This is a genomic window from Streptomyces rubellus (assembly GCF_036323805.1).
In the GTDB taxonomy this organism is placed as follows: domain Bacteria; phylum Actinomycetota; class Actinomycetes; order Streptomycetales; family Streptomycetaceae; genus Streptomyces.
In genome coordinates this window covers 55,541-151,195 of record NZ_JAZDCX010000016.1, presented here as the reverse complement: position 1 = coordinate 151,195, position 95,655 = coordinate 55,541, and the positions used below count along the sequence as shown (strand labels likewise).

The 95,655-nt window shown below is 73.4% G+C and carries 82 protein-coding genes (1 of these 82 running past the window's edge); 47 read left to right on the top strand and 35 right to left on the bottom strand.

Annotated elements, in window-relative coordinates:
• The first annotated feature begins 167 nt into the window (after positions 1-167).
• Positions 168-2,120, top strand: a complete 1,953-nt coding sequence (locus V1L54_RS19820; RefSeq protein ID WP_330119398.1) for a TerD family protein — start codon at positions 168-170, stop codon at positions 2,118-2,120.
• A gap of 248 nt (positions 2,121-2,368) precedes the next feature.
• The gene (locus V1L54_RS19815; RefSeq protein ID WP_330119397.1) at positions 2,369-3,379 is read left to right on the top strand and encodes a TerC family protein; all 1,011 of its coding nucleotides are present in this window, start codon (positions 2,369-2,371) and stop codon (positions 3,377-3,379) included.
• Positions 3,380-3,459: 80 nt separating this feature from the next.
• Here V1L54_RS19815 and V1L54_RS19810 read toward each other — a convergent pair whose 3' ends face one another.
• The 3 genes from V1L54_RS19810 to uvrA form a co-directional block, all read right to left on the bottom strand.
• Positions 3,460-6,939 carry a phosphodiester glycosidase family protein gene (locus tag V1L54_RS19810; RefSeq protein WP_443076708.1) on the bottom strand — a complete coding sequence of 1,160 codons (3,480 nt, stop codon included), beginning with the start codon at positions 6,937-6,939 and terminating at the stop codon, positions 3,460-3,462.
• A 167-nt stretch (positions 6,940-7,106) separates the two neighbouring features.
• Positions 7,107-7,532 (bottom strand): QcrA and Rieske domain-containing protein, encoded by a 426-nt coding sequence (locus tag V1L54_RS19805; protein ID WP_330119396.1) that lies wholly within the window; start codon positions 7,530-7,532, stop codon positions 7,107-7,109.
• A 73-nt stretch (positions 7,533-7,605) separates the two neighbouring features.
• Entirely contained in the window at positions 7,606-10,452 is a 2,847-nt protein-coding gene (gene uvrA, locus V1L54_RS19800) for an excinuclease ABC subunit UvrA (protein WP_330119395.1), read from the bottom strand.
• Positions 10,453-10,626: 174 nt separating this feature from the next.
• Here uvrA and V1L54_RS19795 point away from each other — a divergent pair, with 174 nt between their 5' ends.
• From V1L54_RS19795 to pgi, 12 genes are all read left to right on the top strand, one after another.
• Positions 10,627-11,358 (top strand): maleylpyruvate isomerase family mycothiol-dependent enzyme, encoded by a 732-nt coding sequence (locus V1L54_RS19795; protein WP_330119394.1) that lies wholly within the window; start codon positions 10,627-10,629, stop codon positions 11,356-11,358.
• A 66-nt stretch (positions 11,359-11,424) separates the two neighbouring features.
• On the top strand, positions 11,425-12,084 hold the full coding sequence (locus V1L54_RS19790; RefSeq protein ID WP_330119393.1) for an MBL fold metallo-hydrolase: 660 nt from the start codon (positions 11,425-11,427) through the stop codon (positions 12,082-12,084).
• A gap of 98 nt (positions 12,085-12,182) precedes the next feature.
• Positions 12,183-14,261, top strand: a complete 2,079-nt coding sequence (gene uvrC, locus V1L54_RS19785) for an excinuclease ABC subunit UvrC (protein WP_330119392.1) — start codon at positions 12,183-12,185, stop codon at positions 14,259-14,261.
• 68 nt (positions 14,262-14,329) lie between these two features.
• On the top strand, positions 14,330-15,316 hold the full coding sequence (rapZ, locus tag V1L54_RS19780; protein ID WP_330119391.1) for an RNase adapter RapZ: 987 nt from the start codon (positions 14,330-14,332) through the stop codon (positions 15,314-15,316).
• Positions 15,313-16,332 (top strand): gluconeogenesis factor YvcK family protein, encoded by a 1,020-nt coding sequence (locus tag V1L54_RS19775; RefSeq protein ID WP_443076707.1) that lies wholly within the window; start codon positions 15,313-15,315, stop codon positions 16,330-16,332. Before rapZ ends, V1L54_RS19775 begins: the two co-directional genes overlap by 4 nt.
• Entirely contained in the window at positions 16,323-17,300 is a 978-nt protein-coding gene (gene whiA / locus V1L54_RS19770; RefSeq protein WP_330119390.1) for a DNA-binding protein WhiA, read from the top strand. The genes V1L54_RS19775 and whiA overlap by 10 nt, the downstream gene beginning before the upstream one ends.
• 171 nt (positions 17,301-17,471) lie before the next feature.
• Positions 17,472-18,476, top strand: a complete 1,005-nt coding sequence (gap, locus tag V1L54_RS19765; RefSeq protein WP_330119389.1) for a type I glyceraldehyde-3-phosphate dehydrogenase — start codon at positions 17,472-17,474, stop codon at positions 18,474-18,476.
• 114 nt (positions 18,477-18,590) lie between these two features.
• Positions 18,591-19,793, top strand: coding sequence for a phosphoglycerate kinase (locus V1L54_RS19760; protein WP_330119388.1), 1,203 nt, complete (start codon positions 18,591-18,593; stop codon positions 19,791-19,793).
• A 6-nt stretch (positions 19,794-19,799) separates the two neighbouring features.
• Positions 19,800-20,576 (top strand): triose-phosphate isomerase, encoded by a 777-nt coding sequence (gene tpiA / locus V1L54_RS19755; protein ID WP_330119387.1) that lies wholly within the window; start codon positions 19,800-19,802, stop codon positions 20,574-20,576.
• Positions 20,577-20,736: 160 nt separating this feature from the next.
• Positions 20,737-20,967, top strand: coding sequence for a preprotein translocase subunit SecG (secG, locus tag V1L54_RS19750; RefSeq protein WP_330119386.1), 231 nt, complete (start codon positions 20,737-20,739; stop codon positions 20,965-20,967).
• 162 nt (positions 20,968-21,129) lie between these two features.
• Entirely contained in the window at positions 21,130-21,465 is a 336-nt protein-coding gene (locus tag V1L54_RS19745; protein WP_330119385.1) for an RNA polymerase-binding protein RbpA, read from the top strand.
• A 161-nt stretch (positions 21,466-21,626) separates the two neighbouring features.
• Entirely contained in the window at positions 21,627-23,300 is a 1,674-nt protein-coding gene (pgi, locus tag V1L54_RS19740) for a glucose-6-phosphate isomerase (protein ID WP_330119384.1), read from the top strand.
• 117 nt (positions 23,301-23,417) lie between these two features.
• Here the strand turns inward: pgi and opcA are convergent, their stop codons facing one another.
• Genes opcA through tkt form a run of 4 tightly spaced genes read right to left on the bottom strand, consistent with a single transcriptional unit; the run spans position 23,418 to position 30,026 of the window.
• A complete protein-coding gene (gene opcA / locus V1L54_RS19735; protein WP_330119383.1) occupies positions 23,418-25,235 on the bottom strand; it encodes a glucose-6-phosphate dehydrogenase assembly protein OpcA in 1,818 nt (605 codons plus the stop codon).
• Positions 25,232-26,758, bottom strand: coding sequence for a glucose-6-phosphate dehydrogenase (zwf, locus tag V1L54_RS19730; protein ID WP_330119382.1), 1,527 nt, complete (start codon positions 26,756-26,758; stop codon positions 25,232-25,234). The genes opcA and zwf overlap by 4 nt, the downstream gene beginning before the upstream one ends.
• Before the next feature lie 5 nt (positions 26,759-26,763).
• Complete coding sequence (tal, locus tag V1L54_RS19725) at positions 26,764-27,882, bottom strand: transaldolase (RefSeq protein ID WP_330119381.1); 1,119 nt, start codon at positions 27,880-27,882, stop codon at positions 26,764-26,766.
• Between the two features lie 50 nt (positions 27,883-27,932).
• Complete coding sequence (gene tkt / locus V1L54_RS19720) at positions 27,933-30,026, bottom strand: transketolase (protein ID WP_330119380.1); 2,094 nt, start codon at positions 30,024-30,026, stop codon at positions 27,933-27,935.
• A 409-nt stretch (positions 30,027-30,435) separates the two neighbouring features.
• On the opposite strand from tkt, the gene V1L54_RS19715 reads away from it, so the two are divergent.
• From V1L54_RS19715 to V1L54_RS19705, 3 genes are all read left to right on the top strand, one after another.
• Positions 30,436-31,377, top strand: a complete 942-nt coding sequence (locus V1L54_RS19715) for a heme o synthase (protein WP_330119379.1) — start codon at positions 30,436-30,438, stop codon at positions 31,375-31,377.
• A gap of 89 nt (positions 31,378-31,466) precedes the next feature.
• A complete protein-coding gene (locus V1L54_RS19710; RefSeq protein ID WP_330119378.1) occupies positions 31,467-31,823 on the top strand; it encodes a hypothetical protein in 357 nt (118 codons plus the stop codon).
• Between the two features lie 45 nt (positions 31,824-31,868).
• A complete protein-coding gene (locus V1L54_RS19705) occupies positions 31,869-32,948 on the top strand; it encodes an amidohydrolase (RefSeq protein ID WP_330119377.1) in 1,080 nt (359 codons plus the stop codon).
• Here V1L54_RS19705 and V1L54_RS19700 read toward each other — a convergent pair.
• The 3 genes from V1L54_RS19700 to V1L54_RS19690 all read right to left on the bottom strand — a co-directional run bounded on the left by V1L54_RS19700 (position 32,900) and on the right by V1L54_RS19690 (position 35,723).
• Positions 32,900-33,943, bottom strand: coding sequence for a COX15/CtaA family protein (locus tag V1L54_RS19700; RefSeq protein ID WP_330119376.1), 1,044 nt, complete (start codon positions 33,941-33,943; stop codon positions 32,900-32,902). The genes V1L54_RS19705 and V1L54_RS19700 overlap by 49 nt on opposite strands.
• Before the next feature lie 62 nt (positions 33,944-34,005).
• Entirely contained in the window at positions 34,006-34,800 is a 795-nt protein-coding gene (locus V1L54_RS19695; protein ID WP_330119375.1) for an ABC transporter permease, read from the bottom strand.
• Entirely contained in the window at positions 34,797-35,723 is a 927-nt protein-coding gene (locus tag V1L54_RS19690) for an ABC transporter ATP-binding protein (RefSeq protein ID WP_330119374.1), read from the bottom strand. The genes V1L54_RS19695 and V1L54_RS19690 overlap by 4 nt, the downstream gene beginning before the upstream one ends.
• Before the next feature lie 262 nt (positions 35,724-35,985).
• Between V1L54_RS19690 and V1L54_RS19685 the strand changes: the two genes are divergently transcribed.
• The 11 genes from V1L54_RS19685 to V1L54_RS19635 all read left to right on the top strand — a co-directional run bounded on the left by V1L54_RS19685 (position 35,986) and on the right by V1L54_RS19635 (position 45,441).
• Positions 35,986-36,777, top strand: coding sequence for a helix-turn-helix transcriptional regulator (locus V1L54_RS19685; protein WP_330119373.1), 792 nt, complete (start codon positions 35,986-35,988; stop codon positions 36,775-36,777).
• Positions 36,774-38,195: a Fe-S cluster assembly protein SufB gene (gene sufB, locus V1L54_RS19680; RefSeq protein WP_330119372.1), complete on the top strand. Its 1,422-nt coding sequence runs from the start codon at positions 36,774-36,776 to the stop codon at positions 38,193-38,195. The genes V1L54_RS19685 and sufB overlap by 4 nt, the downstream gene beginning before the upstream one ends.
• A gap of 180 nt (positions 38,196-38,375) precedes the next feature.
• A complete protein-coding gene (gene sufD, locus V1L54_RS19675) occupies positions 38,376-39,557 on the top strand; it encodes a Fe-S cluster assembly protein SufD (protein WP_330119371.1) in 1,182 nt (393 codons plus the stop codon).
• Positions 39,554-39,895 carry a non-heme iron oxygenase ferredoxin subunit gene (locus V1L54_RS19670; protein WP_330119370.1) on the top strand — a complete coding sequence of 114 codons (342 nt, stop codon included), beginning with the start codon at positions 39,554-39,556 and terminating at the stop codon, positions 39,893-39,895. The genes sufD and V1L54_RS19670 overlap by 4 nt, the downstream gene beginning before the upstream one ends.
• Positions 39,896-39,901: 6 nt before the next feature.
• Positions 39,902-40,666 carry a Fe-S cluster assembly ATPase SufC gene (gene sufC / locus V1L54_RS19665; protein WP_330119369.1) on the top strand — a complete coding sequence of 255 codons (765 nt, stop codon included), beginning with the start codon at positions 39,902-39,904 and terminating at the stop codon, positions 40,664-40,666.
• 97 nt (positions 40,667-40,763) lie between these two features.
• A complete protein-coding gene (locus tag V1L54_RS19660) occupies positions 40,764-42,020 on the top strand; it encodes a cysteine desulfurase (RefSeq protein ID WP_330119368.1) in 1,257 nt (418 codons plus the stop codon).
• Positions 42,021-42,079: 59 nt separating this feature from the next.
• A complete protein-coding gene (sufU, locus tag V1L54_RS19655) occupies positions 42,080-42,559 on the top strand; it encodes a Fe-S cluster assembly sulfur transfer protein SufU (protein ID WP_100201256.1) in 480 nt (159 codons plus the stop codon).
• Entirely contained in the window at positions 42,556-42,891 is a 336-nt protein-coding gene (locus V1L54_RS19650; RefSeq protein WP_330119367.1) for a metal-sulfur cluster assembly factor, read from the top strand. Before sufU ends, V1L54_RS19650 begins: the two co-directional genes overlap by 4 nt.
• A 118-nt stretch (positions 42,892-43,009) precedes the next feature.
• Positions 43,010-43,330: a DMT family transporter gene (locus V1L54_RS19645; RefSeq protein ID WP_330119366.1), complete on the top strand. Its 321-nt coding sequence runs from the start codon at positions 43,010-43,012 to the stop codon at positions 43,328-43,330.
• A 148-nt stretch (positions 43,331-43,478) separates the two neighbouring features.
• Positions 43,479-44,504, top strand: a complete 1,026-nt coding sequence (gene dapD / locus V1L54_RS19640; protein WP_330119365.1) for a 2,3,4,5-tetrahydropyridine-2,6-dicarboxylate N-succinyltransferase — start codon at positions 43,479-43,481, stop codon at positions 44,502-44,504.
• Between the two features lie 97 nt (positions 44,505-44,601).
• Positions 44,602-45,441, top strand: coding sequence for an EI24 domain-containing protein (locus tag V1L54_RS19635; protein WP_330119364.1), 840 nt, complete (start codon positions 44,602-44,604; stop codon positions 45,439-45,441).
• Here V1L54_RS19635 and V1L54_RS19630 read toward each other — a convergent pair.
• From V1L54_RS19630 to V1L54_RS19620, 3 genes are all read right to left on the bottom strand, one after another.
• Positions 45,422-46,312 (bottom strand): dihydrodipicolinate synthase family protein, encoded by an 891-nt coding sequence (locus tag V1L54_RS19630; RefSeq protein ID WP_330119363.1) that lies wholly within the window; start codon positions 46,310-46,312, stop codon positions 45,422-45,424. The genes V1L54_RS19635 and V1L54_RS19630 overlap by 20 nt on opposite strands.
• A gap of 46 nt (positions 46,313-46,358) precedes the next feature.
• Positions 46,359-46,970 carry a Uma2 family endonuclease gene (locus tag V1L54_RS19625; RefSeq protein WP_330119362.1) on the bottom strand — a complete coding sequence of 204 codons (612 nt, stop codon included), beginning with the start codon at positions 46,968-46,970 and terminating at the stop codon, positions 46,359-46,361.
• Between the two features lie 156 nt (positions 46,971-47,126).
• Positions 47,127-48,965, bottom strand: coding sequence for a DUF8508 domain-containing protein (locus V1L54_RS19620; RefSeq protein ID WP_443076706.1), 1,839 nt, complete (start codon positions 48,963-48,965; stop codon positions 47,127-47,129).
• 240 nt (positions 48,966-49,205) lie between these two features.
• Here V1L54_RS19620 and V1L54_RS19615 point away from each other — a divergent pair, with 240 nt between their 5' ends.
• Entirely contained in the window at positions 49,206-50,636 is a 1,431-nt protein-coding gene (locus V1L54_RS19615) for a hypothetical protein (RefSeq protein ID WP_330119361.1), read from the top strand.
• 94 nt (positions 50,637-50,730) lie between these two features.
• A complete protein-coding gene (locus tag V1L54_RS19610) occupies positions 50,731-52,227 on the top strand; it encodes an alkaline phosphatase PhoX (RefSeq protein WP_330119360.1) in 1,497 nt (498 codons plus the stop codon).
• A 102-nt stretch (positions 52,228-52,329) separates the two neighbouring features.
• On the opposite strand, the gene V1L54_RS19605 is transcribed toward V1L54_RS19610, so the two are convergent.
• The 3 genes from V1L54_RS19605 to V1L54_RS19595 all read right to left on the bottom strand — a co-directional run bounded on the left by V1L54_RS19605 (position 52,330) and on the right by V1L54_RS19595 (position 54,777).
• Positions 52,330-52,521: a hypothetical protein gene (locus tag V1L54_RS19605; RefSeq protein ID WP_330119359.1), complete on the bottom strand. Its 192-nt coding sequence runs from the start codon at positions 52,519-52,521 to the stop codon at positions 52,330-52,332.
• Between the two features lie 203 nt (positions 52,522-52,724).
• Positions 52,725-53,885, bottom strand: coding sequence for a TerD family protein (locus V1L54_RS19600; protein WP_330119358.1), 1,161 nt, complete (start codon positions 53,883-53,885; stop codon positions 52,725-52,727).
• 76 nt (positions 53,886-53,961) lie between these two features.
• Complete coding sequence (locus tag V1L54_RS19595) at positions 53,962-54,777, bottom strand: NAD-dependent epimerase/dehydratase family protein (RefSeq protein WP_330119357.1); 816 nt, start codon at positions 54,775-54,777, stop codon at positions 53,962-53,964.
• 270 nt (positions 54,778-55,047) lie between these two features.
• Here V1L54_RS19595 and V1L54_RS19590 point away from each other — a divergent pair, with 270 nt between their 5' ends.
• From V1L54_RS19590 to V1L54_RS19540, 11 genes are all read left to right on the top strand, one after another.
• Positions 55,048-56,271: a hypothetical protein gene (locus V1L54_RS19590; RefSeq protein ID WP_330119356.1), complete on the top strand. Its 1,224-nt coding sequence runs from the start codon at positions 55,048-55,050 to the stop codon at positions 56,269-56,271.
• A gap of 336 nt (positions 56,272-56,607) precedes the next feature.
• Positions 56,608-57,288, top strand: a complete 681-nt coding sequence (locus V1L54_RS19585; RefSeq protein ID WP_330119355.1) for a GntR family transcriptional regulator — start codon at positions 56,608-56,610, stop codon at positions 57,286-57,288.
• A complete protein-coding gene (locus V1L54_RS19580) occupies positions 57,285-58,193 on the top strand; it encodes a dihydrodipicolinate synthase family protein (RefSeq protein ID WP_330119354.1) in 909 nt (302 codons plus the stop codon). Before V1L54_RS19585 ends, V1L54_RS19580 begins: the two co-directional genes overlap by 4 nt.
• Positions 58,190-59,944, top strand: coding sequence for an L-arabinonate dehydratase (gene araD / locus V1L54_RS19575; protein ID WP_330119353.1), 1,755 nt, complete (start codon positions 58,190-58,192; stop codon positions 59,942-59,944). The genes V1L54_RS19580 and araD overlap by 4 nt, the downstream gene beginning before the upstream one ends.
• 145 nt (positions 59,945-60,089) lie before the next feature.
• Positions 60,090-61,037 (top strand): carbohydrate ABC transporter permease, encoded by a 948-nt coding sequence (locus V1L54_RS19570; protein WP_330119352.1) that lies wholly within the window; start codon positions 60,090-60,092, stop codon positions 61,035-61,037.
• Positions 61,034-61,942: a carbohydrate ABC transporter permease gene (locus tag V1L54_RS19565; protein WP_330119351.1), complete on the top strand. Its 909-nt coding sequence runs from the start codon at positions 61,034-61,036 to the stop codon at positions 61,940-61,942. Before V1L54_RS19570 ends, V1L54_RS19565 begins: the two co-directional genes overlap by 4 nt.
• A complete protein-coding gene (locus V1L54_RS19560) occupies positions 61,942-63,264 on the top strand; it encodes a Gfo/Idh/MocA family protein (RefSeq protein ID WP_330119350.1) in 1,323 nt (440 codons plus the stop codon). The genes V1L54_RS19565 and V1L54_RS19560 overlap by 1 nt, the downstream gene beginning before the upstream one ends.
• Positions 63,261-64,130: a DUF6807 domain-containing protein gene (locus V1L54_RS19555; protein WP_330119349.1), complete on the top strand. Its 870-nt coding sequence runs from the start codon at positions 63,261-63,263 to the stop codon at positions 64,128-64,130. Before V1L54_RS19560 ends, V1L54_RS19555 begins: the two co-directional genes overlap by 4 nt.
• A 125-nt stretch (positions 64,131-64,255) precedes the next feature.
• Positions 64,256-65,599: an ABC transporter substrate-binding protein gene (locus V1L54_RS19550; RefSeq protein WP_330119407.1), complete on the top strand. Its 1,344-nt coding sequence runs from the start codon at positions 64,256-64,258 to the stop codon at positions 65,597-65,599.
• A gap of 166 nt (positions 65,600-65,765) precedes the next feature.
• Positions 65,766-67,076 carry a pectate lyase family protein gene (locus V1L54_RS19545; protein WP_443076709.1) on the top strand — a complete coding sequence of 437 codons (1,311 nt, stop codon included), beginning with the start codon at positions 65,766-65,768 and terminating at the stop codon, positions 67,074-67,076.
• 209 nt (positions 67,077-67,285) lie between these two features.
• Positions 67,286-67,912, top strand: a complete 627-nt coding sequence (locus V1L54_RS19540) for a carboxymuconolactone decarboxylase family protein (protein ID WP_330119347.1) — start codon at positions 67,286-67,288, stop codon at positions 67,910-67,912.
• A gap of 181 nt (positions 67,913-68,093) precedes the next feature.
• On the opposite strand, the gene V1L54_RS19535 is transcribed toward V1L54_RS19540, so the two are convergent.
• Positions 68,094-68,891, bottom strand: coding sequence for an IclR family transcriptional regulator (locus V1L54_RS19535; protein WP_330119346.1), 798 nt, complete (start codon positions 68,889-68,891; stop codon positions 68,094-68,096).
• Between the two features lie 173 nt (positions 68,892-69,064).
• Here V1L54_RS19535 and V1L54_RS19530 point away from each other — a divergent pair, with 173 nt between their 5' ends.
• Positions 69,065-70,615, top strand: coding sequence for an aldehyde dehydrogenase (NADP(+)) (locus V1L54_RS19530; RefSeq protein WP_330119345.1), 1,551 nt, complete (start codon positions 69,065-69,067; stop codon positions 70,613-70,615).
• A 133-nt stretch (positions 70,616-70,748) separates the two neighbouring features.
• Complete coding sequence (locus tag V1L54_RS19525) at positions 70,749-71,798, top strand: aminotransferase class V-fold PLP-dependent enzyme (RefSeq protein WP_330119344.1); 1,050 nt, start codon at positions 70,749-70,751, stop codon at positions 71,796-71,798.
• A gap of 31 nt (positions 71,799-71,829) precedes the next feature.
• Here V1L54_RS19525 and V1L54_RS19520 read toward each other — a convergent pair whose 3' ends face one another.
• The 4 genes from V1L54_RS19520 to V1L54_RS19505 form a co-directional block, all read right to left on the bottom strand.
• The gene (locus V1L54_RS19520) at positions 71,830-72,864 is read right to left on the bottom strand and encodes a LacI family DNA-binding transcriptional regulator (protein ID WP_330119343.1); all 1,035 of its coding nucleotides are present in this window, start codon (positions 72,862-72,864) and stop codon (positions 71,830-71,832) included.
• Positions 72,865-72,965: 101 nt separating this feature from the next.
• On the bottom strand, positions 72,966-73,841 hold the full coding sequence (locus V1L54_RS19515; protein ID WP_330119342.1) for a carbohydrate ABC transporter permease: 876 nt from the start codon (positions 73,839-73,841) through the stop codon (positions 72,966-72,968).
• A complete protein-coding gene (locus V1L54_RS19510; protein ID WP_330119406.1) occupies positions 73,838-74,707 on the bottom strand; it encodes a carbohydrate ABC transporter permease in 870 nt (289 codons plus the stop codon). Before V1L54_RS19510 ends, V1L54_RS19515 begins: the two co-directional genes overlap by 4 nt.
• A gap of 122 nt (positions 74,708-74,829) precedes the next feature.
• Positions 74,830-76,122: an ABC transporter substrate-binding protein gene (locus V1L54_RS19505; RefSeq protein ID WP_330119341.1), complete on the bottom strand. Its 1,293-nt coding sequence runs from the start codon at positions 76,120-76,122 to the stop codon at positions 74,830-74,832.
• A 190-nt stretch (positions 76,123-76,312) separates the two neighbouring features.
• On the opposite strand from V1L54_RS19505, the gene V1L54_RS19500 reads away from it, so the two are divergent.
• Together V1L54_RS19500 and V1L54_RS19495 are read left to right on the top strand one after the other, a co-directional pair.
• Positions 76,313-78,319: a beta-galactosidase gene (locus V1L54_RS19500; protein WP_330119340.1), complete on the top strand. Its 2,007-nt coding sequence runs from the start codon at positions 76,313-76,315 to the stop codon at positions 78,317-78,319.
• Between the two features lie 114 nt (positions 78,320-78,433).
• Complete coding sequence (locus V1L54_RS19495) at positions 78,434-79,552, top strand: glycoside hydrolase family 53 protein (protein ID WP_443076704.1); 1,119 nt, start codon at positions 78,434-78,436, stop codon at positions 79,550-79,552.
• A gap of 122 nt (positions 79,553-79,674) precedes the next feature.
• Here the strand turns inward: V1L54_RS19495 and thpD are convergent, their stop codons facing one another.
• The 6 genes from thpD to V1L54_RS19465 form a co-directional block, all read right to left on the bottom strand.
• Positions 79,675-80,574 carry an ectoine hydroxylase gene (thpD, locus tag V1L54_RS19490; RefSeq protein ID WP_330119339.1) on the bottom strand — a complete coding sequence of 300 codons (900 nt, stop codon included), beginning with the start codon at positions 80,572-80,574 and terminating at the stop codon, positions 79,675-79,677.
• Between the two features lie 177 nt (positions 80,575-80,751).
• Positions 80,752-81,156 carry an ectoine synthase gene (locus V1L54_RS19485; protein WP_330119338.1) on the bottom strand — a complete coding sequence of 135 codons (405 nt, stop codon included), beginning with the start codon at positions 81,154-81,156 and terminating at the stop codon, positions 80,752-80,754.
• Positions 81,157-81,276: 120 nt separating this feature from the next.
• Positions 81,277-82,545, bottom strand: a complete 1,269-nt coding sequence (gene ectB / locus V1L54_RS19480) for a diaminobutyrate--2-oxoglutarate transaminase (protein WP_330119337.1) — start codon at positions 82,543-82,545, stop codon at positions 81,277-81,279.
• Between the two features lie 76 nt (positions 82,546-82,621).
• Positions 82,622-83,143 carry a diaminobutyrate acetyltransferase gene (gene ectA / locus V1L54_RS19475; RefSeq protein WP_330119336.1) on the bottom strand — a complete coding sequence of 174 codons (522 nt, stop codon included), beginning with the start codon at positions 83,141-83,143 and terminating at the stop codon, positions 82,622-82,624.
• A 379-nt stretch (positions 83,144-83,522) separates the two neighbouring features.
• Positions 83,523-84,320, bottom strand: a complete 798-nt coding sequence (locus V1L54_RS19470) for a hypothetical protein (RefSeq protein ID WP_330119335.1) — start codon at positions 84,318-84,320, stop codon at positions 83,523-83,525.
• Positions 84,317-84,889 carry a SigE family RNA polymerase sigma factor gene (locus V1L54_RS19465; RefSeq protein WP_330119334.1) on the bottom strand — a complete coding sequence of 191 codons (573 nt, stop codon included), beginning with the start codon at positions 84,887-84,889 and terminating at the stop codon, positions 84,317-84,319. Before V1L54_RS19465 ends, V1L54_RS19470 begins: the two co-directional genes overlap by 4 nt.
• A gap of 92 nt (positions 84,890-84,981) precedes the next feature.
• Between V1L54_RS19465 and V1L54_RS19460 the strand changes: the two genes are divergently transcribed.
• Both V1L54_RS19460 and V1L54_RS19455 read left to right on the top strand, forming a co-directional pair.
• On the top strand, positions 84,982-86,082 hold the full coding sequence (locus V1L54_RS19460; RefSeq protein WP_330119333.1) for an amidohydrolase family protein: 1,101 nt from the start codon (positions 84,982-84,984) through the stop codon (positions 86,080-86,082).
• A 191-nt stretch (positions 86,083-86,273) separates the two neighbouring features.
• Positions 86,274-87,383 (top strand): SCO1860 family LAETG-anchored protein, encoded by a 1,110-nt coding sequence (locus V1L54_RS19455; RefSeq protein WP_330119332.1) that lies wholly within the window; start codon positions 86,274-86,276, stop codon positions 87,381-87,383.
• A gap of 146 nt (positions 87,384-87,529) precedes the next feature.
• Here V1L54_RS19455 and cobC read toward each other — a convergent pair whose 3' ends face one another.
• The 8 genes in view from cobC to cobM are tightly spaced (at most 44 nt apart) and all read right to left on the bottom strand, a layout consistent with a single transcriptional unit that may run on beyond the window.
• Entirely contained in the window at positions 87,530-88,657 is a 1,128-nt protein-coding gene (cobC, locus tag V1L54_RS19450) for an Rv2231c family histidinol phosphate aminotransferase CobC (RefSeq protein WP_330119331.1), read from the bottom strand.
• Positions 88,647-89,561 (bottom strand): sirohydrochlorin chelatase, encoded by a 915-nt coding sequence (locus V1L54_RS19445; protein ID WP_330119330.1) that lies wholly within the window; start codon positions 89,559-89,561, stop codon positions 88,647-88,649. The genes cobC and V1L54_RS19445 overlap by 11 nt, the downstream gene beginning before the upstream one ends.
• Complete coding sequence (locus tag V1L54_RS19440; protein ID WP_330119405.1) at positions 89,558-90,169, bottom strand: precorrin-8X methylmutase; 612 nt, start codon at positions 90,167-90,169, stop codon at positions 89,558-89,560. Before V1L54_RS19440 ends, V1L54_RS19445 begins: the two co-directional genes overlap by 4 nt.
• Before the next feature lie 44 nt (positions 90,170-90,213).
• The gene (locus V1L54_RS19435; RefSeq protein ID WP_330119329.1) at positions 90,214-90,483 is read right to left on the bottom strand and encodes a 4Fe-4S binding protein; all 270 of its coding nucleotides are present in this window, start codon (positions 90,481-90,483) and stop codon (positions 90,214-90,216) included.
• Positions 90,480-92,303, bottom strand: a complete 1,824-nt coding sequence (gene cobJ / locus V1L54_RS19430; protein ID WP_330119328.1) for a precorrin-3B C(17)-methyltransferase — start codon at positions 92,301-92,303, stop codon at positions 90,480-90,482. Before cobJ ends, V1L54_RS19435 begins: the two co-directional genes overlap by 4 nt.
• Positions 92,300-93,604 carry a precorrin-6y C5,15-methyltransferase (decarboxylating) subunit CbiE gene (cbiE, locus tag V1L54_RS19425; RefSeq protein ID WP_330119404.1) on the bottom strand — a complete coding sequence of 435 codons (1,305 nt, stop codon included), beginning with the start codon at positions 93,602-93,604 and terminating at the stop codon, positions 92,300-92,302. The genes cobJ and cbiE overlap by 4 nt, the downstream gene beginning before the upstream one ends.
• 5 nt (positions 93,605-93,609) lie before the next feature.
• Positions 93,610-94,821 (bottom strand): cobalt-precorrin-5B (C(1))-methyltransferase, encoded by a 1,212-nt coding sequence (locus V1L54_RS19420; RefSeq protein WP_330119327.1) that lies wholly within the window; start codon positions 94,819-94,821, stop codon positions 93,610-93,612.
• On the bottom strand, positions 94,814-95,655 hold the 3' portion of the coding sequence (cobM, locus tag V1L54_RS19415; RefSeq protein ID WP_330119326.1) for a precorrin-4 C(11)-methyltransferase. Its footprint extends 31 nt past the window's final position; the window shows 842 of its 873 coding nt (coding positions 32-873); its start codon lies off the right edge, out of view — the gene reads right to left on this strand; it ends in the stop codon at positions 94,814-94,816. The genes V1L54_RS19420 and cobM overlap by 8 nt, the downstream gene beginning before the upstream one ends.

The following is a 95,655-nucleotide window of genomic DNA, read 5'->3' as shown; positions in this document are numbered from 1 at the left end:
GCACCTGTAGGCGGTACGGTCGGCGCCCGGGGACGGGCAGCGCACCGCACCGGGCCCGGCGGCGCCGTCCGCCGGGCCCGTCGCCGCGTCCCGCCGCGGCGGTACGGGCAGGGGCGCCGTGACGCGCCGCGGAGCGACAGCGGAACAACCAGGAGGGGGAGACGGCGATGACGGCCGAGCTGGTCCGCGGACAGAACCACCCACTGTCCGAGACCCGGCTGGAGATCCGGGTGTCCGCCGGGAAACCGGTCGTGGCCGGGGCGACACTCAACGACGCGGACGGACGGCTGCGCGAGCCGGACTGGATCGCCCACCCCGGCTCCCCCCGCCTGCCCGGTCTGGAGGTCTCCCGGCAGGCCGCGGCCGACCACCGCCTCGCGGTGGACCTCCGCGCGCTCCCGGACGCCGTACACCGGGTCAACGTGCTGCTCGCCCTGCCCACCGGGGTCGGCGGGCCGCTGTCCTTCGGCTCGCTGGCCGCGCCCTTCGTCGCCGTCACCGCCCTGGACGGCACCGGGCTCGCCGGCTACACCATCACCGGCCTCGGTGCCGAGTCCGCCGTCGTCGCGGTGGAGCTCTACCGCAGACAGGACGTCTGGAAGGTCCGCGCGGTCGGCCAGGGATACGCGGGCGGGCTCGCCGCCATGCTGGCGGACCAGGGGCTGCCCCGGGCCCGCGAACTGGCCGCCGCCGTCAACGAGGCGGTCGTCTCGGGCCTGGCCCGTTCCGTGGCACCGGCACCGGAGCCGTCCCGCGACGGCGGCGGGGACCGGACCGGCCGTCCCGTCCCGGCGGGCGGCCCGCCCGGCGCCTCCGCCGCCCCGGGCACGGCACCGGTCCCGCGGCCCGGCCCCGGCGGGACACCCGCCCAGCGGCCCGCGGGCACGGGCCCGGTGAACTACCGCCACCCCGGCCGTACGGCGGCCGCGCCGCCCTCCGCCGGGACGGGACCGGCGGTCCCCCCGCAGCCCCGGCCGGAGCAGCCCGCACGGCCCGTCGCCGGCGACGCCGCGGGCTGGAGCATGGAGGAGCGCCTCTACAACCAGGTCTGGGGCATGTTCGAGGACCTGGCCCGCACCACCGCGGCCTACCGCAGCGCGGTCGACTTCGCCGACTCCCGCATGGAGCAGGAAATCGACAAGGTGCTGTCCGACCCGCGGTCCCGGATGGGCACGGCCGCCGACGAGGCCCGCGCGCGGGCGCAGGCCCGGCGCGACGAGCTCACCGGCCTGGCCCGGGACGCCCTGGACCGCGACCTGGCCCAGCTCACGGCCGAGTCCGAGGTCGTCGAGCCCGCCCTGCCGCCGGCCCTCGCCCGCTGGGACAGCCCCGGCTGGCACGCCTACCAGGTGCCGATGGAGACCTCGATGGCGCTGCGCCTGGGCGACCTCGGTCTCCCCGAGCACGGCGGGCTGCGCGTCCCCCTGCTGGTACGGCTGCCACTGGAACGCGGGCTGTGGATCGACGCCGGGCGTACCCACTCGGCCGCGTCCCTCACGGTCGACCCCCATGAGATGCGCCGGCTGGCGGGCGAACTGGCCACCGCCGTCGCCGGCCGGCTGCTGGCCGTCCATCCGGTCGGCGACTTCACCGTCAACGTGCTGGACCCGGCGGGCGCCGCCGCGGCCACCCTGGAACCCCTGGTGCGTTCCGGTGCGCTGCGCGAACCGCCCGCCACGGGGCCCGGAGGCGTCACCGCGCTGCTCGCGCGGCTGACCCGGCGCGTCGATCTGGTGCAGCTGGCGATACGCACCCGGGCCGCCGACTCCCTGCCGCCGGACGTGGATCCCGCCGGACAGCTGCTGATCGTCCACGACTTCCCGCACGGCTTCGACGACCGTGCCGTCACCCAGCTCCGCTATCTGGCGGACGAGGGACCGCCGGTCGGGGTCCATCTGATGATGGTCGCCGACCGGGAGGAGGCCCGGGACTACGGCCCGGTGCTCGATCCGCTGTGGCGCTCGCTGCTGCGGATCACCCCGGTGCCCGACGACCACCTGGCCGATCCCTGGGTGGGCCACACCTGGACGTACGAGCCGCTCCCGGTCCCGCCGGGCAGCCCGGTCCTGTCCCGGGCGCTGGAGAAGCTGGCCGAGGCGCGGCTGCGGTACGGTCGCTGACGCGCCGTGCCGGCGGCCGGGTGCCGGCGGCCGGCGCGGGAGACCGGCGGAGGCCGAGGGGCCGGAATCGGTGCTTTACCTTTCTTTGGTGTTCCCTTACCCTTGCGTGAGCGGAGGGGAGTACTCCCACCAGTGCGGCGTTCCGTCAGTACGGACCGGGTGTGACCGGTCCCGGGGCGCCGGCCCGCAGGCCGACAGGCCCGGGCGGAAGAGACCTCCGGCAGCCGAAGCCGGAGGATTATTGCCGCATGGATGTCTCCACGACCACCTGGGTGCTGACCGTCGCCGGTCTGAGCGCCCTGATCGCCGCCGACTTCTTCATCGGACGCAAGCCGCACGAGGTCTCCCTCAAGGAGGCCGGCACCTGGACGATCGTCTGGGTCGTGCTGGCCGTCCTGTTCTGCGTCGGGCTCTACGTCGCCGAAGGCGGCCAACCGGCCGGTGAGTTCGCCGCGGGCTACATCACCGAGAAGTCCCTCAGTGTCGACAACCTCTTCGTCTTCGTGCTCATCATGGCGAAGTTCGCGGTGCCCACGATCTACCAGCAGCGGGTGCTGATGATCGGTGTGATCCTCGCCCTGGTGATGCGTGCGATCTTCATCGCGGTCGGCGCCGCGCTGATCTCCGCCTTCTCCTGGGTGTTCTTCATCTTCGGCGGTTTCCTGATCTGGACCGCCTGGAAGCTGGTCCGCGAGGCCCGCGCCGAGGCCGCCGGGCACGAGGAGGAGGCGTACGAGGAGAACCCCCTGCTGAAGGCGGTCGAACGGCGCTTTCCCTCCACCTCGCAGTACCACGGCACCAAGCTCTTCGTGGTCGAGAACGGCAGGCGGCTGATCACGCCGATGCTGATCGTCATGCTGGCCATCGGCAGCACCGACCTGCTGTTCGCCCTGGACTCCATCCCCGCGATCTTCGGCCTGACCCAGGACCCGTACATCGTCTTCACCGCCAACGCCTTCGCCCTGATGGGACTGCGCCAGCTCTACTTCCTCATCGGCGGGCTGCTGAAGAAGCTGGTGCACCTCTCCTACGGGCTGTCGATCATCCTGGGCTTCATCGGTGTCAAGCTCGTGCTGCACGCCCTCCACGAGCAGGGCGTCCACGTCCCGGAGATCTCCATTCCGGTCTCGCTGGGTGTGATCTGCGGTGTCCTGGTCGTCACCACGATCACCAGTCTCCGGGCCTCCCGCAAGCTGGAGTGGGAGAAGCAGGAGTCCGCCGGGGAGTCCGCCGGGGAGTCCGCCGCCCCTCGCGACTGAGCGCCGGACACCGCACGGGCGCCGTACGGAGGCGGCGGGGCACCCGGCCCCGCCGCCTTTGCCGTGTCGCGCCCGCCGTGTCACTGTCCGCCGGACGCCACCGCGACCCGCTTCTCCCGCCGCTCGCCGCTCACGGTCACCGCCAGGGTCACCGTGCCCTCCCGCAGCCCCGTCAGGGTGCCCGCCGCCGGATCCAGCAGCGCGGTGCAGTCCTCGCGCCCCGGTCCGGGGACGGGCGCGACACACAGCCCGGGCGACCCGGACCAGTCGGCGCTGACCGGCCAGTCCACCGGCACCGTCCGGCCCTCCTGGGTCACCGAGGCCGAGACCCGCCCGGGGGCGCCGCCTGCCGGCACCGCCCGGGGGGCGTCCAGGGAGAGACCGTCCACATGGGGGCGGGTCTGGACCGAGATCCAGTCCCCGTCCGTACCCCGGGTGCCCCGGTCCACCCCCACCAGCGACCAGCCGGTGAAGCCCCCCTCGTCCGGCGGCGCGGCCGGTGCCTTGCCGGCGTTGCCGTTGACCAGATACGGCACACCGTCCACCCGTGAGGCGTGGAAGACCCCGGCGTGCGCCCCGACGAACGCGGCGCCCTTGCCGGTGCGGCGGCGGAAGTCGGCCAGCCAGTCCTCCAGCAGGTCCGCCTCCAGCCGGTCGGTGAGCCGGCTCGCCCGTTGCGGGGTCGGGTCGCGCGGCGGCACGTGTGCCAGGACGACGACCGAGCCGATCCCCTCGTCCCGGGCCGCGCCGTCCAGCGCCTCCCGCAGCCGCCGGAGCTGCTCCCAGCCGCCGCCGCGCAGGGTCAGGGAGGAGGTGTCCAGGGTGACCAGGCGGGTGCCCCGGTGGTCGAGGACGCGGTGGGTGTCGCCGAACTCGGCGCGGAAACCATCGACGGAGCCGCCCATCACCTCGTGGTTGCCGGGCACGTAGTACCAGGGGACCTCGCCGCCGAGCTCCTCCTGGAGCGTTTGCCGGGCGAGGGCGAGGTCCGCCGGGGAGCCCTCGTCCACCCAGTCGCCGTTCACCACCACGAAGTCGGGCCGGGCCGCCCTGACCTCCCGCAGGGTGCGGCGGGCCCGGCGCACCGTCTCCCCGTCCGGTTCACGGGCGACGAACTGGGCGTCGGAGACCACCGCGAACCGCCAGTCGCGTCCGGCGGTCCCGGCGGCCGTCGAGATCAGCGGATCCCGGTGGGGCGCGGCGGCGGGCAGTTCGGCGTCCGGCGGCACATGGGCGGTCAGCCCGTCCAGCACCACCTCACCGCGGTACCGCGCCTCGGGCCGGGTCTCGGCCAGGTAGAACCGTTCCATGGTGAGCGGGTACGCGGTGCCCTCGGGCACCTCGAAGGTGACGCGCCGCCAGCCGGTCCAGGTGAGGTACGGGCCGCGCAGCACCTGGGGGGTGCCGGCGGCGTCCACCAGCCGGAGCGAGGGCCAGGCACCGCCCCCGTCGCCCCGCAGCCAGAGCGTGAAACTCCGCGGCTGGCCCGGTACGGGGACGGGCGCGGGGGGAGCGGCGTAGGCGGCGCGGGTGGCGGTGGAGCCGGTGAAGTCGTAGGCCAGCCGCAGCCCGGTGCCGTCCCGCCCGGGGTCGGGGGCCAGAGAGCCGGAGGCCCGGGCGGCGCTGAAGGACCACTGCCCGGCGTTCCCGAAGTCCGCGACCGTCTCCTGGCGCAGGCCGACGGTGACGGCCAGTACCGCCGTCCGGCCCGCCACGCTCGCCCTGACCAGCCCGGAGGCGGAGCCGGCGGCGGGGAGGGCGGCGACGGTGAAGGTGCCGCGCGCCGGGTCGGGGGTGACGCGGAACAGGGACTCGTCGTACACCAGCCGGGCGTCGGACGGTTCGACCGGGGCGCTGTGGCCCTCGGCGTCGAAACCCACGAGGCCGAAGGAGCCCTCGCCACCCGGTGCGGCGATCCCCACCCGTTCCCGGGTCGGGGCGATCCTCGCCGGTTCGCCCAGCACGGTCAGCCCGATCGAGCCGCGTGCCGCCCCGTCGTGCGCGACGGCCTCGGTACGGCCGGGCGCGCGGGCGTGGAAGACGCCGTCGCCGTCCACCTCGCCGGTCTGCGGGTCGGTGCTTCGCCACCGGGCGGTGCCGTCCGCCGGGCCGTGGGTCTCGTCGTGCCCGGTGGCGGTCAGCCGGCGGGTCAGGCCGGACAGGACCCGGTCCGGGTGCCCGCCGGGCACGTTGTCCGCCGAGGGGGCGGTGGCCGGATCCGCGGCCGTCTCCACCCGGAAGCCCGTCGGCCGGCCGCTGCCGCCGGGAGCGGTGACGGCCAGTCCGTTGGCCACACCGCGCTGCCGCCCGTCGGAGGGACTGTTCTCCAGTCGCGGGGTGTCCGAGCCGGGCGCGCGGGCGAGCAGCGTCGAGGAGCCGCCGCCGTCGAGGTTGAGGGCGTTGTACGCGCCGAGCCCGGCCATCAGCACGGCCAGCTCGGTGAGGGTGGCGCCCCCGGAGGCGGCCTGGCGGCCGTCCACGGTCAGCACGTGCATGGTGGCGCCGTCCCGGGAGAAGCCGACGGCGGTGCGGGGCGCGGCGGCGTTGTTGGGCCTGCCCTCCCAGTTCTGCGGCTCGCCGTCCTTCACCAGCACCCCCCGGCCGCCCACCGCGGTGCGCGGCACCGCCGAACCGTCGTCGGTGCGCAGCCCGTACTCCCAGCTCACCGGGTCTCCCGGGGACAGGGCGGCCAGCGCCTTCGAGCCCGTCTCCCGGCCGAGCAGCACGGTGGTGCCCGCCGGGACCGCGCCCCGGCCGGGGGCGGCGGACACGGCGGTGACCCGGCCGTCGGCGACGGTGACCTCGGTGGTGCCGTCGGCGTCCGCCACGGCCAGGGCCCGGTCGGCCGTACCCCAGCGCGTGTCGTAGACGCCGATGCCGCCGGCGGGGACGGCGGCGGCGTTGAGGGCGGCCAGCGGCTCGGGTCCGCCGGGCAGGGTGAGGGTGCCCTCGAAGTGCAGGCCGAGGATGCGGCCCGCGCCGTCCGGGCCGAAGCCGACCGCCTCCCCGGTGCCGGAAACCGGGGAGTGGACGAGCTCGCCGCCGTCGACACCGGGGCCCAGCGGGGCACCGGTGCCGAGATCGAAGAAGTCGGCGTTGAAGGCGGCGACGGTGCGCCTGCCGGGGCCGGGGTCGTGCGCGGCGGCCAGCTCCGAGACGGTCGCGTGGTCGGCCACCCGGCCGGAGACCCGGCCGGGGGACAGGCGCTCCACCGCGGCACCGCCGCCGAGGTCGACGCTGAGGACGTCGGCGCGCAGCCACCCGTCCGGTTCCAGCCGCTCGAACGAGGTCAGGGTGGTGCCGGGCGCGACGGGCCGGGTGGTGCGGGACAGCTCGATGCCGTCGGTGCCGTCGGTTCCCGGGGAGCGGCCGGTGTCCGGACCGGCCGGGGCGGGTGCCGGGACGGTGGGTGCCCGGCCGCCCGGGCCCGCGAGGGCCTGCCGCGCCGGCACCGGCCCCAGCACGGCGAGGACCGCCAGAACCGCGAGGAGCAGCGCGGTCCGTGCGCGGAACCTGCCGGCCCGTCTGCCTTCTTCCTCGCCCTGGGCCGCTTGTGACACGGGACCACCCACAGACGCCGTCGGGGATGCGCTCTGCCGCGCACTCGGCGTCCCAGGCTTCCAAGGCGGACCGGTCCGCGCCAGAGGGCGTGCCCGGGGCGGGGGAGAACAACCCGGAGGAGACCGCGCGGTTGCCCCGTCCGGCCGTGGGACCGGCCGGCGGGGCCTCAGTCCGCGGGGCCCGCGACGAGCCGGCCGCCGTCGGTCCGGACCGGCACCTCGGGCAGCGGCGAGCCGGCCGGACCCGCCAGCACCTCGCCGGTGGTGGTGTCGAAACGGCTGCCGTGGCAGGCGCAGTCGGCCGACAGCTCCTCCGCGGAGGTCAGCACACAGCCCGCGTGGGTGCACACCGCGCCGAACGCCCTGAACTCGCCCTCGGTGGGCTGCGAGACGACCAGCCGCTTCTCGCGGTAGAGCCGGGAGCCGCCGACCGGTACGGCGTCGGCCGCCCCCAGGTCCACGGGGGCGGCCGGGACCGCGGGCGGCTTCTGGCCGCCCGAGCAGGCGGTCAGACCGGTCATACCGAGGCCGGCGGCTCCGGCCAGTGCCACGCCGCACAGCACGGTGCGGCGGGCGGGGGGCTGAGTGCTCATGCTCGTTGCCTGCTCTCCGGGTCCCCCGGCCCTTCCGGTCCCTCATGCCTCCGGGGGTATGTCTCCGGGCCGTTCACGGCTTCAGCGGCAGGAGGCTCTGGAGGAACTTGCCGGTGTGGCTCTCGGGAGCCGCCGCGACCTCCTCCGGGGTGCCCTCGGCGACGACCAGACCGCCGCCGCTGCCGCCCTCCGGGCCCATGTCGACTATCCAGTCGGCCGTCTTGATCACATCGAGGTTGTGCTCGATGACGATGACGGTGTTGCCCTTGTCGACCAGCCCGGACAGCACTCCGATCAGCTTGCGGATGTCCTCGAAGTGCAGGCCGGTGGTGGGTTCGTCCAGCACGTAGACCGTGCGCCCGGTGGAGCGCCGCTGCAGTTCCGAGGCGAGTTTCACCCGCTGTGCCTCACCGCCGGAGAGGGTGGGCGCGGACTGGCCGAGCCGGACGTAACCGAGCCCGACGTCGTTGAGGGTGCGCAGATGGCGGGCGATGGCGGGGACCGCCTCGAAGAACTCCAGCGCCTCCTCGATCGGCATGTCCAGCACCTCGGCGATGGACCTGCCCTTGTAGTGCACCTCCAGGGTCTCCCGGTTGTAGCGCGCGCCGTGGCAGACCTCGCACGGCACGTACACGTCCGGCAGGAAGTTCATCTCGATCTTGATGGTGCCGTCGCCGGAGCAGTTCTCGCAGCGGCCACCCTTGACGTTGAAGGAGAACCGCCCCGGCTGGTAGCCGCGCACCTTCGCCTCGGTGGTCTCCGCGAACAGTCTGCGCACATGGTCGAAGACGCCGGTGTAGGTGGCCGGGTTGGAGCGGGGGGTGCGGCCGATGGGGGACTGGTCGACATGCACGACCTTGTCCACCAGGTCGTCGCCCTCGACCCGCACATGACGGCCCGGCACCGCCCTGGCGCCGTTCAGCTCACGTGCCAGATGTGTGTAGAGGATGTCGTTGACCAGGGTGGACTTGCCCGAGCCGGAGACACCCGTGACGGCGGTGAGCACACCCAGCGGGAAGGACACGTCGACGTTCCGCAGGTTGTTCTCCCGCGCTCCGCGCACGGTCAGCATCCGCTTGCGGTCCACCGGACGCCGCTTCGCGGGGGTGGGGATCGCCTTCCGCCCCGCCAGGTACTGCCCGGTCAGTGAGGCGTCGTTGGCCAGCAGCTCCTTCAGCGGGCCGCTGTGCACCACCTTGCCGCCGTGCTCGCCCGCGCCCGGGCCGATGTCCACCACCCAGTCGGAGGTGCGGATGGTGTCCTCGTCGTGCTCCACGACGATCAGGGTGTTGCCCAGGTCGCGCAGCCGCACCAGGGTCTCGATCAGCCGGTGGTTGTCGCGCTGGTGCAGTCCGATGGACGGTTCGTCCAGCACGTAGAGCACGCCCACCAGGCCGGAGCCGATCTGGGTCGCCAGCCGGATGCGCTGCGCCTCGCCGCCCGAGAGCGTCCCGGCGGCGCGGTTGAGGGAGAGGTAGTCCAGGCCGACGTCCACCAGGAACCGCAGCCGCTCGTTGACCTCCTTGAGCACCCGCTCGGCGATGGTCTTCTCCCGGTCGGTCAGCTCCATGACGCGCAGGAAGTCGGCGCACTCGCTGATCGACATCGCGGAGATCTCCGCGATCGACCTCCCCTGCACCGTCACGGCCAGGACCACCGGCTTCAGCCGTGTCCCCTCGCAGGCCGGGCAGGGCACCTCGCGCATGTAGCCCTCGAACCGCTCCCGGCTGGAGTCCGTCTCCGCCTCCGAGTGCCGCCGCCGCACATAGGGCACCGCGCCCTCGAAGGCCGTGGTGTACGAGCGCTCCCGCCCGTAGCGGTTGCGGTAGCGGACCGCGATCTGGGTCCGGTGGCCGTTCAGCAGGGCCTTCCTCGCCCGGGCCGGCAGTCCGCCGAAGGGGATGTCGGTACGGAAGCCGAGCGCGTCGGCCAGCGCCGAGACCAGCCGTCCGAAGTACTCCTTGGTGTGCCCGTGCGACCAGGGGTGGATCGCGCCCTCGTCCAGCGACTTGTCCGGGTCGGGGACGATCAGCTCCGGGTCGACCTCCATCCGGGTGCCGATGCCGGTGCACTCCGGGCAGGCGCCGAAGGGCGAGTTGAAGGAGAACGAACGGGGCTCCAGCTCCTCGAACGACAGGTCGTCGTACGGACAGTACAGGTGCTCGGAGTACATCCGCTCGCGCTGCGGGTCGTCCTCGTCGAGGTCGACGAAGTCGAGGATCACCATGCCGCCCGACAGCCCGAGGGCGGTCTCCACGGAGTCGGTCAGCCGCCGCTTGGCGCTCTCCTTCACCGTCAGGCGGTCGACGACCACCTCGATCGTGTGCTTCTCCTGCTTCTTCAGCTTCGGCGGGTCGGACAGCTGGACCGTGGTCCCGTCCACCCGGGCCCGGCTGTACCCCTTGGCCTGCAGCTCGGCGAAGAGGTCGGCGAACTCGCCCTTGCGCTCGCGCACCAGCGGGGAGAGCACCTGGAAGCGGCTGCCCTCCGCCAGGGAGAGCACCTTGTCCACGACAGCCTGCGGGGACTGCCGGGCGATCGGACGGCCGCACTCGGGGCAGTGCGGCTTGCCGATGCGGGCGAACAGCAGCCTGAGGTAGTCGTAGACCTCGGTGATGGTGCCGACCGTCGAGCGGGGGTTGCGCGAGGTGGACTTCTGGTCGATGGAGACCGCCGGGGACAGGCCCTCGATGAAGTCCACGTCCGGCTTGTCCATCTGCCCCAGGAACTGCCGGGCGTAGGAGGACAGCGACTCCACGTAGCGGCGCTGGCCCTCGGCGAAGATGGTGTCGAAGGCGAGCGAGGACTTGCCCGAACCCGACAGCCCGGTGAAGACGATGAGGGAGTCGCGGGGGAGGTCGAGCGAGACGTTCTTCAGGTTGTGCTCGCGAGCCCCACGGACGATGAGACGGTCGGCCACGCCGGTGTGCACCTTTCGTGCGGGAGGTAGGGGACGGAGCCCCCGCCCAGGGTAGAGGGAGCGCCGCCGCGGTGTCGCATCGCTTGCGCACCGCGAGCTTATAGCACGCGCTTTCGATTTATGGCCGCTTCCCGGCACCTTCACCCGGAGGAGTGACGGAGCTAGCTTTGGATCATGACATCACCAGACGCCGGCCCCGCCGGCCCGACCGTCCCGGCGGCGGACCTCGCCGCCCTGCGCGAGTCCACCGAACGCCTCCTGGCCGCCGTGGCGGGGCTGGGCGACGCCTCCGTCGCCGAGCCCTCGCTGCTGCCCGGCTGGACCCGCGGCCATGTCCTGGCGCACCTGGCCCGCAACGCCGACGCCCTGGTCGAGGTGCTCGCCGGACGCCCGATGTACCCCAGCGCCGAGGTGCGCGAGGCCGACATCGAGCGGGACGCGCCCCGTCCCCTCGTGGTGCAGCTGGCGGATCTGCGGGCCGCCGACGCGCGCCTCGGGCGGGCGATGGACTCCCTCACCGGTGAGCGCTGGGGGGCCACCGTGGCGCTGCGCAACGGTGTCACCGACCTGGCCTCCTCGCTGCCCTTCCGCCGGCGGATCGAGGTCGAGCTGCACCACGTCGACCTCGGCATCGGCTACACCCTCCACGATCTGCCCGCCGACTTCACCGAGCGCGAACTGGAGAACATGGTGCGGCGTTTCGCGGGGCACCCCGACGTGGCGCCCCTGGAGCTGCGGACCGGGGACGGCCGGGTCCGGCGCACCGGCCGTACGGCCGGTGCCGGGGCGGAGCCGGTCGTCGTCACGGGACCGCCCACCGAGCTGATGGGCTGGCTCACCGGACGCACCACGGGCGGCGGACTCACCGTCGCCGGCGGTGTCCTGCCCGCCCTGCCGCCGCTCTGAGAGACTGATCGCGGGAGCGGTCACCGACCGCGTGCCACCCCGTCCCGGAAGGAGTTCCGCAGCCTCATGCCGTACACAGGAAAGGTCGTGGTCGGCGGCCCGGCGGACGTCCACGAGCTGACCGACCTGATGATCTCCAAGGCCGCGGTCGGCCCCCTGGAGAACAACGCCTATCTGCTGCGCTGCCGCGCCACCGGCGAGCAGCTCCTGATCGACGCCGCCGACGAGCCCGACACCCTGCTGAACCTCGTCGGCGGGGACGGCCTCGCCGCCGGTGTCGTCACCACCCACCGGCACGGCGACCACTGGCAGGCGCTCGACGCCGTCGTCCGGGCCACCGGCGCCCGCACCCGTGCCGGGCGCCACGACGCCGAGGGCATCCCCGTCCCCACCGACGTGCTCCTGGACGACGGCGACACCGTCACCGTCGGCCGGGTCGCCCTCACCGTCCGGCACCTGCGCGGTCACACCCCCGGCTCCGTCGCCCTGGTGTACGACGACCCGCACGGCCATCCGCACGTGTTCACCGGCGACTGCCTGTTCCCGGGCGGCGTCGGGAACACCCGCGGCGACGCCGAGGCCTTCGCCGCCCTGCTGCACGACGTGGAGACCAAGCTCTTCGGCGAACTCCCCGACGAGACCTGGATCTACCCCGGACACGGTGCCGACACCACTCTGGGCGCCGAGCGGCCGCACCTGCCCGAGTGGCGCGAACGGGGCTGGTGACGGCGGCGGTACGGCGGCACCGCGGGGCAGCGCGGAGACCCCGCCCGTTCCCCTCCGCCCCGCCGCCCGCCGTCGTACGCCGCCAGTAGGGTGGCAGCATGGCAGACCCCTCCAGCTACCGTCCCAGGCCGGGCGAGGTCCCCGACTCACCGGGGGTCTACCGGTTCCGCGACGAGCACGGCCGGGTGATCTACGTCGGGAAGGCGAAGAGCCTGCGCCAGCGGCTCGCCAACTACTTCCAGGACCTGGCGGGCCTCCACCCGCGCACCCGCACGATGGTCACCACGGCCGCCTCCGTGGAGTGGACGGTGGTGACCACCGAGGTGGAGGCGCTCCAGCTGGAGTACTCCTGGATCAAGGAGTACGACCCCCGGTTCAACGTCAAGTACCGCGACGACAAGAGCTACCCCTCCCTCGCGGTGACGCTGAACGAGGAGTTCCCGCGCGTGCAGGTGATGCGCGGCCCGAAGAAGAAGGGCGTGCGCTACTTCGGCCCGTACGCGCACGCCTGGGCTATCCGCGAGACCGTGGACCTGCTGCTGCGGGTCTTCCCGGTGCGCACCTGCTCCGCCGGGGTCTTCAAGCGCTCCGCCCAGATCGGCCGCCCCTGCCTGCTCGGCTACATCGGCAAGTGCGCCGCCCCCTGCGTCGGCCGGGTCCCGGCCGAGGAGCACCGCCGGCTCGCCGAGGAGTTCTGCGAGTTCATGGCCGGGCGCACCGGGGCCCATCTGCGCCGCCTGGAGCGGGAGATGCGGGAGGCGGCCGAGGAGATGGAGTACGAGCGGGCGGCCCGGCTGCGCGACGACATCGAGGCGCTGCGGCGCGCGATGGAGAAGAGCGCCGTCGTCCTCGCCGACGCCACCGACGCCGACCTGGTCGCGGTCGCCGAGGACGAGCTGGAGGCCGCCGTGCAGATCTTCCACGTCCGCGGCGGCCGGGTGCGCGGCCAGCGCGGCTGGGTCACCGACAAGGTGGAGGAGGTCACCGCCGCCGGACTCGTCGAGCACGCCCTCCAGCAGCTCTACGGCGAGGAGCGGGGGGACGCCGTGCCCAGGGAGGTGCTGGTCCCCGCCCTGCCGGAGCCGGTGGAGCCGGTCGCGCAGTGGCTGGCCGACCGGCGCGGCTCCGCCGTGGACCTGCGCGTCCCGCTGCGCGGCGACAAACGGGCCCTGCTGGAGACGGTGCAGCGCAACGCGCAGCAGTCCCTCGCCCTGCACAAGACCAGGCGCGCCTCCGACCTGACCACCCGCTCCCGCGCCCTGGAGGAGATCGCCGGGGCGCTGGGGCTGGACTCGGCGCCGCTGCGCATCGAGTGCTTCGACGTCTCCCATCTCCAGGGCGAGGACGTGGTCGCCTCGATGGTGGTCTTCGAGGACGGTCTGGCCCGCAAGAGCGAGTACCGCCGCTTCCAGATCAGGGGCTTCGCCGGCCAGGACGACGTCCGCGCCATGCACGAGGTGGTCTCCCGGCGCTTCCGCCGCTATCTCCAGGAGCGGCAGCGCACCGGGGAGTGGGGCACCGGCGAACCGGACGCCCCCGGCGGCCGGGAGGAGGCCGGTCCCGCCCCGGCCGAGCGGGTCGCCACCGGCCCGGACGCGACCGGTGCGGACGTGACCGATCCGGAGGCGGACGGAGGGCAGGAGGCCGGGCCCGCCGCGGGACGGCCGCCCAGGTTCGCCTATCCGCCGCAGCTGGTCGTGGTGGACGGCGGGCAGCCGCAGGTGGCCGCCGCCCGCCGGGCCCTGGACGAGCTCGGGATCGACGACGTCGCCGTGTGCGGGCTGGCCAAGCGCCTGGAGGAGGTGTGGCTGCCCGGCGAGAGCGACCCGGTGGTCCTGCCCCGCACCAGCGAGGGGCTCTACCTCCTCCAGCGGGTCCGCGACGAGGCGCACCGCTTCGCCATCCGGTACCAGCGCGGCAAGCGGTCGCGGGCGCTGCGGGCGGGTCCCCTCGACACCGTCCCCGGCCTGGGGGAGTCCCGCAGGCAGGCGCTGATCAAGCACTTCGGCTCGGTGAAGCGGCTGCGCGCCGCCACCGTCGAGCAGATCCGCGAGGTGCCGGGTGTCGGGCAGAAGACCGCCGAGGCCGTCGCCGCGGCCCTGGCGCAGGCGCCTCCGACCGCCCCGGCGGTGAACACCGCCACGGGTGAGATCCTGGAAGACGCCGAGAACGGGTAGGCACGTACGAGTACGAACGACGGCACCGGCCGCCCCGTCGGCGCGCCGGCCGACGGGGGGAGACACCGATGAGCGAGCACACGGAACACGGAGCGCAGGTGGGCACGGACAAGAGCACGGTGGCGGACACCGGGGGCGCCGCGGGCGCGGCGGACGCCGAGAACTCCTTGAGCGCCGAGAACGCCAAGAGCGCCGCCATCCCCGAACTGGTGATCATCTCCGGCATGTCCGGGGCGGGCCGCAGCACCGCCGCCAAGTGCCTGGAGGACCTCGGCTGGTTCGTGGTGGACAACCTGCCGCCCGCCCTGATCCCGACCATGGTCGACCTGGGCGCCCGCTCGCAGGGCAACGTCGCGAAGATCGCCGCCGTCGTGGACGTCCGCGGCCGGCGCTTCTTCGACAACCTGCGCGAGTCCCTGGCCGACCTCGACGCCAGGAACGTCACACGGCGGGTCGTCTTCCTGGAGGCCTCCGACGACGCCCTGGTGCGCCGCTTCGAGTCGGTGCGCCGCCCCCATCCGCTCCAGGGCGACGGGCGGATCGTCGACGGCATCGCCGCCGAGCGCGACCTGCTGCGGGAGCTGCGCGGCGACGCCGACCTGGTCATCGACACCTCCGGCCTCAACGTCCACGAACTGCGCGCCAAGCTGGACGCCCAGTTCGCGGGCGAGGAGGAGCCCGAGCTGCGGGCGACGGTGATGTCCTTCGGCTACAAGTACGGCCTTCCCGTCGACGCCGACCTGGTGGTCGACTGCCGCTTCCTGCCCAACCCGCACTGGGTGCCCGGGCTGCGGCCGTACACCGGTCTCAACGAGGAGGTCGCGCGGTACGTCTTCGACCAGCCCGGCGCCAAGGAGTTCCTGGACCGCTACGCGGAACTGCTCCAGCTCATCACCGCCGGCTACCGCCGCGAGGGCAAGCGCTATGTGACCGTCGCGGTGGGCTGCACCGGCGGCAAGCACCGCAGCGTCGCGATGTCCGAGAAACTGGCCCGCCGGCTGGCCGCCGAGGGTGTGGAGACGGTCGTCGTCCACCGGGACATGGGACGCGAGTGAACATCCGCACCCGAAGACTGAAACGCCTGGTCACCGCACGCACGAGCCGGGGCGGGACACCGAAGGTGGTGGCGCTGGGCGGTGGCCGGGGGCTGTCCGCCTCGCTCGCCGCGCTGCGCCGCATCACCCGGGACCTGACCGCCGTGGTCACCGTCGCCGACGACGGGGGCTCCAGCGGGCGGCTCCGCGACGAGCTGGGCGTCCTGCCGCCCGGGGACCTCCGCAAGGCGCTGGCCGCGCTGTGCGGCGACGACGAGTGGGGCCAGACCTGGGCCCGGGTGATCCAGCACCGCTTCGTCAGCCGGGGCGAGCTGCACGAGCACGCCGTGGGGAACCTGCTCATCGTCGCCCTGTGGGAGCAGCTCGGCGACCATGTGGCGGCGCTGGACCTGGTGGGGAGGCTGCTGGGCGCGCACGGCCGGGTGCTGCCGATGTCCGCCGTGCCGCTGGAACTGCGGGCCCTGGTGCGCGGCCACGACCCGGGCCGGCCCGAGGAGGTCACCACCGTCCGCGGCCAGGCCACCGTCGCCCTCACCCCCGGCGAGGTGCAGCAGGTGCACCTGGTGCCGCACGACCCGCCGGCCGTCCCGGAGGCCATCGAGGCGGTTCTCGACGCGGACTGGGTGGTGCTCGGCCCCGGCTCCTGGTTCTCCTCGGTGATCCCGCACCTGCTGGTGCCCGAACTGCTCCAGGCGCTCACCGAGACCAGGGCCCGCCGGGTGCTGTCGCTGAACCTGGCGCCGCAGCCGGGCGAGACCGACGGCTTCTCCCCGCAGCGTCATTTGGAGGTTTTGGCCCGACACGCCCCTAAACTCGCCTTCGACGTGGTGCTGGCCGACCGGGCCGCGGTGCCCGACGAGGAGGGCCTGCGGGCCGCCGCCCGGCGGCTCGGAGGCTCGGTCGAGCTGGCGCCGGTGGCCTGTGCGGACAGTGTGCCCCGGCACGATCCGGAGCTTCTGGCGGCCGCGTACGACCGGATTTTTCGAATGCATGGAAGGATCGGCCCATGGCGATGACGGCAGCGGTGAAGGACGAGATCTCCCGGCTCCCCGTCACCAGGACCTGCTGCCGGAAGGCGGAGGTCTCGTCGATCCTGCGGTTCGCGGGCGGCCTGCACCTGGTGAGCGGCCGGATCGTGATCGAGGCGGAGCTGGACACCGGCATCGCCGCCCGCAGACTCCGCAAGGACATCCTGGAGATCTTCGGGCACGCCTCCGACCTGGTGGTGATGGCGCCGGGCGGGCTGCGCAGAGGCAGCCGCTTCGTCGTACGGGTGGTGGCGGGCGGTGACCAGCTCGCCCGGCAGACCGGGCTGGTCGACGGCCGCGGCCGCCCGGTGCGCGGGCTGCCCCCGCAGGTGGTCTCCGGCGCCACCTGCGACGCGGAGGCGGCCTGGCGCGGCGCCTTCCTCGCCCACGGCTCGCTCACCGAGCCCGGCCGCTCCTCCTCCCTGGAGATCACCTGTCCCGGCCCCGAGGCCGCCCTCGCCCTGGTCGGCGCCGCCCGGCGGCTCCAGATCGCCGCCAAGTCCCGCGAGGTGCGGGGCGTGGACCGGGTCGTCGTCCGCGACGGCGACGCCATCGGCGCGCTGCTCACCCGGCTGGGCGCCCACGAGTCGGTGCTGGCCTGGGAGGAGCGGCGGATGCGCCGCGAGGTGCGGGCCACCGCCAACCGGCTGGCCAACTTCGACGACGCCAACCTGCGCCGCTCGGCCCGCGCCGCGGTGGCCGCGGGGGCCCGGGTGCAGCGCGCGCTGGAGATCCTCGGCGACGACGTCCCCGAGCACCTGGCCGCCGCCGGGCGGCTGCGGATGGAGCACAAGCAGGCATCCCTGGAGGAGCTGGGCGCGCTGGCCGACCCGCCGCTGACCAAGGACGCCGTCGCGGGCCGCATCCGCCGGCTGCTCGCCATGGCCGACAAGCGCGCCGCCGATCTGGGGGTCCCCGGGACCGAGTCCACCCTGACCGAGGAGATGGTCGGCTGATCCGCCGGTCCGGCACGTCCCGGCCGGCCGCGGCCCGCGGCCCGCAGCGCGCCCGGCGGTGGCCGATGTCACTCCGGGACGCCCGGCGCGGTAGGGTCGGGAGTGGTCGGGGACATCCCAAACAGCATTCGCCGGTGTCCGCACCGGCGTACCTAACGAGGAGATCGGTTCGTGACGATCCGCGTAGGCATCAACGGCTTTGGCCGCATCGGTCGCAACTACTTCCGCGCGCTTCTTGACCAGGGCGCGGACGTCGAGATCGTCGGTGTCAACGACCTGACCGACAACGCGACCCTGGCACACCTGCTGAAGTACGACAGCATCCTGGGCCGCCTGGCAGAGGAGACCAGCCACACCGCCGACACCATCACGGTGGGCGGCAAGACCTTCAAGACGATGGCCGAGCGCGACCCGGCCGCCCTGCCCTGGGGCGAGCTCGGCGCCGACATCGTGATCGAGTCCACCGGCATCTTCACCAAGCGCGAGGACGCCGCCAAGCACCTGGCGGCGGGCGCGAAGAAGGTCCTGATCTCGGCCCCGGCCAAGAACGAGGACCTCACCGTCGTCATGGGCGTCAACCACGAGTCCTACGACCCGGAGAAGCACCACGTCGTCTCCAACGCCTCCTGCACCACCAACTGCGTGGCGCCGATGGCCAAGGTGATGGACGAGAGCTTCGGCATCGTCAAGGGCATGATGACGACCATCCACGCCTACACCAACGACCAGCGCATCCTGGACTTCCCGCACAAGGACCTGCGCCGCGCCCGCGCCGCCGCCGAGAACATCATCCCGACCTCGACCGGCGCCGCCAAGGCCACCGCCCTGGTCCTGCCGCAGCTCAAGGGCAAGCTGGACGGCATCGCCATGCGCGTCCCGGTCCCGACCGGCTCGGTCACCGACCTCGTGCTGGAGCTCGACCGCGAGGTCACCAAGGACGAGGTGAACAACGCCTTCCAGAAGGCCGCCGAGGGGCAGCTGAAGGGGATCCTGGACTACACCGAGGACCCGATCGTCTCCTCGGACATCGTCAGCTGGCCCGCCTCGTGCACCTTCGACTCCTCCCTGACCATGGCCCAGGGCAAGCAGGTCAAGATCGTCGGCTGGTACGACAACGAGTGGGGCTACTCCCAGCGTCTCGTGGACCTGACCGTCTACGTCGGCGAGCGGCTCTGACCGCGCTGCTGCTCCACCGCAGCGCCGAGATGTGACACAGCGGGGCTCGCAGGGCGCGACGAGGCGCCCCGCGGGCCCCGTCTCGCGGAAAACCACCACTGACGGAGCCGTACATTGAAGACGATCGACGATCTGGACGTGTCGGGCAGGCGGGTCTTCGTCCGCGCCGACCTGAACGTGCCGCTCGACGGCGGGACGATCACCGACGACGGCCGCATCCGTGCCGCCCTCCCGACGATCACCAGGCTGGCCGAGGCCGGCGCGAAGGTGATCGTCGCCTCCCACCTGGGCCGCCCCAAGGGCTCCCCGGACCCGAGGTTCTCCCTCGCCCCCGTCGCCGGGCGGCTGGGTGAACTCCTCGGCCAGGACGTGGCGTTCGCCTCCGACACCGTCGGGGAGTCCGCCGCCTCCACCGTCGCCGCCCTCGCCGGCGGGCAGGTCGCGGTCCTGGAGAACCTGCGCTTCAATGCGGGCGAGACCAGCAAGGACGACGCCGAGCGCGCCGCCTTCGCGGACCGTCTCGCCGCTCTCGCCGACCTCTACGTCGGCGACGGCTTCGGCGCCGTGCACCGCCGCCACGCCTCGGTCCACGACCTCCCGGCACGGCTGCCGCACGCCGCCGGCGAGCTCATCGCCACCGAGGTCGGTGTCCTGCGCCGGCTGACCGACGACGTCAGCCGCCCGTACGCGGTGGTCCTGGGCGGCGCCAAGGTCTCCGACAAGCTCGGTGTCATCGAGCACCTGCTGGAGCGCGCCGACCGCATCCTCATCGGCGGCGGCATGGCGTACACCTTCCTGAAGGCACAGGGACACGAGGTCGGCTCCTCGCTGCTCCAGGAGGACCAGATCCCGGCCGTCCAGGGCTACCTCAAGCGCGCCGAGGAGCGCGGGGTGGAGTTCGTCCTGCCGGTGGACGTGGTCGCCGCCGCCGAGTTCCCGGACCTGGGCGCCAAGACCGCCACCGACCCCGTCATCGTCGCCGCGGACGCCATCCCGGCCGAGCTGATGGGTCTGGACATCGGCCCGCGCAGCCGCGAGCTGTACGCGGCCAGGCTCGCCGACGCCGCCACCGTCTTCTGGAACGGCCCGATGGGCGTCTTCGAGCACCCGGACTACGCCGAGGGCACCCGCACCGTCGCCCAGGCGCTGACCGACAGCTCCGCCTTCACCGTCGTCGGCGGCGGCGACTCCGCCGCGGCCGTCCGCATCCTGGGCTTCGACGAGAAGGCCTTCGGACACATCTCGACCGGCGGCGGCGCCAGCCTCGAGTACCTCGAGGGCAAGACACTTCCCGGCCTCGCCGCACTGGAGGACTGACACACGATGGCCACCCGCACCCCGCTGATGGCGGGCAACTGGAAGATGAACCTTAACCACCTCGAGGCCATCGCCCATGTCCAGAAGCTCGCCTTCGCCCTGAACGACAAGGACTACGAGGCCGTCGAGGTCGCGGTCCTGCCTCCCTTCACCGACCTGCGCTCGGTGCAGACCCTGGTCGCAGGCGACAAGCTGAAGATCCGCTACGGCGCCCAGGACATCTCGGCACACGTCTCCGGCGCGTACACCGGAGAGGTCTCCGGCGCGATGCTCGCCAAGCTCCACTGCGCCTACGTGGTCGTCGGCCACTCCGAGCGCCGCCAGTACCACGACGAGACCGACGAACTGTGCAACGCCAAGGTCAAGGCCGCCTACCTGCACGACCTGACCCCGATCCTGTGCGTCGGCGAGGGCCTGGAGGTCCGCAGGGCCGGTGACCAGGTCGCCCACACCCTCACCCAGGTCGACGGCGCGCTCAAGGACATCCCCGCCGAGCACGCCGCGAGCATCGTGATCGCCTACGAGCCGGTGTGGGCCATCGGCACCGGCGAGGTCGCCACCCCCGAGGACGCCCAGGAGGTGTGCGGGGCGATCCGCGGCCGGCTGGCCGAGCTGTACGACCGGGAGCTGGCCGAGAAGGTCCGAATCCAGTACGGCGGCTCGGTCAAGGGCGGGAACGTCGCGGCGATCATGGCGCAGCCGGACGTGGACGGGGCGCTGGTCGGCGGTGCCTCACTGGACGTGGACGAGTTCGTGCGGATCGTCCGCTTCCGCGACCAGTGACGGGCCGGACGGCTCACCGGCGGCCGGTGACGGCGGGCCGTCCACGTCGTACCCTGTCGGGGCCGGGAGCGTGTGCGCGCACCTCTCCCGGCCCCGTACCCTGCAAGTCCCGAGAGTTTTCCGCAGACATCCGTCCGAGAGAGTTGGTCCAGCCGTGATCATGGGGTTCTCCATCGCCCTCGTCGTCTTCAGCCTGCTGCTGCTGCTGCTCGTGCTGATGCAAAAGGGAAAGGGCGGCGGCCTCTCCGACATGTTCGGCGGTGGCATGCAGGCGTCCATCGGCGGCTCCTCGGTCGCCGAGCGCAATCTCGTCCGCCTCACGGTGGTGGTCAGCCTTCTCTGGTTCGCCGTCATCGTGGCGCTCGGCATCCTGATGAAGCTCGACGCCTGACACCGCACGGCTGTCCCGGCCTATCATGAGGCACACGCCCGACGGCCCGGAGGGCGGTAACTCCGGTCTGCGGGCGCGTGTTGGGCCCCACATACACCGGGGCACCTGCGGCGGAGCCGTCCGCCGGCGCTCCGCGGCACCATGAGGCAGGGAGTTACGACCGTGGCAAGTGGCAACGCGATCCGGGGAAGCCGGGTCGGAGCGGGGCCGATGGGGGAGGCCGAGCGAGGCGAGTCCGCGCCGCGCCTGCGGATCCCCTTCTGGTGCTCCAACGGGCACGAGACCCGCCCCAGCTTCGCCAGCGACGCACAGATTCCGGACACCTGGGACTGTCCGCGCTGCGGCTTCCCGGCGGGCAAGGACCGGGACAATCCGCCGGACCCGCCGCGCACCGAGCCCTACAAGACGCATCTCGCGTATGTGCGCGAGCGGCGCAGCGACGCCGACGGCGAGGCGATCCTCGCCGAGGCGCTGGCCAAGCTGCGCGGGGAGATCTGAGGCTCCGTCCGCGCGGGTGGGCACCAGCGGCGGCCCGGCCGTACGTCCTCACCGGGACGTACGGCCGGGCCGCCGCTGCGTGGGGCGGCCGTTCCACTAGGTTGGGAACCGGCCGGTCCGTCGCACGGGGACCGCGAGAGAGAAGTGGACTGAATTCGCAGATGAACGCTGAAGGCCGCGGCAGGCTCGACCACATGCCGCAGTGGCAGGCGCTGGCCAGGCACCGCGAGGAGCTGGGGGAGGTGCATCTGCGCGACCTGTTCGCCGACGACCCGGGCCGCGCCGAGCGGTACGGCGTCCGGGTGGGCGACCTGTACCTGGACTACTCGAAGAACCTCGTCACGGACGAGACGCTGCGACTGCTGGGCGAACTGGCCGGGGCCACCGGTGTCGCGGAACTGCGGGACGCGATGTTCCGCGGCGAGCGGATCAACACCACCGAGAACCGGGCCGTGCTGCACACCGCCCTGCGGGCCCCGCGGGATGCGGTGATCGAGGTCGACGGCGGGAACGGCGGGAACGGCGAAAACGTAGTCCCCGCGGTGCACGCCGTGCTCGACCGGATGTCCGCCTTCGCCGAGGCGGTGCGCTCCGGCCGGTGGGCCGGCCACACCGGGCGGCGCGTCAGGAACGTCGTCAACATCGGCATCGGCGGCTCCGACCTGGGGCCCGCGATGGCGTTCGAGGCGCTGCGCGCCTACACCGACCGGGAGTTGGACGTCCGCTTCGTCTCCAACGTGGACGGCGCCGACCTGCACGAGGCGCTCCAGGACCTGGACCCGGCCGAGACGCTGTTCGTCGTCGCCTCCAAGACCTTCACCACCATCGAGACCATCACCAACGCCACCTCGGCGAAGAACTGGCTGCTGGCCGGTCTGGGCGCGGGGAAGGAGGCGGTGGCCAAGCACTTCGTGGCGCTCTCGACGAACGCGGAGGCGGTCGGGGAGTTCGGCATCGACACCTCGAACATGTTCGAGTTCTGGGACTGGGTCGGCGGCCGCTACTCCTACGACTCGGCCATCGGCCTGTCGCTCATGATCGCCATCGGCCCGGACCGCTTCCGGGAGATGCTGGACGGCTTCCGCACCGTCGACGAGCACTTCCGCACCGCACCGCCCGAGGAGAACGCCCCGCTGCTGCTGGGCCTGCTGGGCATCTGGTACGGCGCCTTCTTCGACGCCCAGTCGCACGCGGTGCTGCCCTACAGCCACTACCTGTCGAAGTTCCCCGCCTACCTCCAGCAGCTCGACATGGAGTCCAACGGCAAGTCGGTGGACCGGCAGGGGCGGCCGGTGAGCTGGCAGACCGGCCCGGTGGTCTGGGGCACCCCCGGCACCAACGGCCAGCATGCGTACTTCCAGCTGCTGCACCAGGGCACCCGGCTGGTCCCCGCGGACCTCATCGGCTTCGCCCGGCCGGTACCCGGCCTGCCGCCGGAACTCGCGGACCAGCACGACCTGCTGATGGCCAATCTCTTCGCCCAGGGCCAGGCGCTGGCCTTCGGCAAGACGCAGGAGGAGGTGCGGGCCGAGGGCGTGCCCGAGGAGCAGGTCCCGCACCGCACCTTCCCGGGCAACCGCCCCACGACGACGATCCTGGCCGACGGACTGACCCCCTCGGTACTGGGCCAGCTGGTCGCGCTGTACGAGCACAAGGTGTTCGTCCAGGGAGCGGTCTGGGACATCGACTCCTTCGACCAGTGGGGCGTGGAGCTGGGCAAGGTCCTGGCCAAGCGTGTCGAGCCCGCCCTGACCGAGGGCACCGAACCGGCGGGACTGGACGCCTCCACGGCGGCCCTGGTGGCCCGCTACCGCGTCCTGCGCGGCCGCGGCTGAGCCCTTCCCCTCCCGGTGGTTCCGGTCCCCCCGGGGGCGGGTCCCCGGTACGCCGGTGGCCCCGACTCCGTACGGAGTCGGGGCCACCGGCCGTCGTCCGGGCGGCCTTCCGGCCGGTCAGCTCCGGGCCGAGGCCGGCAGACGGGACGCCGCGGCCTCGTCGAGGATCCACAGGGTGCGCTCGCGGCCCCGGGCGCCCGCGGCGGGTGCCCGGAAGGGGTCCTCGGCGGTCAGCGCGCCGGCCGCCGCCTCCGCCTTGTCCTCGCCGGCCGCCAGCAGCCACACCTGGCGGGCCGCCCGGAGGGCCGGGAGGGCGAGGGAGACCCGTACCGGCGGCGGCTTCGGGGAGTCGGTGACGCCGACGACCGTCCGCCCCTCCTCCCGCACCGCCGGGTGCCCGGGGAAGAGGGAGGCCACATGGGTGTCCGGGCCCAGCCCCAGCAGCAGCACGTCGAAGGACGGCACCGCCGGCGTGTCCCGGCTACCGGCCCCGCCGCCGCCCGCCGCGGCGGCGAGTTCCGCCGCGTACGCCTCCGCCGCTGCCGCCGCGTCGTCGCCGTGGGGGCCGCCGGAGGCGGGCATCGGGTGGACCCGCGCCGGGTCCAGCGGAAGCCCGTCCAGAAGTGCCAGGCGGGCCTGGGTGTGGTTGCGGTCCGGGTCGCCGTCGGGCAGGAACCGCTCGTCGCCCCACCACAGGTCCACCCGTGACCAGTCGACGGAGCCGCGGCCCGGGGCCTGGGCCAGGGCCGCCAGCAGGCCGATGCCGTTGCGGCCGCCGGTCAGCACCAGGGACGCGGTGCCGCGGGCGCTCTGCGCCTCCGCGACCGCGGTGAGCAGCCGCGCCGCCGTCGCCCGGAGCAGCGTCTCCGGGTCGGGATGGACGGTGAGCCGCGGGGGAGCCCCGGGCACGTCCACCGGGCCGCCGCCCGGTTCCCCGGGGCCCGTCCCCTCCGGAGCGCCCGGGCTCTGCGGGCCCGTCCCGACCCGGTCCGCCGCGTCCGCCGCCGACCGGCCGTGCAGCCGGTCGAGGCCGAAGCAGATCGCCTGGGCGTAGGTCTCGTCCGGGTCCAGGCGCCGCAGCTCCTCCGCGATCAGCTCGGCCGTGCCGCGCCGGTGGAGGGCCACGTTCCGGTCGGGCTGGCCGGGCACGGTGAGCCTGGCCAGCGAGCCGTCGCCGCGCTCCAGGCTGATGTCGCCCTCGCCGGTGGTCAGCCGTACGGCCGTGATGCCCGGCCCCTCGGAGACCCTGCGCTCGACGGGGACGTCCAGCCGCCGGGCGAGCCAGAGCGCCAGCAGCTCGGTGCTGGGGTTGTACTCCTCGCCCTCGACGACCGCGCCGGTGATCCGGACCGGCTTCTGGTCCAGGGCGGCGGCCAGCACACTGCGCCACAGGGTGATGCGGGTCCAGACCAGATCGGTGTCGCCGGGCGCGTAGCTGCGGGCCCGCAGCGCCAGCGCGGCCACCGGGTCCTCGTTCTCGGCCGCGTCGGTGATGCGCCGCTGCGCGAGCACCCCGAGGGGGTCCTTCGAGGGCTGCTCGGGTCCGTCGGCGGGCCACCAGACGACGGCGGGCGCGTCCGGCAGCAGCAGGGGCAGGACGACGCTGTGGGCGTGCGAGGCCAGCTCGCCGTGCAGCCGCAGCAGCACCGTCTCGCCGGTGCCGGTGCCGCCGCCGACCCGCACCTCTGCGTCGAGCCGGGCCATGGCCCGGTCCCGGGGGGAGCGACCCGGACGCCGGACGACGACGAGGATCCGCGAGGGGTGCTCGCGGGAGGCCTCGCTGGCCGCCTTCAGCGCGTCGTAGTGGCTGCCCTCGTCCGTCACGATGACGAGCGTGAGCACCATGCCGACGGCCGGGCTGCCCATCGCCCGCCGCGCCTTCACCAGAGCCGCGTTGATCTGGCCGGACGTGGTGTCCGTGAGGTCGATGTTCATGGGCGCCGCCAGCTCCGTCCGTCGCGTGCGAGCATCTCGTCGGCCGCCTGCGGACCCCAGGTCCCGGCGGTGTACGGTTCGGGCCTGCCGTGCGCCTCCCAGAACTCCTCGACCGGGTCCAGGATCTCCCAGGACCGCTCGACCTCCTGGTGCCGCGGGAAGAGGTTGGCGTCGCCCAGCAGCACGTCCAGGATGAGCCGCTCGTACGCCTCGGGGCTGGACTCGGTGAAGGACTCGCCGTAGGCGAAGTCCATCGTCACGTCCCGGATCTCCATGGAGGTGCCGGGCACCTTGGAGCCGAACCGGATGGTGATGCCCTCGTCCGGCTGCACCCGGATGACCAGCGCGTTCTGGCCCAGCTCCCGGGTGTCGGTGGCGTCGAAGGGGGAGTAGGGGGCGCGCTGGAAGACCACCGCGATCTCGGTGACGCGGCGGCCCAGCCGCTTGCCCGTGCGCAGGTAGAAGGGGACCCCCGCCCAGCGGCGGTTGTCGATCTCCAGCTTGACGGCCGCGTAGGTGTCGGTGCGGGAGTCCGGGTCGATGCCCTCCTCCTCCAGGTAGCCGGGCACCTTCCGGCCGCCCTGCCAGCCCGCGGTGTACTGGCCGCGCACGGTGTGGCGGCCCAGGTCCTTCGGCAGCCGTACCGCGTTGAGCACCTTGAGCTTCTCGGTGACCAGCGCCTTGGCGTCGAAGGAGGAGGGTTCCTCCATGGCGGTCAGGGCCAGCAGCTGGAGCAGGTGGTTCTGGATCACGTCGCGGGCCGCGCCGATGCCGTCGTAGTACCCCGCGCGTCCGCCGATGCCGATGTCCTCGGCCATCGTGATCTGCACGTGGTCCACGTAGGAGCGGTTCCACAGCGGCTCGAACATCGTGTTGGCGAAGCGCAGCGCCAGGATGTTCTGGACGGTCTCCTTGCCCAGGTAGTGGTCGATCCGGAAGACGTCGGACTGCCGGAAGACCTGGTGGACGACCCGGTTGAGCTCCTGGGCGCTGGCCAGGTCGTGCCCGAAGGGCTTCTCGATGACCGCCCGGCGCCAGGAGCCGTCGGGCGCGTCGGACAGCTCGTGCTTCTTGAGCTGCTGCAGGACGGTGGGGAAGAACTTGGGCGGCACCGAGAGGTAGAAGGCGAAGTTGCCGCCGGTGCCGCGCGAGGCGTCCAGGTCCTGGATGGTCGACTTCAGCCTGGCGAACGCCTCGTCGTCGTCGAAGACCCCGGGCACGAAACGCATGCCCGCGCCGAGCTGCCGCCAGACCTCCTCCCGGAAGGGGGTGCGGGCGTACTGCTTGACCGAGTCGTGCACCACCTGGCAGAAGTCCTGGTCCTCCCACTCGCGGCGGGCGAAGCCGACGAGGGAGAACCCCGGGGGCAGCAGGCCCCGGTTGGCGAGGTCGTAGACCGCGGGCATCAGCTTTTTCCGTGACAGGTCGCCGGTGACGCCGAAAATGACCAGGCCCGACGGCCCCGCGATACGCGGGAGCCGCCGGTCCTGTGCGTCACGCAGCGGGTTGGCCGCGCTGCTCACCTGCGTTACGCCTCCTTCGGGGCGAGACGCTTCAGCTCCGCCTCGGTGGAGGCCAGCAGATCGCTCCAGGACTTCTCGAACTTCTCGATGCCCTCGGTCTCCAGCAGCTCGACGACCTCGTCGTAGCCGATGCCGAGCCCGGCGAGCGCGTCGAGGTCGGCGCGGGCCTGCTCGTAGGTGCCGCGCACCGTGTCGCCGGTGATCTCGCCGTGGTCGCCGACGGCGGCCAGGGTGGCCTCCGGCATGGTGTTCACGGTGCCGGGGGCGACCAGCTCGGTGACGTAGAGGGTGTCGGGGTAGGCCGGGTCCTTCACACCGGTGGACGCCCACAGGGGGCGCTGCCGGTTGGCGCCGGCGGACTCCAGGGCCGTCCAGCGGTCGGAGGCGACGAACTCCTCGTAGGCCTGGTAGGCCAGCCTGGCGTTGGCCAGCGCCGCCTTGCCCTTGAGCGCCAGGGCCTCCTCGGTGCCCAGGGCGGTCAGCCGCTTGTCGACCTCGGTGTCCACCCGGGAGACGAAGAACGAGGCCACGGAGTGGATCTCCGACAGGTCCAGGCCCTTCTCCCGGGCCTTCTCCAGCCCAGCCAGGTAGGCGTCCATGACCATCCGGTAGCGCTCCAGGGAGAAGATCAGCGTGACGTTGACGCTGATGCCCGAGGCGATGGTCTCCGTGATGGCCGGCAGCCCGGCCTGCGTGGCGGGGATCTTGATGAAGGTGTTGGGGCGGTCCACCAGCCAGGCGAGCTGCTTGGCCTCGGCCACCGTCGGCTGGGTGGCGTGCGCCAGCCGCGGGTCCACCTCGATGGAGACCCGGCCGTCCAGACCGCCGGTGGCGTCGAAGACCGGGCGCAGCACGTCGGCGGCGTCCCGGACGTCGGCGGTGGTGATCATCCGGATGGCCTCCTCCACCGTCACCCCGCGGGATGCCAGGTCGGAGAGCTGCCGGTCGTAGCCGTGGCCCTCGGAGATCGCCTTCTGGAAGATCGACGGGTTGGTGGTGACACCCACGACGTGCTGCTCGTTCAGCAGCTCGGCGAGGTTGCCCGAGGTGATGCGCTGGCGGGACAGGTCGTCCAGCCAGATCGCGACACCTTCGTCGCTCAGGCGCTTGAGTGCGTCTGTCATGAGGGATGCATCTCCTGATTCTTCTGCCTTGTGGGCGCGTCCTGTGGGCGTCAGCGTGCGGCGGCGGCGATGGATTCCCGGGCGGCGTCGGCCACGGCCTCGGGAGTCAGGCCGAACTCGCGGAACAGCACCTTGTAGTCGGCCGAGGCGCCGAAGTGCTCCAGGGAGACGACGCGGCCGGCGTCGCCGACGTACCGGTACCAGCTCAGGCCGACCCCTGCCTCGACGGCCACGCGCGCCCGCACCGACGGCGGCAGCACGCTGTCGCGCCACTCCTGGTCCTGCTCCTCGAACCACTCCAGGCACGGCATCGACACCACCCGGGTGGGCACGCCCTCGGACTGCAGGGTCTCGCGCGCGGCGACCGCGAGCTGGACCTCCGAACCGGTGGCGATGAGCACGACCCGCGGTTCGGTGGCCTGCCCGGCGGAGTCCGCCGCCTCGAACAGCACGTACCCGCCGCGGGCGGCGTCCTCGTTCGCCTCGTAGGTGGGCACGTTCTGCCGGGTCAGCGCGACGCCGTGCGGGGCGGGACGCTCGCTGTGGCGGCGCGTGATCTCGCGCCAGGCGATGGCGGTCTCGTTGGCGTCGGCCGGGCGGACGATGTTCAGGCCCGGGATGGCGCGCAGCGCCGCCAGGTGCTCGACCGGCTGGTGGGTCGGGCCGTCCTCGCCCAGACCGATGGAGTCGTGGGTCCACACGTAGGTGACCGGCAGCCCCATCAGCGCCGCCAGCCGCACCGCCGGACGCATGTAGTCGGAGAACACCAGGAAGGTGCCGCCGTAGATCCGGGTGTTCCCGTGCAGCGCGATGCCGTTCATGGTCGAGCCCATGGCGTGCTCGCGGATGCCGAAGTGGATCGTGCGGCCGTACGGGTCCGCCTCCGGCAGCGGGTTGTCCGCGGGGAGGAAGGAGGAGGTGGCGTCGATGGTGGTGTTGTTCGAGCCCGCGAGGTCGGCGGAGCCGCCCCACAGCTCGGGCAGCACCCCGCCCAGCGCCTTGAGCACCGCGCCCGAGGCCTTGCGGGTCGCCACGTCCTTGCCCGTCTCGAAGGAGGGGAGCGCCTTCTCCCAGCCCTCGGGCAGCTTCCCGGCGCTGATCCGGTCGAACTCCGCGGCGCGCCCGGGGTTGGTCTCGCGCCACTCGGCGAACCGCTTGTCCCATTCGGCCCGCGCCGCACGGCCCCGGTCGGTCACCTCACGGGCGTGCGCGAGGACCTCGTCGGCCACCTCGAAGTGCTTGTCGGGGTCGAAGCCCAGCACCCGCTTGGTGGCGGCGACCTCCTCGGCGCCCAGCGCGGAGCCGTGCGCGGCCTCGGTGTTCTGTGCGTTGGGCGCGGGCCAGGCGATGATCGTGCGGGCCGCGATCAGTGAGGGTCGCCCGGTCTCCTCCTGGGCGGCCCGCAGCGCCGCGTACAGCTCCCGCACGTCGAAGTCGCCGTTGGGTGCCTGCTCGACGCGCTGGACGTGCCAGCCGTAGGCCTCGTACCGCTTCAGCACGTCCTCGCTGAGCGCGGTCGCGGTGTCGCCCTCGATGGAGATGTGGTTGTCGTCGTACAGGGCGACGATGTTGCCCAGCTTCTGGTGGCCGGCCAGCGAGGACGCCTCGGCGGAGACGCCCTCCTCCAGGTCGCCGTCGGAGACGATCGCCCAGATGGTGTGGTCGAAGGGGGAGGCGCCCGCGGCGGCCTCCGGGTCGAACAGACCGCGCTCGTAGCGGGCTGCCATCGCCATGCCCACCGCGTTGGCGATGCCCTGGCCGAGCGGCCCGGTGGTGGTCTCGACCCCGGCCGTGTGGCCGTACTCCGGGTGGCCCGGGGTCTTGCTGCCCCAGGTGCGGAAGGCCTTCAGGTCATCCAGTTCCAGGCCGTAGCCGGACAGGTAGAGCTGGATGTAGAGGGTCAGGCTGGTGTGGCCGGGGGAGAGGACGAAACGGTCCCGGCCCGTCCACTGCGGTTCCGACGGGTCGTGCCGCATCAGCTTCTGGAAGAGAAGGTAGGCGGCGGGGGCCAGGCTCATGGCGGTACCGGGGTGGCCGTTGCCGACTTTCTGCACGGCGTCCATGGCCAGGACCCGTACGGTGTCGACAGCCCGCTGATCCAGTTCGGTCCACTCGAGGTCTGTGGTGGTCGGCTTGGTGCTCACCCTGCGTCAGGGCTCCTCTCCACATGTCGAAGGCCGGTGTCTGTCAGGTCACACCGGGCGGTGTCGAGCGTACCCCCGCCGGTGTTCCCCCTTTTCGGCTGCTCATCCTTTGAGCAGCGGCATTGTCAAATCGGCCGAAACCGGGCCGGTGGCAGGCGCTTCGCCGAGCATGTGTCGAACACGGAGCGCACATGAGCGCGGTCCGCGCCCGGCCACCGCCTTCCCGTACGCGGCGGGCCCCGCGCGAGGTGCGCCAACACGGAGCACCCCCGGGGCGAGCGGCGTATGGCCAGCGTCTAGAGTGGCGTGGTACGTGCGAGCGGTGACGGAAGCCCTGCGTGCTCCGGTTCCCGACTCGCTGGTTCCCTCGCGGCGCGAGCCGCGCATGTCGTTGTGATCAGGGGTGTCCGTGACGGCCGTCGAATCCCGTCCAGCGGGTGTGCTCGCTTCGAGATCAGCGCACCGGCCGCTCGGGGCCCGCATCAAGGGCTTCGTGGCGCTGACCAAGCCGCGGATCATCGAGCTCCTGCTGATCACCACCATCCCGGTGATGTTCCTCGCCGCACAGGGTGTGCCCGACCTGGGGCTGGTGCTGGCCACCTGCGTCGGCGGCTACCTGTCGGCGGGCGGCGCCAACGCGCTGAACATGTACCTGGACCGGGACATCGACGCGCTGATGCACCGCACCGAGCAGCGTCCGCTGGTCACCGGGATCGTCGCGCCCGGTGAGGCGCTGGCCTTCGGCATCGGCCTGGCGGTGCTCTCCACCGTCTGGTTCGGCCTGCTGGTCAACTGGCTCTCGGCCGCCCTGGCGCTGGGCGCGCTGCTGTTCTACGTCGTCGTCTACACGATGCTCCTCAAGCGGCGCACCGCCCAGAACATCGTCTGGGGCGGCATCGCGGGCTGCATGCCGGTCCTCATCGGCTGGTCCTCGGTGACGAACGAGGTGAGCTGGGCCGCCGCCGTCCTCTTCCTGGTCATCTTCTTCTGGACGCCGCCCCACTACTGGCCGCTGTCGATGAAGGTCAAGGACGACTACGAGCGCGTCGGGGTCCCGATGCTCCCGGTCGTCGCCGGCAACAAGGCCGTGGCCCGGCAGATCGTCCTCTACAGCTGGGTGATGGTCGCCGTCTCGCTGGCCCTGTGGCCGCTGGGGTACGTCGGCTGGTTCTACCCCCTGGTCGCGCTCGCCGCGGGCGCCTGGTGGCTGAAGGAGGCCCACGCCCTCCAGTCCCGCGCCAAGGCCGGGATCACCGGGGCGAAGCTCAGGGAGATGCGGCTGTTCCACTGGTCGATCACCTATGTGTCGGTGCTGTTCGTCGCGGTGGCGGTGGATCCGTTCCTGCGGTGAGCCCGGCCGGGACCGCCCGCCGGGCGCGTGGCGCAGGCCACCCGGAGCGGCGGTCGCCGGTCGATCTACCCATCGGTAGCATTCTGTGCATGGACAGCACGCAGCAGGCGGAAGAGACCAGGACCGACGCCCGGGCCGAGCGCCGGGTGGCCAAGCTCGCCAAGGAGATCGGCCGGTTCGCCGCGGGACACGGCGGCAGCGCCGACGCCCACCTCGAGTACCTCGGGCAGCGGGGCGTGCGGATCGTCCTGGTCGCCGCCGACGGCCAGTGGGGCGATCTGGTGGCCCCCTCCCGGGAGATCGCCGAGCAGGCCGCCGAGCGGGCCGGGGCCACCCTCCACGAGACCCTCGACGGCGATCTCGCCGCCCGTATCCGCACCGGCCCCTACGAGTGGGAGCGCATGGCCGGGATCCAGCTCGGCGGGCCGGGCGGCGGGGACCGCTGACGCGGCGGGCGACACCCGCACCCGTCCTGGACCGTTGGTCCGGTCATGGAACCCCTCGTCGACCAGTACGGCCGCGGGATCCGCCATCTGGAGGCGGGCCCGGCGGTCTTCGAGACCTGGCTGGCCGCCGCCGTCACGGGCGGCGGCGGTGCGCACCCGCCCCGGGGCACGACCTTCTTCGACACCCGGCTCGGGCTCGCGGTGCGGCGCTGGTGCCCGCCGCTGCTCGGCCTCGAACCGCACTGCGCCCCCGTCCGCTATCTGGCCCGCCGCCGTGAGCTGGGCGCGTACGCCGCCGGGCGGGCGCTGCTGCGCGGCAGCGGCATCGGAACGTTCCTGGTGGCCGACGGGCCCGGGGAGTCCCCCGGCTCCGGGGACACCGCGCGCCCCGTCGAGGACCCCGCGCTCCTGGCGGGGGCCGGCCGCCCCGCCCACCGGACGGTCCGCCTGGAACCGCTGGCCGACCGTACGGCCGCAGCCTCCGACACGGTCGCCGGGTTCGTCTCCGGCCTGGCCGAGGCGGTGCACACCGCCTCCCGCACCGCTGCCGCCTTCGTCTGCGACGGCGGCTTCCCGGCGGACGCGCCCCCCGAGCCCGGTGAGGTCCGGCGCGCGGCGGCGCGCCGGCTGCGCGGGGAAGGCCGCCGGACCGACCCGGTGCTCGTCCGCCATCTGCTGTGGAGCGCCCTGGTCACCGGCCGCCCGCTGCAGCTGCGCTGTGCCGATCCCGGGCCGCTGGCCGGCTTCCTGAGGGCCACCGCCGGTCTGGGGCCGCCGGTCGTCCTGCTGCCGAGCGCTCCGCACCACCGCGCGGCGGCCCGGCTGGCCGCGGCCTTCCCGCACGTCTACACCGACATCGGGCCGCGCCCGGCGGAGACGATGGACGAGGCGCCGTTCGGGAAGCTGCTGTTCTCCACCGGGGCCCGGGGGCTGCCGGAACTGTACGTGGTGGCGGCGCGGCTGTTCACCCGGGAGATGGAGCGGCTGCTGTCCGGCTGGGTGGAGGAGGGCGACTGCGCCCGGCGGGACGCCCGCCGGATAGCCGGAATGGTCGGCGGCGGGACCGCCCGCCGCCTCTACCGGCTGGGACCGGACACCGGTTCGGCCGGCGCGGCGGGGGACTGACCCGGCGTCTCGGCCCGCGCCTCGGCCGGGACGGAGTCCGGAACGGGGGCCGCGGCCACGGGCGGCAGCCCGCGCTCGCGCAGCGACAGCACCACCCGCAGCACGGCGATCCACACCAGTGTCGAGCCCAGCAGATGCAGCGCGACCAGCACCTCGGGCAGCTCGGTGAGGTACTGGGCGTAGCCGATCGCGCCCTGCGCCAGCAGCACCACCAGCAGTTCCCGGGTCCGGGCGACCGGGCCCGGCGGCGAGCCCGGTGCCCGCAGCACCAGCCACAGCGCCACCGTCAGCGCGACCACCACCCAGGCGAGCAGGGCGTGCACCCGGGTCACGGACTCCCAGTCCACGCCCATCCGCGGTACGTCGCTGCTGTCGCCCGCGTGCGGCCCGGCGCCGGTCACCATCGTTCCGACCACGATCAGCGGCACGGAGACGGCGGTCAGCGCCGCCGCGAGCCGCCTGGCCCGGGGCCCCGCCAGCGGGCGCGGCTCCTCGTCCCCCTCACGGGCGCGCAGCCAGGTCAGGGTGGAGAGGGTGAGCAGCGCGGTGGCGAGCAGGAAGTGGGCGGCGACGGTGTACGGGTTCAGCTCCATCAGCACGGTCACCCCGCCCATCAGGGCGTTGGCGAGAACCAGCCAGAACTGCGACCAGGCCAGCCGGGTCAGCGGCCTCCGGCGCGGCTCGGCCGAGCGCGCCGCGACGATCGCCCAGCCGACGGCGGCGCTCAGCACGTACGTCAGCAGGCGGTTGCCGAACTCGATGGCGCCGTGCAGGCCCATCTCGGGGGTGGCGATCAGACTGTCCCCGCTGCACTTGGGCCAGGTCTCGCACCCCAGGCCCGAGCCGGTCAGCCGCACCACCCCGCCGGTCACCACGATGACCACGCTCATCACGAGCGCGGCCAGGGCCGCCAGCTCCACGGTGCGCTGGGCGGGGGTCCAGCGCCGGGCGACGTACGCGACGGGGTTCCGCGCGAATTCGAGCAGATTGGGCACGGAGCCATGGTAGGCGCGCGCTTGTGCGGACTTTCACGAGGGGGCGCGAAACGCCCTGCGCGCTACTCCCAGCGGAAGAAGCGCGCCGCGGCCGCCAGCCCCACCACCGCCCAGCCGCCCAGCACCGCCAGCTGCGCCCACGGCAGTCCGGCACCGTCCCGCAGCACCTCCCGCAGCCCCTCGGAGAGCGCGGAGATCGGCAACCACTCCAGCACTCCCCGCACCGGCGCGGGGAAACGGTCCAGCGGTACGACCACCCCGCCGCCGACCAGCAGCAGGACGAAGACGAGGTTCGCCGCCGCCAGCGTCGCCTCCGCCCGGAGCGTCCCGGCCATCAGCAGCCCGAGACCGGAGAAGGCGGCCGTACCGGCGACCAGCAGCAGCGCCACGGCGAGCGGACCGCCCCGCGGCGACCAGCCCAGCGCCAGGGCGGCCGAGGTGAGCAGCGCCACCTGGAGCACCTCGACGACCAGCACCGCGCAGGTCTTGGCGGTCATCAGCCCCCACCGGGGCAGCGGCGAGGCGCCCAGCCGCTTGAGCACCCCGTAGCGCCGCTCGAAGCCGGTGGAGATGGCCTGGCCGGTGAAGGCGGTGGAGAGCACCGCCAGCGCCAGTACCCCCGGGGCCAGGAAGTCCACCCGCCCGCCGCCGTCCCCGCCGTCCGCCAGGTCGATGATGTCCACGGCGCTGAACAGCACCAGCAGCAGGGTCGGGATGACGATCGTCAGCAGCAGCTGCTCGCCGTGGCGCAGCAGCAGCCGGGTCTCCAGCGCGGCCTGCGCGGCGATCATCCGGGGCAGCGGCGCGGCGCCCGGCCGGGGGGCGTACGTGCCCGCCCCTGTGGTTCGAGTGCTCATGACCGCAGTTCCCGTCCCGTCAGTTCCAGGAAGACGTCCTCCAGGGTGCGCCGTTCCACTGCGATGCCGTCCGGCAGTACCCCGTTCTGCGCGCACCAGGAGGTCACCGTGGCCAGCAGCTGAGGGTCCACGGTGCCGGTCAGCCGGTACACGCCCGGGGCCGGTTCGGCGGCCGCGGTGCCGGCGGGCAGCGCCTTGAGCAGCGAGCCCAGGTCGAGTCCGGGGCGGCCGGTGAAGCGCAGGGTGTTCTCGGCACCGCCGCGGCACAGCCGCTCGGGGGTGCCCCGGGCGATCACCCGGCCGCCGTCGATGATCGCCACCTCGTCGGCCAGCGCCTCGGCCTCGTCCATGAAGTGGGTGCTCAGCACCACCGTCACCCCGTCGGCGCGCAGTTCGCGCACCAGGTCCCAGGCGGCCCGGCGGGCCTGCGGGTCCAGCCCGGCGGTCGGTTCGTCCAGGAAGACCAGTTCGGGGCGGCCGACGACGGCCATGGCCAGCGCCAGCCGCTGCTGCTGGCCGCCCGACAGCCGCCGGTAGGGGGTGCGTCCGCAGCCGTCCAGGCCCAGCCGCTCCAGCAGGGTGCCGGCGTCCAGCGGGTGGGCGTGCAGCGCGGCCATGTGGCGCAGCATCTCCGCGGCGCGGACGGTGGGGTAGACCCCGCCGCTCTGGAGCATCACGCCGATCCGGGGCCGCAGCGCGGCGGCGTCGGCGACGGGATCCAGGCCCAGTACGCGGACGGTGCCCGCGTCGGGGCGCCGGTAGCCCTCACAGGTCTCGATCGTGGTGGTCTTGCCGGCTCCGTTGGGACCGAGCACCGCGGTCACGGTGCCCCGTCCGACGGTGAGGTCCAGCCCGTCCACCGCGGCCCGGCTCCCGTACCGCTTCACCAGCCCTGCGACCTCGACGGCCGCCGTGTCTCGCATACGGGCGAGTCTAGGGAGCCCGGCGGGCCCGCACGGCCACCGGGGCGGATCGCGGCGGACCGGCCCCGGGCCGCCGGGGCCGCCGGCGAGCCCCCGCCGGGTAAGGCATGCCTTACGTGACGCATGCCATTCCGGCCGGTCCGGGCGCGGCTTGCCCGGCTCCTCCGAATTACGCAACAATGGCGTTGTGAAAAAGCGCACCCGTCGGGGCGGCGGCCCATGCCCCCGGCGGGACGGCAGGAGTGAGGAGGCGCGAACAGGCATGGCGGCACACCGCACCGGCGACACCCGCGCCTTCGGTCCCTCCGCGCCGGAGGAGCAGCACGGCACCCGCAACAGGGTCGCGCGCTCCGTCCTCGACCACGGCCCGTCCACCGCGGCCGAACTGGCCGAGCGCCTGGAGCTGACCCAGGCGGCGGTCCGCCGCCACCTGGACGCCCTCGTCGCCGAGGGGGTCGTGGAGCCCCGCGAGAAGCGCGTCTACGGCTCGCGCGGCAGGGGCCGCCCCGCCCGGGTCTTCGCGCTCACCGACCACGGCCGCAACCTCTTCGACCAGGCGTACGACCAGCTCGCGGTCGACGCCCTGCGCTGGATAGCGCGGGCGGCCGGCGACGGCGAGCGCGGCCGGGCCGCGGTGGCGGCCTTCGCCCGCGCGCGGATCACCGCCCAGACCGAGCGGTACCGCGCGGAGCTGGAGAAAGCGGCCCCCGAGGACCGGGCCGGGGTACTGGCCCGGGCCCTGTCCAGGGACGGGTACGCTGCCACCGCGCGCAGTGCGCCCGCCCCCGCCGGCGGAGCCCCCGCAGGGGAGCAGCTCTGCCAGCACCACTGCCCGGTGGCCCACGCGGCCGAGCAGTTCCCGCAGCTGTGCGAGGCGGAGACCGAGGTCTTCTCCCGCCTGCTCGGCACCCATGTGCAGCGTCTGGCCACCATCGCCCACGGCGACGGGGTGTGCACGACGTTCATCCCCGGGACGGCCCCCGGAACGGAATCCGGGACACCCCCCAAGACCACCACAGCATCCGCAAGCACAGCCGGGAGGAACCCCGCATGACTCTCCCCACGGAGACTGCCCACCCCGAACTGGAGGGGCTGGGCAAGTACGAGTACGGCTGGGCCGACCCGGACGCCGCCGGCGCCTCGGCCAAGCGCGGCCTCTCCGAGGAGGTCGTCCGCGACATCTCGGCGAAGAAGTCCGAGCCGGAGTGGATGCTCAAGCTCCGCCTCAAGGGCCTGCGGCTCTTCCAGAAGAAGCCCATGCCGAACTGGGGCTCCGACCTGAGCGGCATCGACTTCGACAACATCAAGTACTTCGTGCGGTCCACCGAGAAGCAGGCCCAGTCCTGGGAGGACCTGCCGGAGGACATCAAGAACACCTACGACAGGCTGGGCATCCCCGAGGCGGAGAAGCAGCGGCTGGTCGCCGGTGTCGCGGCCCAGTACGAGTCCGAGGTGGTCTACCACCAGATCCGCGAGGACCTGGAGAGCCAGGGCGTCATCTTCCTGGACACCGACACCGCCCTGCGGGAGCACCCGGAGCTGTTCCAGGAGTACTTCGGCACCGTCATCCCGGCCGGCGACAACAAGTTCGCCGCGCTGAACACGGCGGTGTGGTCCGGCGGGTCGTTCATCTACGTGCCCAAGGGCGTCCACGTGGACATCCCGCTCCAGGCCTACTTCCGGATCAACACCGAGAACATGGGCCAGTTCGAGCGGACGCTGATCATCGTCGACGAGGACGCCTACGTCCACTACGTCGAGGGCTGCACCGCGCCGATCTACCAGTCGGACTCGCTGCACTCCGCGGTCGTGGAGATCATCGTCAAGAAGGGCGCCCGCTGCCGCTACACGACCATCCAGAACTGGTCGAACAACGTGTACAACCTGGTCACCAAGCGCGCCGTGGCCTACGAGGGCGCGACGATGGAGTGGGTCGACGGCAACATCGGCTCCAAGGTGACCATGAAGTACCCGGCCGTCTACCTGATGGGCGAGCACGCCAAGGGCGAGACCCTCTCGATCGCCTTCGCGGGCGAGGGCCAGCACCAGGACGCCGGTGCCAAGATGGTGCACATGGCGCCCAACACCTCGTCCAACATCGTCTCCAAGTCGGTGGCGCGGGGCGGCGGCCGCACCTCGTACCGCGGTCTGATCGAGATCGGCGAGGGCGCCGCGGGCTCCAAGTCCAACGTGCTGTGCGACGCGCTGCTGGTGGACACCGTCTCGCGCTCCGACACCTACCCCTACGTCGACGTCCGCGAGGACGACGTGACGATGGGCCACGAGGCGACGGTCTCCAAGGTCAGCGACGACCAGCTGTTCTACCTGATGCAGCGCGGTCTGTCCGAGGACGAGGCGATGGCGATGATCGTGCGCGGCTTCGTGGAGCCGATCGCCAAGGAGCTCCCCATGGAGTACGCGCTGGAGCTGAACCGGCTGATCGAGCTGCAGATGGAGGGCGCGGTCGGCTGACCCGCCGGTCAGCCCCCGGCCGGCCGGTCGGTCCCCGGCCGGCCGGCACCCCGTTCGGCGGGTCGTCCGGCCGGGACAGGCCGGACCGGCCCCAGGCCCACCCCGTGTGACCGTGAGCGAGCCGGCGGACCGGAGTCCCCGAGGCAAGCGAACACAAAAATTAGGAGCAACACGACAGCCATGGCTGAGGCTCAGAACATCCCGGTGGGATCCACCACCGCCGGATCGATCGCGGTGGCCGCCGAGTCCACCGTCGCGACGCGGATGAGCGCGCCGCCGTCCTTCGAGGTGGCCGACTTCCCGGTCCCGCACGGCCGCGAGGAGGAGTGGCGCTTCACCCCCCTGGAGCGGCTGCGGGGCCTGCACGACGGCACCGCCACGGCGGACGGCGGCGTCAAGGCCGAGGTCTCGGCGCCCGAGGGCGTCACCGTGGAGACCGTCGGCCGGGACGACGCCCGGCTGGGCCGGGCGGGCAGGCCGGTCGACCGGGTCGCGGCGCAGGCCTACAGCGCCTTCGAGAAGGCGACGGTCGTCACCGTGCCCCGGGACACCGTGCTCACCGAGCCGGTCCGGGTCGGCGTCCAGGGTCAGGGCGGGGTCTCCTTCGGGCACACCGTCTTCGAGCTGAAGCCCTTCGCCGAGGCCGTCGTCGTCATCGACCACACCGGTGACGGCGTGCGCGCCGCCAACGTCGAGTACGTCCTCGGCGACGGCGCGAAGCTGACGGTCGTCTCCGTCCAGGACTGGGACGACACGGCCGTGCACTGCTCCCAGCACAACGCGCTGGTCGGCCGGGACGCCACCTTCCGTTCGGTGGTCGTCACCTTCGGCGGTGACCTCGTGCGGCTCCACCCGCGGGTGAACTACGCGGGCCCGGGCGGCGAGGCCGAGCTGTACGGCCTGTACTTCACCGACAACGGCCAGCACCAGGAGCACCGGCTCTTCGTCGACCACGAGACGCCGAACTGCCGGAGCAACGTCGTCTACAAGGGCGCCCTGCAGGGCGAGGACGCGCACGCGGTGTGGATCGGCGACGTACTGATCCGGGCCTCGGCCACCGGCACCGACACCTACGAGCTCAACCGCAACCTCGTCCTCACCGACGGCGCACGGGTCGACTCGGTCCCCAACCTGGAGATCGAGACCGGTGAGATCGTCGGCGCCGGCCACGCCTCGGCCACCGGCCGCTTCGAGGACGAGCAGCTGTTCTACCTGATGGCGCGCGGCATCCCGGAGCAGGAGGCCCGCCGGCTGGTGGTGCGGGGCTTCTTCGCCGAGCTGGTCCAGCAGATCGGCCTGCCCGACCTCCAGGAACGCCTCCTCGCCAGGATCGACGAGGAGCTCGAGGAGTCGGTCGCATGAGCACCGCGGAGGGCTTCGTCCACGTCGCCAAGCTCGGCGAGCTGGAGGAGGACACCCCCAGGCGGGTGGAGATCGACGGCACGCCGATCTCGGTCGTCCGCACCGAGGGAGAGGTCTTCGCGGTCAACGACATCTGCTCGCACGCGAACGTCTCCCTGTCCGAGGGCGAGGTGGTGGACTGCCACATCGAGTGTTGGCTGCACGGCTCCAGCTTCGACCTGCGCACCGGCAAGCCCGACGGCCCGCCCGCCACGCGCCCCGTCCCCGTATACCCCGTCAAGATCGAAGGAGACGGCCCCGACGCGGCCGTGCTCGTCTCCGTCACCCAGGAGTCCTGAAGCCCCATGGCAACCCTTGAGATCCACGACCTGCACGTCTCCGTCGAGGCAGAGAACGGCCCCACCGAGATCCTGCGCGGCGTCGACCTGACCCTGAAGCAGGGCGAGACGCACGCGATCATGGGCCCCAACGGCTCCGGCAAGTCCACCCTCGCCTACTCGCTGGCGGGCCACCCCAAGTACACGATCACCGGTGGCACCGTGACCCTGGACGGCGAGGACGTCCTGGAGATGAGCGTGGACGAGCGGGCCCGCGCCGGCCTCTTCCTCGCCATGCAGTACCCGGTCGAGGTCCCGGGCGTGTCCGTCTCCAACTTCCTGCGCACCGCCGCCACCGCCATCCGCGGCGAGGCCCCGAAGCTGCGCACCTGGGTGAAGGAGGTCAAGGGGGCCATGGAGCGCCTGAACATCGACCCCGCCTTCGCCGAGCGCAACGTCAACGAGGGCTTCTCCGGCGGCGAGAAGAAGCGCCACGAGATCCTCCAGCTGGAGCTGCTGAAGCCGAAGGTCGCCATCCTCGACGAGACCGACTCCGGTCTGGACGTGGACGCGCTGCGCGTCGTCTCCGAGGGCGTCAACCGCGTCCGGGAGACCGGTGAGGTCGGCACCCTGCTGATCACCCACTACACCCGTATCCTGCGCTACATCAAGCCCGACCACGTCCATGTCTTCGCCGCGGGCCGGATCGCCGAGTCGGGTGGCCCGGAGCTGGCGGACAAGCTGGAGGAAGAGGGCTACGAGGCCTATGTGAAGGGTGGCCAGGCCGCGTGAGCGGCGCGCGCGGGGCCGTCTGCGCGGCGGTCCCGCCGACCACCGACGTTCCCCGGCCGGGCCGGGCGGGCGACGACGCGAACGGAGAGACACGAGCGTGACACAGCTGCCGGGCCTTCTCGACACCGAGGCGATCCGCAAGGACTTCCCGCTGCTGGACCGCACGGTCCACGACGGGAAGAAGGTCGTGTACCTGGACAACGCGGCGACCTCCCAGAAGCCGAACCAGGTCCTCGACGCGCTGAACGACTACTACGTGCGGCACAACGCCAACGTCCACCGCGGTGTGCACGTACTCGCCGAGGAGGCCACGGCGCTGTACGAGGGAGCGCGCGACAAGATCGCCGCCTTCGTCAACGCACCGAGCCGCGACGAGGTGATCTTCACCAAGAACGCCTCGGAGTCGCTCAACCTCGTGGCGAACATGCTCGGCTGGGCCGACGAGCCGTACCGGGTCGACGACCAGACCGAGATCGTCATCACGGAGATGGAGCACCACTCCAACATCGTGCCGTGGCAGCTGCTCGCGCAGCGCACGGGCGCGAAGCTGAAGTGGTTCGGCCTGACCGACGACGGCCGTCTCGACCTGTCCGGCATCGAGCAGATCATCACCGAGCGGACCAAGGTCGTCTCGTTCGTGCTGGTCTCCAACATCCTGGGCACGGTCAACCCGGTCGAGACGATCGTCCGCCGCGCCCAGGAGGTGGGCGCCCTGGTGGTGATCGACGCCTCCCAGGCCGCCCCGCACATGGCGCTGGACGTCCAGGCGCTCCAGGCCGACTTCGTGGCCTTCACCGGCCACAAGATGTGCGGCCCGACCGGCATCGGCGTGCTGTGGGGACGCCAGGAGCTGCTGGAGGACCTGCCGCCGTTCCTCGGCGGCGGCGAGATGATCGAGACCGTCTCGATGAGCTCCTCCACCTACGCCCCCGCGCCGCACAAGTTCGAGGCCGGCACGCCGCCCATCGCCCAGGCCGTCGGGCTGGGCGCGGCGGTGGACTACCTGTCGTCCGTCGGCATGGACCGCATCGCCGCCCATGAGCACGCCATCACCGAGTACGCGGTCGCGCGGCTGCGCGAGGTGCCCGACCTGCGGGTCATCGGCCCGGCCACGGCCGAGGACCGGGGTGCCGCGATCTCCTTCACGCTCGGTGACATCCATCCCCACGACGTGGGACAGGTACTCGACGAACAGGGCATCGCGGTCCGGGTCGGCCACCACTGCGCGCGCCCCGTCTGCCTGCGGTACGGAATTCCCGCGACCACCCGAGCGTCGTTCTATCTGTACTCCACCCCCGCCGAGGTCGACGCCCTGGTGGAGGGACTGGAGTACGTACGGAACTTCTTCGGGTGAGGTTCCGGCCCGGCTCACGTCGGGCGACCGACCGACGACGCAGCGGCTGAAGGTGACTCGTGAGGCTTGACTCCATGTACCAGGACGTGATCCTGGACCACTACAAGCACCCGCACGGACGGGGGCTCCGCGACGGCGACGCCGAGGTGCACCACGTGAACCCGACGTGCGGCGACGAGGTGACCCTGCGGGTGCGGCTGGACGGCTCCACCGTCGCGGACGTCAGCTACGAGGGGCAGGGCTGTTCCATCAGCCAGGCCAGCGCCTCGGTGCTGAACGACCTGCTGGTCGGCAAGGAGCTCGACGAGGCGCGCAGGATCCAGGAGACCTTCCTGGAGCTGATGCAGTCCAAGGGCCGGATCGAGCCGGACGAGGCCATGGAGGAGATCCTGGAGGACGCGGTGGCGTTCGCGGGGGTCTCCAAGTACCCGGCGCGCGTCAAATGTGCTCTGCTGAGCTGGATGGCATGGAAGGACGCCACCGCCCAGGCGCTGGGCGGCGGCGCGGTAGAGGAGAAGGCCGAGGAGGCCACCGCATGAGCGAGACCCCGACCACGACGAAACCGGCGAGCGAGGACGAGGTCCGCGAGGCGCTGTACGACGTCGTGGACCCCGAGCTGGGCATCGACGTCGTCAACCTGGGCCTGATCTACGGCATCCACGTCGACGACGACAACAGCGTGACCCTGGACATGACCCTCACGTCCGCGGCCTGCCCGCTGACCGACGTGATCGAGGACCAGGCCCGGTCGGCGACCGAGGGCCTGGTCAGGGAGCTGCGGATCAACTGGGTCTGGATGCCCCCGTGGGGTCCGGACAAGATCACCGACGAGGGGCGCGAGCAGCTCCGCGCCCTGGGCTTCAACGTCTGAGGTCCCGGACACCGGGCCCGGACCACGGATCCTCCGGCACCGCCCGGCGGCCGGGACCCCGCGTCCCGGCCGCCGGGCGTTCCGCGTGCGGTCCCGGCCGCCGCGTAGCCTCCCGCGCATGGCGTATCTGACACTGGCCTGCGCGATCCTGGCCGAGGTGCTCGCGACCACCTCGATGAAGTACAGCAACGGCTTCACCCGGCTGTGGCCCAGTCTGGGGACCGCCGCCGGATACCTCGTGGCGTTCGTGCTGCTCGCACAGACGCTCAGGACGATGTCCGTGGGCACCGCCTACGCGATCTGGTCGGGGGCCGGCACCGCCCTCGTCGCCGTGATCGGCATGGTCTTCATCGGCGAGGCGGTCAACGCCGCCCGGATCACCGGCATCCTCCTGGTCATCGCGGGAGTGGTGGTCCTCAACCTGGGCGGCGGGCACTGAGCCGCCCCGCCCGGTCGTCCGCCCGGCTGCCTGCCGGGCGGACGACCGGAGGGACGCGGGGGCGGGCGGGGCCCCGGAGGGGTGGGGCCCGCGTCCGGCACGCGGGACCGGTTCGCCTCGGCGGAGCGTGTCCGGATAGCGTTTGGCCATGACCGATGCACCCGCCCCCGCCAACCGCAGCACCGGCGCCGTCGCCGCCGGACTCGCCACCGTGACCCCCGACGGGACCGTTCTCGACACCTGGTTCCCCACCCCCGAGCTGACCGGCGCGGACAGCGCGGAAAGTTCCGGCGCCGCGGGGGCCGGCCCGGCCGGGACCGAGCGGCTGGACGCAGTACGCGCCGCCGAACTGCTGGGCGACGCCGCGCCGCAGGCGCTGGGCCCGGACCCGCTCCGCGGTGTCGAGGTCGTCGCCGTCCGCACGGTGATCTCCTCGCTGGAGGACAAGCCGCTGGACGCGCACGACGTGTACCTGCGGCTGCATCTGCTCAGCCACCGTCTGGTGCGGCCGCACGGCCTGAACCTGGAGGGGGTCTTCGGTCTGCTCGCCAACGTGGCCTGGACCGGTCTCGGCCCCGTTCCCGTGGACCGTGTCGAACAGGCCCGGCTCGCCGCCCGCGCCGCCGGCAAGCAGCTCACGGTCACCAGTGTCGACAAGTTCCCCCGGATGACCGACTACGTCATCCCCAAGGGCGTGCGCATCGGCGACGCCGACCGGGTGCGGCTGGGTGCCCACCTGGCCTCCGGCACCACCGTGATGCACGAGGGCTTCGTCAACTTCAACGCCGGAACGCTGGGCACCTCCATGGTCGAGGGCCGGATCAGTGCGGGCGTCGTCGTCGGCGACGGCTCCGACATCGGCGGCGGCGCCTCGATCATGGGCACCCTCTCCGGCGGCGGCAGGCAGACCATCTCCATCGGCAGCCGCTGCCTGCTGGGCGCCGAGGCGGGCCTGGGCATCTCGCTCGGCGACGACTGCATCGTGGAGGCCGGCCTGTACCTGACGGCGGGCACCCGGGTCACCCTGCCCGACGGCCAGGTCGTCAAGGCGCTGGAGCTGTCCGGCGCCAACAACCTCCTCTTCCGCCGCAACTCCACCACCGGGACCGTCGAGGCCCTCCAGCGCTCCGGCTCCTGGGGCGGCCTCAACGAGGCGCTGCACAGCCACAACTGACCCGCCGCCCGGAGCCGCCCGGTGCCCGTCACCGGGCGGCCTTCTCCCGCGGCCCCGCCGCCCGCCCCGGGAGGCGGGGCCGTTACCCTGTGCGGCCATGGGTGATCTCGCGACCGGAATGCGCTACCTGGGGCAGGGCCAGAAATGGGTCCTGCGCAACGGACGGTGGTTCGGCTTCGGCCTGCTGCCCGCCCTCGTCACCCTGGTGCTGTACGCGGCGGCCCTGACCGCCCTCGCCCTCTGGGCCGACGACCTGGTGGCCTGGGCCACCCCGTTCGCCGACGACTGGGACTCGCCCTGGCCCGGGCTGCTGCGCGGCACGCTCACCGCGCTGCTGTTCGCCGGGGGCCTGCTGCTGGCGGTGCTCACCTTCACCGCCGTCACCCTGCTGGTCGGCGACCCCTTCTACGAGTCGCTCTCGGAGAAGGTCGAGGAGTCCGTCGGAGGTGTCACCGAGGGCCCCGACATCCCGCTGCTGCGGAGTCTGTGGATCTCGCTGTGCGACAGCCTCTACGTCCTGATGCGCGCCCTGGCCCTCGCGGTGCCGCTGTTCGCGCTCGGCTTCGTCCCGGTGCTCGGCCAGACCGTCGTGCCGGTGCTCGGCCTCGCCGTCTCGGGATTCTTCCTCACCCTGGAACTCACCTCGGTCGCCATGCAGCGCCGCACCATCCCCGTCCGGGAGCGGCTGCGCATGCTGCGCGGACGCAAGACCCTCGCCCTGGGCTTCGGCGGGCCGCTGGTGCTGTGCTTCCTGGTGCCGCTGGCGGCGGTCTTCCTGATGCCGGGAGCGGTCGCGGGCGCCGCCCTGCTGGTGCGGGACCTCGCGGACGGCGGCGCGGACGGCGACGGCGGTGGCGGTGCGAGCGGGAGCGGGGAGGGCGCCCCCGGTCCGGCACCCGGCCCGCGGGATACCCGGCCTACCCCAGGGCCCGCCTGAGGGCTTCGGCCAGCCGCCCGGTCAGCGCGTCGTCCGCCGGGAGCAGCGGCGGGCGGGGCGGCCCGCCCGGCAGCCCGGCCGCGGCGAACAGCGCCTTGACGGCGACCGCCTCCGGCACCTCGGACACCAGGGCGTCGATCAGCGGGGCCAGGGCCCGGTGCCGCCGGGCGGCCTCGTCGGAGTCTCCGGCGTCGAAGGCGTCCAGGACGCCCCGCACGGCGGGCCCGGCCACATTGGCGGCCGCGCTGACACAGCCGTGGGCTCCGATCGCGCGCAGCGGCAGGTTCAGCTCGTCGCGGCCGGAGTAGTACCGCAGCCCGGTGGAGCCCAGCACCTTCGCCGGCTTCAGCAGGTCCCCCGCGCGGTCCAGCACCCCGTGGACGCGCGGGTGCTCCGCCAGCCGCCGCAGCGTGTCGGCGGTCAGTGCGGTCCCCTCGCCGCTGCGGGCGGGCACGTCGAGGAGCAGCACCGGCAGGTCGGTGGCGTCGGCGACGGCGGCCAGCTGACGGGCGGCGGCCTCCTGGACGGGCGAGGCGCAGTACGGCGCGCCCGCCAGCAGCCCGTGGGCGCCCGCCCGTGCCGCGGCCCGGGCCAGCTCCACCGAGCGCCTGGTGCCGCCCGTGCCGACGTCCGCCACGATCCGGGCCCGGTCGCCGGCGGTCTCGGCCACGGCCCGCACCAGGGCGGTCCGCTCCGCGTCGGAGACGGTCGCGGACTCGCCGGTGGCGCCGCCCAGCACCAGGGCGTCGCAGCCGCCCCGGTCCACCAGATGGGCGGCGAGCCGCCGGGCGGCGGGCAGGTCCAGCTCGCCACCGGGGGTGAACGGAGTGATCATGGCCGCGGCGACCCGGCCGAAGGGGGAGTCGGTCATGGGGCGAGTCTCGCCCACGCCGCCGCGGACGGTCCAACGGGTCCCGTCAGCGGTCGTCGTCGGCGGAGCCGCGCTCCCGGGGGAACTCGTCGGTGGGCAGGACGAGACCGACGGGAGTGTCCCCGAGGTCGAGCACCTCGCCGAAGCCGACGGCGAGGTGGCTTCGGTACTCGCCGTCCTTGGGGTGGGTGAACAGATGGCACCGAGCGGTGTACGGGTCGACGATCAGGTAGGAGGGAACTCCCGCGGCGGCGTAGGCCTCGCACTTCTTGCCGTAGTCGTTGTGGCGCGTGGCCTCCGAGATCACCTCGGCGACGAACTGGATGTCCTGGTAGCGCCACCGTCCCCGGCCGGTCTGGCGTGCGCCCTCCGCCAGGAGCACCATGTCCGGCGCGAACCCGTTGGAAGGGCCGGGGAAGTCGATCCGGACGTCCGACTTCAACCGGTTCCGCGGATGCCGCGAGCGCAGATGGTCGTACAGAGCGGCGATGATCTCCCAGTGCGTGTCGCGCTGCGGCGTCATGTGGACGGTCCCCTCGACGATCTCGGCCTTGTAGCCCTCGGGGACGGGCATCCGCTCCAGCAGCTCGAACAGTTCGTCCAGGCTGGGCTCGCTGCTGTCGGTCATCTCGATCCTGTCGGTGAGCTCGACGGTCATCGGTGTGCCGCTCCTCCCCGCCGCGCCGGGCGGCGCAACCGCACGGTCCAACGATACGAGTGTCGGACCGGTCACGCCCGGTCGCGGAGGTTCCGGCCGTGCCGCCCCCGCCGGGGGCGGCACGGCCGGAGCGGGGCCGTGTCGCTCAAGGGCCGCTCAGGGGCGGAAGCGGATCACCTGGGGGTCGTGGTCGCTGGCCTGGTCGGCGAACTCCGCGTTGACGTGGACGATGTCGTAGTCGAAGCGGCGGATCCCGGGGGAGACCAGGGTCTGGTCCAGCACCTGGGAGTTGCCGTCGTAGACGTAGGTGTAGCGCTCGTCCGCGGGCAGCGAGAACACCGCGCTGCGCAGCACCCCGCCCGCCGTCAGCTCACGGGTGGTGGCGGAGAACTCGAAGTCGTTGATGTCGCCCAGGACCACGACGTCCGCCTTCCGCTCCACCGCCAGCACCTGCCGCACGAAGCCGTTGACCACCTTCGCCTGCCGGTGCCGCTGGGTCTCGGAGGAACGGTTCGGCGGCTGGACGGCCGCGTGCAGGGACTGGTCGCCGCCCTTGGAGGCGAAGTGGTTGGCGACCACGATCACCGTCCGGCCGCGGAAGCGGAACTCGCCCGCCAGCGGCTTGCGGCTGTCCTCCCAGGCCGCGTCCTCCGGTGCGATCCGGGCGGGGGAGTGGGTCAGCGCCGCCTTTCCGCGCACCCGCTTCACCCCGGCCGCCGTGGTCGCGTCCGCGCCGGGCCGGTCCGTGAAGGAGACCCGCCCGGGGTTGAAGAGGAGGACGTTGCGGATGTTGCCGCCGGGCTGGCCGCCGTCGGCGTCGTCGGCCGGGTCGACGGAGCGCCAGTCGTAGCGCGGGCCGCCCGCCGCCACGATGGCCTCGGTGAAGCGCTCCAGCGTTTCGCCGGCGCTCACCACCTCGTCGTTCTCGGGCCCGTTGTCGTCCTGGATCTCCTCCAGGGCGAGGATGTCGGGGGAGGCGAGGTTCTCCACCACGCCCCGGGCCAGCCGGTCGAACTTCTCCTGGTCGTTGCCCGGGTGGAGGTTCTCCACGTTGTAGGTGGCCACGGCCAGCTCGCCGTGGTGCTGGCGGCGGGTGCGCTCCCGCGCCAGGCCGCCGTCGGCCACGGTGCCCAGCTCGCGGGCGGCCAGGTGGTAGCCGCCGTACTGGTCGTAGTCCAGCGGGCCGGTGGTGGCGCCGGTGAGCACGTCGCCGGTGTTCGCGGTGGGGAAGGGCGCCTCGGCCAGGGGGGTCAGCGACTCGACCTTCAGACGGCCGGGGTTGGGCCGGTCGTAGCCGCCGTAGACGGTGCCGCCGCGCGGGGTGGGGTGCTGCCGCGGCTCGACGGTCACCCACAGCTCGGCGTGCTCGGTGCTGGGGCCGGTGACCCGTGCGTCGCGGATCTGGACGTCCATGCCCTCCAGCGACTCGTAGCGGTCCAGCGCGTAGGTGCCGGGCCGCAGTCCGAGCCCTTCGACGCTCCCGCCCGCGGCCGGGTCGCCCTGGGGGGCGTACCGCTCGGGGACGGCGGCGGAGTCCAGGACCACCGGGGCGGGCAGGGGGTTGCCCGAGGAGACGACGGCGACCTGGGGGCGGGATATCTGGGTGACCGTCTGGTTCCCGGAGGAGCCGCCGCCCGGGCGGTACTCGCCCACGGTGCCGGAGACCCTCACCAGGTCGCCGACGGCGACCTGCGGAGCGGAGCCGGTGAAGACGAACAGCCCCTCGCTGGTGGCGGGGTCGGCGTCGGGGGCGGTGTCCTGCATCCAGAAGCCGCGCGAGCCGTAGGCGCGGACTCCGGTGACCACCCCGGACACCTCCGAGACCTGCTCGCCGGCCAGCGGGGAGACACGGGTGGTGCCCTGGATGTCGTGGATGCGGACCGGGCCGCCGGTCCCGTCGCCGCCGGCGGACGCCGCGGAGGCGGGCACGGCCAGCAGCGTCGAGGTGAGCGCGGCGACGGTGAGTGCGGCGGTACGGGCCGTGGATCTGCTCAAGGGTCCCTCCGGGGACGGGTGATGGCGGGGCGGTGGGGGAGCGGCGGTCGTGCCGTTCGTACCGCCCCGGTGCGCACCGTGCGGTTTCTACGCGCGTAACGTGCCGTCCCCGTCCGTCCGTTGTCAAGCGGTCCGGGTGGCCGCGGGGGGAAGATCCGGTGAACCGGACGGCCGGCCGCGGAAGCCGGTCTACGCTGGAACGGCGTCACGCCCGTACGCCCCGCCGAGGAGCCTCTCCCCATGACCGACGACCGTCCCGCCGCGCCCCCCGTACGGCTTCCCGCGGAGGCCGCGCTGGCGCGGGACGCGCTGGCCTCACCGCTGCTGTCCCGGGCCGCCGGGCTGGCCCGCTGGGCGGGCGGCCGTACGGAGGCCGTCCGGGCCGGTGCCGGGGGCGGGCCGCCCGCCGGGCTTCCGGCGGAGGCCGCCGCCCCCTTCGGCCCCGGCGAGGCGGACGACGGGGACGGCCCGCTGCGGGCGGCACGGGTCTGGGAGCTGGCCGTCGGCACCGGTCTGCTGGAACTCCGCGCGGACGGCGGGGACGGCGCGGCCCGTACGGCCGTCCCCGGGGCGAGGTACGCCCTGCTCACCGGGGGAAGCCCGGCCGAGGCGCTGGAGATCTGGTACGAGGGACTGGAGACGGTGCTCGCCGCCCGGCAGCCGGACCGGGACGGCGACGGCCTCCTCGACAGCGCCCTGGACACCCTCTACCGGATGGCCGCCCGTGACTCCGGCGGCTCCGCCGGGGAGACCGGACCGATGGTGCCGCTGCCGGTGCTCGCCGCCTCGGCGGTCGCCCCCGACGACATGGACGACCCCACCGACACCGTCCTGGAGAGGGTCTCGGCGGCGATGGTCGCGCTGGACGAGGGGTTCCGGACGCTGGCGCCGACCGGGGCCGTCGTCCACCGGCCGGTGGACGGGGCCCTGTTCGAGGAGGACGGTGGCGTGTCCGGCGGCTCCGCGGAGGAGCCCGGCGGCCCCGCCGGGGAGGAGGTCGCCCGCTACGGCATGGTGCGGCTCACCCCGCTCGGCCTGTACGGCGTACGGCGGCGGTTGCTGGCGGCGGGCGTGCCGGCCCCGGTCGTGGGCGACCTCGCCGGGCACGCCGCCGGTGACCTGCTGGCCGCCCTGCCCGGGCACGGCGAGGAGGCCGCCCGCGGGGAGATCGAGCACTGGCTCGCCCGGCGCGCCCCGTTGGAGGCCGCCCGGGAACTCCTCGCCGCGGCGCGGGGCGACGACCGGGACGCGCCGCGCCGCCGGCTCGCCTGCCAGCAGGCGCTCTCCCTGGCCGGCGCGGAGGCCGAGCCAGCCCTGCGGGAGGTCCTGGACGACGGCCAGCTGGGCGGGCTGGCCCGGGTCTGGCTCTCCGAGCGGGGCCTCGCCGATGTCCCGGCGCCGTCCGAGGAGATGGTCTTCTGGCTCACCGTGGACACCCTGGCCGCCCAGCTGGCCACGGCGGACGACGCCGCCGGGGCGGGCGGTTCGGACGAGCTGCGCGATCTGGTGCGCGGCCTGGTCGACGGGCACAGCGGCTTCTTCGACAAGGCGTGGCGCGTCGACCACCCGGCGACCGGTGAGGTGCTGGAGGCGATGAGCCGGGTGCACCCCGACCGGCAGGCGGCGAAGGACGCGCGCAGGGCGGCGTACAGGGCGCGGTCGCGCGGCTGAGGCGGCCGGTTGGCGCCGAGTTCAGCCGGAGTTCGCCCGGGGGCGGGATCGTGGTCGGCATTCGTCCGGAATCGCGGAGCCGACGGGAGAGACGATGCCCACCAGCGCGACCAGTGGTACGGCCGGCAGCGGGGAACTCACCAGAAGGACCGTCGTGGCGGGCGCCGGGGTCGCCCTGACGGGCAGCGCGGGCGTCCTGGCCGCCGCGCCGGCCGCGCCCGGCGCGCCGGAGCGGGCCGGGGGACACGACGGGGCAGGCGGGGAGACGGCGCACGGGCGCGGGCGCGGCGGGGAGCCGGGCTACGGTCCGTTGCTGCCCGACCCCGCCGGGCTGCTCGCGCTGCCCGCGGGCTTCTCGTACCGCGTCCTCACCCACTGCGGGGTCACCCGGCTGGAGAGCGGCGAGCACACGCCCGCGGGGCATGACGGCACCGCCGCCTTCGACGGCCCCCGGGGGAGGGTGCTGCTGGTCAACAACCACGAGCTGAAGGGGCCCCGGAGCGACTGGGAGCACCCCGTGCCGCTCGCCGAGGGTCTGGTCTACGACCCGGCCGCCGCGGGCGGCTGCACGGTGGTGGAGGTCTCCCCGCACGGCGAGAAACTCGCCGAGTGGGTCGGCATCGCGGGTACCTCCACCAACTGCGCGGGCGGGGTGACCCCCTGGGGCACCTGGCTGACCTGCGAGGAGAACTCCGACCGGGCCGGTGAGAACGGCATGACCCGCGACCACGGCTACGTCTTCGAGGTCGATCCCCTCGACCGGCGGGCCAACCGCGACCCGGAACCGGTCAGGGCGCTGGGCCGCTTCGACCACGAGGCCGTGGTGGTCGATCCGCGGAGCGGTCACCTGTATCTGACGGAGGACGACTCCAGGCCCAACGGCCTGCTGTACCGCTGGACGCCGCCGAAGGGCTTCCGGCACGGGCGCGGCCGGCTGCGTACGCTCGCCGCCGACGCGGGCAGGCTCCAGGCGTTCCGCTGCTTCGACTCCGGCGGCCGGTTCGTCGACGACCTCTCCCGCGCGGTGCGGCCCGGCACGGTCTACGGCGTGGACTGGGTGGACGTCCCCGACCGCGACGCGCGCGAGGTGCCCGTACGGAAGCAGTTCACCGGCAGCCGGGTCACCCGGGCCCGCAAGCTGGAGGGCATGTGGTGGGCCGACGGCGGCGCGTACGTGGTCGCCTCCTACGCCCGCGCGGACGACGGGAGCCCGGGGGAGCCGCACGACGGCCAGGTGTGGTTCTACCAGCCCCGCCGCCGCACCCTCACCCTGAAGCTGCGCTTCGGCGTCAACCGGGACCCGCTGGCGCCCGGCGGCGCGGACGGCCCGGACAACATCACGGTCTCGCCGTACGGCGGGGTGATCCTCGCCGAGGACGGCGAGGGACTCCAGCACCTGCTGGGTGCCGACGACAGCGGCCGTACGTACCCCATCGCACGCAACGAGCTGAACATCGGGACGGCCGGGGAGCCGGAGTACGCCGAGTTCGCGGGGGTGTGCTTCGCGCGTGACGGCCGGACGCTGTACGCCTGTGTGCAGGAACCGGGGATCATGTTCGCGATCACCGGTCCCTGGGAGCGCCGCCGGTAGGGCTCCGGGGCCGGCCGGAGAGCGGGGAAGGCGGGGAGAGGGCCGGCCCGCCCGGGAGAGGGCGCCCTCCGCGGGACCGGCGCGCCGGTGCTCGGGCGGCGCTCAGGCCGCGGTGCTCACCCCGGCCTGTCCGGCCGCCCGCCACAGGGCCCACAGCCGGTCCAGCTCGGCCAGCTCGGTCCGCGTCCACGGCCGGTCGCCATGGGCGCGTACGAAGGCGCGCAGCGCCTCGTTCGCCTGGGCGGACGTCTGGGGCCGGGACTGCTGGGATCCGTGCTCGGGAGTGGTGGACATGCTTCCAGCGTAGGCGCTGGATATGACATCGGCAGGCCCTGCCACTTTCCCTCCGTTCTTATCGCTCAAACCTCAATCACCTGGAAAATCTCGTCAAGCGCCACTGACCTGCGAATACCCGTTCCACTTAACGGCGGGGAGGACGCCGCCCCGCCGCGCCGGTGCGACGGATGTCACTCCACCGGGCCCCGCGCGGGGGCGTCCTACAGGGCCGCGCCCCCGGGTTTGACCATGCCGCGGACCGTGCGGGAGTCCACGTAGTCGCCCAGCGCCGTCATCTCCCACTCACCCGAGTACTGGCGGACCAGTTTGCACATCAGCACGCCCGTGCGCGGCTCGGAGCCGGTCAGGTCGAACCGGACCAGTTCCTCCCCGGTGACGGCGTCCAGCAGCCGGCAGTACGCCTTGGCCACCTCGGTGAACTTCTGCCCGGAGAAGGAGTTGACGGTGAAGACCAGACCCGTCACCTGGGGCGGCAGACCGCCCAGCTGGACGGTGATGCTCTCGTCGTCCCCCGCGCCCTCGCCGGTGAGGTTGTCACCGGAGTGCTGGACGGCGCCGTTCAGGATGGCGAGCCTGCCGAAGTAGCAGTTGTCGATCTTCTTGCGGTCGGGGCCGTAGGCGATGACCGAGGCGTCCAGGTCCACGTTCTTGCCGCGGAAGGCGGGCTCCCAGCCCAGTCCCATCCGCACCGAGCCGAGCAGCGGTTTGCCGCCCTTGACCAGGGAGACCGTCTGGTGCTTGCGCAGGTCGACCCGGCCCTTGTCCAGGTTGATCTTCCCGCCGGACGCGGGCGCGGGCGCGGGGGCCGGGGCGGCGGCCGCGGGCGGTGCGGGCGGCACGGGGGGCGCCACCGGTGCGGCCGGCGCGGTGGCGGGCTCCTCCACCGTCACGCCGAAGTCCGTGGCGATGCCGGCCAGCCCGTCGGCGTACCCCTGGCCGACCGCGCGCACCTTCCACGCCCCGCCCCGGCGGTAGACCTCGACGACCACCAGTGCCGTCTCCGGACCCAGCCGGGGCGGGGTGAAGGTGGCCACCACCGTGCCGCTCGCGGCGTCCCGGACGGTGGCGGTGGGCTCGGTGCCGGCGAAGGTCGCGCCGGGGGTGTCGAGGCTGGCGGTCACCACCACCTTCTCGATGCCGGCGGGCACCGCTTGGGTGTCCACGGTGATCGTGTCCCGGCCGTCCGCGGCGCTGTGCGTCACCCCCGGTGCCGACGGCTGGTTGTAGAAGACGAAGTCGTCGTCGGAGCGCACCCTGCCGTCGGCGGTGAGCAGCAGGCCGGACACGTCGAGCCGGACCGGCGCGGTGACGTCCACCGCCACCCGGGCCGCGGACAGGGGAAGGTTCGAGCCGGGAGTCATCGCAGTCATGGTCCGGATAACGGACAGCGGCGCCGTGCGGTTCCGGCGGGTCCGGCCGGGGGCCCGCCGGGGCGGTTCACAGGCCGTCCGGCCAGTCGGGCGGCTCGGTGCAGAAGGTGCCGCCCAGGTGGGCGTGCTCGGGGTCGTCCGGGTCCGGTTCGCCCTGCTCGGCGATCAGCCGCCCGGCGTACCGCTCGGAGTCGTCGCGCGGCTCGTACCCCAGGGCGCGGGCCGGGTCCAGGTCCCACCACAGCCGGGTGTTGGCCGAGGAGCCGTAGACGACGGTGTGCCCGACCTCCGGCGCGGTCAGGGCGGCGTGCAGCAGCCGGGCGCAGTCGGCGGGGCTCAGCCAGGTGGACAGCATGCGCACGGTGGTCGGCTCCGGGAAGCAGGAGCCGATCCGGACGGAGACGGTCTCGATCCCGGCGCGGTCCCAGTAGAGCTGGGCGAGGTCCTCGCCGAAGCACTTCGACAGGCCGTAGAAGGTGTCCGGCCGGTGGGGGCCGCCGGCGCCGAGCGGCGGTTCCCCGGGGCGGGGCGGGGCGGCGAAGCCCACCGCGTGGTTAGAGGAGGCGAACACGACGCGGCGCACGCCCGCCGCGCGGGCCGCCTCGTAGAGGTGGTAGGTGCCCTCGACGTTCGCGCGCATGATGTCGCCGAAGGGAGCCTCTCCGGAGATGCCCGCCAGATGGACGATCGCGTCGGTGCCCCGCACCGCCTCCCGCAGCGCGGCGGTGTCGGAGAGATCGGCGGTGACGGCGTCCGGCTCGCCCTCGACGGGGCGGGCGTCGAACAGGCGCAGCGCGTAGCCGTACGGCGGGAGCAGCTCGCGCATCCGGGTGCCGATGCCGCCGGCGGCGCCGGTGAGCAGAACGGTGCGGGGGACGGGCATCGGCGTCTCCGTTCATGAATGATGTTCACATATGGGATCACGCTAAGGAGTCCACCCGAACGCCGTCAAGAGGTGCCGCCCCATCTTCCGGGCCGGTCCGGGAGGGTGGCGTGTCCGGCCGTGATTCACACCGATGTACGGCGGACAGCCGGGTGGACACCTGTCGGGAAGGGTGCCGCTGTTCTACCCTTCGGCCGTTCCCTGATCACTTCCGCCGCCCGCCCTCCCCCCCTGTTCCCTCGTCCCGCCCCTTCGACCGAGGAGCTGCCGATGCGCGCCTCCGCCTTCCTCTACCCCTGGGACGTCGTCGGGGACCCCGACGCCGCCCGCCGGATCGCCGACCTGGGAGTCCGGCAGGTCACCCTCGCCTCCGCCTACCACTCAACCCGGGCGCTCACCCCGCGCCACCCGCGCCACCGGATCGTCACCGCCGAGCACTCAGCCGTGTACTACCCGGTGGATCCGGCCCGTTGGGCCGGCCGCGCCCTGCGTCCGTACCCGCAGCGCTGGACGGAGGGCGAGGACCCGTTCGGCGCGGCGGCCGAGGCGCTGGCCGGCGCCGGACTCGAGGTGCACTCCTGGGTGATCCTGGCCCACAACACCCGGCTGGGCGCCGAACACCCCGGCATCCGGGTGCGCAACGCCCACGGCGACTCCTATCCCTGGGCGCCCTGCATCGCCCGGGAGGAGGTGCGCGCCTACGCCGTCTCGCTCGCCGCGGAGGCCGCCGTACGGCCCGGCGCGCGCGGCACCGAACTGGAGTCCTGCGGCTGGTACGGGCTGTCCCATCTGAGCGCCCACGACAAGACCGGCGGGGTACGGCTCGGCGGCGCCGGCCAGTATCTGATGTCGCTGTGCTTCTGCCCGGTCTGCGAGGCGGGCTACGCCTCGCTCGGCGCGGACCCCGGGCGGCTGCGGTCGGCCGTCACCGGCGCGCTGGAGCCGCTGTGGGCCGGGGCGTACAACGAGACCGCGCGGGGGCGGGAGGAGGAGTGGGCCGAGGTGGAGGGACTGCTGGGCGCCGAGCTCGCCGCGGTCGCCGCCGCCTGGCGGAACCGGATAGCGAGCGCTTTCCGAAGCGAGGTGGTCGAGGCGGTGCGCGACGCCGCCCGGGAGCGCGGCGGGACGGACTTCCGGGTGCTGCTGCACGCCGATCCGGCCCCGCACCGCTGCGGCGCCAACGCGGGGACGGACCCCGCCGGGGTGCTCGGCGGCGGCCCCGGCGCGGCCGACGGGGTGGTGCTGGCGTGCACCGGGGACGCGGCCGAACGTGCCGCCGTGCTCGCTCCGTTCGGGCCGCACCGTGCCCCCGGGACCGTACTGGCGGCCAACTTCACGGTGGTGGCGGGGATGGGCGGGCGCCCGGAGGCACTGGCCGAGGAGGCCGCGCACGCCCGGGAGCTGGGCGCCGGGGAACTGCGGCTCTACCACGCCGGGCTGGCCTCGGACGCCGACCTGGCGGCGGTGCGCGGCGCGCTGTCCCGCCTCGTCTGATCCGCCGCCGACGGGCCGCCGCCGGTGTGCGCCGTGCGGCGGGCGCGGCGCCGGGTGACCGCCCAAGCCCCGTTGGCTGCGCACAGTAAGCGCTTTCAAATCGGACCCCCGAACTTCTGTCGGAACCGTTGACGGAGTCCGGGGGCCGACCTACGTTGCTTCCCACCACGAGTCGTACGTCATACGTCATATACGAGGTGTGACACAGCCCTGTACGGGACGGTGCGGACCTGTTCCGCCCCGTATGAGGCCTGTGGCCCACCTGACGTCCCCTGTGGCATTGGTGCCAGGTGCCGGCCAGTGCCAGCCGCCGGAACCGAGCCGAGAGCCGACCGCATGAGAGCGCCCCTGACCGGTGTCGTGCCGGTGCCCTTCCCCTCCAGGACGCAGTACGTGCTGGAGCAGCTGACCCACGCCGTCCTCACCGGCCGGCTCCCGCCCGGGCAGCCCCTGGTGGAGGCCGAGCTCGCCGCGCGGTTCGGGGTGTCCAAGACCCCGGTCCGCGAGGCCCTGAAGACCCTCGCGGGCCGCGGACTGGTCGTGATGAGCGAGTACAAGGGCGCCACCGTGCGCACCGTGGACACCGCGATGGCCCGCTCCGTCTACGACGTGCGGCTGCTGCTGGAACCGGAGGCACTGCGCCGTGCCGTCGCCGCGGGGGCCGGCCTGGCCGACGCCCGGGAGGCCCTGGAGCGGGCGGACGCCGCCGCCGACCGGGCCGCCCGGTCGCTGGCCAACCGGGACTTCCACCGCGCCCTGTACCTGCCCTGCGGGAACCCGCTGCTGACCCGGATGCTCGACGACCTGCGCGACCAGGCGGCGCTGGTGTCCACCGTCGCCTGGGAGGCGGTGCCCTCCTGGGAGCGGGAGGCCGCCGAGCACCGGCGCATCCTCGCCCGCGCCCTGGACGGGGACGCGGACGGCGCGGCCCGGCTGCTGCACGACCACATCGAGGGGTTCGTCCGCCGGGCGTTCCCCGCCGAGGAGAACGAGAAAGGTCAGGTGGATCGGGCATGACGGACTTCTCCCGTCGGCGGGCCGCCCTCGCCGGCGTGGTGGCCATCACCGTCACCCCGTTCGACGGACGGGACCGGCTGGACGAGGACGCCTACCGGGCCCTGGTGCGCCGCCTGCTGGACGCCGGGATCGGCGCCCTCACCCCCAACGGCAACACCGGCGAGTTCCACTCCCTCACCCCCCGCGAGCGGCACCTGGAGACGGAACTGACCGTGGCGGAGGCCGCGGGGGAGGCCGAGGTGATCGTCGGCATCGGCCACGACCCGGCCGGCGCGGCCGAGAGCGCCCGGCGGGCGAGGGACGCCGGGGCGGGGATGGTGATGGTCCACCAGCCCGTCAACCCGTACGTCTCCCAGGACGGCTGGGTGGACTACCACCGGGCCGTGGCCGAGGCGGTGCCCGACCTGGGCGTCGTGCCGTACCTGCGCACCCCCTTCGTCGAGGGTGCCGCGCTGGCCCGGCTCGGTGCGGAGTGCCCCAACGTCATCGGGGTCAAGTACGCCGTCCCGGACGCGGCCCGCTTCGCCGCCTTCGCCCGCGACGCGGGAGCGGACCGCTTCGTGTGGGTGGCCGGACTCGCCGAGCTGTACGCCCCCGCCTACTTCGCCTGCGGTGCCACCGGCTTCACCTCCGGTCTGGTCAACGTCGCCCCCCGGCTCCCGCTGGAGATGCTCCGGGCGCTGCGCGCCGGGGACTTCCGGGCCGCGATGGAGGTCTGGGAGCGGGTCCGTGCCTTCGAGGACCTGCGCGCCGAGAAGCAGTCCGCCAACAACGTCTCCGTCGTCAAGGAGGCCCTGGCGCACCTCGGCCTGTGCCGCCGCGACGTCCGCCCGCCCGGCAGCACGCTGCCGAAGGAACTGCGCGCCGAGGTCGCCGCGATCGTCGAGGGGTGGGAGCGGACATGACGGACCGCCGGGAAACCCGCGGACCCCGGCCCCGCCGCGGGCCCGAGGAGCTCCGCAGCCACCGGTGGTACGGAACCGGGGGGCTGCGCTCCTTCAGCCACCGCGCCCGCACCCGCCAGCTCGGCTACCTCCCCGAGGAGCACCTGGGCAAGCCGGTGATCGCGATCCTCAACACCTGGTCCGACATCAACCCCTGCCACCAGCACCTGCGCGAGCGCGCCGAGGCGGTCAAACGCGGGGTGTGGCAGGCCGGCGGCTTCCCGCTGGAGTTCCCCGTCGCGACGCTGTCGGAGACCTTCCAGAAGCCCACCCCCATGCTCTACCGCAACCTGCTGTCCCTGGAGACCGAGGAACTGCTGCGCTCCTACCCGGTGGACGGCGCGGTGCTGATGGGCGGCTGCGACAAGACCACCCCCGCCCTGCTGATGGGCGCGGCCAGCGCCGACCTGCCCGCCGTCCTCGTCCCCGCCGGGCCCATGCTGCGCGGCCACTGGCGCGGCGAGACCCTCGGTTCGGGCACCGACATGTGGAAGTACTGGGACGACTACCGCGCCGGGCTCATCGGCGACTGCGAGCTCGCCGAACTGGAGTGCGGTCTGGCCCGCTCGCCCGGCCACTGCATGACCATGGGCACCGCCTCCACCATGACCGGCGCCGCCGAGGCCCTGGGGGTCACCATGCCCGGCGCCGCCGCCATCCCCGCCGTCGACTCCGGGCACTCCCGGATGGCCGCCGCGGCCGGACGGCGGATCGTGGAACTGGTGTGGTCCGACCGCAGACTCTCCACCGTCCTGACCCGCGAGGCGTACGAGGACGCGGTGACGACGGTGTGCGCGCTGGGCGGCTCCACCAACGCCGTCATCCATCTCATCGCCATGGCCGGACGCTCCGGAGTCGGCCTCACCCTGGACGACTTCGACCGGATCGCCCGCACCACACCGGTGCTGGCCGATCTGCGGCCCGGCGGGAAGTACCTGATGGAGGACTTCCACCACGCCGGCGGGATGCCCGGCTTCCTCTCCCGGCTGCGCGACCGCCTCCACCTGGACCGCCCCACCGTCGCCCACGACACGCTGCGCGAGCAGCTCGCCGGCGCGCTCGTCCACGACGACGACGTCATCCGCACCGCGGACGACCCGCTGTCCGCCGAGGGCGGCATCGCCGTCCTGCGCGGCAACCTCGCCCCGGACGGCGCCGTGATCAAGCACATCGCCGCCGAGCAGCGCCTGCTGCGGCACACCGGTCCCGCGGTCGTCTTCGACGACTACCGCGCCCTGCAGGCCGGCATCGACGATCCCGCGCTCGGCATCACCGCCGACAGCGTGCTGGTGCTGCGCGGCTCCGGCCCGCTGGGCGGGCCGGGGATGCCCGAGTACGGAATGCTGCCCATCCCCGGCCACCTGCTCAGACAGGGGGTGCGCGACATGGTCCGGCTCTCCGACGCCCGGATGAGCGGCACCAGTTACGGCGCCTGCGTCCTGCACATCGCGCCCGAGTCGTGGGTGGGCGGGCCGCTGGCCCTGGTGGAGAGCGGGGACCTGATCACCCTCGACGTCCCCGCCCGCACCCTGCGCCTGGAGGTCGACGACACCGAGCTGGAGCGCCGCCGCGCCGCCTGGCAGCCCCCGCCGGCCCGCTACGGACGCGGCTACGGGGCCCTGTACGAGGAGCACATCACCCAGGCCGACACCGGCTGCGACTTCGCCTTCCTCGCCCGGCCCGGCGAGGTGCCGGAACCCCACGCGGACTGAGTCCGCGGCCGGGCGCCGTACCCGCACGGCCGTCCCGGTGGTCCGCTCGGCCCGCCGCCCCACCGTCCGAAAACACCGGCCGAGGACCGGCCGACATCTCGAACGACGTTCGACGGTCATTCGACGACAGAACGGAGCACCGGCAATGGCCCTCACCGCCGTGCCGAAGAAGCGCGCCCCGGCAGGGAAGCCCGGGGCACCGGAAAGGCCGGGCAGACCGGGCAGGCGCGGCCTGCCGTATCTGCTGATCGCGCCCGCCGGGCTGCTGATGCTGGGCTTCATCGCCTATCCGATGCTCAGCGTCCTCTACTACAGCCTCCAGCACTACAACGTCACCAAGCCCTGGCGGAACGGCTTCGCCGGCGCGGACAACTTCCGGGAGATCTTCTTCGAGGACCCGCTGTTCTGGCAGACCCTCGCCTTCAGCGCCAAGTGGGTCCTCGTGGAGGTCGGCCTCCAACTGGTCTTCGGTCTGGCGCTGGCGCTGATCGTCAACCAGACGTTCGTCGGCCGCGGCATCGCCCGGGCCCTGGTCTTCTCGCCCTGGGCGGTCTCCGGGGTGCTCACCACCACCATCTGGATCCTGCTGTACAACCCCTCCACCGGGCTGAGCCGCTATCTGGCCGACGCCGGCATCGGCGAGTACGGCACCTCGGTCCTCTCCGACACCGGCACCGTCTTCTGGGCCGCCGTCCTGGCCGAACTCTGGCGCGGCGTCCCGTTCTTCGCGATCCTCATCCTCGCCGACCTGCAGTCCGTCCCCAAGGACCTCTACGAGGCCGCCTCGGTGGACGGCGCGAGCCGCCTCCGGCGGTTCTGGCACATCACCCTGCCGCACCTGAAGGACGCGATCATCCTCTCCACACTGCTGCGCGCGGTGTGGGAGTTCAACAACGTCGACCTGCTCTACACCCTCACCGGCGGCGGTCCGGCGGGCGTGACCACCACGCTTCCGCTCTACGTCGCCAACACCGGGATCGACGGCCACGACTTCGGCTACGCCTCCGCGCTGACCACCGTGGCCTTCGTGATCCTCCTGTTCTGCTCGATCCTCTACCTGCGTCTGAGCAAGTTCGGAGGCGACGACAAGTGACCGCCGCACTCGCACAGCAGGGCACCCGCGTCCCCGTCCCGGCCGACGGCGAGACCCCGCCTCCGGCCCGGCGGGGAACCCGGCGCCGCAGACCGGACGACGGACCGCCGCGCTGGCAGATCCTCCTCCCGCTGGGCCTCTACCTGCTGTTCACGCTGATCCCCTTCTACTGGATGCTGCTGTTCGCCCTCCGCCCGGCGGGCTCCACCGCCCTGGTGCCCTGGCCGGTGACCGGCGAGCACTTCGAGAAGGTCTGGAACGACCGGAGCTTCGGCACCTACTTCCTCAACAGCACCCAGGTGGGCATCGCCTCGATGGTGATGACCATGGCGGTGGCACTGGCCGGCGGCTACGCCCTGGCCCGTTTCCGGTTCCGGCTGAAGAGCGCCTTCATGCTGGCGCTGCTGTGCTCGCAGTTCATCCCGGGCGCGCTGATGCTCGTCCCGCTGTTCGAGACCTTCCGCAGCCTCCAGCTCATCAACTCCATGTGGAGCGTGATCATCGCGGAGACGGTCTTCCAGCTCCCGCTGTCGATGATCCTCATCGGCGGCTTCATCAGGAACGTGCCCGAGTCGCTGGAGGAGGCCGCCTGGGTGGACGGCTGCTCCCGGCTGCGGGCCTTCGGGGCCATCGTGCTGCCGATGCTGCGGCCGGGGCTGATCGCGGTGGGCTCCTTCGCCTTCGTGCACAGCTGGAACCACTTCCTGTTCGCGCTGATGTTCCTCTCCTCGCAGGACAAGCAGACCATTCCGGTCGGCCTCAACACCCTCATCGGCTCCGACAGCGTGGACCTCGGCGCGCTCGCCGCGGGCGGGGTGGTAGCCGCCGTACCCGTGGTGATCATCTTCGCCTTCATCCAGAAGTGGCTGATCACCGGTTTCAGCGCGGGGGCGGTGAAGGGCTGATGAACACCTCCGCCTCCGTACCCACGCTCACCTCCGCGACCGCGCCCGCACCCGCGCCCGCACCCGCGCCCGCCGCGGTGTCCGCCGCCGGACCGCCGCTGCCCGTCGTGCTGGCCGGTGCCCGCGGCCACGGCCGCCGGCACCTGGACAACATCCGCCTGCTCGCCGGGGAGGGCCTGGTCCGCCTGGCCGGAATCTGCGAGCTGAACCCGCTCACCGGGCGGGAACTGGACGGCCTCGGCCCCGTCGAGCAGTCCACCGACCTCGCCGGTCTGCTGGAGCGCACCGGCGCGCGCGTCGCCGTCGTCTGCACCCCGATCCACACCCATGTCGACCTGGCGCTGGCCGCCGCCGAGCGGGGCGTCCACCTGCTGCTGGAGAAGCCGCCCGCCCCCTCGTACGCCGAGTTCGAGCGGCTGACCGAGGGGCTGGCCGCGGCCGGGGTCGCCTGCCAGATCGGTTTCCAGTCCCTGGGTTCCCACGCCGTCACCGCCGTCCGCGAGCTGGTCGCCGACGGCGCGATCGGCCGGGTGCGGGGCATCGGCGCCGCCGGTGCCTGGGCCCGCGACCTGGCCTACTGGCACCGCGCCGGCTGGGCCGGACGGCGCAGGCTGGACGGCCGGGACGTGGTGGACGGCGTCCTCACCAATCCCCTCGCCCACGCCGTGGCCACCGCGCTGCGCATCGACGGCGGCGACCGCGCGGAGGACGTGGCCGGCGTCGAGCTGGAGCTGTACCGGGCCAACCCCATCGAGGCCGACGACACCTCCTGCGCCCGCCTCCGCACCGTGCACGGCGACGGCACCACGGGCGAGATCACCGCGGCCGTGACGCTGTGCGCGCGGCGGCCCGGTGAGCCGTACGTCGTCGTGCACGGCACCGAGGGCCGCGTCACCCTCTGGTACAAGGCGGACCGCGTCCGGCTGGAACGGCACGGCCACGCCCCCGAGACCACCGAGCACGCCCGCACCGACCTGCTGCGCAACCTCCTCGCCCATCTCACCGACGGCGCGGAGCTGCTGGTGCCGCCCGGGCGCACCGGCGCCTTCATGCGGCTGGTGGAGGCCGTCCGCACCGCTCCCGAGCCGCGTCCGCTGCCGCCGGACGCCTGGTACACCGAGCCCGGCCCGGACGGCGGCGGCTCCGCGCGGCGGATCGTCACCGGCATCGACGAGCTGGTCGCCGCGGGGGCCGAGCGGCTGGGCCTCTACTCGGAGACCGCCCCGGAACTGGCCCGCTCCGGCGGCCCGTACATCCCCTGGGCGGTGCCCGCGGCACCGGCGGCACCCGCGGGAGGGGCCGGAGAGGAGGCCGGGGCATGAGCGAGCCCGGCACCGTCCCCGCCGGGGCGGACGAGACCGTGGAACTGCGCTGCGGCGGACGGGCCGTGGCCCGTTACGAGTACCGTCCGGACCTGCCCGTGCGGGAGTCCCCGCGCCCCTGTCTGCATCCCGTGCGCACTCTGGGCGGCACGGTCGTCACCGAGCTGCGGCCCGCCGACCATGTCCATCATCTCGGGGTGAGCATCGCCGTTCCCGACATCTCCGGCGCCAACTTCTGGGGCGGGCGCACCTTCGTCCGCGGCCGGGGCCCCACCGAACTGGACAACCACGGACGGCAGCGCCATCTGCGGTGGCTGCGGCGCGGTACGGACGGCTTCGCCGAGGAGCTGGCCTGGGAACGCGGCGGGCGGCGGCTGCTGACCGAACGCCGCACGGTCGCCGTCCGGGAACTGGACGGGCGCTGCTGGGCGCTGGACCTCACCTGCGAACTCACCAATGTCCGCGGCGAGGAGCTGTCGGCGGGCAGCCCGGCCACCAACGGCCGCCCCGGTGCCGGCTACGGGGGCTTCTTCTGGCGCCCGCCGACCGGCTCCCGCCCGCCCGAGGTGTTCACGGACCGGGCCACGGGCGAGGCGGCGGTGCACGGGAGGCCGGCGCCCTGGCTGGCGATGGCCGGCGAGGGCTGGACGCTGGTCTTCGCCGGAGCCACCGACGACACCCGCCGCGACCCGTGGTTCGTGCGCGCGGCCGAGTACCCGGGGGTGGGCTCGGCGCTGGCCTGGGAGAGCAGACTGCCGCTGCCGCCCGGCCGGCCGGTCGTGCGGCGGGTGGTCACCGCGGTCGCCGACGGGCGGCTGGACCGTGCCGCCGCGGCCGGTGTCGCCGCCCGACTCCGTGTCACCTGACCGCGCCACCCGACCGCACCGCCGGCCCGCCGAGCGGTTCACAGCGTGTATCCCCCCGCACCACTCCACCGTCCACGCGGAAACGCACCCGGAGCCTCCGGGCAACCCCGAGAGAAGAGTCGATGATGAACAGACACACCAGCCGCGGAGCCCGTGCCCGGTCACTGCTTGCCCTGGGCACCGCCGCGGTCCTCACCCTCACCGCCACCGCCTGCGGGGACTCCGGCACCGGGACGGGCGACGAGGGGGACGGCAAGGGAAAGATCGTCTTCTGGGACAACAACGGCGGTGTGCGCACCGAGGTCTGGAAGAAGATCATCGCCGAGTTCGAGGAGAAGAACCCGGACATCGACGTCGAGTACGTCGGCATACCGATCGCCGACGTGCAGTCCAAGTACGACACCGCCATCCAGGGTGGCGGCGACAGCCTGCCGGACGTCGGCATGGTCGGCACCGCGTACCTGGCCGGCATGGTCGCACAGGGGGCGCTGGACCCGGTCACCGACCGGATCGAGGACAGCCCGCTCAAGGGCAAGCTGGTCAGGGGCATGGTCGACAGCGTCCGGGCGGCCGGCGGCGAGGAGGAGCTGTTCACCGTCCCGACCTCCGCCAACCAGGGCGTGCTGTGGTACCGCACCGACCTTTTCGAGCAGGCCGGTCTGGAGCCCCCCACCAGCTGGGAGAACTTCTACGAGGCGGCCGAGGAGCTGACGGACAGGAAGGAGAACCGCTTCGGCTTCACCATCCGCGGCGGCGCCGGCTCCGTCGCCCAGGCACTGGAGATGATGTACGCCCAGTCCGGCATCGACGGCTTCTGGAAGGGCGACAGGAGTACCGTCGACGACCCGGCGAACGTCGCTGCCCTGGAGAAGTACGTCGCCCTCTACGACAAGGCCACGCCCAAGGCCGACCTGAACAACGACTTCACCAAGATGGTCGCCACCTTCACCGGTGGCGAGGTCGGCATGCTCCAGCACAACCTGGGTTCCTACACCGACCATGTGAAGGCGTTCGGCGAGGAGCGGATCGGCGGACTGCCGATGCCGCCCGCCACCGAGGGCGGCCCGCGCACCCTGGTCTCCAACCCGGTCGACGGTCTCGGCCTGTTCAGATCCAGTGAGAACAAGGCCGCGGCCTGGAAGTTCATCGAGTTCGCCGCCTCGGCAGAGATGAACAGCCTCTGGAACGAGTCGGCCGGCTCGATCCCGGCCCACACCGACGCCGCGGACGACGAGTGGCTCACGGCGGCCGAGCCCACCAGGAGGGCCATGGAGTCACTGGACGACCCGGACACCAGGATCGTCCAGCTGCCCTACTACCTGCCGGACTGGAACAGCATCAGCAAGGCCGACACCGAACCCGGCTTCCAGAAGCTGCTGCTGGGTGAGATGAGCGCCGAGGAGTTCGCCGGCGACCTGGCGGAGCGCCTCAACGAGGCGCAGGCCGAGTGGAACGAGCAGAAGGGCTAGCGGTTCCGGTACCGCGCCCGGGGGCGCGCGGCGGGTCGTCCTCCGGCCCACCCCGCCGCGCCCACCCGTGGGCGTCCCCCATCGGTACCCCCACCGGCACCCCCACCGATCAGTCATCGAAGGAGTCGCAGTGCAGAGAGTGAAATGTCATGTCCGCGCCGCACTGATGGCGGGGTGTGCCTCGCTCACCCTGGCGGCCCTCACCGGACCCGCCCAGGCAGCTCCCGGCCGCGGCGGGGACCCGGCCCGCGCCGTCCTCCCCGAGGGCGACGGCTGGGCCTCGGCCGAGGGCGGCACCACCGGCGGCGCGGCGGCCGACACCGATCACGTCTTCACCGTCACCGACCGCGCCGGGCTGGCCGCGGCCCTGAACGGCGGCGACGACACTCCGAAGATCATCAAGATCAAGGGCACCGTCCACGGCAACGCCGACGACCGGGGCAACCCGCTCGGCTGCGAGGACTACCGGCGGGGCGGCTACACCCTGGAGAAGTACCTCCGGACGTACGACCCGGCCGTCTGGGGTGACGCCGAGCCGTCGGGCCCGCTGGAGGACGCGCGCGCCGCCTCGGCCGCCGAACAGGAAAAGCGTGTCAAGCTCGCCGTCGGCTCCAACACCACACTGATCGGAGTGGGTAAGGACGCCACCGTCCTAGGTCTCAGTCTTCAGATCCGGGGTGCGGAGAACGTCATCGTCCGCAACATCACCTTCGAGGACACCCATGACTGCTTCCCGCAGTGGGACCCCACCGACGGCGACAGCGGCGCCTGGAACTCCGAGTACGACAACGTGGTCGTGCATGGCTCCCGGCATGTCTGGCTGGACCACAACACCTTCACTGACGGCCGCCGCCCCGACAGCGCCCAGCCTCGCTACTTCGGGCAGCTCTTCCAGCAGCACGACGGCCTGCTCGACATCGTCCGCGGCGCCGACCTGGTGACGGTGAGCTGGAACGTCTTCACCGAGCACGACAAGACGATCCTGCTGGGCAACAGCGACGGGGCCGGCGACGACGACCGCGGCAGGCTGCGCACCACCTTCCACCACAACCTCTTCGAGGACGTCAACGAGCGCGCCCCGCGGGTGCGCTTCGGCAGGGTGGACGTCTACAACAACCACTTCCGGCAGAACGAGGACGTCCGGTACGGCTACACCTGGGGCATCGGCAAGGAGGCCGCACTCGTCGCCGAGCACAACGCCTTCACCCTCCACGAGGGCCTGGCCCCGGCCGACACCATCCACCAGTGGACTCCCGGCACCTCCATGACCGAGCGGAACAACTGGGTCAACGGCCGGTACGTGGACCTGTTGGCCGCCCACAACGCCGCCAATCCCGACCGGCTTCTAGGTGACGACGCGGGCTGGACACCAAGGCTGCGCACCCGTGTCCACCACCCGCTCGCGGTACCGCACCTGGTCGACCGGTACGCCGGCGCCGGGAAGCCGGAGGGGAGGAACGGAGAGAACCGCGGATGAGCACCGGCCGCCGCGGTGCCCCGGCCCCGGGCGGGGCGCGGCCGGGACCGCCGGGCGCCTCCCGGCGGCCCGTCCGTCCGGCCGGCGCCCCGCGGGGCCCCGGCCGGACGGACGGCCCTTCGGCGACGCCGGCCGGAGGATGTCACAGAACGCGGGCCGTGGTGCGTCCCGGGGGTGGAAGGAACCACTGTGATCCAAGGAGGCAGAGCATGGCCCGCATCTCCCTCGATCCGCCCCGCACGCTCGTCCTGCGCATCGGCGAGTGGTACTCGCGCCGCCGGTACGGCAAGGTCCTCGACCCGGGGAAGGCCCTCGCGCACAACCCGGGGGTGCTGATGGACTACGTCCGTCTGGAGCGGGGCGTCGCCCGCTGGAGGACGCTCGACCCGGCCCTGAGGCATCTTGCCGTGATGGCGTCCGCGGCCCGCATCGGCTGCTCGTGGTGCCTGGACTTCGGCTACTGGGAGGCCCGGGAGCTCCGGCTGCCGCTGGAGAGGGTCCGGTACGTGCCCGTCTGGCGCGAGCACCGGGACCTCTTCACCGAACTGGAGCTCCAGGTCATGCAGTACGCCGAGGCGATGACGGAGACCGAGCCCGCGGTCACCGACGAGATGGTCCGCGCGCTGGTCGGCCGGCTGGGCGAGAAGGCGTTCGTGGAGCTGACGGCGATCGTCGCGGTGGAGAACCTGCGGTCGCGGGTCAACAGCGCCTTCGGACTGACAGGTCAGGGCTTCTCGGACGGCTGTGAGGTGCCCCCGCTGCCGTCCGGCCGGCCGCCGCGGGCGTCCCGGTCCTCGGATCAGCCGGAACCCGGTGCGCCGAAGCCGCTCCCGTAGACGGCGGTATGCGCGGGGGACGGTGGACGAAGGTGCGGTGGACGAGGTGGTGGACGAGGTGGTGGACGAGGGTGCGGTTGTCATGACGCCACGCTCCCACCGCGCACCACCGCCCGGCGTCCCGCCCGGTGGGGAACCGTCTCCCCCGCGCGGGGGAGGCCAGCCCTCCACCGGGCGGTTCCTACAGCCGCCGGGTGGCCAGGGCCAGCCGGTCCCGGGCGTGGAACAGGGCTTCCTTGATCGTCTGCTCGTGTGCGGGTGTCAGCCGCGCCACCGGCACCGAGCAGCTGATGGCGTCCCGCGCGGGGGTGCGGTAGGGGATGGCGATGCCGAAGCAGCGCAGCCCCAGGGTGTTCTCCTCGCGGTCCACGGCGTAGCCCTGCTCACGGATCTGGTGCAGCTCCTCGATGAGCCGCTCGCGGTCGGTGAGGGTGTGCTCGGTGAGGGGCGCCAGGGTCTCGGGGAGCAGTGCGCGCACCTGGTCGTCGTCGTACGTCGCCAGCAGCGCCTTGCCCAGGGAGGTGGAGTGTGCGGGCAGTCGCCGTCCCACCCGGGTGAAGGGGCGCAGGTAGTGCTGGGACTGGCGGGTGGCGAGATAGACGACGTTGGTGCCGTCCAGCCGGGCGAGGTGGATGGTCTCGGCGGTGTCGTCGGAGAGCCGGTCCAGGGTGGGCCGGGCGGCGGCCACCACCTCGTCCCCGTCGATGTAGGAGGTGCCGACCAGCAGGGCGCGCACCCCGATGCCGTAGCGGGTGCCGGTGGCGTCCGTCTCGATCCAGCCCAGGTCCACCAGGGTCCGCAGCAGCATGTAGAGACTGGACTTGGGATAGCCGACGGCCTCCTGCACGGCGGCCAGGGTGTGCATGCCGGGCTGTCCGGCGAAGAACTCCAGGAGCTCCACCGTCCGCACCGCCGACTTGACCTGCCCGCCGCCCGCCTCCGGTTTCCGGACGGGGGAGTCCTCGCGCACTGACGGCATCGACCTTGACCCTTTCACTCGACCGGCCATAGAGTCCCGGACAGACATTCACACCTCGGGACAGCGTTCAGCATATCGAACATGGTTCACGGGAGAACAGCCCGCGGTGCCCGGGGTCCGGGCGCGGTGCCTCCCGCAGTGTCCGTCGGCCGACCGGCAGGAGGAGTTCAGCGGTGGCAGTACCAGTGTGGAGCGTCGACCCCAGGACCGGGAAGCGGCGCGAGCAGGTCGCGGTCGAGGCCGCGGCGGCCGATGTCGACGAGGCCGTGCGCGCCGCCCACGCCGTCCGTGCGGCGCTGGCCGACCGCACCGCCCGGATCGCCCTGCTGCGCGTGGCCGCGGAGGAGCTGGAGGCCGTCCGCGAGGAGATCGTGGCGACCGCGGACGCCGAGACCGCCCTCGGCCCGGTCCGGCTGAACGGCGAGCTGGGCCGTACCACCTACCAGCTGTGCGCCTTCGCGGACGAGGTCTCCGACGGCGGATACCTGGATGTGATCATCGACCATGCCGACGCGTCGCTGACCCCGCCGCGGCCCGATCTGCGCCGCTACAAGATCCCGCTGGGCGTGGTGGCCGTCTACGCCGCCTCCAACTTCCCGCTGGCCTTCTCCGTGCCGGGCGGCGACACCGCCAGCGCGCTCGCGGCCGGCTGTCCGGTCGTGGTCAAGGCGCACCCGGACCACCCGGCCACCTCCGAGCTGTGCGCCGCCGCGCTGCGCCGCGCCGCCGCCCGCACCGGGCTGCCCGAGGACGTCGTCCGCCTGGTGCACGGCTTCGACGCGGGAGTGGAGCTGGTGAGGCACCCGCTGGTCGCGGCGGCCGGGTTCACCGGTTCCATCCGCGGCGGCCGGGCCCTGTTCGACGCCGCCGCGGCCCGCCCGGTGCCCATTCCCTTCCACGGCGAGCTGGGCAGCCTCAACCCGGTCGTCGTCACCGAGGCGGCGGCCGCGGAGCGCGCCGAGGGCATCGGCGGCGGGCTGGCCGGCTCGATGACGATGGGCCGCGGGCAGTTCTGCACCAAGCCCGGCCTGGTTCTCGCCCCCGCGGGGGAGTCCGGCGACCGGCTGCTGACGGCGCTGACCGGCGCCCTGGGCGAGGCGGCCCCCGGCCCGCTGCTGGACGCCCGGATGCGTGAGGCGTTCCTGGCCGGGATCAGGGCCCGTACGGAGCTGGCGGACGTCGCCGCCCCGGTCCTGTCGGCCGGGGGGGAGGGGAAGACCGTGGGGGCGGGCTTCCTCACCGTCCCGGCCGCCCGGCTCGCCGCCGGCGGCGCGCACGAACTGCTGCTGGAGGAGTGCTTCGGGCCGGTCACCGTCGTCGCCCGTTACCGCGACACCGACGAGGCCGTCGCCGTCCTCGCGAAGCTGCCCGGCAATCTCACCGCCACTCTCCACCTCGGGGAGCGGGAGGCCGAAGGCGCCGGGGACGGCGGGGAGAGCGGTGCCGGTACCGCCGCCCGGCTGCTCGCCGAGCTGACCGGGCTGGCCGGACGCGTTCTGGTCAACGGCTGGCCCACCGGGGTGGCCGTCGCCCCCGCCCAGCACCACGGCGGCCCCTACCCGGCCACCACCTCCACCTCCACCTCGGTCGGTGCCACGGCGATCGAGCGCTGGCTGCGCCCGGTCGCCTACCAGGACACCCCGCAGGCGCTGCTGCCGCCGGAACTGCACGACGACAACCCGCTGGGCCTGCCGCGCCGGGTGGACGGGCGGCGCGAGAGCTGACCGGCCCGCCGGGTGCCACCCGTCCCGGGTGGCACCGAAGGAGGGGCCTGACCTGGCGGTATAAAGGGTTCTTTGAGTTCTCCCAAGAAAATCCGCAATGGACAGCAGGTAGGCGGGGCGGGACAGTGGCGTCATGGACACCTCGCTGCTGGACGGTGAGTTCGCACCGCGGACCACCTATCTGAACACCGCCTCGCACGGCCTGCTGCCCGCCCGCGCCGCCGACGCCCTGCGCGCGGCGGTGCAGGAGACGGTGGACGGCCGTATCGACATGGTGCGCTGGTTCGAGCTGATCGAGCGGGCGCGGGCCCGCTTCGCCCGGATCGCCGGTGTGGCGCCCGGGCGGGTGGCGGTCGGCTCGGCCGTCGCGCCCCAGGTGGCCCTGGTCGCGGGCGCGCTGCCGCCCGGCGCCGAGGTGCTGGTCGCGGACGGCGATTTCAGCTCCCTGGTCAACCCTTTCGCGGTGCGCGACGACCTCAAGCTGCGCACCGCGCCCCTGACGGAGCTGCCGGACGCCGTCCGTCCCGGTACCGCCCTGGTCGCGGTCAGCGCCGCGCAGTCGGCGGACGGCCGGATCGCAGACCTCGCGGCGCTGACCGCGGCGGCCCGGGAGCACGGGGCGCGCACCCTCGTCGACACCACCCAGGCCACCGGCTGGCTGCCGCTGGACCACGGGGACTTCGACTACACGGTGTGCGGCGCCTACAAGTGGCTGCTGGCCCCGCGCGGCGTCTCCTTCCTCACCGTGCCCGAGGACGGCGGTGGCCTGGTGCCCTGCCAGGCCGGGTGGATCGCGGGGGAGAGGCCCTGGGACAGCTGCTACGGGCCGGTGGAGGAGCTCGCCGCCTCCGCCCGCCGCTTCGACACCGGTCCGGCCTTCCTGCCGTACCTCGCCGCCGAGCGCTCCCTGTCCCTGATCGAGGAACTCGGCCCGGAGGCGATCGGCGCCCACGACCGGGCGCTGGCCGACCGCTTCCGCACGGGGGTCGCGGAGCTGGGCCACCGGCCGGTGCCCGGCGGCTCGGCGATCGTCGCGGTGCCCGGCCTGGACGGTGCCGCGGAGGCGCTGAAGGAGGCGGACGTGGCGGTGTCGGTGCGGGCGGGCAACCTGCGCGCCGCCTTCCACCTGTACAACACGGAGGCGGACGTGGACCGGCTGCTGGAGGTGCTGGCCCGGCCTTGATCCCGGACCGGGCCGGTGTGCCGGGGGCCGGTCACGCCGACTCCCGGCGCACCAGCTCGGTCGGCAGGATGACCGCCGACGGCTCCGCGCCGCCGATCAGACCCAGCAGCACCCGCACCATCTCCGAGCTGATCCGGTCCCACGGCTGGCGGACGGTGGTCAGTTCCGGCAGACCGGCGACGGCGGCGGGGGAGTCGTCGAAGCCGCCGACCGCGACGTCGTCCGGCACCCGGCGTCCGGCCCGCTCCAGCGCGGCCAGCGCTCCCCGTGCCATCAGGTCGGAGGCGACGAACACCGCGTCCAGCTCCGGGGTCCGCGCCAGCAGTTCGGCGGCGGCCCGTTCCCCGCTGCCCCGGCTGTAGTCGCCGTGGGCGACCAGTTCGTCCCCGGCGGGCAGCCCGGCGTCGGTGAGCACCTCGCGCCAGCCCGCCAGCCGCTCCACCCCGCCCGGGGTGTCCATCGGCCCGGCGACGATGGCGACCCGGCGGCGGCCGAGGGAGACCAGGTGCCGCACCATCTCCCGGGCGCCGTCCCGGTCGTCGGCGGCCACATGGGCGATCCGGACGGCCGTACGCCCCCGCCGGTCGATCGGTTTGCCGCTTGCCACGACCGGGACACCCGCCTTGATCAGCTGTTCGGCCACCGGGTCGCCGGTGTGGCTGGAGACCAGCAGCACCCCGTCGACATGGCCGGCGGTGACGTAGCGCATCACCCGGCGCCGCTCGGCGGGTGTGCCGGCGATCATCAGCAGCAACGGGATGTCGTGCGCGGCGAGCGCCTGGGTGCAGCCGCGCAGCAGCACGTTGAAGTTGGGGTCCTCGAAGAGTTTCTCCTGCGGTTCGGTGAGCAGGAAGGCCACCGAGTCGGAGCGGCCGGTGATCAGGCTGCGGGCGTGCCGGTTGACGACGTAGCCCGTCCGGCGGACGGCCGCCCGGACCGCGTCGGCGGCGGCCGGGCTGACGTTGTGCCCGCCGTTGAGGAACCGCGAGACCGTGCCCCGGGAGACCCCGGCCTCCCGGGCCACGTCGTGGATCGTCGGCGGACGCCGCCGCTCACCGCCGTTCATGCGGCACCCGTCCTCACTCGCGCCCCCACGCCCTCCCGCGGCTCCGGCACCCCGTGGCCCGGTCCGCGTACCGCCCCGTACACCTTCATCTTCGGGCATGCTCAGGACTTTACGGCGCCGGACAGCAGGTCCAGGCTCCAGAACCGCTGGATCACCAGGAACAGGGCGATCAGCGGCACGACGGCCAGCAGCGCCCCGGTGATCACCAGAGTGTAGAGGGCGGGTGTGGACGCCCCCTGCTGGAGCAGGGTGAACAGCCCGAGCGTGACCGGGAACTTCTCGTCGTCGCCGAGCATGATGTACGGCAGCAGGAAGTTGTTCCAGATGGCCGTGAACTGGAACAGGAAGACCGTCACCAGGCCCGGCAGCATCATCGGCAGCGCCAGGGAGCGGAAGATCCGCCACTCGCCGGAGCCGTCCATCCGCCCGGCCTCGACCACGTCCGCCGGTACGGCCGCGGCCGCGTAGATCCGGGCCAGGTAGACACCGTACGGGGACAGGACGGAGGGCAGCAGCACCGACAGGTAGCCGTCGGTCAGGTGCGCCTCGGCCAGCAGCAGGTACTGCGGTACGGCCAGGATCACCGGAGGCATCAGCACCCCGGTGAGCAGGACGTTGAAGACGGTCTCCCGGCCGCGGAAGCGGTGGACGGCCAGGGCGTACCCGGCGAGCGCCGAGACGGCGGTGGACAGCAGTGCCCCGAGTCCGGCGTAGAGGGCGGAGTTGGCCAGCCAGCGCCAGTAGAGGCCGTCCCGGTAGGCCGACAGCTCCGCGAGGTTGTCCGTGAGACCGGTGCCGGGCAGGAAGGTGAAGGTGGAGAACAACTCGCGGCCGGACTTGGTGGCCGCCACCAGCACCCAGGCGACCGGCAGCAGGCAGTAGACGGCGCCCAGGAACAGTGCCGCGGTGGGGACGGGCGCGATGCGGCGGGGAACGCGCCCGGCAGTGGCCGGGGCGGCGGTCACGGCGTTGCTCAACGGGACTCCTCCTGCCCGGTACGGCTGCCCACGGCCCGCAGGAAGCCGAAGGACAGCACGAGTGTGACCACGGCGATGACCACCGCCGTGGCGGCGGCCGCGTGGATGTCGCTGCGGACGAAGGCGTCCTGGTAGACCTTCATCAGCGGGCTCCAGACGGTGGAGACGCTGTTGGTCAGCGGTTTGAGCGTGGTCGGCTCGCTGAACACCTGGAGCGTGGCGATGACCGAGAAGAAGAAGGTCAGCACCAGTGAGGGGGCCACCATCGGAATCTTGACCCGCAGCGCGGTCTGGAGCTGCGAGCAGCCGTCCAGCCGGGCGGCCTCGTGGACCTCGGCGGGGATCGCGCGCAGTGCCGTGTAGATGACGATCATGTTGAATCCGGTGCCGCCCCAGATCGCGATGTTGGCGAGCGCGAGGTAGAGCGGGCCGCCGTCGAGCAGGTCGGGCCGCGGCAGTCCGAGCTCACCCAGGAGGTAGTGGAACGGGCTGACGTCCGGCAGGTACAGGAACCCCCACAGCAGTGCCGCGATCACTCCGGGGACGGCGTACGGCAGGAAGATCGCCAGCCGGGTGAAGGAGCGGCCCCGTACCCGGTCGGCGTCCAGCATCAGGGCGAAGACCAGGGCCAGGCCGAGCATGACCGGGACGACGATCAGCCCGTAGCCCAGCACCCGCAGCGCGCCGGCGGTCAGCTCGGGGTCGCCGAGCGCGTCGGCGTAGTTGGACAGCCCGGCCCACACCTCCTCGCGCGCCCCGCCGCCCAGTCCGAGCCCCTCGACCTCGACCCTGCGCAGGCTCAGATGGACGGCGTAGCCGACGGGAAGGGCGAAGAACAACAGGAACAGGGTGAGGGCGGGCAGCAGGAAGAGGTACGGTGCCCGCCGTGTGCCGCGGGACCGCCGCGGGACGCGGGCCGCCGGTGTCCCCGGTCTCCCGGGTGTTCCCGGCGCCGTCCGCGCCGTCCGCGCCGGGCGTGTCGTCGGTGTCACTCGGAGACCTCGAAACCCCGCTTCTTCATGTCCGCCACGGTCGTCGTGTGCACGGTCCGCAGCGCCGCGTCGAATCCGGACCGGTTCCTGGCGGCCTTGCCGAAGGCGTCCTTGAAGGCGCTGTAGGCGACATTGACGTTCGGGCCCCAGGCGGCGGGCACGGTGCCCCGGGCGATCTTCGCGGCCCGGGCGTAGAAGTCCGGCTGGTTGGGGAAGAACTCCGGGGCCTGCGCGAGGGCGTCGCTGTGCCGGGCCGCCTCGGCGGCGGGGTAGACGCCGCTCTCCCGCACCAGGGCGGCCAGTGCCCCGGGGTCGGTGTTGAGCCAGACGGCGAACTCGGCCGCGGCCTCCTTGTGTCCGGAGTCGTTCGTGACCGCCGTGGTGGAACCGCCCCAGCTGCCGGTGGCGTTCGCACCCTTCTCCCACTGGGGGAGCGGTGCCATCGCCCACTTGCCCCTGGTGTCGGGGGCGGCGGTGGCCAGGGTGCCCGGCGCCCACACGGCGCTGACCCAGGCGATCTGCTTGCCGGTGTTGAGGGCCTTGTTCCAGGCCGGGGTGTACATCGGCTGGTTGTCGATCGCGCCCTCCTCCACCAGTCCGCCCCAGAAGTCGGCGACCCTCCGGGTGGCCGGGTCGCCGATCGCGACCTTCCACTTCTCGCCCTCGGTGGTCCACCAGCGGGCGCCCGCCTGCTGGGCGAGACCGGCGAAGAGCCCGGCGTCGTTGCTGGAGAACGTGGTGAGGGAGCGGTCCGGGGCCTTCTTCCTCACCGCGCGGGCGGTCTCGGCGAACTCCTCCCAGGTGGCCGGGACGGACAGCCCGTACTCGGTGAAGAGGTCCTGGCGGTAGAAGAACATCATCGGGCCGGAGTCCTGGGGGACGGCGTAGGCCGCGTCGGTGCCCAGGGTGACCTGCTGCCACAGGCCGGGGGCGAACTCCTCCTCCGCCCCCTTCACCTCGCCGGAGATGTCGGCGAGCACCTCGTTGGCGACCAGGGTGGGCAGCGCCTGGTACTCCGCCTGTACCAGGTCGGGGGCCTCGCCCGCCTTGGCCGCGGTGATGGTCTTGGTGACCAGGTCGTCGCCGCCGGCCTGCTTCTTGACGGTCACCCGGATGTCCGGGTGCTCCTCGTTCCAGAGCTTCACCACCCGGTCCATGCCGGGGGCCCAGGACCAGTAGGTCAGCTCGACCGGGCCGGATCCGGCGGAATCGTCCGACGAGCCGCAGCCGGTGAGGGCGGCCGCTGCGACGGCGGCCGCGGTGCACACCGCGACAGTGCGGTTGTTCATGGGTGCCTCCCTGGCAGGTGCTGTGAACGTGCACAGTAGAGAAACCGGAGTAAGTCTTGTCAATAAGCGGGGTGTCCGTGTTTTCTGGGAGAGGTCATTGGGATGCGACTGTGCACGTTCCCAGTCTCGTTCCTTCAGCTCCGATCACGACGGCCCGGCTGCGGACCGGATCCCGACTTCAGGAGGTCGCATGGCGCGCCTCGCCTACGGTGGCGACTACAACCCCGAGCAGTGGCCCGAGGAGGTCTGGCACGAGGACGTCGCGCTGATGCGTGAGGCCGGGGTGACCCTGGTCAGCGTCGGGATCTTCTCCTGGGCGATGGTCGAACCGGAGGAGGGCGCCTACGACTTCGGCCGGCTCGACCGGATCGTCGGCCTGCTGCACGGCGCCGGCATCGGCGTCGACCTGGCGACCCCCACCGTGGCGCCGCCCGCCTGGTTCTACCGCGCCCACCCCGAGGCGCTGCCGGTCAGCCGGGAGGGCGTGCGCCTCGCGTTCGGCTCCCGCGGAGCGATCTGCCACGACTCGCCCGCCTACCAGGAGGCCGCCGCCCGGATCACCCGGGCGCTGGGCGAGCGGTACGGCCACCACCCGGCGGTGGTGATGTGGCACGTCCACAACGAGTACGGCGTCCCCGTCCTGGAGTGCTACTGCGAGAACTCCGCCGCCGCCTTCCGGGACTGGCTGCGGAATCGCTACACCACCCTGGACGCCCTCAACGCCGCCTGGGGGACGGCCTTCTGGGGCCAGGCCTACGGCGACTGGGCGGAGATCGGCCCGCCCCGGCTGACCCCCACCGTCTGCAACCCCGCCCAGCGTCTGGACTACCGGCGCTTCGCGGGCGACAGCGCGCTGGCGAACTTCCGCCGCGAGCGCGACATCCTGCACACGCTCTCCCCGGGCACCCCCGTCACCACCAACTTCATGGTCTCGCCCGCCCAGTGCGACACCCTCGACTACTGGGCCTGGGGCCGCGAGGTCGACCTCGTCACCAACGACCACTACCTGGTGGCCGAGCAGGAGCGCAACCACGTGGGCCTGTCCATGGCCGCCGACCTGACCCGCTCCGTCGCGGGCGGCGCGCCCTGGCTGCTGCTGGAGCACTCCACCAGCGGCGTCAACTGGCAGCCGCGCGGTATCGCCAAGCGTCCCGGGGAGATGGCCCGCAACTCCCTGGCCCACATCGCCCGCGGCTCCGAGGGCGCGATGTTCTTCCAGTGGCGGGCCTCCCGCGCCGGCGCCGAGAAGTTCCACTCGGCGATGGTGCCGCACGCCGGCACCGACAGCCGGATCTGGCGCGAGGTGGTCTCGCTCGGCGCGGACGTCGCCGCGCTGGAGGAGGTCCGCGGCACCCGCACCGTCGCGGACGTCGCCGTGGTGTGGGACTGGCAGTCGTGGTGGGCACAGCGGCTGGAGTGGCGGCCCAGCGAGGACCTCGACGCCCGCGAACGCGCCGAGGCGTGGTACACCGCGCTCTTCGACCGCCGCCTGACCGCCGACTTCCTGCCGCCGCAGACCGGTCCGGCGAAGCTGGCGGGCTATCCGCTGGTGGTGGTGCCCGCCCTGTACCTGACGGCGAGGACAGCCGGGCAGCACCTGCGCGCCTACGTCGAGAACGGCGGCACCCTGGCCGTCTCCTGCTTCTCCGGCATCGTCGACGAGCACGACACCGTGCATCCCGGCCCGCATCCGGGTGCGCTGCGGGACGTACTGGGGCTGACGGTCGAGGAGTTCCAGCCGCTGCGGGCCGGGGAGCGGGTCACCCTCCGGGGCTCCGGCGGACCGCCGCTGGTGGCCGACGTGTGGGCCGAGACGGTGGTGCCGCGCGGCGCCGAGCCGGTGTGGTCCTACGCCGACGGCCCCGCCGCGGGCGGCCCCGCCGTCACCCGCCACCGGCTGGGCCGGGGCACCGCCTGGTACGTCTCGACCAGGCTCGGCGCGGACGGACTGGACGCCGTCCTGGCCGCGGCGTGCGCCGACGCGGGGATCGCACCGCGCGAGGAGATCCCCCGTGACGTGGAGGTGGTGCGGCGCTCCGGCGAGTCCGGCAGCTACCTCTTCGCGCTCAACCACACCGGTGCCGACGCCAAGGTGCCGCTGGAGACGGCCGGTACCGAACTGCTCGCCGGCGGGCGGGTGGCCGGACACCTCGAGGTGCCCGCGGGCGGGGTCCGCGTGGTCCGCCTCGACCGCTGACCGGTCCCCCGGGCCCGCCGGACGGCATCCGCGGAACCGGCAGCCGGACCGGCGGCCGGAGGAACCGGGCATACCGCACCGACACCCCACCCCACGACCGAAGAAGGGAATCCCATGCGCAGACGCTCCGTCCTGCGGCTGTCCGCGGCCGCGCTCGCCGCTCCAGCCCTGGCCACCGCCTTACCGGGGACGGCCTCGGCCGCTCCGCTCCGCATCCGCGGCGCCGACGTCTCGTCCCTGGCCAAGAGCGAGGACCTCGGCGGCACCTACCGCCACGCCGACGGCCGGGCCGGCGATCCGGTGCGGATCCTGGCCGGTGCCGGGGTCAACTGGGGACGGCTGAAGGTCTGGGTGAACCCGGCCGACGGCTACCACACCGGCCCGCACGTCCTGCGGACGGCCCGGCGGCTGCACGACGCGGGCATGCGGCTCCTGGTCGACTTCCACTACTCCGACACCTGGGCCGACCCCGGCAAGCAGTACAAGCCCGCCGCCTGGGAGAACCTCCACGGGACCGCCCTGGAGCAGGCGGTACGGGACCACACCGCCGACATCCTGGGCGGGCTGCGCGCCCAGGGCACCCCGGCCGCCATGGCCCAGCTCGGCAACGAGATCAACGGCGGGATGCTCTGGCCCGACGGTTCGACCGACGACTGGAACCGGCTCGCCGCGCTGCTGCGGGCCGGCGCCGAGGCCGCGCGCGCCGTGTCGCCCGGCACCCTGACCGCCCTCCATCTCGCGGAGGGCGGCCGCAACGCGGAGACCCGGTGGTGGTTCGACAACGCGGTCTCGCGCGGCGTGCCCTTCGACGTGATCGCTCTGTCGTTCTACGGCTACTGGCACGGCACGCTGGGCGACCTGCGGTACAACCTGAACGACGTCGCGGCCCGCTACGGCAGGGACGTCCTCGTCGCCGAGACCGCCTACCCGTTCCGGCTGGACAGCAAGGACTCCCTGGCCAACATCATCGACCGGTCCTCGCAACTGGTGCCCGGCTACCCCGCCACGCCCGCCGGGCAGGCCGCCTGGCTGCGCGACATCAACGCGGTCGTCGCCGGGGTGCCGGACGGGCGCGGTCTGGGGCTGTTCTGGTGGGAGCCCACCTGGACCGCCGTGCCCGGCAACGGCTGGGACCCGGCCGACCCGGCCTCCGGCAACGGCTGGGAGAACCAGGCGCTCTTCGACTACGACAGCCGGGCCCTCCCAGCGCTGGAGGTGCTGGGCCGGGGCTGAACGCGCAGGCACCGACCGGCGCGCGGGCGGGGGCGGGACCGCGGTCCCGCCCCCGCCCGCGCGCCTTGCGCCGGTACGGACCCGCGGCCGGGCGGAGGACGGCCCGGCCGCGGGGCGGCGGCTCAGCGCACCGGGGTGAAGTCCCGCGCGCCGATGAACTCCGGCCGGTGCACGGGCGCCGCGAACGGCTCCACCGCGGTGTTCTCCACGCTGTTGAAGACGATGAAGACATTGCTCCGCGGGTACGGGGTGATGTTGTCCCCGGAACCGTGCATGCAGTTGCAGTCGAACCAGGTCGCCGAGCCGGGCTTGCCGGTGAACAGCCGGATGCCGTACTCGCTCGCCAGCTGTGTCAGCGCCTCGTCCGAGGGCGTGCCGGCGTCCTGCATCTGCAGCGACTTCTTGTAGTTGTCCTTCGGCGTGGCCCCCGCGCAGCCGAGGAACGTCTTGTGCGAACCCGGCATGATCATCAAGCCGCCGTTGGTGGCGTAGTTCTCGGTCAGGGCGATCGAGACGGACACCGTCCGCATGTTGGGCAGACCGTCCTCGGCGTGCCAGGTCTCGAAGTCGGAGTGCCAGTAGAACCCGGACGCGCCGAAGCCCGGCTTGACGTTGATCCGGCTCTGGTGGACGTACACGTCCGAGCCCAGGATCTGGCGCGCGCGGCCCACCACGCGCGGGTCCCGCACCAGGTCGGCGAAGACCTGGCTGATCTTGTGGACCTCGAAGACGGACCGGATCTCCTGCGACTTCGGCTCGACGATCGAGCGCTCGTCCGCACGGATCAGCGGATCCGAGATCAGCCGCTCCAGCTCATTGGCGTAGACCTCCACCTCGTCGGGGGTGATGAGCTGGTCGATGGCCAGAAAACCGTCCCGCTCGTAAGCCTGGAGGTCGGAGGCCTCGATCGGCCCCGGCGCACCGGGCTCGGACCACACCACCGGGTCCTGGCGCGGGGTGATCACCTCGGTGGCTCCCCGCGTCGGGTACAGGTCGGTGGTGCGCTCGGGTGCGGTGGTCATGGTGCTGCCTTCCTCTCCTCTCGTACGGTCCTGTGCACTACTGCGTTCGGCTGTCGGATTCCTCCCTCCAGCCTTCTCCTCGGTTCCCGGGCGGCCCGGCCGCGTCCTCGGCCGTGGCCCCCGGCTGGGTGCCGGCTCACCCGGTACGCGCTGACCTCCGGGGGCGTTGTCCCCGGGTCAGTCCTCGTCCGGCTCGGTGAGCAGCGGGTAGACACCGTTCTCGTCGTGGTCCTCGCGGCCGGTGACCGGCGGGTTGAAGACGCAGACGACACGGAAGTCGGTCTTGGGACGAAGTGTGTGCTTCTCGTGCCCGTCCAGCAAGTACATCGTTCCGGGGGTGATCCAGTGCTTCTCGCCGGTCTCGTCGTTGGTGAGCTCGGCCTCGCCCTCCACACAGAGGACGGCCTCCACATGGTTGGCGTACCACATCGAGGTCTCCGTGCCCGCGTAGAGCACGGTCTCGTGCAGTGAGAAGCCCACCCGTTCCTTCGCCAGGATCAGGCGCTTGCTGCGCCAGGTGCCGGAGGCCGACCTGACGTCGCGGTCGGTGTCCTCGATTTCCTGCAGGGATCGGACGATCACGGTGTTTCCGGTGCCTCTCTGTCGGGTGGCCCGCCCCGGGAGACCGGGAGCGGGCCATTCGGGTGGTGCGTGCGGCCGCCGGGCGGTCTCCCGGGGAACGGGACACCGCGCGGCGCCGTGCTACGCGGTCTCGCGGACCGCGCGGGCCAGGATGCTCAGGCCCTCGTCCAGCTCCTCGGGGGAGACGGTCAGCGCGGGGAGCAGCTTGACCACCTCGCTCTCCGGGCCGGAGGTCTCGATCAGCAGCCCGAGCTCGAAGGCGCGGGAGGCGATGGCGCTCGCCCGGGTGTGGTCGTTGAGCTCCACGCCCCACACCAGGCCGCGGCCGCGGACGTCGGCCACCTCGGTGGGGTGCTCGGCGGCGATGGCGCGCAGGGCGGCCTCGACCTGCTCGCCCCGGGCCAGGGTCTGCTTCTCCGTCTGGCCGTCGGTCCAGTAGGCGTTCAGCGCCGCGGCGGCGGTGACGAAGGCCGGGTTGTTGCCGCGGAAGGTGCCGTTGTGCTCGCCCGGCTCCCACACGTCCAGCTCGGGCCGGAACAGGGTCAGCGCCATGGGCAGGCCGTAGCCGCTGATGGACTTGGAGACCGTGATGATGTCCGGGGTGATGCCCGCCTCCTCGAAGGAGAAGAAGGCACCGGTGCGGCCGCAGCCCATCTGGATGTCGTCGACGATCAGCAGCATGTCCTGGCGCTTGCACAGCTCGGCCAGGGCGCGCAGCCACTCCGGGCGGGCGACGTTGATGCCGCCCTCGCCCTGGACGGTCTCCACGATCACCGCGGCCGGCCGGTTCAGGCCGGAGCCGGAGTCCTGCAGCAGGCGCTCGAACCACAGGAAGTCCTCGACCTGGCCGTCGAGGTAGTTGTCGAACGGCATCGGGGTGCCGTGGACCAGGGGGATTCCGGCGCCGGCGCGTTTGAAGGCGTTGCCGGTGACGGCCAGCGCGCCCAGCGACATGCCGTGGAAGGCGTTGGTGAAGGACACGATCGACTCGCGGCCCTTGACCTTGCGGGCGAGCTTCAGGGCGGCCTCGACGGCGTTGGTGCCGGTGGGGCCGGGGAACATCACCTTGTGGTCCAGCTCGCGCGGTCGCAGGACGGTCTCCTGGAAGGTCTCCAGGAAGGCGCGCTTGGCGGTGGTGGACATGTCCAGGCCGTGGGTGACGCCGTCGCGCTCGAGGTAGTCGATCAGGGCGCGTTTGAGGATCGGGTTGTTGTGGCCGTAGTTCAGGGACCCGGCCCCGGCGAAGAAGTCGAGGTAGGTGTGGCCGTCCTCGTCGTACATGCGGCTGCCCTGCGCCCGGTCGAAGACGGTGGGCCAGCCACGGCAGTAGCTGCGCACCTCCGACTCCAGGGTCTGGAAGATGCTCAGGTCGGGCTGGGTGATGGTCACAGCGAATCTCCTGGGAGATGGTTAGCGGGAGGAGCGTGGGTGGGGGGTGTGCCGCCGGGCGGACCGTGTGCGGCGGTCAGCGGCCGGCGGCGGCCGTTGCCGCCGAGGGGAGGGGACCGATCCGGTACAGCACCTCGGGCTCGTGTCCGTCCTCGGGGAACAGCACGTCGTCGAAGAGCACCTCGCGGTGCACCGGGGCGCCGTGGCGCCGGGCGTAGGAGGTGAACAGCCGGTTGGAGGCGGTGTTGTCGGGAGTGATCGTGGTCTCGATCCCGGTGATGCCAAGCTCCCCGGCGACCCGGGCGGTCAGCCCGTCCAGCATCGCCGCGGCGAGGCCGCGTCCGCGCTGCCCCTGGTCGACGGCGACCTGCCAGACGACCAGGATCCGCGGGCGCTGCGGGCGGATGTAGCCGGTGATGAACCCGACCGGCTCACCGTCGCCGTCGCGCGCCACCACGGAGGTGGCCGCGAAGTCACGGCACCACAGGAGGTAGCTGTAGGAGGAATTGAGATCGAGTGTCCGGGAGTCGCGGGCGAGCCGCCAGATCGCTGCTCCGTCCTCCACCCGGGGTACGTCGAGTCGCAGTCCCTCCGGCATTTCGATGGTTCTTTCAGGGGCACTTGCATGGTCTGCTTGTGCGGCGGTCATGCAAATCAAATTTACCCAGTGGGAGGTCAAATCACATCGGCGAAAGGGGTTACGTCAAGAGCGCTTCTGTGATAACACGCGCGAGCGCGTACGCGCGTAAGAGGGTGAAGATATGTGTAGTTTGTCCGGTATTTTTCGGGCAAAGTGAAGACGCTGTGGAGTCCGTCACAGATCCATAACAAGCTCGAAGCCTGTCCGAAATACGAGGTTCGCCGATATCGAATCTTTGTGTTTAGGGCATCCGGAGCGGGGTATAAAGGACATGGGCTTTTATTATTTTCGGCCCCGGGGAATTCGCTCCGATTTCACGGTTCGAATCATCTCCGTGTCACTCGGTGACGCTGTCGCCGGCGTTCTCCCGGTCCTCCCGGTGGAATCCGCCGCGGACCGTCACCGCCCCCCGCGGCCCCACCCCGGAGATCGTGTAGCCGTCCCGCTCCACGTTCCTCCGGCCCTCGGAGTGGTGGTACTGGCCGGCGAACCGGTACTCGCCCGGAGGTACTTCACGGCCCTCCCGCAGCTCCCAGCGGTACACCAGCGCCCCGCCCTCCTCGCGGGCGGCCACCCGGAAGTCGTCGGCCGGCAGGGAGCACCACTGGCCCGTGTGCCGCACCTCCCCGGCCGGTGCCACGCGCAGCTCCACCGTCAGGGAGGTCAGCGGTCCGGTGCTGCGCAGGACGATGTCGTTCTGCGCCCAGTGCGCGTTGCTGCCGGGACCCAGTACGCCGCGGGCGCTCAGCCCGCCGCCCCGCGGCCCCGCCGCCCCCGTGACGCCGGAGGGACCGGCGGAGGAGACACCGTCCGTGTCCGGTGCCGCCCCGGCAGGGGCCCGCACTGTCCACGGGGCTCCGCCGTCCCCGGCCACCCAGCCGGCCGCCAGGGCCCCGGCGGCGAGCGCGGCCACCAGGCCGACGGCGGCCCCGGCCACCCGGAGCGGGCCACCGGGCGGCCGGGCCCGGCCGCCCGGGCCCTCGGGGGAGTAGGCCTCCGCCCGGCCTCCGCGTCCGGCGGCGTCCCGGGCGCGTCCGGCCACCCGGGACCACATCCGGTCCCGGTCCGGCTGGTGTTCCGCGGCGGCCGCCTTCAGCCGCGCGGTGGCCCACTCCGGGCGGCCGCGGTCGGTCACCAACTGCTCCGTTCCGCCGGTCCGGCGCGCAGCACCCGCACGGTCCGGTACGCGGTCCGGTACGCGGCCTCGGGACCGGGGCGGGACGGGGCCAGCATGCGCTCCAACTCGGCGATGCCGCGCGAGGTCTGACTCTTCACGGTGCCGACCGAGATGCCCAGGGCGCGGGCGGTCTCCTTCTCCGACAGGTCGAAGGCGTGGCGCAGCACGACGCAGGCCCGCTTCCGCAGCGGAAGCCGGGCGAGCGCCTGGCGCACGTCCAGCACCGCGGGCACGTCCGGGTCGTTGATCCGGTCCGGCCGGTGCGACCAGAACAGGGCGACCCGGCGGCGTTCGCGCTGCTGACTGCGGGCCCGGGTGCGGGCCATGGCGGCGACCACACCGCGGGCGTAGGCGACGGGCTCCCCGTCGGCGCACGCCCGGTCCCAGCGGCGCCACACCGCGACCAGCGCGTCGGCCGCGAGGTCGTCGGCTCCCTCGGCGTCCCCCAGCAGGAGGTACGCGAAGCGGGACAGTTCGGAGTAGTGGTGGTCGAAGAAGGCGTGGAACTCTTCGGTGGGGGCGTCCACGCGGCCTCCTCAGGCTCGATGGATCCAGCGCTGTCGTACCACGACCCCCTGTGGCCGGGTGAGCGTAACAGGCGGCTCGTACAGTGCGGCATATGAGCGAACGCGGAAATCTGCACATCAGGGGACGGGTGCCGACCGGGCCGGATCCGGACGCGGACATCCGGGACGAGCTGTGGGTCGTGGACGGCCGGATCACCTTCGAAAGGCCCCGGGGGCCGCTGGAGACCACCACCGTCGAGGGCTGGGTGCTGCCCGGTCTGGTGGACGCCCACTGCCACGTCGGACTCGACGCCCACGGTGCCGTCGACGAGGCCACCAGCGAGAAGCAGGCGCTCACCGACCGCGACGCCGGGGCGCTGCTCGTCCGGGACGCCGGTTCCCCCGCCGACACCCGCTGGATCGACGACCGCGAGGACCTGCCGCGCATCATCCGCGCGGGCCGCCACATCGCCCGTACCCGGCGCTACATCCGCAACTACGCACACGAGATCGAGCCCGGCGACCTGGTGGCGTTCGTGCGGCGCGAGGCGCGGCGCGGTGACGGCTGGGTCAAGCTCGTCGGGGACTGGATAGACCGGGAACGGGGCGACCTGGCCCCCTGCTGGCCCCGCACCGAGGTGGCGGCCGCCATCGCCGCCGCCCACGAGGAGGGGGCGCGGGTCACCGCCCACTGTTTCGCCGAGGACTCGCTGCGCGACCTGGTGGAGGCCGGGATCGACTGCGTCGAGCACGCCACCGGGCTGACCGAGGAGACGATCCCGCTCTTCGCCGAACGCGGTGTGGCCATCGTCCCCACCCTGGTCAACATCGCGACCTTCCCCCGGCTCGCGGCCGGGGGCGAGGCGAAGTTCCCGCGCTGGGCCGACCATCTGCGGAGGCTCCACGAACGCCGCTACGACACCGTGCGTGCGGCGTACGACGCGGGCATCCCGGTCTTCGCCGGCACCGACGCGGGCGGTTCCCTGGCCCACGGACTGGTGGCCGAGGAGGTCGCCGAACTGGTGACGGCCGGTATCCCGGCGCCGGCCGCCCTGTCGGCGGCCACCTGGGCGGCCCGGGCCTGGCTGGGGAGGCCCGGGCTGGAGGAAGGCGCTCCGGCCGATCTGGTGGTGTACGGGGAGGATCCGCGGGCCGACGTACGGGTGCTGGCCGCGCCGCGCCGGGTGGTGCTCCGGGGGCGCGTGGTGCGGTAGACCACCACGGCGCACAGGGGGCCATGCGAGATCCAAACGTGATGTCCGTTACTCGTAAGAGTGAAATAGCTCTATGTTACTGGACCGTCGCAGGCCGCCACCCCAAGCATGGCGGGGTCTCAGGTCACCGGCGCGAGTGATGTCCCCATTGGCGCGCCGGTGACGCCATGTCATGTGTGGGGGTTTCATCTGTGAACAAGACCATGTACGGCCTGCTCGCGGCTGCCACTCTGGTGGGGGTGAGCGCGGTTCCCGCGCACGCCACCGGTGAGCGGGGCACCGCCACGGCGGCCGTGCTGCGGGCCGACCTGGACGTCTCCGCGGGAGGCGCCAGCCTGCCGCTGAACGTCGAGCTCAACGCGGTCCGGGCGCCCGAGAGTGTGAAGGAGCGCCTGCTGGAGGCCCGACTGGACGGTGTGAACGGCGGCAAGCCGTTCACCATGCTGACGGCCGACGCCGCCACCTCGGAGGCGACGGTCACGGCCGAGAAGGCCCGGGGGTACTCCAACCTCGCCGAGGCCGAGGTGTACCTGCCCGGTATGGCGAAGACGAGGAAGCTCCCCGGCGTGAGGCCGTTCGTCAAGGTCGAGGCGGTCACCTCCGAGGCCGTCTGCGAGGCCGGTGCCGAGCCGACCGCGGACTCCCTGTTCGTCGGCAAGGTCAAGGTGCTCGGCAAGAAGGTCGAGGTGAAGGCGGGCGGCACCGCCACGGTCAGGACGGACCTCGGCAAGGTCCACCTCAGGATGGCCGAGACCGTCACCACCTCCGGCACCGCGGCCGCCACCGCGCTCACGCTGGACGTCGCGGTGGACCCGGGCAAGCTGGGTGTCACCAAGGTCAAGGGCAAGGTCACCCTGGTCGAGGCCGCCTGCACCACGCCCGGCAGCGGCGGCGGTGACAACGGCGGTGCCCAGAACGGTGGTTCCACCGGTTCCGACGGCGGCGCCAACAGCGGCACCACGGGCGGCGGGACCGGCTCCGACGGCGGTTCCACCGGCGGCGGCGAGACCGGCGGCTCCGAGGGCACCACCGGCGGCGAGACCGCCGGTGCCACCGGTTCCGCCGGGTCCGAGGGCGGCTCCGACGGCGCCTCCACCGGTTCCGCCGGATCCGAGAGCGGTGGCGAGGGCAACAAGCCGGAGCCGCAGACCGGTTCTGACCAGGGCAAGGACAAGCTCGACGGCAACCTCGCCGAGACCGGCGGCAGCTCCGCCACCCCGTACCTCGCGGGTGGTGCCCTGCTGCTCGTCGCGGCCGGCGGTGCGCTCGTCCTGGCGCGGCGCCGCCGCGGCGGGGCGTGACGAACAGCCGTGCCGGGCGCCTTGTCCGGTCCGGCACGGCACCGGTCGCCGCGCGGGCCTCGCTCCGGATGAACGGACGAGACCCGCGCGGCGGTGACGGGAAGCGGGAGTGAGAGGGCGGCGGCCGGAGCCATCGGCCGCCGCCCTCAGCGCACCCCGAGCCCGTCCAGCGTCCGCACCAGGCGGTCGGTCGTCCCCCGGTCCCGTACGGCCAGCCGCAGCCACCGCCGGTCCAGCCCGGGGAAGGTGTCCCCGCGGCGCACCGCGATGCCCTGCCCGCGCAGCCGCTCCCGCAGCTCCGCCGCCCCGGGGTGCCGGACGAGCACGAACGGCGCCCGGGGATCCGGGGTCGCGGCGCCCAGTTCGCCGAACTCCGCGAGCCGGCCGGTCAGATACGCCCGGTCCCGGGCGGTGCGCCGCGCCGCCTCATCGGCCTCGGCCAGCGCCGCCGGAGCGCAGCACGCCTCGGCCGCGGCGAGCGCGGGGGAGGAGACCGGCCACAGCGGCTGGTGCCGGGCCAGCCGGGCGACGGTCTCCGGATCGGAGAGCACATAGCCGATCCGCAGCCCGGCCAGCCCCCAGGTCTTGGTCAGGCTGCGCAGTACCACCACCGGGCCCGGCAGCTCCATGACCAGGGAGGCCAGCGACTCGCGCTCGCCCGGCACCGCGTCGATGAACGCCTCGTCCACCACCAGGGTCCGGCCCGGCCGGGCCAGCGCCGCCAGCGCGGACGCCGGGTGCAGCACGGAGGTGGGGTTCGTCGGATTGCCGACGACCACCACGGGTGCCCCGGACGGCACGTGGGCCGGATCGAGCCGGAAGCCGTCCCGTCCGTCCAGCAGGACACGCTCCACCGCGTGGCCCGCGTCCCGCAGCGCCGCCTCCGGTTCGGTGAACTGCGGGTGCACCACGGCCGGGCGGTCCGTACCCGCTCCGCCGGCGGGCAGCGCCCGGGCGAGCAGGACGAACGCCTCCGCCGCCCCCGCCGTCAGCAGCACGCACTCCTCCGGCAGTCCGTGCCGTGCCGCCACCGCGCGCCGGGCCGCCCGTCCGTCCGGGTAGGCGGCCAGCCCCGCCAGGGAGGCGGCGATCCGCTCCCGCAGCCACTCGGGAGGCGTACCGGCGCGGACGTTGACCGCGAGGTCGAGCAGCTCCGTCCCGGCGTCCCGGACCTCCGCGTCGCCGTGGTGGCGCAGGTCGTGCGGATCGGACGGGACGGACGGGCCGGGCGGGCGGTACGGGGCGCGCGGTGCGCTCACCGGTTCAGTGGGCATGGGCGTGCCCGCCGTGGTGATGGTGGTGCCCGTCGTCGTCCGGGTGGTGGTGCGGCTGCTGCGGCAGACCGACCTTGTCCTCGAAACCGGGCAGGGCGACACGGTAGACGCAGGAGTCGCAGTTCATCCGCAGATCGCCCGCCAGCGCCTCCGCGTACCGCTCCCACACCAGCTCCGCCAGCTCCCCGACGGGTCCGATGACCTCGGCGCAGCGCACCTCGGTCTCCGGATGCGCCGCCGCCCAGCCCGCGGCCTGCATCCGCACCCGGTCCGGCAGGACGCCGGTGAACAGGAAGTACGGCAGCACCACGATCCGGCGGGCGCCCAGCCGGCGGCAGCGCTCCAGACCGGAGGGGACGTCGGGCGCGGCGAGTGAGACGAACGCGGTCTCCACGCCCGCGTAGCCGCGGCCCTCCCACAGCAGCCGGGCCGCCTTGTGCACCTCGGCGTTGGCGTCCGGGTCGGTGGAGCCGCGGCCCACCAGCAGTACGGTCGTACCGGCCCGGTCCTGCGGGGAGCGGCCCGCGCCGTCGCCCAGCGCCTCCTCCACCCGGCGTTCCAGCACGTCCAGCAGCGCCGGGTGCGGGCCCAGCGGGCGGCCGTACGCGAACGAGGTCCCCGGATGGCGGAGCTTCTCGCGGGCCAGGGCCGCCGGGATGTCGCCCTTGGCGTGCCCGGCCGAGACCAGCATCAGCGGGACGGCGGCGAAGTTCCGCACCCCCCGGCCGACCAGTTCGGCGACGGCGTCCGCCAGCGGCGGCGGCGACAGCTCGATGAACCCTCCCGCGACAGGGCGGTCGGGCCGCCGCTCGCCGAGGTCGCGCACCAGGGCGCGGAACGCCTCGGCGCCGGCGTCGTCGCGGGTGCCGTGGCCGACGAGGAGCAGGGCGGGCGGGGTGGTCACAGGCTCTCCTTGGTGGTGCCGGGACGGGAACGGGTGGGGGCGGGTGTCGTGTACAGCAGGGCGTTGAGGGCGGCGGCGGCGACCGCGCTGCCGCCCTTCTCCGAGACGTTGCTGACGGCCGGCAGCCCGCTGGCGCGCAGTGCCGCCTTGCTCTCGGCCGCCCCGACGAAACCGACGGGCAGGCCGATGACCAGGGCGGGCGCCGCGGCCAGGTCGAGCAGTTCGAACAGGGCGGTGGGCGCGCAGCCGATCACCCACACCGCGCCCGGTCCGACCTCCTCGTAGGCCAGCCGCACCGCGTGCGCCGAACGGGTCAGACCGGGGCCGCCCGAGGCGTCGGCGAGACGGCACACCGTCCTGCGGCGGGTGATCCCGGCTGCGACCATCTCCACGTCGACCACCACCGGCGCGCCGTCGTGCAGGGCGGTGTGCGCCCCGCGCAGTGCCGGCTCGTCGGTGACCAGGTCCCCGGCGTACGCCAGGTCGGCGCTGGAGTGGATCACCCGCTCCACCACGGCCCGGGTCAGCGGGGGCAGGTGCGAGGTGTCCAGCCGGGAGCGCAGGATGCGGTACGACTCCTCCTCGATGGGATGGACGGTGCGGTGCACCTGGCGGGCCGGAGGTGTCGGGGATGCCGCGGGTGTCGACGGTGTCACGGTGCCTCCTCGGGGTTCTCCGCGCGGTTCTTCCGGCCGTTCTCCCCCAGGGCGTCCCCGGAGGCGGCGGTCTCCTCGATCGCGTCGACCGGGCACACCTCGACGCACTCCAGACAGCCGGTGCACAGTTCCGCCCGCACCAGCAGCGTGCTGCCGAGCGGACGTATCGCGTGGACCGGGCAGGTCAGCAGGCAGGCTCCGCAGCCCGCGCAGCGCGCGGTGACGGCCACGGGCGCCGCCGGGGCGGTACGCGTCGTACGGGTCACGGTGCCTCCTGCCAGCGGTAGCCGCGGGGGGTGACCATGCGCCCGGCGACGGTGCGGGTGGCGGTGTTGCCGACGGTCACCACGGTCATCATGTCGACCGCGGCCGGGTCGAGTTCCCCGAGCGTGGTGACGGTGACGCGCTCACCGGGCCGGGAGGCGTTGCGCACCACACCCACCGGTGTGTGCGGGGCGCGGTGCTCCGCCAGCAGGGCCAGGGCCCGGGGGAGCTGCCAGTCGCGGCCCCGGCTGCGCGGGTTGTAGAACGTCACCACCAGGTCGGACCCGGCCGCCGCCCGCACCCGGCGCTCGATCACCTCCCAGGGCGTGTGCAGGTCCGACAGGCTGATCGAGACGTGGTCGTGGCCCAGCGGCGCGCCCAGCAGCGCGGCGGCGGCCAGCGCGGCGGTGACGCCGGGGACCCCCACCACCTCGATGTCGTCCGGTGCCTCGGCCAGCGCGGGGGAGGCCATCGCGTACACCCCCGCGTCGCCGCTGCCGACCAGCGCCACGGCGTGGCCCGCGCGGGCCTCGGCGACGGCGGTGCGGGCGCGCTCCTCCTCCGCGCCGAGGCCGGAGGCCAGCACCCGGGTGCCCGGGCGCAGCAGGTCGCGGATCTGGTCCAGGTACTGGTCGAGGCCGACGACCACCGAGGCGCGGCGCAGTTCGTCGCGGGCGCGCGGGGTGAGCAGGTCGCGGGCGCCCGGGCCGAGGCCGACCAGTGCCAGCCGGCCGCGCGGCCGCCGCCGTGCCACGGCGCAGGTCGCCATCGCCGCGCGCCCCTGGACTTCCGACTTCCGTTTGGGGACGACCAGTTCGGCGCCCGTGCCGCAGGCCAGCAGCGCGGCGGCCTCGGCCACGCTCGGGGTGCCCACGGCGGCCAGCGGGGCGTCGGACGGATGGGGGACGGGCACGGCCGCCAGTGCGGCGGCGGGGTAGGTCCGCACCGGTACGCCCAGGTGCCGGGCCGCCTCGGCGATACCGGGCTCGTCCGCCTTGGCGTCCACGGTGGCGAGTTCGGCGACGCTGCGGGGCGACAGCCCGGCCTCGGCCAGCGCCCGCCGCACCAGCTCGGTGATCTCGTCGGCGGAGGCGCCCCGGCTGGCCCCGACCCCGACGGCGAGGGTGGTCGGCCGCAGCACGGCGGTGCGGCCGGCGCCTTCCCGCGGTCCTTCCGGCACCGGGACGCGGTCGGTGACCAGCAGGGTGTGGCCGCCACCACCGGCGCATCCGTCGCTCTCGGTCGTGTTGTCGGTGCTCTCGGTTACGTTGGGTGGCAGTGCCGGGAGAGGGAGGACGACATGCCGCACCAGACGTACGGGCTCCCCGTCGAGGATCGCCCGCGACACCGCGGCGACATCGCCCTCGACGGGCAGGCCCAGGGTGTCCAGACCGGGGATCCCGGCGGCGTCCGTGGCGGTGGTGACGACGGGGCGGCAGCCCGGCAGGGCCTCGGCCACCGCGTGCGCCAGCTCGTTCGCGCCGCCCGCGTGACCGCCCAGCAGGGCCACCGCGTACTGCTGTGCCTCGTCCACGCACACCACGCCCGGGTCGCTCTCCTTGCCGGTGAGCAGCGGGGCGAGGAGCCGTACGGTCGCGCCGGTGGCCAGGAAGCAGACGAGCCGGTCGCACTCGGCGAAGGCCCGGGCGACCGCCTCCCGGACGGTGCCGGGGGTCTGTGCGGTGCCGCCGGTGCCGCCGGTGCCGCCGTCCGTGTCGTAGACCCGGGTCTCGTCCGGCCAGGCGGCGGCCAGCCGGTCGCGGGCGCGCCGCCCCGCGGCGGTGACGGAGACGAGACCGATCGGGCCTTTCGGGGCGTTCACGCGGGTGCTCCTTCGGTGGTGGGGCGGGTGCCCCACAGGACGAAGACGGGGTTGCCGGCGGCGAGCCGGGTCACCTCGCCGGGCAGCGGGGACAGCCGGGAGGACTGCAGCAGCACACCGTCGGGGACCAGTCCGGCGTCGCCGAACGCGGCCCGTACGGCGGGCACCCGGTCCAGCGCGGCGAGCGTGACGACGACGGTCCGGCGGGCGCGGCGGGCGCTCAGGGAGACGATCGACTCCAGCTCCCGGCCCCCGCCGCCGACGAACACGGCATCGGGATCGGGCAGTCCCGCCAGTGCGGCGGGCGCGGCACCGTGCACGGTCTGGACGTCCACTCCGTGGGCGGCGGCGTTGGCCCGGCAGCGTCCGGCACCGTCCGCGGCGCGCTCCACCGCGATCGCCGCCGCGCCCAGCCGTGCGCACTCCACCGCCACGGACCCGGAGCCCGCGCCGACGTCCCACACCAGGTCGCCGGGGCCCGGGCCGAGCCGGGCCAGGGCCAGGGCCCGCACCTCGTACTTGGTGATCATCGAGTCCCGGTGCGCGAAGGCGTCCTCCGGCAGCGCCCAGCCGGCCGGCGGCCGCGGCGGTCCGGCGAGCGAGCGGGCCGCGGGGGCCAGGAGGCGGTCCTCGTCCAGGCACAGCACCACGTTCACCGTCTCCGGCCAGGCCCGGGCGGCGGCCTCGGCGGGGGAGAGGCGTTCGACGCGCTCGCCGGCCGTGCCCAGCGCGCTCGCCACCACCAGGGTGCGCCGCAGTCCGGTGCCGGCCAGGGCGGCACCCAGCTCGGCGGGCCCCGCACCGGGGCCGGTGAGCACGGCGGTCTTGGGACGGGCGCGGCAGACGTTGACGGCGGTACGCGGATCGCGGCCGTGCGCGCTGACCACGGCCGCGTCGTCCCACGGCAGCCCGGCGCGGGCGAAGGCCGCGGCGACGGACGGTACGGCGGGCCGCACGTCCAGGGAGCGCGGGCCGAACCGCTCGGCGAGCGCCCGGACGATCCCGAAGAAACCGGGGTCGCCCGAGGCGAGCACCACCACCTGCCCGCCCCGTCCGTCCGGTCCGCGCCGTTCGCCGTCCCCGGCGCGTGCCGCGGTGAGCCGCTCGCCGATCGCGTCCAGGGCGGGGGCCAGCGGGCCCAGCACCACACGCCGTACCTCCGGCGGGATCCCGGCGGCCTCCAGATGGCGGCGGGCGCCCACGGCCAGGGACACCTCCCGCCAGTCCGGGCCACCGGGGAGGGGCCCGGCGGCCGCCGCCGTCCCGGCGGTGCCGGTGCCGGTGCCCACGACGGTGATCATGGCGGTCATGACAGCAGCCCCCCGCCATCGCCGCCGGCCTCGGAGTGCCGGGCGATCACCGCGCGGCCCGTGAAGTCCACCAGGGCCGCCTCCGCCGTGACCCGGTGGTCCGTGAAGCGCTCCAGCACCTCCACGACACGGCGGCACAGCTCCTCTCCCGCGGCGGCCAGCAGACCGGCGGCGTCCCACAGCTCGTAGGCGTGGCGGGCGGTGTTCGCCACCGCCACCTCGTCCGCCACCGGCTCCGGCCCGCCCACCGCGCGGGTGATGTCCGCCAGGACGGCGGTGTCCACCTTCGACCTCGTGTAGTGCGTCATCAGCACTCCGGAGGCCAGCTTGGTCAGCTTGCCCACCATGCCGACGAACACCACCCGGTCCATACCGTGCTCCACGGCCCGCCGCAGCGCGGCGCCCGTGAAGTCCCCGACCTCGACGAAGCACACCTCGGGCAGCCCGGGCAGCAGCTCCATGGCGCCCTTCTCGGTGCGGCCGCCGGTGCACAGCACGACGGCCGGGGCGCCCTGCGCGGCGGCCACCGACACCGCCTGCTCGACGCTGGCGCGCCAGGAGGCCGTCGAGAACGGCCGGACGATCCCGGTCGTCCCCAGGATGGAGAGGCCGCCGAGGATGCCGAGCCGGGCGTTGGTGGTCTTCCGGGCGCGCTTCTCCCCGTCCGGCACGCTGATGGTGACGTCGACGCCCCGCGCCGCGGCGTCGACGACCTCGCCCACCGCCTGGCTGATCATGGCGCGGGGCACGGGGTTGATGGCCGGGCCGCCCACTTCCAGACCGAGCCCCGGCCGGGTGACGACACCGACGCCGATCCCGCCGTGCAGCCCGATGCCGGGCTCGTCCCGCCAGCTCACCGTGGCGGTCAGCAGCGAGCCGTGGGTGACGTCCGGGTCGTCGCCGGCGTCCTTGACCACCACCGCCTCGGTGCGGCCCGGCCGCAGCCGTACCGAGCGCTCCACCGCGAACGTCACCCGCCGCCCCGACGGCAGCGCGACCTCCACCCAGGGCTGGGGCTCGCCGGTGACCAGGTGCAGGGCGGCGGCCCGGGCCGCCGCCGAGGCGCAGGTGCCGGTCGTCCAGCCGGTGCGCAGCGCCCTCGGCCGCTGCTTGGCGGTACGCGGCAGGTCCGGCTCCCGCAGCTCGGGCCCCTGCCCGGCCCCCCGCTCCGGTCCCGGCCCGGACGCCGACCGCGGTTCCTCACTCACGGCTCGCCTCCGCCTCCCGGGCCGCCCGCAGCGCCCGGCGAGCGGCCGGGTCGGCGCGGCGGTGGCCGTGGAAGTGCCCCGGGTGGTAGAGGTGCGAACGCGTACCGGAGGCGGACAGCGCGGGCCCGACCAGGAACAGCGTGTGCTTCCACAGCCGGTGTTCCTTGACGGTCTCCTCCAGCGTGCCGACGGTACAGCGCACGACCAGTTCCTCCGGCCAGGTCGCCTGGTGGGCGATCACCACCGGGGTGTCGGTGGGATAACCGCCCTCCAGCAGCTCCACCGCCAGCTGCCCCGAGCGCGCCGCCGACAGGAAGACCGCCATGGTCGTGCCGTGCCGGGCGAACTCCCGCACCTCCTCGCCGGGCGGCATCGGTGTCTTGCCGCCGCCGAGCCGGGTGAGGATCACCGACTGGGCGACCTCCGGGATCGTCAGCTCCCGTCCCGCGACGGCGGCCACCGCCGAGAACGACGACACCCCGGGGACGATCTCCACCTCGACGCCCAGTTCCGCGCAGCGGTCCACCTGCTCCTGGGTGCCGCCCCACAGCGCCGGATCACCGGAGTGGATCCGCGCCACCCGCAGCCCCTCGCGGGCGGCGCGCGCGTAGACGGCGGTGACCTCCTCCAGGGACATCGACGCCGAGTCCAGGACCTCCGCGTCCGCCCGGGCGTGCTCGAGCACCTCCTCGCGCACCAGGCTGGCCGCCCAGATCACGATGTCGGCCTCGGCGATGGCGCGGGCGGCGCGGAAGGTGAGCAGGTCGGCGGCCCCGGGCCCGGCTCCCACGATGGTGACCCGGCCGGTGCGGGGCGCGCCGGACGTGCCGGTGC

Coding starts and splice junctions, on each gene's coding strand:
- V1L54_RS19820 (WP_330119398.1), top strand. CDS start 168: ATGACGGCCGAGCTGGTCCGCGGACAGAACCACCCACTGTCCGAGACC.
- V1L54_RS19815 (WP_330119397.1), top strand. CDS start 2,369: ATGGATGTCTCCACGACCACCTGGGTGCTGACCGTCGCCGGTCTGAGC.
- V1L54_RS19805 (WP_330119396.1), bottom strand. CDS start 7,532: ATGAGCACTCAGCCCCCCGCCCGCCGCACCGTGCTGTGCGGCGTGGCA.
- V1L54_RS19795 (WP_330119394.1), top strand. CDS start 10,627: ATGACATCACCAGACGCCGGCCCCGCCGGCCCGACCGTCCCGGCGGCG.
- V1L54_RS19790 (WP_330119393.1), top strand. CDS start 11,425: ATGCCGTACACAGGAAAGGTCGTGGTCGGCGGCCCGGCGGACGTCCAC.
- uvrC (WP_330119392.1), top strand. CDS start 12,183: ATGGCAGACCCCTCCAGCTACCGTCCCAGGCCGGGCGAGGTCCCCGAC.
- rapZ (WP_330119391.1), top strand. CDS start 14,330: ATGAGCGAGCACACGGAACACGGAGCGCAGGTGGGCACGGACAAGAGC.
- whiA (WP_330119390.1), top strand. CDS start 16,323: ATGGCGATGACGGCAGCGGTGAAGGACGAGATCTCCCGGCTCCCCGTC.
- tpiA (WP_330119387.1), top strand. CDS start 19,800: ATGGCCACCCGCACCCCGCTGATGGCGGGCAACTGGAAGATGAACCTT.
- secG (WP_330119386.1), top strand. CDS start 20,737: ATGGGGTTCTCCATCGCCCTCGTCGTCTTCAGCCTGCTGCTGCTGCTG.
- pgi (WP_330119384.1), top strand. CDS start 21,627: ATGAACGCTGAAGGCCGCGGCAGGCTCGACCACATGCCGCAGTGGCAG.
- opcA (WP_330119383.1), bottom strand. CDS start 25,235: ATGAACATCGACCTCACGGACACCACGTCCGGCCAGATCAACGCGGCT.
- tal (WP_330119381.1), bottom strand. CDS start 27,882: ATGACAGACGCACTCAAGCGCCTGAGCGACGAAGGTGTCGCGATCTGG.
- V1L54_RS19710 (WP_330119378.1), top strand. CDS start 31,467: ATGGACAGCACGCAGCAGGCGGAAGAGACCAGGACCGACGCCCGGGCC.
- V1L54_RS19705 (WP_330119377.1), top strand. CDS start 31,869: ATGGAACCCCTCGTCGACCAGTACGGCCGCGGGATCCGCCATCTGGAG.
- V1L54_RS19695 (WP_330119375.1), bottom strand. CDS start 34,800: ATGAGCACTCGAACCACAGGGGCGGGCACGTACGCCCCCCGGCCGGGC.
- V1L54_RS19690 (WP_330119374.1), bottom strand. CDS start 35,723: ATGCGAGACACGGCGGCCGTCGAGGTCGCAGGGCTGGTGAAGCGGTAC.
- V1L54_RS19685 (WP_330119373.1), top strand. CDS start 35,986: ATGGCGGCACACCGCACCGGCGACACCCGCGCCTTCGGTCCCTCCGCG.
- sufB (WP_330119372.1), top strand. CDS start 36,774: ATGACTCTCCCCACGGAGACTGCCCACCCCGAACTGGAGGGGCTGGGC.
- sufD (WP_330119371.1), top strand. CDS start 38,376: ATGGCTGAGGCTCAGAACATCCCGGTGGGATCCACCACCGCCGGATCG.
- V1L54_RS19670 (WP_330119370.1), top strand. CDS start 39,554: ATGAGCACCGCGGAGGGCTTCGTCCACGTCGCCAAGCTCGGCGAGCTG.
- sufC (WP_330119369.1), top strand. CDS start 39,902: ATGGCAACCCTTGAGATCCACGACCTGCACGTCTCCGTCGAGGCAGAG.
- V1L54_RS19650 (WP_330119367.1), top strand. CDS start 42,556: ATGAGCGAGACCCCGACCACGACGAAACCGGCGAGCGAGGACGAGGTC.
- V1L54_RS19645 (WP_330119366.1), top strand. CDS start 43,010: ATGGCGTATCTGACACTGGCCTGCGCGATCCTGGCCGAGGTGCTCGCG.
- dapD (WP_330119365.1), top strand. CDS start 43,479: ATGACCGATGCACCCGCCCCCGCCAACCGCAGCACCGGCGCCGTCGCC.
- V1L54_RS19635 (WP_330119364.1), top strand. CDS start 44,602: ATGGGTGATCTCGCGACCGGAATGCGCTACCTGGGGCAGGGCCAGAAA.
- V1L54_RS19630 (WP_330119363.1), bottom strand. CDS start 46,312: ATGACCGACTCCCCCTTCGGCCGGGTCGCCGCGGCCATGATCACTCCG.
- V1L54_RS19625 (WP_330119362.1), bottom strand. CDS start 46,970: ATGACCGTCGAGCTCACCGACAGGATCGAGATGACCGACAGCAGCGAG.
- V1L54_RS19615 (WP_330119361.1), top strand. CDS start 49,206: ATGACCGACGACCGTCCCGCCGCGCCCCCCGTACGGCTTCCCGCGGAG.
- V1L54_RS19610 (WP_330119360.1), top strand. CDS start 50,731: ATGCCCACCAGCGCGACCAGTGGTACGGCCGGCAGCGGGGAACTCACC.
- V1L54_RS19605 (WP_330119359.1), bottom strand. CDS start 52,521: ATGTCCACCACTCCCGAGCACGGATCCCAGCAGTCCCGGCCCCAGACG.
- V1L54_RS19600 (WP_330119358.1), bottom strand. CDS start 53,885: ATGACTCCCGGCTCGAACCTTCCCCTGTCCGCGGCCCGGGTGGCGGTG.
- V1L54_RS19595 (WP_330119357.1), bottom strand. CDS start 54,777: ATGCCCGTCCCCCGCACCGTTCTGCTCACCGGCGCCGCCGGCGGCATC.
- V1L54_RS19590 (WP_330119356.1), top strand. CDS start 55,048: ATGCGCGCCTCCGCCTTCCTCTACCCCTGGGACGTCGTCGGGGACCCC.
- V1L54_RS19585 (WP_330119355.1), top strand. CDS start 56,608: ATGAGAGCGCCCCTGACCGGTGTCGTGCCGGTGCCCTTCCCCTCCAGG.
- V1L54_RS19580 (WP_330119354.1), top strand. CDS start 57,285: ATGACGGACTTCTCCCGTCGGCGGGCCGCCCTCGCCGGCGTGGTGGCC.
- araD (WP_330119353.1), top strand. CDS start 58,190: ATGACGGACCGCCGGGAAACCCGCGGACCCCGGCCCCGCCGCGGGCCC.
- V1L54_RS19570 (WP_330119352.1), top strand. CDS start 60,090: ATGGCCCTCACCGCCGTGCCGAAGAAGCGCGCCCCGGCAGGGAAGCCC.
- V1L54_RS19560 (WP_330119350.1), top strand. CDS start 61,942: ATGAACACCTCCGCCTCCGTACCCACGCTCACCTCCGCGACCGCGCCC.
- V1L54_RS19555 (WP_330119349.1), top strand. CDS start 63,261: ATGAGCGAGCCCGGCACCGTCCCCGCCGGGGCGGACGAGACCGTGGAA.
- V1L54_RS19550 (WP_330119407.1), top strand. CDS start 64,256: ATGAACAGACACACCAGCCGCGGAGCCCGTGCCCGGTCACTGCTTGCC.
- V1L54_RS19545 (WP_443076709.1), top strand. CDS start 65,766: ATGGCGGGGTGTGCCTCGCTCACCCTGGCGGCCCTCACCGGACCCGCC.
- V1L54_RS19540 (WP_330119347.1), top strand. CDS start 67,286: ATGGCCCGCATCTCCCTCGATCCGCCCCGCACGCTCGTCCTGCGCATC.
- V1L54_RS19535 (WP_330119346.1), bottom strand. CDS start 68,891: ATGCCGTCAGTGCGCGAGGACTCCCCCGTCCGGAAACCGGAGGCGGGC.
- V1L54_RS19525 (WP_330119344.1), top strand. CDS start 70,749: ATGGACACCTCGCTGCTGGACGGTGAGTTCGCACCGCGGACCACCTAT.
- V1L54_RS19520 (WP_330119343.1), bottom strand. CDS start 72,864: ATGAACGGCGGTGAGCGGCGGCGTCCGCCGACGATCCACGACGTGGCC.
- V1L54_RS19505 (WP_330119341.1), bottom strand. CDS start 76,122: ATGAACAACCGCACTGTCGCGGTGTGCACCGCGGCCGCCGTCGCAGCG.
- V1L54_RS19500 (WP_330119340.1), top strand. CDS start 76,313: ATGGCGCGCCTCGCCTACGGTGGCGACTACAACCCCGAGCAGTGGCCC.
- V1L54_RS19495 (WP_443076704.1), top strand. CDS start 78,434: ATGCGCAGACGCTCCGTCCTGCGGCTGTCCGCGGCCGCGCTCGCCGCT.
- thpD (WP_330119339.1), bottom strand. CDS start 80,574: ATGACCACCGCACCCGAGCGCACCACCGACCTGTACCCGACGCGGGGA.
- ectA (WP_330119336.1), bottom strand. CDS start 83,143: ATGCCGGAGGGACTGCGACTCGACGTACCCCGGGTGGAGGACGGAGCA.
- V1L54_RS19460 (WP_330119333.1), top strand. CDS start 84,982: ATGAGCGAACGCGGAAATCTGCACATCAGGGGACGGGTGCCGACCGGG.
- cobC (WP_330119331.1), bottom strand. CDS start 88,657: ATGCCCACTGAACCGGTGAGCGCACCGCGCGCCCCGTACCGCCCGCCC.
- cbiE (WP_330119404.1), bottom strand. CDS start 93,604: ATGATCACCGTCGTGGGCACCGGCACCGGCACCGCCGGGACGGCGGCG.